Origin of the sequence: Pseudomonas sp. SBT1-2, assembly GCF_028640875.1 — a bacterium.
Classification (GTDB): domain Bacteria; phylum Pseudomonadota; class Gammaproteobacteria; order Pseudomonadales; family Pseudomonadaceae; genus Aquipseudomonas; species Aquipseudomonas chlororaphis_I.
Genome location: NZ_JAQZAA010000092.1, coordinates 1 through 89,802 on the forward strand (window position 1 = coordinate 1; position 89,802 = coordinate 89,802).

The 89,802-nt window shown below is 62.3% G+C and carries 87 protein-coding genes and 2 pseudogenes; 40 read left to right on the top strand and 49 right to left on the bottom strand.

The features are described from left to right. The 4 genes from PVZ78_RS19675 to PVZ78_RS19690 form a co-directional block, all read right to left on the bottom strand. Positions 1 to 695: ABC transporter permease subunit (locus PVZ78_RS19675; protein WP_273829102.1), on the bottom strand; the 695-nt coding region annotated here is incomplete at its 3' end. After that, positions 692 to 1,573 (bottom strand): ABC transporter permease subunit, encoded by an 882-nt coding sequence (locus PVZ78_RS19680; RefSeq protein ID WP_164485211.1) that lies wholly within the window; start codon positions 1,571 to 1,573, stop codon positions 692 to 694. The genes PVZ78_RS19675 and PVZ78_RS19680, both read right to left, overlap by 4 nt. A 44-nt stretch (positions 1,574 to 1,617) precedes the next feature. Then, positions 1,618 to 2,760: an ABC transporter ATP-binding protein gene (locus PVZ78_RS19685; protein ID WP_009048285.1), complete on the bottom strand. Its 1,143-nt coding sequence runs from the start codon at positions 2,758 to 2,760 to the stop codon at positions 1,618 to 1,620. A 237-nt stretch (positions 2,761 to 2,997) separates the two neighbouring features. Continuing rightward, positions 2,998 to 3,759, bottom strand: a complete 762-nt coding sequence (locus PVZ78_RS19690; RefSeq protein ID WP_096373737.1) for a gamma-glutamyl-gamma-aminobutyrate hydrolase family protein — start codon at positions 3,757 to 3,759, stop codon at positions 2,998 to 3,000. A 265-nt stretch (positions 3,760 to 4,024) separates the two neighbouring features. Between PVZ78_RS19690 and PVZ78_RS19695 the strand changes: the two genes are divergently transcribed. The 4 genes from PVZ78_RS19695 (at position 4,025) to PVZ78_RS19710 (ending at position 9,252) form a co-directional block, all read left to right on the top strand. Continuing rightward, positions 4,025 to 5,401, top strand: coding sequence for a glutamine synthetase family protein (locus tag PVZ78_RS19695; protein WP_009048287.1), 1,377 nt, complete (start codon positions 4,025 to 4,027; stop codon positions 5,399 to 5,401). 33 nt (positions 5,402 to 5,434) lie between these two features. After that, positions 5,435 to 6,925, top strand: coding sequence for an aldehyde dehydrogenase (locus tag PVZ78_RS19700; RefSeq protein ID WP_103331855.1), 1,491 nt, complete (start codon positions 5,435 to 5,437; stop codon positions 6,923 to 6,925). 55 nt (positions 6,926 to 6,980) lie between these two features. After that, positions 6,981 to 8,261 (top strand): NAD(P)/FAD-dependent oxidoreductase, encoded by a 1,281-nt coding sequence (locus PVZ78_RS19705; protein ID WP_210532822.1) that lies wholly within the window; start codon positions 6,981 to 6,983, stop codon positions 8,259 to 8,261. Between the two features lie 442 nt (positions 8,262 to 8,703). Then, entirely contained in the window at positions 8,704 to 9,252 is a 549-nt protein-coding gene (locus tag PVZ78_RS19710) for a cupin domain-containing protein (protein ID WP_007922919.1), read from the top strand. Positions 9,253 to 9,328: 76 nt separating this feature from the next. Here PVZ78_RS19710 and PVZ78_RS19715 read toward each other — a convergent pair whose 3' ends face one another. Next, positions 9,329 to 12,460 carry a P-loop NTPase gene (locus PVZ78_RS19715; protein ID WP_273829103.1) on the bottom strand — a complete coding sequence of 1,044 codons (3,132 nt, stop codon included), beginning with the start codon at positions 12,458 to 12,460 and terminating at the stop codon, positions 9,329 to 9,331. Between the two features lie 582 nt (positions 12,461 to 13,042). Here PVZ78_RS19715 and PVZ78_RS19720 point away from each other — a divergent pair. The 3 genes and pseudogenes from PVZ78_RS19720 to PVZ78_RS19730 all read left to right on the top strand — a co-directional run bounded on the left by PVZ78_RS19720 (position 13,043) and on the right by PVZ78_RS19730 (position 14,309). Next, positions 13,043 to 13,315, top strand: coding sequence for a hypothetical protein (locus tag PVZ78_RS19720; RefSeq protein WP_273829104.1), 273 nt, complete (start codon positions 13,043 to 13,045; stop codon positions 13,313 to 13,315). A 225-nt stretch (positions 13,316 to 13,540) separates the two neighbouring features. Continuing rightward, positions 13,541 to 13,894, top strand: a pseudogene (locus tag PVZ78_RS19725) (PAAR domain-containing protein); the annotation flags it as partial. Continuing rightward, the gene (locus PVZ78_RS19730) at positions 13,887 to 14,309 is read left to right on the top strand and encodes a hypothetical protein (protein WP_273829105.1); all 423 of its coding nucleotides are present in this window, start codon (positions 13,887 to 13,889) and stop codon (positions 14,307 to 14,309) included. The pseudogene PVZ78_RS19725 and the gene PVZ78_RS19730, both read left to right, overlap by 8 nt. 72 nt (positions 14,310 to 14,381) lie before the next feature. Here the strand turns inward: PVZ78_RS19730 and PVZ78_RS19735 are convergent, their stop codons facing one another. From PVZ78_RS19735 to PVZ78_RS19745, 3 genes are all read right to left on the bottom strand, one after another. Next, positions 14,382 to 14,669: a hypothetical protein gene (locus PVZ78_RS19735; protein ID WP_081362050.1), complete on the bottom strand. Its 288-nt coding sequence runs from the start codon at positions 14,667 to 14,669 to the stop codon at positions 14,382 to 14,384. A 336-nt stretch (positions 14,670 to 15,005) separates the two neighbouring features. Further along, complete coding sequence (locus PVZ78_RS19740; protein WP_081362049.1) at positions 15,006 to 15,758, bottom strand: carbonic anhydrase; 753 nt, start codon at positions 15,756 to 15,758, stop codon at positions 15,006 to 15,008. Between the two features lie 266 nt (positions 15,759 to 16,024). After that, positions 16,025 to 16,327: a hypothetical protein gene (locus PVZ78_RS19745; protein WP_009048294.1), complete on the bottom strand. Its 303-nt coding sequence runs from the start codon at positions 16,325 to 16,327 to the stop codon at positions 16,025 to 16,027. Between the two features lie 272 nt (positions 16,328 to 16,599). Between PVZ78_RS19745 and PVZ78_RS19750 the strand changes: the two genes are divergently transcribed. The 3 genes from PVZ78_RS19750 to PVZ78_RS19760 all read left to right on the top strand — a co-directional run bounded on the left by PVZ78_RS19750 (position 16,600) and on the right by PVZ78_RS19760 (position 21,002). Then, the gene (locus PVZ78_RS19750) at positions 16,600 to 17,106 is read left to right on the top strand and encodes a sigma-70 family RNA polymerase sigma factor (protein WP_009048295.1); all 507 of its coding nucleotides are present in this window, start codon (positions 16,600 to 16,602) and stop codon (positions 17,104 to 17,106) included. Next, positions 17,103 to 18,068 carry a FecR domain-containing protein gene (locus PVZ78_RS19755; protein ID WP_273829106.1) on the top strand — a complete coding sequence of 322 codons (966 nt, stop codon included), beginning with the start codon at positions 17,103 to 17,105 and terminating at the stop codon, positions 18,066 to 18,068. Before PVZ78_RS19750 ends, PVZ78_RS19755 begins: the two co-directional genes overlap by 4 nt. Before the next feature lie 96 nt (positions 18,069 to 18,164). Beyond that, positions 18,165 to 21,002, top strand: coding sequence for a TonB-dependent receptor (locus tag PVZ78_RS19760; protein ID WP_273829107.1), 2,838 nt, complete (start codon positions 18,165 to 18,167; stop codon positions 21,000 to 21,002). Positions 21,003 to 21,087: 85 nt separating this feature from the next. Here the strand turns inward: PVZ78_RS19760 and PVZ78_RS19765 are convergent, their stop codons facing one another. Further along, a complete protein-coding gene (locus PVZ78_RS19765; protein ID WP_273829108.1) occupies positions 21,088 to 23,304 on the bottom strand; it encodes an OsmC domain/YcaO domain-containing protein in 2,217 nt (738 codons plus the stop codon). A 365-nt stretch (positions 23,305 to 23,669) separates the two neighbouring features. Between PVZ78_RS19765 and PVZ78_RS19770 the strand changes: the two genes are divergently transcribed. Further along, a complete protein-coding gene (locus PVZ78_RS19770; protein ID WP_009048299.1) occupies positions 23,670 to 24,290 on the top strand; it encodes a TetR/AcrR family transcriptional regulator in 621 nt (206 codons plus the stop codon). Positions 24,291 to 24,487: 197 nt separating this feature from the next. Further along, entirely contained in the window at positions 24,488 to 25,759 is a 1,272-nt protein-coding gene (locus PVZ78_RS19775) for an OmpP1/FadL family transporter (RefSeq protein WP_124301342.1), read from the top strand. A 132-nt stretch (positions 25,760 to 25,891) separates the two neighbouring features. Here PVZ78_RS19775 and PVZ78_RS19780 read toward each other — a convergent pair whose 3' ends face one another. Continuing rightward, positions 25,892 to 27,352 carry an efflux transporter outer membrane subunit gene (locus PVZ78_RS19780; protein WP_273829109.1) on the bottom strand — a complete coding sequence of 487 codons (1,461 nt, stop codon included), beginning with the start codon at positions 27,350 to 27,352 and terminating at the stop codon, positions 25,892 to 25,894. 218 nt (positions 27,353 to 27,570) lie between these two features. Here PVZ78_RS19780 and PVZ78_RS19785 point away from each other — a divergent pair, with 218 nt between their 5' ends. After that, entirely contained in the window at positions 27,571 to 28,680 is a 1,110-nt protein-coding gene (locus PVZ78_RS19785) for an efflux RND transporter periplasmic adaptor subunit (protein ID WP_029526460.1), read from the top strand. Continuing rightward, positions 28,677 to 31,766, top strand: coding sequence for an efflux RND transporter permease subunit (locus PVZ78_RS19790; RefSeq protein ID WP_273829110.1), 3,090 nt, complete (start codon positions 28,677 to 28,679; stop codon positions 31,764 to 31,766). Before PVZ78_RS19785 ends, PVZ78_RS19790 begins: the two co-directional genes overlap by 4 nt. Before the next feature lie 97 nt (positions 31,767 to 31,863). Here PVZ78_RS19790 and PVZ78_RS19795 read toward each other — a convergent pair whose 3' ends face one another. From PVZ78_RS19795 to PVZ78_RS19820, 7 genes are read right to left on the bottom strand one after another with little or no spacing between them, the layout of a single operon-like run. Next, positions 31,864 to 32,484, bottom strand: coding sequence for a hypothetical protein (locus PVZ78_RS19795; protein ID WP_273829111.1), 621 nt, complete (start codon positions 32,482 to 32,484; stop codon positions 31,864 to 31,866). A gap of 56 nt (positions 32,485 to 32,540) precedes the next feature. Further along, positions 32,541 to 32,801 carry a bacteriocin immunity protein gene (locus PVZ78_RS19800; RefSeq protein WP_038337492.1) on the bottom strand — a complete coding sequence of 87 codons (261 nt, stop codon included), beginning with the start codon at positions 32,799 to 32,801 and terminating at the stop codon, positions 32,541 to 32,543. 4 nt (positions 32,802 to 32,805) lie between these two features. Next, positions 32,806 to 33,069 carry a bacteriocin immunity protein gene (locus PVZ78_RS19805; protein ID WP_038631508.1) on the bottom strand — a complete coding sequence of 88 codons (264 nt, stop codon included), beginning with the start codon at positions 33,067 to 33,069 and terminating at the stop codon, positions 32,806 to 32,808. Between the two features lie 5 nt (positions 33,070 to 33,074). Further along, positions 33,075 to 33,149, bottom strand: a complete 75-nt coding sequence (locus PVZ78_RS31830; RefSeq protein ID WP_115344063.1) for a bacteriocin immunity protein — start codon at positions 33,147 to 33,149, stop codon at positions 33,075 to 33,077. A 47-nt stretch (positions 33,150 to 33,196) separates the two neighbouring features. Continuing rightward, a complete protein-coding gene (locus tag PVZ78_RS19810; RefSeq protein ID WP_337960406.1) occupies positions 33,197 to 33,490 on the bottom strand; it encodes a pyocin S6 family toxin immunity protein in 294 nt (97 codons plus the stop codon). Next, entirely contained in the window at positions 33,451 to 33,702 is a 252-nt protein-coding gene (locus PVZ78_RS19815; RefSeq protein WP_038631509.1) for a bacteriocin immunity protein, read from the bottom strand. Before PVZ78_RS19815 ends, PVZ78_RS19810 begins: the two co-directional genes overlap by 40 nt. 7 nt (positions 33,703 to 33,709) lie before the next feature. Further along, complete coding sequence (locus tag PVZ78_RS19820) at positions 33,710 to 35,026, bottom strand: S-type pyocin domain-containing protein (protein WP_273829113.1); 1,317 nt, start codon at positions 35,024 to 35,026, stop codon at positions 33,710 to 33,712. Between the two features lie 261 nt (positions 35,027 to 35,287). On the opposite strand from PVZ78_RS19820, the gene PVZ78_RS19825 reads away from it, so the two are divergent. Then, positions 35,288 to 36,511 carry an MFS transporter gene (locus tag PVZ78_RS19825; RefSeq protein WP_124339925.1) on the top strand — a complete coding sequence of 408 codons (1,224 nt, stop codon included), beginning with the start codon at positions 35,288 to 35,290 and terminating at the stop codon, positions 36,509 to 36,511. 6 nt (positions 36,512 to 36,517) lie between these two features. Here the strand turns inward: PVZ78_RS19825 and PVZ78_RS19830 are convergent, their stop codons facing one another. Then, positions 36,518 to 37,012, bottom strand: a complete 495-nt coding sequence (locus tag PVZ78_RS19830; RefSeq protein WP_257374257.1) for a PaaI family thioesterase — start codon at positions 37,010 to 37,012, stop codon at positions 36,518 to 36,520. Between the two features lie 45 nt (positions 37,013 to 37,057). Beyond that, on the bottom strand, positions 37,058 to 37,495 hold the full coding sequence (locus PVZ78_RS19835; protein WP_443218359.1) for a hypothetical protein: 438 nt from the start codon (positions 37,493 to 37,495) through the stop codon (positions 37,058 to 37,060). Positions 37,496 to 37,671: 176 nt separating this feature from the next. Between PVZ78_RS19835 and PVZ78_RS19840 the strand changes: the two genes are divergently transcribed. Together PVZ78_RS19840 and PVZ78_RS19845 are read left to right on the top strand one after the other, a co-directional pair. Beyond that, positions 37,672 to 38,199, top strand: coding sequence for a DUF1993 domain-containing protein (locus tag PVZ78_RS19840; protein ID WP_023968808.1), 528 nt, complete (start codon positions 37,672 to 37,674; stop codon positions 38,197 to 38,199). 224 nt (positions 38,200 to 38,423) lie between these two features. Next, a complete protein-coding gene (locus tag PVZ78_RS19845; protein ID WP_009048313.1) occupies positions 38,424 to 38,753 on the top strand; it encodes a hypothetical protein in 330 nt (109 codons plus the stop codon). Between the two features lie 425 nt (positions 38,754 to 39,178). Here PVZ78_RS19845 and PVZ78_RS19850 read toward each other — a convergent pair whose 3' ends face one another. Then, positions 39,179 to 40,075, bottom strand: a complete 897-nt coding sequence (locus PVZ78_RS19850; RefSeq protein WP_273829115.1) for a DMT family transporter — start codon at positions 40,073 to 40,075, stop codon at positions 39,179 to 39,181. Positions 40,076 to 40,202: 127 nt separating this feature from the next. Between PVZ78_RS19850 and PVZ78_RS19855 the strand changes: the two genes are divergently transcribed. Further along, positions 40,203 to 41,537: an aminotransferase-like domain-containing protein gene (locus PVZ78_RS19855; protein WP_273829116.1), complete on the top strand. Its 1,335-nt coding sequence runs from the start codon at positions 40,203 to 40,205 to the stop codon at positions 41,535 to 41,537. Positions 41,538 to 41,574: 37 nt separating this feature from the next. On the opposite strand, the gene PVZ78_RS31835 is transcribed toward PVZ78_RS19855, so the two are convergent. From PVZ78_RS31835 to PVZ78_RS19870, 4 genes and pseudogenes are all read right to left on the bottom strand, one after another. Then, positions 41,575 to 42,438, bottom strand: a complete 864-nt coding sequence (locus PVZ78_RS31835) for a methyl-accepting chemotaxis protein (protein WP_371356844.1) — start codon at positions 42,436 to 42,438, stop codon at positions 41,575 to 41,577. After that, positions 42,433 to 43,203 (bottom strand): annotated as a pseudogene (locus PVZ78_RS31840) (MCP four helix bundle domain-containing protein); the annotation flags it as partial. The gene PVZ78_RS31835 and the pseudogene PVZ78_RS31840, both read right to left, overlap by 6 nt. Positions 43,204 to 43,521: 318 nt before the next feature. After that, on the bottom strand, positions 43,522 to 44,229 hold the full coding sequence (locus tag PVZ78_RS19865; RefSeq protein WP_009048317.1) for a DUF6602 domain-containing protein: 708 nt from the start codon (positions 44,227 to 44,229) through the stop codon (positions 43,522 to 43,524). 142 nt (positions 44,230 to 44,371) lie between these two features. Further along, positions 44,372 to 45,817, bottom strand: a complete 1,446-nt coding sequence (locus tag PVZ78_RS19870) for a SulP family inorganic anion transporter (RefSeq protein WP_273829117.1) — start codon at positions 45,815 to 45,817, stop codon at positions 44,372 to 44,374. Positions 45,818 to 45,996: 179 nt separating this feature from the next. Between PVZ78_RS19870 and PVZ78_RS19875 the strand changes: the two genes are divergently transcribed. From PVZ78_RS19875 to PVZ78_RS19890, 4 genes are all read left to right on the top strand, one after another. Next, positions 45,997 to 46,356, top strand: coding sequence for a hypothetical protein (locus PVZ78_RS19875; protein ID WP_273829118.1), 360 nt, complete (start codon positions 45,997 to 45,999; stop codon positions 46,354 to 46,356). A 168-nt stretch (positions 46,357 to 46,524) separates the two neighbouring features. Continuing rightward, positions 46,525 to 47,130: an SCO family protein gene (locus PVZ78_RS19880; RefSeq protein ID WP_016702854.1), complete on the top strand. Its 606-nt coding sequence runs from the start codon at positions 46,525 to 46,527 to the stop codon at positions 47,128 to 47,130. Further along, complete coding sequence (locus PVZ78_RS19885; protein WP_009048321.1) at positions 47,130 to 47,621, top strand: copper chaperone PCu(A)C; 492 nt, start codon at positions 47,130 to 47,132, stop codon at positions 47,619 to 47,621. Before PVZ78_RS19880 ends, PVZ78_RS19885 begins: the two co-directional genes overlap by 1 nt. Before the next feature lie 41 nt (positions 47,622 to 47,662). After that, a complete protein-coding gene (locus tag PVZ78_RS19890; protein WP_007924891.1) occupies positions 47,663 to 47,857 on the top strand; it encodes a DUF1289 domain-containing protein in 195 nt (64 codons plus the stop codon). A gap of 31 nt (positions 47,858 to 47,888) precedes the next feature. Here the strand turns inward: PVZ78_RS19890 and dsdC are convergent, their stop codons facing one another. The 4 genes from dsdC to PVZ78_RS19910 form a co-directional block, all read right to left on the bottom strand. Next, positions 47,889 to 48,836 carry a DNA-binding transcriptional regulator DsdC gene (dsdC, locus tag PVZ78_RS19895; protein ID WP_038631534.1) on the bottom strand — a complete coding sequence of 316 codons (948 nt, stop codon included), beginning with the start codon at positions 48,834 to 48,836 and terminating at the stop codon, positions 47,889 to 47,891. A gap of 24 nt (positions 48,837 to 48,860) precedes the next feature. Beyond that, the gene (locus PVZ78_RS19900) at positions 48,861 to 50,213 is read right to left on the bottom strand and encodes a D-serine ammonia-lyase (RefSeq protein WP_273829119.1); all 1,353 of its coding nucleotides are present in this window, start codon (positions 50,211 to 50,213) and stop codon (positions 48,861 to 48,863) included. 25 nt (positions 50,214 to 50,238) lie between these two features. Continuing rightward, the gene (locus PVZ78_RS19905) at positions 50,239 to 51,579 is read right to left on the bottom strand and encodes a GntT/GntP/DsdX family permease (RefSeq protein ID WP_009048325.1); all 1,341 of its coding nucleotides are present in this window, start codon (positions 51,577 to 51,579) and stop codon (positions 50,239 to 50,241) included. 219 nt (positions 51,580 to 51,798) lie between these two features. After that, positions 51,799 to 52,203, bottom strand: a complete 405-nt coding sequence (locus PVZ78_RS19910) for a RidA family protein (RefSeq protein ID WP_124301353.1) — start codon at positions 52,201 to 52,203, stop codon at positions 51,799 to 51,801. A 146-nt stretch (positions 52,204 to 52,349) separates the two neighbouring features. On the opposite strand from PVZ78_RS19910, the gene PVZ78_RS19915 reads away from it, so the two are divergent. Together PVZ78_RS19915 and PVZ78_RS19920 are read left to right on the top strand one after the other, a co-directional pair. After that, positions 52,350 to 53,276: a LysR family transcriptional regulator gene (locus PVZ78_RS19915; protein WP_273829120.1), complete on the top strand. Its 927-nt coding sequence runs from the start codon at positions 52,350 to 52,352 to the stop codon at positions 53,274 to 53,276. A 285-nt stretch (positions 53,277 to 53,561) separates the two neighbouring features. Continuing rightward, positions 53,562 to 54,980 (top strand): phosphatidylserine decarboxylase family protein, encoded by a 1,419-nt coding sequence (locus PVZ78_RS19920; RefSeq protein WP_016702847.1) that lies wholly within the window; start codon positions 53,562 to 53,564, stop codon positions 54,978 to 54,980. A gap of 62 nt (positions 54,981 to 55,042) precedes the next feature. On the opposite strand, the gene yghX is transcribed toward PVZ78_RS19920, so the two are convergent. After that, entirely contained in the window at positions 55,043 to 55,930 is an 888-nt protein-coding gene (gene yghX / locus PVZ78_RS19925) for a YghX family hydrolase (protein WP_110177376.1), read from the bottom strand. Between the two features lie 185 nt (positions 55,931 to 56,115). On the opposite strand from yghX, the gene PVZ78_RS19930 reads away from it, so the two are divergent. After that, the gene (locus PVZ78_RS19930; protein WP_124308201.1) at positions 56,116 to 56,904 is read left to right on the top strand and encodes a DeoR/GlpR family DNA-binding transcription regulator; all 789 of its coding nucleotides are present in this window, start codon (positions 56,116 to 56,118) and stop codon (positions 56,902 to 56,904) included. Positions 56,905 to 57,028: 124 nt separating this feature from the next. On the opposite strand, the gene PVZ78_RS19935 is transcribed toward PVZ78_RS19930, so the two are convergent. Then, on the bottom strand, positions 57,029 to 57,970 hold the full coding sequence (locus PVZ78_RS19935) for a class I SAM-dependent methyltransferase (protein WP_273829121.1): 942 nt from the start codon (positions 57,968 to 57,970) through the stop codon (positions 57,029 to 57,031). A gap of 222 nt (positions 57,971 to 58,192) precedes the next feature. Here PVZ78_RS19935 and PVZ78_RS19940 point away from each other — a divergent pair, with 222 nt between their 5' ends. The 3 genes from PVZ78_RS19940 to PVZ78_RS19950 all read left to right on the top strand — a co-directional run bounded on the left by PVZ78_RS19940 (position 58,193) and on the right by PVZ78_RS19950 (position 59,827). Then, entirely contained in the window at positions 58,193 to 59,278 is a 1,086-nt protein-coding gene (locus tag PVZ78_RS19940) for a colicin E3/pyocin S6 family cytotoxin (protein WP_273829122.1), read from the top strand. Then, positions 59,275 to 59,514 carry a pyocin S6 family toxin immunity protein gene (locus PVZ78_RS19945; RefSeq protein WP_051673129.1) on the top strand — a complete coding sequence of 80 codons (240 nt, stop codon included), beginning with the start codon at positions 59,275 to 59,277 and terminating at the stop codon, positions 59,512 to 59,514. Before PVZ78_RS19940 ends, PVZ78_RS19945 begins: the two co-directional genes overlap by 4 nt. 181 nt (positions 59,515 to 59,695) lie before the next feature. Next, positions 59,696 to 59,827 (top strand): hypothetical protein, encoded by a 132-nt coding sequence (locus tag PVZ78_RS19950; protein WP_016702842.1) that lies wholly within the window; start codon positions 59,696 to 59,698, stop codon positions 59,825 to 59,827. Positions 59,828 to 59,979: 152 nt separating this feature from the next. Here PVZ78_RS19950 and PVZ78_RS19955 read toward each other — a convergent pair whose 3' ends face one another. Next, on the bottom strand, positions 59,980 to 60,366 hold the full coding sequence (locus PVZ78_RS19955; protein WP_038580070.1) for a VOC family protein: 387 nt from the start codon (positions 60,364 to 60,366) through the stop codon (positions 59,980 to 59,982). Positions 60,367 to 60,629: 263 nt separating this feature from the next. On the opposite strand from PVZ78_RS19955, the gene PVZ78_RS19960 reads away from it, so the two are divergent. After that, a complete protein-coding gene (locus tag PVZ78_RS19960) occupies positions 60,630 to 61,010 on the top strand; it encodes a RidA family protein (RefSeq protein WP_101282178.1) in 381 nt (126 codons plus the stop codon). 124 nt (positions 61,011 to 61,134) lie between these two features. Next, on the top strand, positions 61,135 to 63,123 hold the full coding sequence (locus PVZ78_RS19965) for a peptidase U32 family protein (protein WP_273829123.1): 1,989 nt from the start codon (positions 61,135 to 61,137) through the stop codon (positions 63,121 to 63,123). A gap of 109 nt (positions 63,124 to 63,232) precedes the next feature. On the opposite strand, the gene PVZ78_RS19970 is transcribed toward PVZ78_RS19965, so the two are convergent. Next, positions 63,233 to 63,778: a thioesterase family protein gene (locus tag PVZ78_RS19970; protein WP_009048336.1), complete on the bottom strand. Its 546-nt coding sequence runs from the start codon at positions 63,776 to 63,778 to the stop codon at positions 63,233 to 63,235. Positions 63,779 to 63,884: 106 nt separating this feature from the next. On the opposite strand from PVZ78_RS19970, the gene PVZ78_RS19975 reads away from it, so the two are divergent. The 3 genes from PVZ78_RS19975 (at position 63,885) to PVZ78_RS19985 (ending at position 66,294) form a co-directional block, all read left to right on the top strand. Continuing rightward, entirely contained in the window at positions 63,885 to 64,847 is a 963-nt protein-coding gene (locus PVZ78_RS19975; protein ID WP_273829124.1) for a GlxA family transcriptional regulator, read from the top strand. Between the two features lie 103 nt (positions 64,848 to 64,950). Beyond that, positions 64,951 to 65,790 (top strand): AraC family transcriptional regulator, encoded by an 840-nt coding sequence (locus PVZ78_RS19980; RefSeq protein ID WP_443218360.1) that lies wholly within the window; start codon positions 64,951 to 64,953, stop codon positions 65,788 to 65,790. A 93-nt stretch (positions 65,791 to 65,883) separates the two neighbouring features. Further along, positions 65,884 to 66,294, top strand: coding sequence for a hypothetical protein (locus PVZ78_RS19985; RefSeq protein WP_273829126.1), 411 nt, complete (start codon positions 65,884 to 65,886; stop codon positions 66,292 to 66,294). 98 nt (positions 66,295 to 66,392) lie between these two features. Here the strand turns inward: PVZ78_RS19985 and PVZ78_RS19990 are convergent, their stop codons facing one another. The 6 genes from PVZ78_RS19990 to PVZ78_RS20015 all read right to left on the bottom strand — a co-directional run bounded on the left by PVZ78_RS19990 (position 66,393) and on the right by PVZ78_RS20015 (position 70,235). Next, entirely contained in the window at positions 66,393 to 66,833 is a 441-nt protein-coding gene (locus PVZ78_RS19990; protein WP_273829127.1) for a GNAT family N-acetyltransferase, read from the bottom strand. 15 nt (positions 66,834 to 66,848) lie between these two features. Beyond that, the gene (locus PVZ78_RS19995) at positions 66,849 to 67,247 is read right to left on the bottom strand and encodes a hypothetical protein (protein WP_025809645.1); all 399 of its coding nucleotides are present in this window, start codon (positions 67,245 to 67,247) and stop codon (positions 66,849 to 66,851) included. A 115-nt stretch (positions 67,248 to 67,362) separates the two neighbouring features. Then, complete coding sequence (locus tag PVZ78_RS20000; RefSeq protein ID WP_273829128.1) at positions 67,363 to 67,728, bottom strand: DUF2784 domain-containing protein; 366 nt, start codon at positions 67,726 to 67,728, stop codon at positions 67,363 to 67,365. Positions 67,729 to 67,764: 36 nt separating this feature from the next. Next, positions 67,765 to 68,484 (bottom strand): phosphatidylcholine synthase, encoded by a 720-nt coding sequence (gene pcsA / locus PVZ78_RS20005; RefSeq protein ID WP_110177362.1) that lies wholly within the window; start codon positions 68,482 to 68,484, stop codon positions 67,765 to 67,767. Positions 68,485 to 68,787: 303 nt separating this feature from the next. After that, positions 68,788 to 69,384 carry an NADPH-dependent FMN reductase gene (locus PVZ78_RS20010; RefSeq protein ID WP_273829129.1) on the bottom strand — a complete coding sequence of 199 codons (597 nt, stop codon included), beginning with the start codon at positions 69,382 to 69,384 and terminating at the stop codon, positions 68,788 to 68,790. Beyond that, positions 69,381 to 70,235: a sterol desaturase family protein gene (locus PVZ78_RS20015; protein ID WP_273829130.1), complete on the bottom strand. Its 855-nt coding sequence runs from the start codon at positions 70,233 to 70,235 to the stop codon at positions 69,381 to 69,383. The genes PVZ78_RS20010 and PVZ78_RS20015 overlap by 4 nt, the downstream gene beginning before the upstream one ends. A 69-nt stretch (positions 70,236 to 70,304) precedes the next feature. Between PVZ78_RS20015 and PVZ78_RS20020 the strand changes: the two genes are divergently transcribed. Next, on the top strand, positions 70,305 to 71,264 hold the full coding sequence (locus PVZ78_RS20020) for an AraC family transcriptional regulator ligand-binding domain-containing protein (protein ID WP_110177358.1): 960 nt from the start codon (positions 70,305 to 70,307) through the stop codon (positions 71,262 to 71,264). A gap of 135 nt (positions 71,265 to 71,399) precedes the next feature. Next, entirely contained in the window at positions 71,400 to 72,641 is a 1,242-nt protein-coding gene (locus tag PVZ78_RS20025) for an MFS transporter (protein WP_273829131.1), read from the top strand. Here PVZ78_RS20025 and PVZ78_RS20030 read toward each other — a convergent pair. Further along, positions 72,638 to 73,264: a TetR/AcrR family transcriptional regulator gene (locus PVZ78_RS20030; RefSeq protein ID WP_273829132.1), complete on the bottom strand. Its 627-nt coding sequence runs from the start codon at positions 73,262 to 73,264 to the stop codon at positions 72,638 to 72,640. The two genes, PVZ78_RS20025 and PVZ78_RS20030, sit on opposite strands and share 4 nt — an antisense overlap. Before the next feature lie 93 nt (positions 73,265 to 73,357). Between PVZ78_RS20030 and PVZ78_RS20035 the strand changes: the two genes are divergently transcribed. Further along, positions 73,358 to 73,972, top strand: a complete 615-nt coding sequence (locus PVZ78_RS20035; RefSeq protein ID WP_273829133.1) for an NAD(P)H-dependent oxidoreductase — start codon at positions 73,358 to 73,360, stop codon at positions 73,970 to 73,972. A gap of 63 nt (positions 73,973 to 74,035) precedes the next feature. Here PVZ78_RS20035 and PVZ78_RS20040 read toward each other — a convergent pair whose 3' ends face one another. Beyond that, positions 74,036 to 74,353 carry a DUF2388 domain-containing protein gene (locus PVZ78_RS20040; protein WP_007924983.1) on the bottom strand — a complete coding sequence of 106 codons (318 nt, stop codon included), beginning with the start codon at positions 74,351 to 74,353 and terminating at the stop codon, positions 74,036 to 74,038. A gap of 168 nt (positions 74,354 to 74,521) precedes the next feature. After that, positions 74,522 to 75,895: a nucleotide 5'-monophosphate nucleosidase PpnN gene (ppnN, locus tag PVZ78_RS20045; RefSeq protein ID WP_009048358.1), complete on the bottom strand. Its 1,374-nt coding sequence runs from the start codon at positions 75,893 to 75,895 to the stop codon at positions 74,522 to 74,524. Positions 75,896 to 76,374: 479 nt separating this feature from the next. On the opposite strand from ppnN, the gene PVZ78_RS20050 reads away from it, so the two are divergent. Next, the gene (locus tag PVZ78_RS20050) at positions 76,375 to 76,779 is read left to right on the top strand and encodes a response regulator (protein WP_009048359.1); all 405 of its coding nucleotides are present in this window, start codon (positions 76,375 to 76,377) and stop codon (positions 76,777 to 76,779) included. Positions 76,780 to 76,869: 90 nt separating this feature from the next. On the opposite strand, the gene PVZ78_RS20055 is transcribed toward PVZ78_RS20050, so the two are convergent. After that, the gene (locus PVZ78_RS20055; protein WP_009048360.1) at positions 76,870 to 77,739 is read right to left on the bottom strand and encodes an isocitrate lyase/PEP mutase family protein; all 870 of its coding nucleotides are present in this window, start codon (positions 77,737 to 77,739) and stop codon (positions 76,870 to 76,872) included. A 504-nt stretch (positions 77,740 to 78,243) separates the two neighbouring features. Here PVZ78_RS20055 and PVZ78_RS20060 point away from each other — a divergent pair. Continuing rightward, a complete protein-coding gene (locus tag PVZ78_RS20060; protein ID WP_041986822.1) occupies positions 78,244 to 78,783 on the top strand; it encodes a DUF4174 domain-containing protein in 540 nt (179 codons plus the stop codon). Between the two features lie 133 nt (positions 78,784 to 78,916). Here the strand turns inward: PVZ78_RS20060 and PVZ78_RS20065 are convergent, their stop codons facing one another. After that, positions 78,917 to 80,140, bottom strand: a complete 1,224-nt coding sequence (locus PVZ78_RS20065; protein WP_273829134.1) for an aspartate aminotransferase family protein — start codon at positions 80,138 to 80,140, stop codon at positions 78,917 to 78,919. Positions 80,141 to 80,240: 100 nt separating this feature from the next. Between PVZ78_RS20065 and PVZ78_RS20070 the strand changes: the two genes are divergently transcribed. Further along, complete coding sequence (locus PVZ78_RS20070) at positions 80,241 to 81,143, top strand: LysR family transcriptional regulator (RefSeq protein WP_273829135.1); 903 nt, start codon at positions 80,241 to 80,243, stop codon at positions 81,141 to 81,143. A gap of 79 nt (positions 81,144 to 81,222) precedes the next feature. Here the strand turns inward: PVZ78_RS20070 and PVZ78_RS20075 are convergent, their stop codons facing one another. The 6 genes from PVZ78_RS20075 to PVZ78_RS20100 form a co-directional block, all read right to left on the bottom strand. After that, a complete protein-coding gene (locus PVZ78_RS20075; protein WP_135006418.1) occupies positions 81,223 to 83,061 on the bottom strand; it encodes a flavin monoamine oxidase family protein in 1,839 nt (612 codons plus the stop codon). A 142-nt stretch (positions 83,062 to 83,203) separates the two neighbouring features. Further along, a complete protein-coding gene (locus PVZ78_RS20080; RefSeq protein WP_273829136.1) occupies positions 83,204 to 83,596 on the bottom strand; it encodes a VOC family protein in 393 nt (130 codons plus the stop codon). A gap of 286 nt (positions 83,597 to 83,882) precedes the next feature. Further along, positions 83,883 to 85,196: an NAD(P)/FAD-dependent oxidoreductase gene (locus tag PVZ78_RS20085; RefSeq protein ID WP_041986811.1), complete on the bottom strand. Its 1,314-nt coding sequence runs from the start codon at positions 85,194 to 85,196 to the stop codon at positions 83,883 to 83,885. A gap of 58 nt (positions 85,197 to 85,254) precedes the next feature. Then, entirely contained in the window at positions 85,255 to 86,619 is a 1,365-nt protein-coding gene (locus PVZ78_RS20090) for a glutamine synthetase family protein (protein WP_273829137.1), read from the bottom strand. 474 nt (positions 86,620 to 87,093) lie between these two features. Continuing rightward, on the bottom strand, positions 87,094 to 87,753 hold the full coding sequence (locus tag PVZ78_RS20095) for a methyltransferase family protein (RefSeq protein WP_124313266.1): 660 nt from the start codon (positions 87,751 to 87,753) through the stop codon (positions 87,094 to 87,096). A 372-nt stretch (positions 87,754 to 88,125) separates the two neighbouring features. Continuing rightward, positions 88,126 to 89,028, bottom strand: a complete 903-nt coding sequence (locus PVZ78_RS20100) for a LysR family transcriptional regulator (RefSeq protein ID WP_009048369.1) — start codon at positions 89,026 to 89,028, stop codon at positions 88,126 to 88,128. Positions 89,029 to 89,203: 175 nt separating this feature from the next. Here PVZ78_RS20100 and PVZ78_RS20105 point away from each other — a divergent pair. Then, positions 89,204 to 89,802, top strand: a 599-nt coding sequence (locus PVZ78_RS20105) for a hydrolase (RefSeq protein ID WP_273829066.1), incomplete at its 3' end; no start/stop codon positions are given.

The window sequence follows — 89,802 nt, forward strand, 5'->3', positions numbered from 1 at the left end:
CCGAGGCGCACCGCCGAGAACACTTCCATCGGCAGGGTGGTGGAACCCGGGCCGGAGACGAAGCTCGCCAGCACCAGGTCGTCCAGGGACAGGGCGAAGGACATCATGCCGCCCGCCGCCAACGAGGGCGCGATCATCGGGATGGTGATCAGGAAGAACACCTTCCACGGCCGTGCCCCCAGGTCCATGGCCGCCTCTTCGATGGACAGGTCCAGCTCACGCAGGCGCGCCGACACCACCACCGCCACATAGGCGGCGCAGAACGTGGTGTGGGCGATCCAGATGGTGACGATGCCACGCTCCTGCGGCCAGCCGATCATCTGCGCCATGGCCACGAACAGCAGCAACAGCGACAGGCCGGTGATCACCTCCGGCATCACCAGCGGCGCGGTGACCAGGCCACCGAACAAGGTGCGGCCCTTGAAGCGGGTGACCCGGGTCAGCACAAAGGCCGCCAGGGTGCCCAGGGCCACCGCGGCGATCGCGGTGTAGCAGGCGATCTCCAGGGAACGCACCACCGAGCCCATCAACTGCTGGTTATCCAGCAGGCCGACATACCACTTCACCGACCAGCCGCCCCAGACCGTCACCAGCTTGGAGGCGTTGAACGAGTAGATCACCAGGATCAGCATCGGCAGGTAAATGAACGCCAGGCCGAGCACCAGCATCAGGCTGGAAAATCCGAAACGTTTCATGCCCGTCCCTCCATCTCTTTGGCCTGGCTGCGGTTGAACAGCAGGATCGGAATAATCAGGATCGCCAGCATCACCACCGCCAGGGCGGAGGCCACCGGCCAGTCACGGTTGTTGAAGAACTCCTGCCACAGCACGCGGCCGATCATCAGGGTCTCGGGGCCGCCCAGCAGTTCGGGAATCACGAATTCGCCGACCACCGGAATGAACACCAGCATGCAACCGGCAATGATGCCGTTCTTGGCCAGGGGCACGGTGATTTTCCAGAAGTTGTTGAAGTTGCTCGAACCCAGGTCCGAGGCGGCTTCCAGCAGGCTCTGGTCGTGCTTGACCAGGTTGGCGTACAGCGGCAGCACCATAAATGGCAGGTACGCATACACCACGCCGATATAGACCGCGGTGTTGGTGTTGAGGATTTCGATCGGCGCCGAGGTCAGGCCGCTCCACATCAGGAAGCCGTTGAGCAAACCGTTGTTGCTGAGGATGCCCATCCAGGCATAGACGCGGATCAGGATCGCGGTCCAGGTCGGCATCATGATCAGCAGCAGCAAGACGTTCTGCGTCTCCTTGCTGGCCTTGGTGATCGCGTAGGCCATGGGGAAGCCGATCACCAGACACATCAGGGTGCTGAGCAGGGCGACTTTCAGCGAGCCGAGGTAGGCCGAGATATACAGCTCGTCACCCACCAGCAACGCGTAGTTGCCGACGTTGAGCAGCAGCTGGAATTTCTGTTCGGCGAAGCTGTAGATCTCCGAGTAAGGGGGAATGGCCAGGGCCGCTTCCGAGAAGCTGATCTTCATCACCAGGAAAAACGGCAGCATGAAGAACAGGAACAGCCAGAGGAATGGAATGCCGATCACCAGCTTGCGACCGCTGGGCAGCACACGGGTCAAACGCTGATTGAGAGTGCTCATGGTTGACGTACTCATGTGCGCAGTACCACGCCGCTGTCGTCTTCCCACCACACGTACACCTGGTCGTCCCAGGTCGGCCGCGCGCCACGGCGTTCGGCGTTGGCCATGAACGACTGGACGATCTTGCCGCCAGGCAGTTCGACGTAGAACACCGAATGCCCGCCGAGGTAGGCGATGTCATGCACCTTGCCCTGGGACCAGTTGTAGCGGTGCTCGGGCCGGGTGGTGCTGACCAGCATTTTTTCCGGGCGGATGGCGTAGGTCACCGACTTGTCCTGCACCGAGGTGCTGACGCCGTGGCCGACGTAGATCTTCTGTTCCAGCTCCGGGCAGTGGATCACCGCGTGGCCTTCCAGGTCTTCGATGACGGTGCCGTCGAAGGCGTTCACGTTGCCGATGAACTCGCAGACCATGCGGCTCACCGGGGCCTCGTAGATGTCCACCGGGCTGCCGATCTGGGCGATCCAGCCCAGGTGCATGATGGCGATGCGCTGGGCCATGGTCATGGCTTCTTCCTGGTCGTGGGTCACCATCACACAGGTCACGCCGACGCGCTCGATGATCTCCACCAGTTCCAACTGCATCTGCGAACGCAGCTTTTTATCCAGGGCGCCCATGGGTTCGTCGAGCAACAGCAGCTTCGGCCGCTTGGCCAGGGAGCGGGCCAGGGCCACGCGCTGGCGCTGGCCGCCGGACAGCTGGTGCGGTTTGCGCTTGGCGTACTGGGTCATGTGCACCAGCTTGAGCATCTCGGCCACGCGGGCATCGATCTCGGCCTTGGGAATCTTGTCCTGCTGCAGGCCGAAGGCAATGTTCTGGGCCACGGTCATGTGCGGGAACAGCGCATAGGACTGGAACATCATGTTGATCGGCCGCTCATAGGGCGGCATGTCGGTGATGTCCACGCCGTCCAGGTAGATACGCCCCTCCGTCGGTCGCTCGAAGCCCGCCAGCATGCGCAGCAGGGTGGACTTGCCGGAGCCCGAGCCACCGAGCAGGGCGAAGATCTCGCCCTGGTGAATGTCCAGGGACACATCGTCCACGGCCACGGTTTCATCGAACTTCTTGGTCACGCGGTCGACTCTCACCAGCACCTTCTGCGGTTGCGGGTGACCTTCCAGAGCCTTTCTGTACGTGCTGGAGGCGTTTGCCATGTGGAACTCCCAACAGATGTCAGTCGTCGGGCCAAAACGGCCCGGCTTAATAGATGGATGACAAACCCGTGGTGGCGGGTTTATTCGGCGCTGCCGTCCTGGCGGCCTGACGCTGGTTCTTGTTTTTCATGTTGCTGGGTGTGGCTTGAACCGCCCCAGAGGCCAAGGCGGGCGCACAAGGGCGCACCGCCGCCGGCCGGGGGGCGTGGCAGTCAATTTCGCGGGTGAAGCTTTTAGTCAGTGGCCGTTGCGCTGCGCCGCCCGTTGCCGGCAGGCATCGCCGAAGGCCTGGAAGATCCGCAGGTAGACCGGGTTCGACAGCACCTGCCATTCCGGATGCCACTGCACGCCCAGGGCAAAGGCCGCGCTGTGTTCGACCGACACTGCTTCGATCAGGCCGTCCGGCGCCAGGGCCTCGGCGCGCAGGCCCGGGGCCAGGCGGTCGATGCCCTGGCTGTGGATCGAGTTGACCTGGAATTCCTGGGGCAGGTCCAGGGCCTGGAACACGCCGCCCGGTTGCACCCTGACGGCATGGGCGGGGGCGTATTGCACGGCCAGGTCCGGGTGGTCGGCCTCGCGGTGGTCGAGATAGCCCGGCAGCTCATGGACCTTCTGGTGCAGGCTGCCGCCGAAGGCCACGTTCATCTCCTGGAAGCCGCGGCAGATGCCCAGCACCGGCACGCCGGCGGCAATCGCCGCGCGCAGCAGGGGCAGGGTGGTGGCATCGCGCTGGGGATCGTGGGCGGTGCCCGGTTCGCTGGCCGGGCCCTGATAGTGGAAGGGCTCCACATTCGATGGCGAGCCGGTGAACAGCAGGCCGTCCAGGTTCTGCAGCAGAGCCTCGGTATCGATGAGGTCCGCCAGGGAAGGAATGATCAGGGGCAGGCCCTCGGCCGCGCTGCTGACAGCACGCAAGTACTTGTCGCCGCTGACGTGGTAGGGGTGCAGCCCGATCTCTTTGACGCACGCAGTAACGCCGATCAATGGCTTGAATGCCATTTTTATCACCTCGAAATTCACGCTGGAACGAGTTTTTCGAGAGCTTATCCTCGTTGATTTTAATTAACAACTTCCGTGTAAAAAATTCTAAACGTTTTTCGCCTGAAACCCGCGAGCAGCACGGGTTATGGGGTAAATAAAGATCTTGAGGCGCAAAATAATTGACGATCGGCGGCCATTTCTGGCGCTTGACTTCACTTTTCCTTTCGGATTGACTGCTGCCACGAAACCGCTTTGAACATAATAATTAACACATAGGTGCATCATGTCGGTCCCACTGCGTGCCGTTCAGCTCAACGAAGCCAACGCTTTCCTGAAGAACCATCCCGAGATCCTCTACGTCGACCTGCTGATTGCCGACATGAACGGCGTGGTGCGCGGCAAGCGCATCGAACGCACCGCCCTGCACAAGGTGTACGAGAAGGGCATCAACCTGCCGGCCTCGCTGTTCGCCCTGGACATCAATGGCTCCACCGTGGAAAGCACCGGCCTGGGCCTGGACATCGGCGATGCCGACCGCATCTGCTACCCGATCCCCGGCACCCTGAGCGTCGAGCCCTGGCAGAAGCGCCCGACCGCGCAACTGCTGATGACCATGCACGAGATCGAAGGCGAGCCGTTCTTCGCCGACCCACGCGAAGTGCTGCGGCAGGTGGTGAGTAAATTCGACGCCCTGGGCCTGACCATCTGCGCGGCCTTCGAGCTGGAGTTCTACCTGATCGACCAGGACAACGTGAACGGTCGTCCGCAGTCGCCACGCTCGCCGATTTCCGGCAAGCGTCCGCAGTCGACCCAGGTCTACCTGATCGATGACCTGGACGAATACGTCGACTGCCTGCAAGACATCCTCGAAGGCGCGAAAGAGCAGGGCATCCCCGCCGACGCCATCGTCAAGGAAAGCGCCCCGGCGCAGTTCGAGGTCAACCTGCACCACGTCTCCGACCCGATCAAGGCCTGCGACTACGCGGTGCTGCTCAAGCGCCTGGTGAAGAACATCGCCTACGACCATGAGATGGACACCACCTTCATGGCCAAGCCGTACCCGGGACAGGCTGGTAACGGCCTGCATGTGCACATCTCGATTCTCGACAAGCAAGGCAACAACATCTTCGCCAGCGACGACCCGGAAACCAACGACGCCCTGCGCCACGCCATCGGCGGCGTGCTGGAAACCCTGCCGGCGCAGATGGCCTTCCTCTGCCCGAACGTCAACTCCTACCGCCGTTTCGGCGCGCAGTTCTACGTGCCGAACTCGCCGAGCTGGGGCATCGACAACCGCACCGTGGCCGTGCGCGTGCCGACAGGTTCCGCGGATGCGGTGCGCATCGAGCACCGCGTGGCCGGTGCCGACGCCAACCCTTACCTGCTGATGGCTTCGGTACTGGCCGGCATTCACCACGGCCTGACCAACAAGATCGAGCCCGGCGCGCCGGTGGAAGGCAACTCCTACGAGCAGAACGAACAGAGCCTGCCGAGCAACCTGCGCGACGCCCTGCGGGTGCTGGACGACAGCGAGGTGATGGCCAAGTACATCGACCCGATGTACATCGACGTGTTCGTCGCCTGTAAGGAGAGCGAGCTGGCCGAGTTCGAAAACTCGATCTCCGACCTCGAATACAACTGGTACCTGCACACGGTCTGACGGCCGTTCCTTTTCCTGCGTTGAGTATTTGCCATGACTAAATCCCGCAGCGACTGGGAGCAGCGCTTCCAGTCCTTGACCCTCGAAGGGCGCGCCTTTATCGACGGCCAGTATTGCCACGCCGCCAGCGCGGCCACCTTCGAATGCATCAGCCCGGTGGACGGGCGTTTCCTGGCCAACGTCGCCAGCACCGACGAAGCCGACGCCAACCGGGCGGTGCAGGTGGCGCGCCAGGCGTTCGAGTCCGGTGTCTGGTCGCGCAAGGCCCCGGCCGAGCGCAAGCGCGTGCTGATTCGTTTCGCCGATTTGATCCTCGAGCACCAGGAAGAACTGGCGCTCCTGGAAACCCTGGACATGGGCAAGCCCATCGGCGATTCCCTGAGCATCGACGTGCCGGCCACTGCCAACGCGATCCGCTGGAGCGCCGAGGCCGTCGACAAAATCTATGACGAAGTGGCGGCCACGCCCCACGATCAACTGGGCCTGGTGACGCGCGAGGCTTCGGGCGTGGTGGCGGCCATCGTGCCGTGGAACTTCCCGCTGATCATGGCCAGCTGGAAATTCGCCCCGGCCCTGGCCGCGGGTAACTCCTTCATCCTCAAACCTTCGGAAAAGTCGCCGCTGACCGCGATCCGCATTGCCCAGCTGGCGCTGGATGCCGGCATCCCCAAAGGCGTGTTCAACGTGCTGCCGGGCTACGGCCACACCGTGGGCAAGGCCCTGGCCCTGCATATGGACGTGGACGTGCTGGCCTTTACCGGCTCCACCGCGGTGGGCAAGCAACTGCTGGTGTACTCCGGGCAGAGCAACATGAAGCGCGTCTGGCTGGAGGCGGGCGGCAAGAGCCCCAACGTGGTGTTCGCCGACGCGCCGGACCTGCGCGCGGCAGCGGAGGCGGCGGCCAGCGCCATCGCCTTCAACCAGGGCGAAGTCTGCACCGCCGGCTCGCGCCTGCTGGTGGAGCGCTCGATCCGCGACCAGTTCATTCCGCTGCTGGTGGACGCCATCAAGGCCTGGAACCCCGGGCATGCCTTGGACCCGGAGACCCGCGTCGGCGCGCTGGTGGATCAGCGTCAGCTGGACAACGTGCTGCGCTACATCGGCATCGGCAAGGAGCAGGGCGGCCAACTGCTGGCCGGCGGCGCGCGGACCCTGGAAAGCACTGGCGGGCTGTATGTCGAGCCGACGATTTTCGATGGCGTGACCAACGCCATGACCATCGCCCGCGAAGAGATCTTCGGCCCGGTGCTGTCGGTGATCAGCTTCGACACCGAGGAAGAGGCGCTGACGATCGCCAACGACAGCATCTTCGGCCTCGCCGCCGGGGTCTGGACCAGCAACCTCAGCCGCGCCCACCGCTTCGCCCGTGGCCTGCGCGCCGGCAGCGTGTGGGTCAACCAGTACGACGGCGGCGACATGACCGCGCCGTTCGGCGGCTTCAAACAGTCGGGCAATGGTCGCGACAAGTCGCTGCATGCCTTCGACAAGTACACCGAGCTGAAAGCGACCTGGATCAAGCTCTGACTCTTATAACAACGGCGGGGCTGGCTGCAGCTGGCACCTGCTGGAGAATTCGATAATGCAAACCTACGTAAACAGCTACTACGCCGCGACCCGCAACCAGACCACTGACTTTCCGGTATTGGAAGAAATGGTCGAGTGCGACGTCTGCGTGATCGGCGCCGGCTACACCGGCCTGTCCTCGGCGCTGTTCCTCGCCGAGGCGGGCTACAGCGTCACCGTGCTCGAAGCGGCCAAGGTCGGCTTCGGTGCCAGCGGGCGCAACGGCGGGCAACTGGTCAACTCCTACAGCCGCGACGTCGACGTGATCGAGTCGCGCTACGGCGAAAAAAGCGCCGAAGTGCTGGGCAGCATGATCTTCGAAGGCGCCGACATCATTCGCCAGCGCATCCAGCACTACGACATCCAGTGCGACTACCGCCCGGGTGGCATCTTCGCCGCCATGAACAAGAAGCAGCTCAAGGGCCTGGCCGAACAGAAGGCCAGCTGGGAGCGCTACGGCAACCACAACCTGAAGCTGCTGGACAAGGCGCAGATCGCCCAGGAAGTCGGCTCCGACGCCTACGTCGGCGGCCTGCTGGACATGCAAGGCGGGCACATCCACCCGCTGAACCTGGCCCTGGGCGAAGCCAGCGCCATCATCGGCCTGGGCGGCAAGATCTTCGAGCAGTCGGCGGCGGTGGAAATCACCTACGGCGAACCGAATATCGTGCGCACCGCCAAGGGCGTGGTCCGCGCCAAGTACCTGCTGATCGCCGGCAACGCCTACCTGCAGCAAGACCTCGACCCCCGGGTGACGCGCAAGAGCATGCCGTGCGGCTCGCAGATCGTGGTCACCGAACCGCTGCCTGCACAAATGGCCCGCAGCCTGATCCGCAACAACTATTGCGTCGAGGACTGCAACTACCTGCTGGACTACTACCGCCTCACCGCCGACAACCGCCTGCTGTACGGCGGCGGCGTGGTCTACGGCGCCCGTGAGCCGAACGACATCGAGCAACTGATCCGGCCGAAGATCCTCAAGACCTTCCCCCAGCTCAAGGACGTGAAAATCGACTACCGCTGGACCGGCAACTTCCTGCTGACCATGTCGCGCATGCCGCAATTCGGCCGCATCGAAAAGAACGCCTACTACATGCAGGGCTACAGCGGCCACGGCGTCACCTGCTCGCACCTGGCCGGCAAACTGATCGCCGAGATGATCCGCGGCGACGCCGAACGCTTCGACGCCTTCGCCTCGCTACCGCACATGCCGATGATCGGCGGCCGCACCTTCCAGGCCCCGCTGACCGCCATGGGCGCCGCGTACTACGCGCTGCGCGACCGCTTCGGCATCTGAAGGAATGGCGCCCTCTACAGGAAAGAAGAGGGCGCCCGTCCTGACAAAACACGTTCGTATGGCTACGCACGCTTCTGTAGGAGCGCAGCTTGCGCGCGATGAACGATAACGCAGTATGCCAGCCACCCCGCGGAGCCAGGCCTGGCGCCCGCTTCGCGGTCGATCGCAGCCTCGCTAACGCTCGACAGCGGCTACACCAACCAACACCACCGCCCTGTAGCCGCTGCCGAGCCCCAGCGAGGCTGCGAAGAGGTCCGCAGGACCTCCAAGGCCCTCACCAACACCCCCAGAAATCCCTCGCCAACCCCTTATCGCCAGTCTTTACAGCACAACCGTCAAACATGTTTAAATAGCCGCCTTTCAGGCTCCAGAGGCACCCAAATCGCGACAATCGCGACCCAAGCGCCGAAATACCCTTAAGTACACCTCACACAAGGCTGCTATGGACACGGGCACTCGACTCAAACTCGTTCGCGAAAGCTACAAACTGTCCCAGCGCGAGCTGGCCCGGCGCAGCGGCGTGACCAACGCCACCATCTCCCTGATCGAACAGAACCGCGTCAGCCCCTCGGTCAGCTCCCTGAAAAAACTCCTCGAAGGCATCCCCATGTCCCTGGCGGACTTCTTCACCTTCGACCAACCCCCGCGCGAACACCAATACGTCTTCCGCGCCAACGAACAACCCGACCTCGGCCGCGACGGCGCCCGCCTGCTGCTGATCGGCGCCGCCCTGCCAACCCGCCAGATGCGTTTCCTGCGCGAACAATACGCCCCCGGCGCCAGCTCCGGCGACGAACCGATCGTGCATGCGGAAGGGGAGGAGTGCGGCCTCGTCACCCGCGGCACCGTGGAATTGACGGTGGACGGGCAGGTGAGCGTGTTGAACCCGGGGGACGGGTATTATTTTCCGACCACCTTGCCGCATAAGTTTCGCAATATTGGGCAGGATGAGGCGGAGATTATTAGTGCGAATACGCCGGCGAATTTTTGAATAGGATTTTCAATGTTCTTGACCATTTATCTGACTTGGTAGTGATAAGTCAGATAAATGGTCAGACTTCCTTGTCTCAAAATAATATGTTGATAGCGAATGCGGTTGGGCCCTTCATCGTAAAGGCCAGTTTGAAAGTGACATCTACGTTTGCCTTGATTCCTTCGCTTGGTAAGTTCTCAAATCTATCAGAATGAGCAAAGATACTATCATTCAAATCAGTGCATCTAATAAAGCAAAAGCTCACATGCTCATGAGAAATATGTCCGCGATAAATTATTTCTTGGCCGTCTGAGTTTATAGAGTTTCCGTTAAGTGCATTCTTTTGTCTAGGTGACATCCTGGCTTTTTTAAGGTACGAGAAAATCTCTTTTGATTTTGCGCGATCACCATGTAAATACTGATGGCGCGCATACCAAAATTGAGCATCATAGTTAGAGTCTGATGGGGAGAAGCTTCTTTTTAGATGGTGCTCAATTTCTGTGTTGCTCTGGTATTTGTTAAGTTTTGTTAGTAGTTTTGCGAGCTCTAAATGCAAAGGTTTGCTATTTGGATTCTGTGTTATGCAGTCACGCAGAATTTGTTCTGCACCTTCATAGTTTCCTGACTCTATACGTTGTCGTGTAAGTCGTATCGATACAAATTCGCTAGAGCTGTTTTTCTTGTAAGCCTCTTCTAATATAGTTTTTGCCTTGTCGTTGTCGTCAAGCTTCTTAGCTAAGTCTTGTTGTCTCGTCAGTAGATATTCATCGCTAGGGAATTTCTGTAGGCCTGTATAAATGGTGCTTTCGATTTTCTTGACTTGTTCAAGAAATACTCGTTTGGTTAAGTCGTCAAAGTCTGCTTCGCTAATTTCGTTTATTCTAGTTTCTAGTTCGTCTAGCTGAAGTTCTGCTAGTCCATTTATTGCTCGAGAGTCTTTTTGTCCTGGGACAAGTCTCTCGAAAATAATTCGAGCTTCTGCCCTGTATTTTTCTATTTCTAATGAATTAACTGTTTCTCTAGCAAGTCTCTTGTAGATCATTGCTTTGGTGTGTGAAATTGCTTTGTCTGTTCGCCCTTCTGGAAGAGCTTTCTCTGCTTGGAGGATTGTGCTTAGAGCTGCCCGGGTATCACATCCTGGGTGGTTTATTTCAAATACTGCTTTTTGATGAAGTATATAGTGAGGATCTGCGCCAGTCTTTTCTGCTGCTTCATATATTTTTCCTACCAGGGATTTGTCTCCGAAGATTTCGGCCAACTGTTTTCCCTTAATAAGATGGTTGAATGCTTCTCCGTCTGCATTGTATTCAAGATTAAGGTGCTCTAATACTCGAACAATTTGCGCGGCTTTTTCTTCTGGCGATTTCAACGCATGCTCAAAAACAAATTTTGCAATCAACGAATGCCGAGCAACAAATGCATAGTCCCGTGAGGCGTGATCCATATAGACCTTGACGACATGTTCGAGTGGACCGAAGAATCTATTCCTGAAGTCCTCGATTCCTATTCCAGATATTCTTGATATCAGGCCAACTCTAACCGGTACGTCCAGACGATTCAGTGTGCATACGTCCATGTATAAAATTTGTGCTTCTGGAGGGGTGATCCTTGTGTACTCATCTAAAACAATCTCTTCGAAAGGCTTTCCAGATGTGGCTTCATGCAATGCTACTAGTAACTGGTGGTCAGCACTTAATGAGAAGTAATCTTTTATGTCCTCGATCTTGTTGCTTTTGAAGTTTCCGAGGCAATTATGGAGTTTTAATTTCTCAATTAGCTCGCTGACTTCTTTATCTGAGAGCGTTGAGAGTTCATATTCGGAGCTTATATATTGATCAAGATCTTCGCCGAATTGATTCCATTCATTATTTCTTGCTGAAGTGAGGATTGAGATTTCGGCAGGTTCATATTCGAACGCTCTGTACAGTTTAAGAAGGTCGTCAGCATGTGAGATTACGTCATCTATAATAAATATCAATCTACCGTCGCACTTTAATGCGAGCTCTTTGACCAAGGCGGGTCTAAGAATGGCGCCGTCACGTAACCGAACGACTATTGAGTTTAAGTCGTTCGCGGCGTACCAAGATACTCTTTTTAGTACTGTGGACTTTCCGCTTCCCGCGTAGCCTTTCAGAAGGAAGGTATTTACCCCTGTAAGGTTGGATTCTATGACTGAGTCTATTATTATTTGGTCGCTGACTCTTCTTTTTATATCCAGGTTTTGCCGGATTCCGCCCCACTCGGCATCTAGGCCTCTATAAAAGTCTATGGGTTTTACACCGCTATATGTCATTCCTGGGTATATATGTTCTAGTTCTGTGTTTAGGTAGCTTTTTAAATGCTCGGAGAGCGCCGAGTCTGGTTTTAGATATTTGTCGAGAGGGCTCGCCTCAGATGAGGATAGCTTGGCTAGTATTCGGAGCCTTCTATCTATTTTTTGGTCGATGAAATTAAGAAAGTCTTCAAAGGTTGCTTTAATTGGCTCGACTCGCTGGCTAGACCACATTTTAATGTCATATTTTCCCAGTCCTGGGTCTATCAATAAATATGTGGGTCTATTGATTCCCATGTCGTTAAGATCAAAAAGTATCTGCTGAATATTGGGGTCGCTTAGCTGATAACCACAAAAAATTATTGGGTGCTCTAGTCCGAAATCGGATAGATGACGAAAAAGTCTGGTGCGCCCTTTTCTGTATTTGGCGTACTCTTCACTTGCAAGGATTAACGGGAGTTCAACATCATTTATAGTATTAATGCAGCCATGAAGCTTGAAGTATGGAACTAGGGAGCTATCACTCATCACTTCACTGAAGTTGTCTCCGTCTCTAATGATAGGCGCAATATTTTGTGTTCGATTTGGAGTGTCCGAATATGAGCGCTCTATTATTAGGTCGTAGTTGGTGGTAAATATTGAGTGCCAGCGAAATGTCGGAATGATTTTATGAAAGTTTGAGGGTTTTAGTGGGTAAAAGGTTTTTTTTATAAATTGCTGAACTTCAAGTAAGCCGCCTTCGTTTTTGGCATAGTCAGCAATTTGAACTAGATTTTTATGCTTTTCTTCTCCACCCAAAAAACGATCCGATATTAAGTCGCGGAGGCCAAGTCCTGAAAGTGGTAATTCTCCCTGATCGCCTTTGGCACCAAACGCGGCTCCTGCGCCCAAAAAAAGAATCGCTTTACCGTGAGCGATTTTTTCAAGAATCCATGGTTTTACTAAGTCATCCATACTTAACTCCAGGCGATATAGGAAAATTATCTATATGTTGATACCCACTTATGCTTAATCGTGTACTTCAGATGTTGATGGATTCATTCTTGTCTTTCTGAGTGCTCATGGTACCGGCCCTTTCTGGTTGGGTAAGCTTCGCTTAGAGGTATAGCTTTTGCGGCTCAGTTTTGTGATGGATGGCCCATTTTTGTTGCGACCTAACGAAGCTATCAAAGCGACATCATTGTGTCGATTGCCTTAAGCTGCGGTGGAGCGATTCAGTTAGCACATTTTTGAAACCATAAAGGTTAGCGTCATCTATCTGGCTGCTTGCCCCTACTATTCATTACCCCTATAGTTCGCCCCGTCGCCGCACATCGGCGACCGGACGTCGCGGTCTGGAAAAACTAAGCGCACAAAGCGCCCATCACCATGTAGGCGCTTTTTGCTGCCTGGCATCGTGCTATGGCGGCTGTGTGTGGGACACCTTCGGGTGTGCCGGTTCCTTAGTTTCCGGTCCGCGAACCCGCGCACAGCTGCCACCCTTATTCGTTTCGCGGCGAATGTGGCAGTCAACCAAACTAAGGAAGGTACGACTCAATGACTAGTTCGCACGTCTGCAATCCCATCCCACTCACCCGCAACGACACCGACCACCCCGTCCTCTATCTGGACGCCAACGCCTCACTCTCCGATCTCTACACCTGTGCCCAACAACGCATCGGCGCTGCCCGCAATCTGCTGGAAATTCTTGACTGCGCTTCCAGCGCTCAAGATGTCGCTCAGATCCGCTTTGCCATCGGCCTGCTGCTCAGCGATGGCTGTGATCTGTTGCGTACTCTGGGTGATAAGTCTCAGGAGCTGAACTCTTAATCCGACAACTAGCGACCGGGCAGTACTGGTCCGGTCGTAACCTGCATTGTTGGAAGAAAGCCAGGACGAGGCGCGTTAGTCATCGACAAGTAAACCGGCCTTCATAATTTTCAGATGTTCCCTACAGACCATCTCCAACTGCATGCAGTAACGTCCCGAAGCCAACTGCAAATGCTATTCGCCCCCATGACGGGGGCTTTTTTATGCACGGAATAAGGACGGAGCATGATTTCTTCTGCACGATTGGGTGACAAGCATGTCTGCCCAATGCCCGGTCACGGCATTACCTCGATTGCTTCTGCCAGTGCTGACATCCATATCAATTTCATGGGGGCCGCTCGTGTCGGTGACACTTGCGGTTGCGGGGCAGTCATCACCACGGGCTTTCCCTCGATCCTGATCAACGACCGCCCCTTGGCTCATGTGGGCAGCCCTAGCAGCCACGGTGGAACGATCATCACTGGATCAGGTGATACCTTCGGCGGGTTCGTGATGGGAGCTGCACCAGGGGCAGCCATTATCAACTTCGCAGCACTCGGGGCATTCCCGCCAGAAAACTGGGGAGAAGGGATTGACGACCACTAATGTGAGTAAGGGGCGATCTGGATGCGCTTGGCTGCTGTTCATTCCGTTACTACCGGTATTGTTTTTTGTAGGGCAGACCATTCTTGAGCCGACAGTAACCGTTCACTACGCCGAGAACGGCAAGGAAGAGCTGAAGTACATCTGGAACGTGCAGAACCGGATATATAAAGGACGGATGCAACCCGGCGGCGGAACATCAGATAACGGCTTTATATTCCCAGACGAAGACTTTTTCATGCAGTTGGATTGGTGGAGCGAAAAGGGCCGTCACCATTGCGTCAGCATCACCCCAAAATGGCCAAACACCCATATCTATCTCGACCTGAATGGGAACATCGACACAGAGAAAGGCGTTGGTACTGATGAGGACCGATTGGATCAGTGCAAAGGAGGCTGGGCAAAGCCATAAGACGATATTCCCAACCGGGCACAAGCCCGGTCGTGATTTGGATAGGGGCATTGGGAGCAGCGGAGGTTGAGCTTACTTTCTTTTGCATTCCTCAAGCTCGTCTTGGCTTTTTAATGTTGTAGTTATACCTAGCCGATACTTGCAGTATTGGATAACCAACTGCTGTTCCGTATCACTTAGTTCACTCAGATTTTTGTCATCTGATTCATACGCGAAAATATTTTCAAACTTTATCTGAAGTGTCGGGCTTTTCTTGATGAAAAATACTTTTTCCGGGGAGGCGTCTTCCATCTTTTCGTAGAAGCCGATGTAGAGGGCGGCGACAAGTGAGATCGAGAAAATGATAAGCAGTGATTTCATGATGAAGGTGGTCGCAATAGTTCTGTGATATGTGCGGCTGGCTTTACCATGCTTGACTCCCTGTCAACAAATTTGCCGGAGCCGACTGTATCAGACTTGCATAAAGACAGGTTTTAGAGGGGCTGGCACTTGCGCCCAACAACGCATCGGCGCCGCCCGCAATCTGCTGCGTACCCTGGGCGATAGGATCCTGGTGCTGAACGCTCGACACTGATCGTCAACCACGACTGGGCAGTGCAAGCCCGGTCGTTTATCCAGGCGGCGAAAACCAGCAGAGCCCAGCCGGCGCGCGGGGCTCTTTCTCGGCTTATCGGTAGGCGATGCGCATTGTCCGGTTCAGGCAATCAACTCGACTTTACCGGTGGCAAGGCGGTAGATGCCGCCTACGATTTTCAACCTGCCTTTGTCGAGCGCATCGGTGAGCAGTGGCGTGGCCTGTTTAAGGCTGGCGACCGAGTCCTTGACGTTTTGCGTCGTGGCATTTTCCATAAGAGCCCCGGGTTGCTTGAGCACTTTCTCGATAGAGGGCTTGAGTGCATCGGTCAGTTTCTGGATATGCCCAGGAAAAACGGCGTGGTCTTTTACTGCTTTGATGCCGGCCTCGATGGCGCCGCAGCTCTCATGCCCCAGTACCAGAATAAGCGGGGCGCCGAGTACCGCGACGGCGTATTCGAGGCTGGCCAGGCCTTCGCCGGTGACGAAGTTGCCCGCAACGCGTATGGCGAAAAGATCGCCTCGGGCTGTGTCGAAAGCGTATTCGGGAGCGATCCGCGAGTCGGAGCAACTGAGCACCGCCACGAACGGGTTCTGCCCGGAAACCAGGGCTTCGCGCTCGTCCTTGAAGTCGTGGGTCTTTGAGTTTCCGCTGAAATAACGCTCATTACCTTCGATCAGCCTTTGCAGCGCCTGGTCGGGGCTGATGGCGTTCTGTGGTTTGGGCGGCGCGGCGGTTTTTTCGGCGGCATGGGCCAGCCTGTCTGGCAGTACGCCGGCTATCAGCAGGGCGCCTGCCCCCAGTCCGGCGAAGCGCAGAAAACGACGACGATCGTGGGTGTTTGCGGCGGAGTTTGAATCACATGATTCACACATGATTTTGTGTACTCGGGTCGACTCGGTGGGAATGACTGCCGTTGGGGGCCAGGAACCTTCGGCCCTGGAGTGTTGGAGTCTAGACGGTGCTGTGTGGGGCGTTTTATCCGCCTTTGAATGCGGCCAGATGACAACATCACCTACCCATAGATCGCTGCGCAGTCGGACCTGAGATCAGGCTATGTGAAACCCTGGCAATCTACCGGCCGATCAAAACAAAAGCCCCGACAAGTCGGGGCCTTTTGCTTTAAGCCGCTGCCGCCAGCTCAGTTCGTGCAAGTAAGCCGTGAATATTTCGGCGGATCGAGCAGAATCCCCGGGGTCATGAAGGTCGAGCAGTTGAACACGCGGCCCTTGGCGGTGGTGGCCTTGAAGTTCAGTTCCGCGCCGCCGAGAAAGTCTTCTTTGCTTTTGGTGACGGGCCCCATGGTGAGTTCGTCGGTCGAGGCCAGGCCAATGGTTTCCGAGGTGACCTTGTGTATTTGCAAGACATTGGGAGTGGTCGAGCAACCCGCCAAGGTGCCCGCCAGAAGCAGTAACGCGGGGGCAAAGATGTAGTTTTTGTTCATGGCATATTTTCCTTAATAGTGTTTCGCCCTGGTTATCCTCGATCCTCGACAGGGGGCACGTCGGAAGACGTAAAGCAGGGGATTCTGACCAGCCACCCCCTCTTGAATCTGACTCGGTAGAGTGACTCATTTCAGCATGGCGCCTGGGGCGCGCCTATAGGTCATATGTGCTATTCAGCAGGCCTTCCCAAGCCCGCGCCACTCCCCAGCGCTGTACAATCCTCGTCCGCAAATAATAAAATGAGAAGCATTATCATTAATGCGGATCTGACATGCACGACGACAGCTTTGCCTCGCCCGTCGCCCGGTTGTATGCAAACCATCACGGCTGGCTTCGGGGCTGGTTGCATCGGCGGTTGGGGCACAGTGCCGATGCCGAGGACCTGGCTCACGACACCTTTGTCCGGGTGATGCGCTCGCAGGAAGATGTGCGCGAGTTGCGCCAGCCCATGGCGTTTCTCGCGACCATTGCCAATGGTCTGCTGATCAATCGCTGGCGGCGCCAGGCGATCGAGCGGGCTTACCTGGAAGCCCTGGCGGCACGACCGGTGGCCGAGGAGCCTTCGCCGGAAGAGCGGCACTTGATGATCGAAACCCTGTTGCAGCTGGATTCGCTGCTGGTGGGCTTGTCGTCGCGGGTGCGGCAGATCTTCTTTTTGTCCCAGCTCGACGGCCTGACCTACCCGCAGATCGCCGCGCGGTTGAGCCTGAGCGTGGCCCAGGTGCAGCGGGCCATGGGCAAGGCGTTCAGTGTCTGTTACGCGAGCCGTTTTGAATGAGTGGCACCGTGGTCAACCCGCGGGTGCGGGACAGTGCCATCGACTGGATGGTCCGGGCGCAGTCCGGGCTGATGAGTGCCGCCGAGCACCAGGCTTTGCAGCAATGGCGGCAGGCGAGCGCCGAGCATGAATATGCCTGGCAGCGGGTCAGCAGTTTGCCGCTGTTGCTGCAGCCCGGGGCCAATCTGTTGGCCGATGCCACGGCGCGTCGGGCACTGGAGTCGGCCGGGGCCGATCCGCAGCGCCGTCGGCAGGTGCTCAAGTGCCTGCTCGCCCTGGGCCTGTTCGGCGGGATTTCCTGGCAGGGTGCGAATTCGACCGTGGTGCGTTCGGCCCTGGCCACTTACCGCACGAGTATCGGCGAACGTCGGCGCTGGGCCCTGGCGGACGGCAGCTCGCTGTGGCTGAACACCGCCAGCGCGGTGAACCTGGAGCTGACCCCGCAGCAGGGCACCGTGCAGTTGATCGAGGGCGAGATGGCGCTGGATGCGCGGGCCGAATCGCCGGCTGTGCAACTGCTGACCCCGGACGCGGTGCTGTACGGCCGTGGCGCCCATCTGCTGGTGCGCCACGATCGGCAGGGCACCCAGGTGACGGTGTTGCGCGGTCTGGTGCAGCTCAGTGCGCGGCGCCATTGGCTACCGGTGCCGCTGGAGGCCGGTTGGCAAACCCGGGTCGACAGCCAGGGCGTCGGGGCGCCGAGCCGCGTTGATCTGTTGATGGCCCAGGCCTGGCTGCGCGGCATCTTGCCGGCCGAACGCATGCGCCTGGACACATTGCTGGCTGAACTCTCGCGCTACCGCCCGGGCATTTTGCGTTGCAGCGCAGAGGTCGCGGCCTTGCGCGTGACCGGCAGTTTCCAGCTGGACGACACCGATGCCGCGTTGGCGCTGGTGGCCAGTACGTTGCCGGTGCGCATCGAGCGACGAACCCGTTATTGGGTGACCGTGGTGCCGGCCTGAAACTTTTTTTCCCCGGGGCGATAGTTTTTTCGATCTGGCTTGGCCTTCAGGTATGACCCACTGGGACAGGTGGGTGCCAACCCCTAGGAGCCTTGCATGATTTTCCCCGCCCGAGCCTTGTGTACCCGTACCTTTGGCCTGCTTTTCCTCAGCCTGCAGCCGCTCTGTGGCGCGGCCGTGTTCGCGGCTGGCGAGCGCCAGCACTACAGCATCGACGCCGGCCTGCTGGACCAGGCGCTGTCGCGCTTCGGCGTGCAGGCGGGGATCAATATGGCGGGCAGCGCCACGCTGACGGAAGGCAAGCGCAGCCAGGGCCTGCAAGGCGATTTCAGCGCGGAGGCGGGCCTGGCGCGGTTGCTGGCGGGAACCGGCCTGGGCTATCAGCGCCAGGTGGACGGCAGCTTCGAGTTGTATCGGGCGGGCGGGGCGGTGGTGCTGCCGTCGCAGAAGGTCGTCGGCGAAGACCTTGAGCAGAAGGAGGTGTATTCGGCGCCGCGATCCTCGCTGTACATCTCCGGCGAGGACCTGCAGCGCTTTGGCGTGATCTCGGTCGGCGACGTGCTCAAGGGCCAGCCAGGGGTCCAGGTCGGCGACAGCCGCAACGGTGGCGGCCTGGATGTGAACATCCGCGGTATCCAGGGCCAGAGCCGGGTGGCGGTAACCGTCGACGGCTCGCAACAGGCGCTGGATGTCTATCGCGGTTATGCCGGCACCCAGCAACGCAGCTACATCGACCCGGACCTGATCAGCGACATCGCCATCGACAAGGGCCCGAGCCTGACCTCCAGCGCCATCGGCGGCACGGTGAAGATGCGCACCCTCGGCGTCGAGGACATCCTGCAGGACGGCAAGAACATCGGCCTGCGCTTGAAGGGTGACCTGTGGAACAACGGCGTCGCTCCCGCCTCGCGCGATAGCCACTCGATGACCGAGGAGCTGTTCTCGGAGCCGCACCGCAGCCGTGGCGGCCTGTTCGGTTCGAAGGCCGAGTCCGGCAGTGCCGCGTTCGCCTATAGCCATGAGTTTTTCGACCTGGTGGCGGCCTACGCCCACCGCAACCAGGGCAACTATTTCGCCGGCAAGAAGGGCCAGGACCGCTATCGCACCTATGACCGTTACGGCGACGAAGAGACGAGTGTGGCCACCACCTATAACGCCGGCGAGGAGGTGCTGAACTCTTCTTCGCAGACCGAGTCCTTCCTGCTCAAGACCACCCTGCGCCCGGCGGACGGCCACACTTTCGACCTGGGCTATCGCCGCTACGACGGGCACATCGGCGAAATCATGCCGTCGGACATTTTCCGTTTCGGCACCGGCGGCATCTATCAGTACCCACTGGGCCATACCAAGATCGACACCTACACCGCGCGCTACCACTACCTGCCCGACGGCAATCCGCTGGTGGACCTGACGGCCAGCCTGTGGATGACCGACGCGCAGACCAGCCAGCTGACCTCGGTGGCGGCGCCGGCTTCGCAAGCCTATCGCTCGGATCGCCGCTGGAGCCGCCAGGCCGACCGCCGCATTGGTGGCGACCTGGCCAACACCTCGCACATGCAGAGCGACTATGGCGATTTCAAGCTGGACCTGGGCGGCTCGTTCCAGGTCGAGGACCTGCGGCCGCAAAAAAGCGTGGTCACCACCCAGCACGACATCAATGCCAACCGCATGCTGCGCGAAGGGGAGCGGCAGGAGTTCAGCCTGAACGGCAAGCTGGAGTACAAACCGATCGACAGCCTGACGCTGTGGGGCGGCGGTCGTTACACCTACTACCGCACCCAGGATAAGGTCGCCCATGCGACGGCGCGTCGGGAGGAGCGCGACTTGCGTTACCTGAGCGTTTCCAACGAGCAAAGCTACGGCAACATGATGTGGTTCCCGGACTCGAACGGGCAGTACACCGACGCCACCGACCCGCGGTTGAACAACGGGATCGTGTTCAAGAACACCAACTATCCGTTCGAGGGTATTCGCTACAACGACTTCGGTGCGACCGACTCGAGGGTCTATCCGTCCGAGGTCGGCGAGGTGGTCAGCGGTTATGACTATTCTGGAAAGAACCGCAACAGCGGCGGCGCCTTCGCCCCGGCATTCGGCATCAATCTCGAAGTGGCGCCGGACACCTTCGTCTATGCCTCCTACACCCAGGGCCTGCGCATGCCCTCGCTGTTTGAAACCAGCCAGGGCGTGTTGCAGACCATGCCGGGCAAGGGCCTGAAGCCCGAGCGTTCCAGCAGTTGGGAAATCGGCGCCAGCACCCTGCACAAAGGCCTGCTGCTGGACAACGACTCGGCGGCGATCAAGCTGGCTTACTTCAACAACAGCATCAAGAACTACATCACTCGCTACTACGACCCGAGCCCGGGCCTGATGGGCCTGATGCGCTTCAGCAATACCGACAGCTACAAGACCAGCGGCCTGGAGCTGCAGTCGCACTATGACGCTGGACGGGTGTTCGCGGACTTTTCGTCCACCTACTACCTGAAGACCGAAACCTGCGACTCGGCCTTCGCCGCTCGGCTGCGGGCCAGCAGCAATCGCTATCGGGACCTGAGCAACACGCCGGACTGTACGCCGGGCAGCTTCATGGGCTCGTACTCCAACACCCAGAACCCGCCACGCTTCTCGGCGAACCTGACCTCGGGCCTGCGCTTCTTCGACCAAGCCCTGACCCTTGGCGGGCGCGCCACCTACAGCTCCGGCCCGACGGTCAAGGCCGACGAGAACTGGCAGACCGGCGCCACCACACCGCAGCTGGTCTACCGCGAGGTGGCGCTGTTCGACCTGTTCCTCAACTACAAGTTGAAGGAACACACTCAACTCAGCGTGTCGCTGCAGAACCTGACCGATCGCTACTACCTGGACCCGCTGGCACAGAGCTTCATGCCGGCGCCGGGGCGGACGTTACGGGTGGGGGTGTTGACGAAGTTCTAAGGGGAGAGGGAGGGGCGGCCAGCCATTTGTGGCTGGCCAGACCGATAGTTGCCCGCCGCGACGGGGCAACTATCGACAACAGCCATCAGTTGGAGAGAGCCGTCACCTTGGCCCGCGCCGCGTGCAGCTTCTTGTAGCTGTCGATCAGACGCAGGTGGCGGTCGATCCCTTCCAGCTTCATGCTGGTCGGCGTCAGGCCATAGAAGCGCACTTCGCCATTCACCGAGCCAATCACCGCATCCATCCGCTCGTTGCCGAACATGCGACGGAAATTGACTTCGTAATCCGCCAGGTCCAGATCTTCGTCGAGTTCCATCTCCAGCACCGCATTCATCGCCTGGTAAAACAGGCCACGCTCGGCGGTGTTGTCGTTGTACTGCAGGAACATCTCCACGCACTCCTTGGCTTCTTCATATTGCTGCAAGGCCAGGAAGATCAGCAGCTTCAACTCCAGGATGGTCAGTTGGCCCCAGGCGGTGTTGTCGTCGAACTCGATGCCGATCAGGGTGGTGATATCGGTGTAGTCGTCCAGCTCGCTTTCTATCAGGCGCTCGAGCAACGCCTGCAACTCATCCTCGTCGAGGCTGTGCAGGTTGAGGATGTCGGAGCGGAAGAACAGCGCCTTGTTGGTGTTGTCCCAGATCAGGTCTTCCACCGGGTAGATTTCCGAGTAGTCCGGCACCAGGATGCGGCAGGCGGTTGCGCCGAGGTGCTCGTACACGGCCATGTAGGACTCTTTGCCCATGCCTTCGAGAATGCCGAACAAGGTCGCGGCTTCCTGGGCGTTAGACCCTTCTTTTTCACTGGAGCCGCCCTGGCCGGAGAAGTCCCACTCGACGAATTCATAATCCGACTGGGCGCTGAAGAAGCGCCACGACACCACGCCGCTGGAGTCGATGAAGTGCTCGACGAAGTTGTTCGGCTCGGTGACCGCCTGACCTTCGAACGTCGGCGGCGGCAAATCGTTCAAGCCCTCGAAGCTGCGGCCTTGCAGCAGTTCGGTGAGGCTGCGCTCCAGCGCCACTTCCAGGCTGGGGTGAGCGCCGAACGAGGCAAATACGCCACCGGTACGCGGGTTCATCAGAGTCACGCACATCACCGGGAACTCACCGCCCAGCGACGCATCCTTGACCAGCACCGGAAAGCCCTGGGCTTCCAGGCCCTGGATGCCAGCGAGAATCCCCGGGTATTTGGCCAAGACTTCTGCGGGTACATCCGGCAGGGCGAACTCGCCTTCGATGATTTCGCGTTTGACGGCGCGCTCGAAGATCTCCGACAGGCACTGCACCTGGGCTTCGGCCAGGGTGTTACCGGCGCTCATGCCGTTGCTGAGGTAGAGGTTTTCGATCAGGTTGGATGGGAAGTACACCACTTCGCCGTCCGACTGGCGCACGAACGGCAGCGAAACAATGCCGCGCTCTTCATTGCCGGAGTTGGTGTCGAACAGGTGCGAGCCGCGCAGCTCGCCATCGCGGTTGTAGATTTTCAGGCAGTAGGGATCGAGGATTTCGCTGGGCAGCTCATCCTTGGGGCCCGGCTTGAACCAGCGCTCGTCCGGGTAATGCACGAAGGGCGCGTTGGCGATTTCCTCGCCCCAGAACTGATCGTTGTAGAAGAAGTTGCAGTTCAGGCGCTCGATGAACTCACCCAGCGCCGAGGCCAGCGCGCTTTCCTTGGTCGCGCCCTTGCCATTGGTGAAGCACATCGGCGACTGCGCGTCGCGGATATGCAGCGACCAGACGTTGGGCACGATATTGCGCCACGAAGCGATCTCGATCTTCATGCCCAGGCCGGCCAGGATGCCGGACATGTTGGCGATGGTCTGTTCCAGCGGCAGGTCCTTGCCGGCGATATAGGTGCTGTGCGAACCCGCGCTCGGCATCAGCAAGGCCTGGGCATCGGCGTCGAGGTTTTCCACCTCTTCAATCACAAACTCAGGCCCGGCCTGTACCACTTTCTTGACGGTGCAACGGTCGATGGAGCGCAGGATGCCCTGGCGGTCCTTGTCGGAGATATCCGCCGGCAACTCGACCTGGATCTTGAAGATCTGGTTGTAGCGGTTTTCCGGATCGACAATGTTGTTCTGCGACAGGCGAATGTTATCGGTGGGGATATTGCGGGTGTCGCAGTACAACTTCACGAAGTACGCCGCGCACAACGCCGATGACGCCAGGAAATAGTCGAACGGACCCGGTGCCGAGCCATCGCCCTTGTAGCGGATGGGCTGGTCGGCCACCACCGTGAAGTCATCGAACTTGGCTTCAAGTCGGAGGTTGTCGAGAAAGTTGACCTTGATTTCCATGGGGAACACCGAATAACGAGCAAAACGAAATGGCGGCCATTATCCGGTTTTTCAGCGTGAAGTCTTGCGCTTTTCGGCAAGCGGGGCAGGTCGTTGGGGCGCGTGGGGTGGCAGGGCGTTGGCTTGCGCGGGGGAGGAGGTCGCGGCCTTGGGTGTGGGGATCGATCATCGAATGCGCTTTCAGGTGCCGCGCCTTCCTCGGGCCAGCGGATTTGCTATGTGGATTGCCCCGACCTCAGCCTGTTCGCATGTTCGCTGGTGTTTTCTCAGTCGCCCTGGAGGGGCATTCGGAATGGTCGATTTGTGACTATATATCTTATCGGTCACAAGTTGTCAGTCCGCCATAGGGTGAGTAAGCTGTTCCCATGAATCAGCCATCGATATCTTCGCCCAGCGCCCGCGGCCCAGCCGATCACGACATTCGAAACCAGATTGTCGCGGCGGCCAACGAACACTTCAGCCAGTACGGCTATGGCAAAACCACGGTCTCCGACCTGGCTAAAGCCATCGGCTTTTCCAAGGCCTATATCTACAAGTTTTTTGATTCCAAGCAGGCGATCGGTGAAGCCATCTGTACAAATTGTCTGGCAGAAATCGTTGCGGCTGTCGAGCAGGCCATCAATGTCGAGACCCTTTCGCCAACGGAGCGCTTTCGACGCTTGGTCAAAACGGTGATCGCCACAGGGGTGAACCTGTTCTTCAATGACCGGAAACTCTATGACATCGCCGCGTTTTCTGTGTCGGAGCGTTGGCCCAGCTCGCAAATTTATGACGCCCAGATCAAGCAATTCATTTTGCAAATTGTGCGTGAAGGGCGAGAGGTTGGTGAGTTCGAACGCAAGACTCCCCTGGACGAGACAGTAGAGGCGATACATCTTGCTCTGCGGCCATTCGTCAATCCGCTACTGCTGCAGTACAACCTCGATTTCGTCGAAGAGGCGCCCACGCTCACTTCCAACCTCATCCTGCGTAGCCTCATGCCTTGACCTTCGGCTAACGATCGCACGCCTGCCAGGCTAAGCGACATATCACTCAATCAGCTTTTCACTTTGCCCTTCCTCCCACCGTCGAAGGGCATTTATTTATCCGTAATGTGACTGTTGACTGAAATGGTCACATGAATAAATATGGGCGTCCGTTGTTTCTACCCTTTCATCTCGGCGATAACCATAGAGTTCTAATAATGAAAAAAATATTGCTCAAGAGCCCACTTGGCCTCGCTGTTGTGCTCGCATCTTCCCATGTGTTTGCGAGCGGTTTCGCTCTCAATGAACAGAGCATCAGCGGGATGGGCTCTGGATTTGCCGGTCGCTCCTCCTCTGCTGAAGATGCGAGCACGGTCTTCGGCAATCCGGCGGGCATGTCTCGTCTGAAAAGAGAACAAGCCAGCGTAGGGGCGGCGACTCTTTTTGCGAAGTCCGACATAAGCCAGACCCGCAGTACATTCGGAGGCCAGGAAGACGGCGACATGGTGCCTGCGACTACGGTACCCATGGGGTACTACGTCAAACCCATTGATGAGCATTGGGCGTTCGGTGTTGGGTTTTATGTGCCTTTTGGCCTGATCACCGATTATGGCAGCGGCTTTGCGGGGCGTTACTACGCCAACAAAAGCGAGGTCACGACCCTTACGTTCCAGCCCACCATCAGCTATGCCTTTAACGACACAGTTTCGATCGGGTTCGGCCCCACCATCAACCGTATCAGCGGCGAGTTGTCCGGGATGGTGCTCAATCCGCTCAGCCCTGGTCGCAACGACGGAAAACTCAAAAGCACGGGCGACGACACGGCCCTTGGTTTCAACGCCGGCATTCTGGTGCAGGCTACAGATCGAACTCGCCTCGGCTTGACCTACCACTCCAAGGTTAGTTACCACCTGGATGCCAAGACCAAGGTCACCGACGGCATCTTTAGCGTGCTGGGGGTTAGCGGCCGAAGCTATGACGCTTCTCTGGATGTGAATACGCCGGAATCAGTGGATTTCTCGGTGACTCATCAGCTCAATAATGACTGGACCCTGTATCTGGGGAGCACCTGGACCCGCTGGAGTCGCTTCAAGGAACTGACCATCGAGAACACGGGTTTGCCCCCTTTGTTGAGCGGCTCGCTGGGCACTGTTACCGAAGAACAGAACTGGCGTGATACGTGGGCTCACGCTATAGGTACGTCGTACCAACTGAACAACCATTGGGTTCTTCGGGCAGGCTTGTCAGTCGACCAGTCGCCCGCCAACAACACCAATCGTGGACCACGCATTCCAACGGGCGACCGAACGGTTATCAGCTTCGGTGCAGGCTGGACCCCGGTGGACAATGTCACGATCGACGTTGCTTATTCCTATCTGTGGGAAGAGAGCGTGCGGGTCAACGATACTTCCGCGACCCGGGGCGCATACAGTTCCAAGTATAAGAACAGCGCGAGCGGGCTCGGCACTTCCGTCAGCTATCGTTTCTGATAGACAGAGCGCCGTTCTACGATAATTGTCCGGCCGGGAGCGTACGTTACGCCCCGGCCTTTTAAAGCACATCCCTGGCATTTCCCCTTGGAGGGAAGCGGTTTCGTCGGAGCGCCACGTCGCCTGGTCAAGTCATCGAGTCGCTACGGACCGGGTCTCAGGAGGTTGCCAGCCACCACCGAGCGCCTTGAATGCCGCGACCGCCGCCCGTGCCGATTCCGTCCGCGCCTGCGCTCGGGCATCGGAAGCCTGCAGCATCGTTTCGTCGGCGTGCAGGACATCAATCAGGCTGGCCGTGCCTTTTTCGTAGGCAATGAACGACGATTGGCGAGCCTGTGCCAGAGATGCCTCGCCTTCAGTCAGGGTGGCTGCCTGAGCGTCCCGATTCACCAGGGCGGAGAAGGCATTCTCGACATCCTCGGTGGCGCGTAATACCGACTGACGGTAAGCGGCCAGGGCTTCGGCTTCTTGTCCCTTGGCTTGATCGATTTGAGCGTTTATGCGGCCAAAGTCGAAAAGTCTCCAGCGCAGCCCCAGTACGCCCGCCGACTGATTGGCGCCGCCAGTGAAAAGGTTGCCCCCGGATACAGCCGTGGCGCTACCGAGCAAGGCGCTGAGGGAGAATTTCGGGTAGTACTCGGCAATCGCCACCCCGATGCGTGCATTGGAGGCTGCAAGGCGGCGCTCGGCCACGATGAGATCCGGCCTGCGGCGCAGCAGATCGGCCGGCGTTCCCGTGGCCTTTATCTGCGGCGCAAGAGGAATACTCCCTGCATTTGCCAGTTGCGTGCGATGGGTGCCCGGCGGTGTACCGAGCATTACATCCAGTGCATTCATGGCAGCATCCAGGCCGGTCTGCAGGACCGGCACTGTCGCTTGGACCTGCGATAGCGCTCCCTCAGTCTGGTGAACCTGATAGTGGGCAGCGAGGCCCTTGCCGTAGAGCAAGCGGACTTTCTCCAGCAGCCCCTGCTGGGTTTTGACTTGTCGGTTGGCAATGTCCAGCCGGGCCTGCAATCCGCGGATGCTGATGTAGATATCGGCGGTTTGCGCGGCGATGGCCAGTCGTGTGGCAGCGGCGCCCGCCTCGGAGGCCTGGTACTCGGCGAGTGCGGCTTCGCGTCCGCGTCGCAGGCCGCCAAAGACATCAATCTCCCAGCCAGCACCGAGGTTAACCTCGTAGGCGCTTCCGTACCGATCATAGCCAGGCGTCGAGTTCAGCACCTGGCCGAGCGGGGTCTCGATGGATTGGTAGGAGCGCGCGGCCTGGCCACTGATGTTTCCCGAGGGCAGCAAGGCGGCATTTGCGGCACCCAATCCTGCCCGTGCCTGCGTAACTCGCGCCGACGCCTGCGCCAGATCCAGGTTCTGTTCAAGAGCCTTGGAGACGAAGTCGGTTAGCACCGGATCACCAAAACCTTCCCACCAGGCCACGAGACTGGCCGGCGTCGCTACAGGCCTCAGCTCGACAGCGGACTGATCCAGGTAACGATCCGAGAGAGGAGCGTCCGGACGTTGATAGTCCGGACCGACCGCGCAGCCTGCCATCAAGCTGGCGCTCACCAAAAGAGCAAGGGGGCGAAGGGGAGGCATTGAGGTTCCTTCAATCGAGGATATTTGTGACCATATTACGTTATGGTCACAAGCTGTCAATCAATAGCATTGACCAGTATTTCAAAAAACACTCAATGAATACGGAGTTTTTCGCGTAATCGCTGGCAGTCTCAATGGATGTTAATTTGTGACTATTGACAGATATGGTCACTGTACTGAGAATGTGGGCCATGTCCTATTGTTCAGTAAGGGAACCTATGCGCCGGCCTCGACCTGTCCCCATTGCCGCTTGCTTGTTGCCTCTAGTCCTGGCGGCGTGTGGCGACTCATCCACCGTTGAAGATCCACGCACCCATGCCCCTCTGGTGAGGGCTTCTGCGGTTCAGGGGGCGTCCGACGTTTCACGCTCCTTCACTGGCGTCGTGGCTGCCCGCGTCCAGGGCGACCTGGGCTTTCGGGTATCAGGCAAGATACTTGAGCGCTTGGTTGATACGGGTCAGACCGTCAAGCGAGGTCAGCCGCTCATGCGTCTTGACCCCATCGATCTGGGGTTGCAGGCGCGAGCACAGCAAGAGTCGGTCATGGCCGCTCGGGCCCGAGCCAGGCAGACAGCCGATGATGAGGCCCGATATCGCGACCTGGTCGGCGCAGGTGCTATTTCTGCATCGGCGTACGATCAGGTCAAAGCCGCGGCTGATAGCGCAAAGGCGCAGCTCAGTGCTGCTCAAGCGCAGGCTGACGTGGCTCGCAATGCTTCCGGTTATGCGGTGCTGTTTGCCGATTCCGACGGCGTTGTGGTGGAGACGCTCGCCGAGCCCGGGCAAGTCGTCAGCCCAGGGCAGCCTGTGGTGCGACTGGCGCGGGCCGGGCAGCGCGAAGCCATCGTGCACCTGCCCGAGACGCTACGCCCGGCAGCAGGATCCACTGCGCAGGCGACGCTTTACGGCAACACCGCGGGTGCTGTTACAGCGAGGCTGAGGCTGCTGTCTGACTCGGCCGACCGTATGACGCGCACCTTTGAGGCGCGGTATGTGCTTGAGGGCGCGTTGGCCAATGCGCCGTTAGGTTCGACCGTCACGCTTCGGATCGCCGAAGACGCCGCCAATGGACAGGTGCTGCAAGTGCCGATCGCTGCTGTTTATGACCCGGGCAAAGGCACTGGCGTGTGGGTCATTGCTGGGGAACCAGCGAAGGTGACCTGGCGACCTGTCCGGGTCCTGGGCTTGAGCGACGACGCAGCGCGAGTTGCAGGCGATCTCAAGGCCGGCGAGCAGATTGTCGCCTTAGGTGCACATCTGCTGCGCGATGGTGAGGAGGTGAGACTGGCTCAACAGGGTGACGTCAAGGTTGCCGGGAGCCATCCATGAGCCAGGGGCGCTTCAATCTTTCGGCGATCGCTGTTCGCGAGCGCTCGATCACGGTATTCCTGATCTTCCTGATCGCTGTGGCAGGGATCCTGTCGTTTTTCCAGCTGGGGCGTGCGGAAGACCCTCCGTTTACGGTCAAGCAACTGACGGTCATTACCGCGTGGCCGGGCGCTACGGCGCAGGAGATGCAGGACCAGGTTGCAGAGCCACTTGAAAAACGCCTGCAAGAACTGAAATGGTACGACCGCACGGAAACCTACACCCGTCCGGGTCTCGCCTTCACCATGGTGACACTGCTCGATCGCACACCGCCTTCCCAGGTGCAGGAGGAGTTCTATCAGGCGCGTAAAAAACTCGACGATGAGGCCATCAAGTTACCGGCGGGGGTGATTGGCCCGATGGTCAACGACGAGTTTGCAGATGTGACATTTGCGCTGTTCGCCTTGAAAGCCAAAGGCGAGCCGCAGCGACTGTTGGTGCGTGATGCGGAATCGTTGCGCCAGCGCCTGTTGCACGTGCCGGGCGTGAAGAAGGTCAACATCATTGGTGAGCAGGCCGAACGCATCTTTGTTTCCTTCTCCCATGATCGGTTGGCCACGCTGGGCGTATCCCCCCAGGACATTTTTGCCGCGCTGAACAATCAGAACGTGCTCACGCCTGCCGGCTCAATTGAAACCGATGGGCCGCAAGTCTTCCTCCGCCTCGACGGTGCCTTCGATAAGGTGCAGAAGATTCGTGACACGCCTCTTGCGGTCCAAGGTCGAACACTGAAGCTCTCGGACGTGGCGACGGTCGAGCGGGGTTATGAGGATCCGGCAACCTTCCTCGTGCGTAACAACGGTGAGGAGGCCCTGTTACTGGGCGTGGTGATGCGTGAGGGCTGGAACGGTCTTGACCTGGGCAAGGCATTGGACGCGGAGACGACGAAGATCAATGACGGCATGCCGCTGGGCATGACGCTCACCAAGGTCACCGATCAGTCTGTGAATATCAGTTCGGCCGTCGACGAGTTCATGGTCAAGTTCTTCGTCGCCCTGCTGGTGGTCATGCTTGTCTGCTTTCTCAGCATGGGCTGGCATGTAGGTATTGTGGTGGCGGCGGCTGTGCCGCTGACGCTGGCCGTGGTGTTTGTGGTGATGGCGGCTACCGGAAAGAACTTTGACCGCATTACCCTCGGGTCGCTGATTCTGGCGCTCGGACTGCTGGTGGACGACGCCATCATTGCTATCGAGATGATGGTGGTGAAAATGGAGGAGGGCTACGACCGCATCAAGGCTTCCGCCTATGCCTGGAGTCATACGGCCGCACCGATGCTTTCCGGTACGCTGGTGACCGCTATCGGTTTTTTGCCCAATGGCTTCGCCCAGTCGACAGCCGGCGAGTACACCAGCAACATGTTCTGGATCGTGGGCATTGCCCTGATTGCATCATGGGTAGTGGCGGTGGCCTTCACCCCCTATCTGGGTGTGAAGCTGTTGCCGAAGATCAAGACGGTCGAAGGGGGGCACGCGGCCATCTACAACACCCCTGGCTACAACCGCTTCCGCCGGATCTTGACGCGCGTCATCGCCCGTAAATGGCTGGTGGCCGGTACTGTTATCGCTACCTTTGTCGTGGCGATTCTCGGCATGGGCCTGGTCAAGAAGCAGTTCTTCCCCACCTCGGACCGTCCAGAAGTGTTGGTCGAAGTGCAAATGCCCTATGGAACCTCCATCGAGCAGACCAGCGCCACCACCGCCAAGATCGAGGCCTGGCTGCAAAAGCAGGCTGAAGCCAAAATCGTCACGGCCTATATCGGGCAAGGCGCGCCGCGCTTCTACCTGGCGATGGCGCCGGAGCTCCCGGATCCATCATTCGCCAAGGTTGTGGTGCTGACGGATAGTCAGGAGGCACGTGAGACCCTCAAGTTCCGTATGCGTGAGGCCATTGCTCAAGGGCTTGCACCAGAAGCGCGTGTCAGGGTTACGCAGCTGGTGTTTGGTCCGTATTCACCCTTTCCTGTGGCATATCGGGTGATGGGGCCTGACCCATCAACATTGCGTGAGATCGCCGACCAGGTACAGAACGTGATGCAGGCGAGTCCCCTGATGAGAACCGTCAACACCGACTGGGGCCCGCTAACGCCGACGCTGCATTTCACCCTGGATCAGGACCGCTTGCAGGCGGTGGGGCTGACGTCCAGCGCTGTCGCGCAGCAGCTGCAGTTCCTGCTCGCGGGAGTACCGATCACGGCCGTTCGTGAGGACATTCGTTCGGTGCAGGTGATCGGGCGTGCTGCGGGTGATATCCGGCTCGACCCTGCAAAAATAGAAGGCTTTACGCTCGTGGGCACGGCGGGCCAGCGGATTCCGTTGTCCCAGGTAGGGGAAGTCGACGTGCGTATGGAGGATCCGATCCTTCGGCGTCGTGACCGCACCCCGACCATTACCGTGCGCGGCGACATTGCCGAAGGCTTGCAGCCACCGGATGTCTCGAGCGTGATCATGAAGGCGCTGCAGCCGGTCATCGACAAGCTGCCTGATGGGTATCGTATCGAGCAGTCGGGGGCCATTGAGGAGTCGGGCAAGGCCGGCCAGGCGATATTGCCGCTGCTCCCGATCATGATTGCCATCACGCTGCTGATCATCATCCTGCAGGTACGCTCGACCTCGGCGATGATCATGGTGTTTCTCACCGCGCCGCTGGGATTGATCGGCGTGGTCCCGACATTGCTCATCTTCCAGCAACCGTTTGGTATCAACGCCCTGGTCGGCCTGATCGCACTTTCGGGCATCCTGATGCGTAATACGCTGATTCTTATTGGGCAAATCCATCACAACGCACGAGAAGGACTGGATCCGTTCCTCGCGGTGATCGAAGCCACAGTACAGCGTGCTCGCCCGGTGCTGCTGACAGCGCTGGCGGCCATCCTGGCGTTCATCCCCCTGACACACTCCGTCTTCTGGGGGACCCTGGCTTACACCTTGATCGGAGGTACGTTCGTCGGAACCATCATGACGCTGGTGTTCCTGCCGGCGATGTACTCCATCTGGTTCAAGATCAGTCATGCCAATCAGAGGCAAACTGAAACAGCAGAACTGGCGTAAGCACGCGAACTTACCAAAAGAGAGGACGCCACCCCGTCCTCTCGTCGTGCACCTCACTACAAAGCTGGGTTCTCAATACCCAGTCTGCAAGCTTCTCTCACTCATCGCCTATTAACGCCAGGCTGGCAGCCCACTCTTGCGTGGCAGTGTAGCGGGCGTAATAAGCCCGCTTCTCTGCCTCGCTCAAGCCGGTAAAGAACGGCAGGAAGTACTGGTCGTTGTAGTAGCCCTGGGCACCTTGCAACTGCGCTCCCCACCATGCCGGGTTGTAGCCCTCGAAGGCTATCCAGGGCGGAGGGACGGCGAAACGCTGATGCTGAATGGCCTCGAGGAAGTCAGTGCTGTTGGTTACCAGGCGCACCGTGACGGCGTTGAATTCCCGGCTGGATATAAAGCAAATCAGGCGCTGGTTGTTCTGGGCGTTTTCATACTGCCTGACGGGAAGCTCGTTGAAGCTACGCTCGTGGGTCAGGATGAAGCTGGATTCGATAAGGGCTTGGAAAGAATCCCTATCGCTTCCATCGATCAGTAAGGTCCAGTAGTAAGCCGGTACGCCTGTGCCTTCCAAAGAAACCGCGCGCAGTGGAAGGGGCAGTGCGGGAGTGGTGTGTGGCAGAGGTTCGGTGAAAACCGCTTGGAGTTCTGACAGGGAATAGCCAGCAATTTGCTCTTTGGGGGCTCGGTCAAAAAGAGCTGCGATACGGCTGAAAAAATTCATATCGTCCTTGATTCAGCTTTGGTGGGCTTATGGAGTGGCGCTTCAAGGCCATTGATTTAGGGTTCCTTGAAACCTGGCAAACCGTTTGCTCTGCGCCACTCCTTGACTGTTTTCAAGATCCCTTCTGGCGAGTCATCAGCATCGTCAGCAGGATAGAAAATCAGATCTGAGCCTTCGGGGTGTTCTGAGATTTCCTGAAAGTGTCGGACTAAAACAGAGTGGTCGTCCTCACTCTGACAGCTAACCTCACAGATATCTGTCAGAAGTTGAAGGAACTCTTGCTCTGTGTAATCAGAAATACTGCCCCTTGAGGTCATCACCTTAAGCCTCCTTGAAACCCGGCAGGTGGTTGGCCGAGCGCCACTCTTTCACGGTCTTGATAATGCCCTCGGCGGAGCTGTCGGCGCCGTTTTCGGGGTAATAGATCAGGTCGGAGCCGGCGGGGTGCTCGGTGATTCGCTCGAACTCATCGAGTAACGGGTCGAGGACTTCATCAGGAGCCCCTTTGTTTGCAGCGAATAATTCCTGCATGAATTCTATGAATTCAGCTTCGGTGTATTCATCCAGGCGACTTTTGGCGGCCATTGCTTTTATGGCTCCTTGAACCCAGGCAAGCCGTTTGCCTTGCGCCACTCTTTGACGATTCGGGTATCCAGGATGGACATGGTTTTTCCTTCATGGAGGGTGTGTCAGGCCGTTCATATAGCGTTGGTCAGCAGTGGCAGCTGATGTACAGCTCCAGATCTTTGGGGAGTGGGATGGCTGTAAGTCGTTCTATGGCGCTGGCTTGCTCTTGGGTGAGGAGGTAGCTATGTACGGCGTCTGCTTCGCTCTGCCAATCCATGATCGGCATCAGTATTTCTGTAGTGAGAGTCGGTAGTTTTGTCTCGAATACAGCGTCGTCACTGTTTGTAGGTGCGCCGTGTATCTCGAATTTCAGTGGGGCTTTCCCAGCGCGAAATACCGTCACGACTTGAATCCTGGTAGCCCATTTGCCTTGCGCCACTCTTTAACGGTCTTGGTTATGCCTTCGGGGGAGTCATCAGCCCCATCTTCTGGATAGAAGATAAGGTCAGTACCGTTTGGGTGCTCGGTAAGCTGTCTGAATTGCATCAGTAGTTCGCCAAGGTCTTTATCGGAACCACCTTCGTTGATGACGAGTATCTTGTGGATGAAGTTAACGAATTCGGTCTCGGTGTAATCGGAGATTTTTTTCATGTGGCGCCTACCGATTTCTGTGAATGTTGATGTGATTTTTAGGTGTGGTTACCCGTAAATTGTCTACGTTATAAACCTCACCACCATCCGCAATTTGCTCAATATGGTGCAACTCGAAAGTACCTCTTTTTCCTACTGCGTCTCTATCGCGAACAGCTGGTGCATTACCTGTACTTAGGCGCTTTTGGGCACGCTGATTAAACTGGCCGAACAGTGTAGGGTTTTCACCAACGGTCCTCCAAAATGCTCTCCGAAAAGCATCAAAGCTTCTGAACTCCTTCCCGCGCAACTGATCAGCAATCTCCGTGGGTATCGGAGAGCCCAACCCGGAGCCGGCCCCAGCAAGCCAGACTCCATTTATATCCTGCCCCTGACCCGTAACCACACCGGGCGTCTTGCGCACGCTCAGTACGATATAGAGCGGCAGAACCCCTGACCCCGGCGGGAACACCAGGATGAAGTCCTTGTATTCCGGCGGGTAGATCGGGTCGACGATGATGGTGTCCGCCTGTTCGGTGGGCGGAAAGATCCAGATGTGCGGCGCCTGGGGCGCGGCCTCCAGTGGGGGGATGCCGGAGGTGCTGGATGGGTCCACCGCTGGGGTCCAGATCAGGGTGACGCCGTCGCCGAAGTCGGCCACCTGTTGCTGGCCTTTGGCAACGAAGCGCACCACCGGGACCATTTCCCAGCCACGCTGCTTTTGCGTGTTGTAGCCGTAGCCCTTCAGCGTGCCGTCGGGCCGTTGTTCGATATGCAGGCGCACGCGGGTGCGGCCTTCTTTCAGGGTGTCGAGTTGCTCGGGCGTGTACAAGGCGCTATCGCCCAGGCTCGACGGCCAGAGCATGGCCACCACGCCAGCCAGGGCACCCGCGACAACTCCGCCGGTTGCCGCGCCAACCCCGACGGACGCCAATCCCTCGCCACCCAGTGCAAGGCTGCCCAGCGCGGCGGGAAGGGCGCCGCCGCTGATTTTCTTGAGCGGGATATTCCCCGTCGCGTCGGCTCCACGACCACCCAGCACGACAAGCTCGCCATAGTCCTTGATGGCGTCGGTGGGGATCACCCCGGATGGGCTGAGGTAGTCCATGACCCCATCGGGCAGCTTGCAGGATTTGGTAAAGGTGCAGCCGGCCATCGCCTGTTGCTTGCGGGGTGGGCTGGCGAGGCTGTCCGCATAGGCTTGTTGGCGGGCCAGCATCCGCTCATAGGCATGTTGCCTGGCCTCTTGCTCCGCCCGTTCGCTGGGCGTCATGTCTCTATAGGTGACGTGGTGCCCGTCGCCGGAAGGGGGATTCTTGATCGGGGGGAGTCTGTTGCGGGCCATCGAGGGCTCTGCCTGTCCATCCGTTGCGGTTTTCCGGCCAGAGGCGGGATGGCATCAACCCTATTGAGTCGGGCGGGGCATTACTGTGAGAGGAATCTGAAAGGTTTGAAGGGCGAGTCTTTATTCTTGCGGGCTGGTGGTCAGGCGATTCTGGCCAGCCAGTGAATGCCCGGGCGCTGGGTGCCGCTCCAGCCCATCTATGCTGCCGCACCGGGTTCCTGCTTAAATGCCAGCGCCTATCCACTCAGCGCGCCTGACACCATGAATACCTTCAAGGACGAACTTGCTCTCACCGAGCCGCCAGCCGAAGCAGCCTCGATCCGTCGTCGGTCGTTGTTTGCCGGCTGTGGGGCCCATGCCATCCATGATGGCCTGACCGACCTGATCTATGTCTTGCTGCCCATCTGGCAAAGCCAGTTCGGCCTGAGCTTTGCCCAGGTCGGGCTGTTGCGTGGGGCCTATTCAGGGATGATGGCCGGCTTTCAGCTGTTGGCCAGCCGTGCGGCCAGGCGCTGGGGGCGTGAGCGTCTGCTGGTGGGCGGCACAGCACTGGCGGGGATGGCCTATCTGCTGGCGGGGCAGGCCGGGGGCCTGACGGTATTGCTGTTGGCCCTGCTGTTGGGTGGGCTGGGGGCGAGTACCCAGCATCCGCTGGCGTCGTCGATGATCACCGACACTCACGAGGCCGGTGGCGGCGTCAAGCAGGCGTTGGCGCAGTACAACTTTTCCGGCGATATCGGCAAGACCCTGATTCCGGGGCTGGTGGGCCTGTTGCTGACGCTGCTCAGCTGGCGTGCCAGCGTCACCCTGATGGGGCTGTTGGGGCTGGCGGCCGCCGGGTTGCTGTGGTGGTTGATTCCGGCGCAGGCGGCGGAGTCGTCCAAGCCCGAGAAGAGCGCCAAGGTAGTCAGCGGAAAAGGCTCGGCCAGCGGCCTGCGGGCACTGATTGTCACCGGCACGCTGGACAGCGCGGTGCGCATGGGTTTCCTGACCTTCCTGCCGTTTCTGCTGAAAGCCAAGGGCGCCGGCACGGCGGGCATCGGCCTGGCGTTGACGATGCTGTTTGTCGGCGGGGCCTTCGGCAAGTTGCTGTGCGGTTACCTGGGCGCGCGCATCGGCATGATGAAAACCGTGTGGCTCACGGAGTTCACCACGGCGCTGTTGATCGTGCTGGCGGTGTACTTGCCCTATCTGGGCCTGATGGTGGTCTTGCCGCTGCTGGGGCTGGCGTTGAACGGCACCTCGTCGGTGCTTTATGGCGCGGTGCCGGACCTGGCGGGGGCGGGCAAGCGCGAGCAGGCATTCGCAATCTTCTATACCGGCACCATCGGCGGCGGGGCGCTGGCGCCGGTGCTGTTCGGCAGCCTGGGGGACGTCACTGGCGTCCCCGTCGCGGTGATGGTGCTGGCGGCTACCTTACTGCTGACGTTGCCACTGTCCTGGTTCGTGCAGCGCGGCCTGGACGCGGATGCCCGGCTGGCCTGAGCCGGCTCAGGCTTCGCGTCCGTGGGCTGTTGCGGCCAGTTGCTCGGTATCGACCCGCACAAAGATCGAGTCGCCAACCGCCGTCAGCACATCGCCAGCGTAGACCTCGCAGATCACCCGGCTCTTGCGGCCGAGTTCGCCTTCGACCTTGGCGCGCAAGGTCAGGGGCACGCCCATCGGCGTCGGCTTGATGAATTTGATGCCGAGGTTGCCGGTCACGCAGTTGATCCGCGGCAGGCTGTCCAGGGCGCGTCTTTCGGCGCGGTAGTGGTAGGCCATGGCGGTCCAGTTCGAGTGGCAGTCCACCAGCATGGCGATCAGGCCGCCGTACACCAGCTCGGGCCAGCCGCAGTATTGGCTGTCCGGCAGGTGCTCGGCCATCACATGCACCCCATCCTCATGCCAGTGGCTCTTGATGTGCAGGCCATGGGGGTTGCTGCTGCCGCAACCAAAACAAACGCCGTCCGGCGCGGTGCTGTCTTGCAGGGAGAGTGGGTGCATGTGTCTTTACCTTTTTTATTGTTGGAGAGGGCCCTGGCGAAGCTCTCAGGCCGCCGCTTGTGCCTGTATCTGCAGGTCGCCATCGACCTCCTTGACCAGCCCGCTGGCCAGCAGCAGCGGTAGCAGGCGCTTGTGCAACTGCGGCTCGACGAACTCCTTGACGGTGTCCAGCGCCAGGTTGCCGCTGGCTTCCAGCTCGGCCTTGGTGTAGGACAACCAGGCCTTCTTCAGCACCAGCAGCACGTCGCTGCCGGCGGTGGTGGCGAAGCGGCGGTGGGTCACCCGGCCGTCGAAGTCGAAGCTGTGCTGGTAGGCATAACCGCGCTCGTCGCCCGCGCTGGCGACACAACGACCGCAGGTGCATGCGCCGTCGCCGAAGGCCGTGCGCAGGTAGGTGTTGAAGTCCACCACGGGCTTGAGCCCCAGGCGCTTGTCGACTTCGAACAGATCCCCGGTCATTTTTGCTTCACTGCTCAAGGTCATTTTCCTCATGTTCAGGCGGTGTATTACGTCAGGGGCGCACCTTAACAGCCAGATCGGCGGACGGGTACTTTTCTGCCGCCATCGGGGCCGGATTGCCATCTGCTAGGATTCTCAGCGCGCTGCCCCGGGCGCGCTGCCTGCACCTTGTCCACCGCTGATTCCTGCGAGGAGAAAGTATGTCGATTTATGCCATGACCGTCCCCTGTTTCGCCCAGATGCTGCGGGCGTTGAACAGCTTCTTGAACAAGGGCGAGGAACATGCCCGCGAACGGCACTTCGACCCGCAGGTCCTGCTGCAGGCGCGCCTGGCGCCGGACATGTATGACCTGGCGGCGCAGGTACGCTTTACCTGCACCCAGGCCCGGGAAGCGGTCCAGCGTCTCAGCGGCCTGCCGGTGACCGGGTTGCCGGCGCCGGCCAGCATGGCCGAGGCCAAGGCACTGATCGAGCAGACCCTGGCGTTCCTCGCCGAGGCGGATCGAGCACTGATCGAGAGCAGCGGCCAGCGCGCCGTGGCCATCGAGCTGCCCAACGCCATCGCCTTCGACATGACCGGCGAAGAATACGCCCGCAACTGGGCGACGCCGCAGTTCTATTTCCACCTGGTCACGGCCTACGACATCCTGCGGCATAACGGTGTGCCGCTGGGCAAGGCCGAGTACGCGCAGCATATGTTTGCCTATCTGCGCCAGCCGCAGGGCTAGCGTCGGCTACCGGCCTAGATATCCCTGCCGAGAAAACTGTCGACCGAATATCGCGGCGCTGCGCCAGTGGTTGCTGCCCGAGGCCGGCCGCGGCGTGAGCCGTGAACAAGTGGCCATTAAAAGAGCGGCACATTGCCTTCTCCGACACGGCGTCGTGCTGGCCCCGCAAGCGCCGAATCACCGCCAAAATCACTTTAATTTCAGGTGGTTAGGTAGATCGAAAAATGCGCAATGTGTGGATGACGCTGACCTCGTTCGCCTTGGTCAGCATGGCTGTCGCGGCCGAGGGCAAGGAGTTGCCGGCCAATGACCGGTATGTGTGCAGTTGGGGCGCGGGGACGGCGGCGCGGGCGCAGGAGCTGAAACTGTCGGGGGTTTCGCTGTATGCCGCGCGGCAGAAGCTGCAGACCTACAAGTTCAGCAAGGGCTGGATGCGCATGCTGGCCCTGGGCATTACCGAACAGACCTACGACAGCCCCTCGCGGGCCAAGCCGGCGACGGTGCGGCAGAGCTTTTACGACGACTGCGTGCGCTACAAGCTGGCGCGCAAATAACCCGAGGGGAAGGCGTGCGGGGTGGCCGGTTGCCCGGGCTGCCATGCTGGTACGGGCGCCGGCGATCCTGGGGCGAGGCACGTCGGCCTTGTCTCATGCCCCCGGAGCTTTGGCCCATGGGCCGACAGAACCCGCCGCCATCTGATCCGTATTTTTCTTCGTCACCTGCGTCTGTATCGGGATCAGATCCGGCCTGACAATGACGCACCCCTCAGGCGCACCGGCCTGCCGGCTGGAGCCTGAGGCGGCGTTCTGCTTTTCGCGTTGGCGAAAACCTATTGTTCAGGAGGCCTTTATGGCGAAGATGGCGATTTTCTTGTTTGGATTCTTGGCGCTGACCATTGCGATTGGTCTGCTGGCGACCATCTCTCCGGTCTGAGGGGACACCTCAGGCCAGCCCAGTCTCGCCGAGGCGGGCCGAACCGCTATTTCGAAAACTTCCTCGCCCCGGCCACACACAAAATCACTGCCACGGTCACTCCCAGCATGCCCAGGCTGACCTGTTCATGCAGCAGGGTGGCGGCCAGGGCCAGGCCAAAGAAGGGTTGCAGCAATTGCAACTGGCCGACGGCGGCGATCCCTCCCTGGGCCAGCCCGCGGTACCAGAAGACAAAGCCGATCAGCATGCTGAACAGCGCGACGTACGTCAGGCTCAGCCAGGCGGGCAGGGTGATGCCGCTAAACGAAGACGGGGCACGAAGCAGGCTCAGCACCGCCATCACCGGCAGCGCCAGCACCAAAGCCCAGGAGATCACCTGCCAGCCGCCCAGGGTGCGGGAGAGCTTGGCGCCTTCCGCGTAACCCAGGCCGCAGACCAGAATCGCCAATAGCATGAGAATGTCTCCGGCCGGCGCGGCGCTCAGCCCCTGGGACACGGCAAACCCCACCACCAGCAGGCTGCCCAGCACCGAGAACAGCCAGAACACCGGCCGCGGCCGCTCGCCGCCGCGCAGCACGCCGAACACCGCGGTGGCCAGGGGCAGCAGGCCGAGGAAGACGATGGAGTGGGCCGAGGTCACGTACTGCAAGGCCAGCGCGGTCAGCAGCGGAAAGCCGACCACCACGCCGAGGGCGACTATCGCCAGGGGCCACAGCTGGCTTCTACTCGGGCGCTTTTCCTTGAACAGCAGCAACAGGCACAAGGCCAGGACGCCGGCGATGCTGGCGCGGGCCACGGTCAGGAACAGCGGGTCGAACTCCAGCACGGCCACCCGGGTGGCCGGCAGCGAGCCGCTGAAAATCAGCACGCCGATAAAGCCGTTGAGCCAGCCGCTCGCGGCTTTTTGTGTGCTGGGGTGTGGCAGGGGCGATGTCCGTTCCATTCAGGGGCTCAGCTCTGTTCAAGGGTAAGCGCCGCGCTTCAGGGCGAGATTGCGCCTGGGCTGCTCAGGCCCCATCCTAGGAGTGCCAAGCAATACAATCAAAATATTGTCATGGATACATTGCCCTATGGCCCGTGCCCGCTACAAACAACTGGTCGATGGTTTTGCCGCCGATATTCGTGGCGGTGCATTGCCGCCGGGCACCCGCCTGCCGACCCACCGCGAACTGGCCGCCAGGGAAGGGCTGGCCCTGGTGACCGCCTCACGGGTGTATGCCGAGCTGGAGGCCATGGGCCTGATCAGTGGCGAAACCGGGCGCGGCACTTTTGTCCGCGAGACCGCGTTGCCGCCGGGGCAGGGCGTCGACCAGCAGGACACTGCGGCGGGCACCCTGGATCTCAATTTCAACTATCCGGCGTTGCCCGGGCAGGCCGAAGTGTTGCGCGGTGGCCTGCGCCAGTTGGCGGCTGCCGGTGACCTGGAGGCGCTGCTGCGCTACCAGCCCCACAGTGGCCGCAGCCACGAGCGGGCCACCGTGGCCCGGCATCTGGCGTGTCGCGGGTTGCAGGTGGAAGCGGACCAGGTGTCGATCGTCAGCGGCGCCCAGCATGGCCTGGCGACCACGGTGATGGCGCTGCTCAAGCCCGGCGATGTGGTGGCCACCGATGCCTTGACCTACCCGGGGTTCAAGGTGGTGGCCGAGGCCCACGGCGTGGAACTGGTGTCGATTGCCCTGACCGAGCACGGCCCCGACCTGCAGGCTTTCGAGCGGTTGTGCCGCAGCCGGCGGGTGCGGGCGGTGTATGCCATGCCGACCCTGCACAACCCCATGGGCTGGGTGCTGGACCTGGCGTGGCGGGAGCATTTGGTACGGATCGCCCGGCAGCATCGGCTGCTGATTATCGAGGACGCCGCTTATGCCTTCCTCGCCGAGAATCCACCCGCGCCTCTGGCGGCCCTGGCGCCGGAGCTGACGGTGTATGTGTCGGGGTTTTCCAAGAATGTCGCCACCGGGCTGCGGGTCGGCTTTGTGGTCGCGCCGCCGGCCTGGGTGCCGCTGATCGAGCGGGTGATCCGCGCGACTACCTGGAACACTCCCGGGGTGATGACAGCGCTGGTCTGCAACTGGATCGACGACGGCACGGTGCAGCGCCTGGAAGCCGAGAAACGCCAGGACGCGACCGCCCGCCAGGCCCTGGCCAGGGAGGTGCTGGCCGGCCTGGCGTACATCGGGCATCCGGCGTCCTATTTTCTCTGGCTGCCATTGCCCGAGGAGGTGCGCGCCGATCAGGTGGCGATGGCCTTGCTGCGGGAGAAGGTCTCGGTGTCCACCGCCGAGCCCTTTGTCAGCGTCGCGCCGGTGCCCCACGCCATCCGCCTGGCCCTGGGCTCAGTGGAGCTGGATCAGTTGCGGGTGGCATTGGAAAGGGTGCGGCAGGTGATTGGCCAATACGCCTATTGAAGGCTCCCGCGCGGCAAGGCGCGGGAGCCTGCGGCCGTCAGACCTTGAACTGAGTCACCAGGCCGTTGAGTTCCACCGCCAGGCGTGACAGGTCCTGGCTGGCGGCGTTGCTCTGGTTGGCCCCGGCCGAGGTCTGGGTCGCCAGGTCGCGGATGTTCACCAGGTTGCGGTCGACCTCGCGGGCGACCTGGGCCTGCTCTTCGCTGGCGCTGGCGATCACCAGGTTGCGTTCGTTGATCGAGGTGATGGCCTGGGTGATCTGGTCCAGGGCCAGGCCCGAGGCGCGGGCGGCTTCCAGGGTCAGGTGGGCGCGTTCGTTGCTGTGGCGCATGGCGCTCACCGCACCTTCGGTGCCTTCTTCGATGGTGTTGATCATGCTTTCGATTTCCTGGGTCGACTGCTGGGTGCGATGGGCCAGGGCCCGCACCTCGTCGGCGACCACGGCGAAACCGCGTCCGGCATCGCCGGCCCGGGCCGCCTCGATGGCCGCGTTGAGGGCCAGCAGGTTGGTCTGCTCGGCGATCGAGCGGATCACCTCCAGGACCTGGCCGATATTGCGCACATCCACCGCCAGGTGTTCGACCTGCTCGCAGGTGCGGGTCACCTCGTCGGCCAGGTCGCCGATGGAGTCGACGGTGTGCTGCACCTGCTGCCGACCGTGGTGGGCGGTGGCGTCGGTTTCCCGGGACGCCTCGGAGGTGCTGACGGCGTTGCGCGCCACTTCTTCCACGGCCGCGGTCATCTCGTTGACCGCGGTGGCGGCCTGTTCCAGTTCGTTGCTCTGCTGGTGCAGGGTCTTGCTGGAGTCTTCGGTCACCGCATGCAGCTCCTCGGCGGCCGAAGCCAGCTGGCTGGAGGAATCGGCGATCTTCTGCAGGGTGCCGCGCAGGCTGTTCTGCATGCGTTGCAGGGCGTGCAGCAGGCGCGCCGGCTCGTCGTTGCCGGTCACGCTGATGGCATGGCACAGGTCGCCGCTGGCGATGGTCTCGGCGACTTCCACGGCCTGGCCCAGCGGCCGCACGATGCTGCGGGTCAGTACGATGGCCAGGCCGACAGTCAGCACCAGCACGATGGCCAGGATCGCCAGCACCAGGCCGACGGCGCTGTGGAACACCTCGTTGCTGCGCGCGGCCGCCGCTTCACCGCCGTGGGTATTCACCTCGACCACGGTCAGCAATTCCTTGAGCATGGCGTCGGCATTGGCCAGGAAAGGGCCGCCGTCGACGATCGCGATCGCTTCGTCCTTGCGGCCCTGGCGCGCCAGGTCGAGGACGCGCTGCTGGTCCTTGAGGTACAGCGCCTTGACGCCCAGGTAGCGCGCGTACGCGGCCTTTTCCTCGGGGGCGATACTGAGTTTTTCGTAGACCAGCTGCTGGGCCGACAATTGCTCCTCGAGCTGATTGATCCGGTCCAGCAGGGCCTCGACGTCGCTTCTGTCGCGTACCACCAGCTGGCGCAGGGTCAGGGTACGGATCTGGGTGCTGGTCAGGGCCATGGCGTTGGCTGCGACGATCGAGGGCAGCCAGTTCCTGTCGACCTCGAGCGACTGCTCGTTCATGCGGCGCATTTCCAGCAGGGAGAAGGTTCCGAGCGCAACCGCCAGCAGCGCGATCAGGGCAAAACTGAGGCCTGCACGGCGGGAAATGTTCATCGATCGTAAAAGCATGACTGTGTTCCTTGTGGCGGCAAAAGGCACAACCTGCGCGGCATCCGGCAGGTTCGCAGCAAAGCGGCGCGCGCTCGGAAAGGCTCCGGGGCGTCGTCGGTTCTTGCAGGCAAGGCAGGCGGGAGGCGCATCGTGGCGCCTTCTTTATGGGGGCTTCCGGTATGGACGGGGTTGCACGGGCCCTGGCCGGAAAGGTGGCGATGATATCACAATGATGTCGCTGTTTTGACCGGAGCCCCCCGTGCTCGGCCGATGAAAAAAGGCGAGCTGCGGCTCGCCTTCTGTTTTTCAGGTATTTGCGGGGGCCGTCGGCTGTCGTCAGTCGTCCTCGGCTTCATCCAGGAGCGAGACGTAGCTCTTGATGTCGAAGCGGCTGTCTCTGTTGAAGGAAAGCCAATTGGAGAGGCTGCACAGAAACGCGAAAACCGCGCTGTCCCCGGATGCCTCGAAGTTTCCAGAGGGTTCAAAGCTGAAAAAGTAAGCGGGTTCCAGGCAGAGGATTCCTGTGGGGTAATGCTGATTTTTCTCTCTGCATTCTTCAAACAGCCACTTGGCAATGGTGTCTTTGTCCGGTCCTTTGAAAGCAATGATGTAGGACGGGACCAGGTATTCATTTCTGAAAATGAACTTCTCTTTCGACTTTTTCCGTTGTAGCTGTTGGACCGCATGGCTTTGTGCGAATGCCTCGACCTTCTGCTTCCGCAGGTCCGACTTCACTTCGATGGCGGCCGCCACGGTATCGGCAAAGTACAGCCGTTGCTTGCCGGAGGTGATGGGCAGGCTGAAGCTTTGCTCGCACTCGAGGACGATATCGATCTGGCCCGTGGTTTTTCCGTAGCCGTCCATGATGACGCCGGAGCCATAGCGGATGTTGTGCGGCAGAACCCGAGCCAGCAGGCTTTCGATGATGAGTTCCCTTTCGTTGCCGATGACCGTCGAAGGGTACTTTTGCGATTGCTTGTGCCCAAGCATCAAGTTTTCTTTCAGTGTCTCGATGCTGTTGAGCAACAGGTCTTTCCCTGACATGACTCACTCCGTCTATGCAATGTATGGGGCAAACAGCCCCGCTTGAGGCCGAGGCTGCCCGACAGTAAGGAAACGGGGCGGGGGTGTAAAGGCGTTTGTGGAGCGCCGCAAGGCCCCTGCAGGCGGCTCCGTAGGCCCGATCTCAGCCGTGCTGGATGCCCGCGCGTTTGAGCAACTGCTTGCAGCGCTCGGACAGGTGCGTCACCCGCAGGTGCTTGCCGGCCTTGCCGTAGCGTTCGCGCAGGGTTTTCAGGGCGGCGATGGCCGAGTAGTCGACGAAGCTCAGGTGGCGGCAGTCGAGGGTCACCTGGGCCGGGTCGCCCGCCGGGTCGAAGTGGCTGAGAAAGGAGGTGGTCGAGGCGAAGAACAGGGTGCCGTGGACCCGGTACAGCTTGCTGCCGTCGGCTTCCTCGTGGCTGTCGGCGTAGAGCTCGCGCGAGTGCTGCCAGGCGAAGTTGAGGGCGGCGATGACGATGCCGCACAGCACCGCGATGGCGAGGTCGGTGAACACGGTGATGATGGTCACCGCAACTATCACCAGCATGTCGTTCAGCGGCACTTTGTGCAGCACCCGCAGCGAGCCCCAGGCGAAGGTCTGCTGGGCCACCACGAACATCACCCCGACCAGCGCCGCCAGCGGAATGCGCTCGATCAAGGGCGAGAGGAACAGCACGAACAGCAGGATCATCGTCCCGGCGACCACCCCGGACAGCCGGCCACGGCCGCCGGAGCTGAGGTTGATCACGGTCTGGCCGATCATCGCGCAACCGCCCATGCCGCCGAACAGGCCGGAGGCGATGTTGGCCGCGCCCAGGGCCACGCATTCGCGGTCCGGGAAGCTGCGGCTCTCGGTGATTTCGTCGGTGAGATTGAGGGTCAGCAGGGTTTCCAGCAGGCCGACCATGGCCATCAGGAAGGCGTAGGGGGCAATGATGCCCAAGGTCTCCAGGTTCCACTGGATATCCGGCAGCACCAGGCGCGGCAGGCCGCCGGCGATATGGGCCATGTCGCCCAGGGTGCGGGTCGGCAGGCCCAGCAGGTAGACCAGCAGGCCGACCCCGAGGATCGCCACCAGCGCCGGCGGCACCGCGCGGCTCAGGCGCGGCAGCAGGTAGACGATGGCCATGGTCAGCGCCACCAGCCCGAGCATCAGCCACAGGGGCGTACCGCTGAGCCAGCGCTCGTCGGCCTTGAAGTGTTCCAGTTGGGCCAGGGCGATGATGATCGCCAGGCCGTTGACGAAGCCGAGCATCACCGGATACGGCACGATCCGCACCAGCTTGCCCAGGCGCAGCAGGCCGAAGGCGATCATGACCAGGCCGCCCAGCAGCACCGTGGCCAGCAGGTACTGCACGCCGTGTTGCACCACCAGCGCGACGATCACCACCGCCATCGACCCGGCGGCGCCGGAAATCATCCCTGGGCGGCCGCCGAACAGCGCGGTCAGGGTGCAGATGATAAAGGCGCCATACAGGCCCATCAGCGGATTGAGGTGGGCGACCAGGGCGAAGGCGATGCACTCGGGCACCAGCGCGAAAGAGGTGGTGAGTCCGGCCAGGACGTCGGCGCGAAGGCGAGCGGGTTTCATGGTTTACCTGAGAGGGCGGCCAGGAGAGCGGCCGGGGTTGCGAGGGAATGTCGAAAGGCGGCGAATGTTACGGAATAACCTCTGCGCCGGCCACCCGGGGCTTGTATTGCCGGGCGCTGGCGGCAAGACTGCGCAGCCGCACAGCCCGGCGATCGATGCCGGGCCGCCAAGGAGCCTCCATGCCATCAAGCAAACGCGAGCAGGCGCGTCTCGAACGCCGCCTGGTCGCCAGCCTCACCGACGCCTGCGAAACCGCCAAGGCGGAAATCGTCGGGTTCTCCTGGCTGACCCATGTGGCCGATCACGCGGCCTTTCCCGCCAGCCTGAGGGTGGTCTGGGTCTTCGACACCCAGGCCAGCAAGGCCCAGGCCCTGGCCTGCGGGCAGGGCGAACGCATGCTCGAACTGACAGCCATGGCCCTGCATGACGCCGGCCTGGAGTTGCAGGCGCTGGCGGCCCACGTGCGGTACGACAGCGAAGAACAATGCCAGCGCATCAACGGCGGCAACTGGAAAAAGCGCCTGGCACGGCTCGGCTGAGAGCCGCTGGAAAGCGCGGCTAAACGCCGCACCCGACCATGGTCGCACACAACCTGTCATCCATTTGGCAGGAAGCGGGGCGCCGCGTTTTGCTACCATGCGTGGCTTTTACGGATGAGCCGCCCGGCGGGTCGTCTGGATTTTCGGCTCCTCAAAGGGCGGTAACGAATGAGTGTTTTGTTGAGTCGCCGCGAGGTGATTGCAGGTATGGGGCTGCTCGGCCTCGGTATGTTGGCCGGCTGCGATACCCGGGGCCAGCTGTCGTACAAATATGGCAAGGATCTGAGCGACAAGATCATGGGCCGTACCTTCAAGCTGAAGGACACCGAGGGCAACGTCAGGACGCTCTCAAGCTATAGCGGCCTGATGCCGATGGTGTTCTTCGGTTTCACCCAGTGCCCGGCCATCTGCCCCACGACGCTGGCGCGCGCGGCCCAGGCCAAGAAACTGATGGGCCGCGATGGCGACCGTCTGCAGGTGATCTTCATCACCCTGGACCCCGAGCGGGATACCCCGCAGGTTCTCGACGCCTACGTCAAGGCCTTCGACCCGTCGTTCGTCGCGCTGTACGGCACGCTGGAGCAGACCGCGGCCACGGCCAAGGAATTCGACGTGTTCTACGAGAAGATCCCCAGCGGTTCGACCTACACCCTGTCCCATACCGCGACCAGTTTTGTCTACGACTCCCGGGGCACGTTGCGCCTTGGCTTGTCCCAATCGCTTACCGCGCAAGAGTGCGCGGAAGATCTACTGACCGTCATGGAGGTCTGCTGATGTACCCGGCCCTGAATAAAACCGCTATCGCCCAACGCGCCAAACGCATGCTGATCGGCCTGTCCCTGCTGGGCCTGGCTGGCCAGGCCGCGGCCCAGACCCAGGTCGACGACGCCTGGGTACGCGCCACCGTCGCCGGGCAACAGGCGACCGGGGCCTTCATGACCCTGACCGCCAGCGACGACAGCAAGCTGCTCAGCGTCGAGTCGCCGGTGGCCAAGATCGTGCAGATTCACCAGTCGAGCATGCACAACGATGTGATGAGCATGCGCCCGGCGGACTTCGTCGCCTTGCCGGCCGGCAAGGCCGTGGCCCTGGATCCCCATGGTTATCACGTGATGCTGATCGACCTGGTGGCCCAGGTGAAGGAAGGCGACAAGGTGCCGCTGACCCTGGTGGTGGAAAACGCCAAGGGCGAGAAACAGTCGATCAAGGTCGAGGCCCAGGCCCGCGCGCTGAACATGGCCGACCACAGCAAGATGCAGCATTGATGGTTCGCGGCACCTGCGACGACCGGCAGCCAGGCTGAAGCATGGCCAAGGAAATCGACAACCCCTGCATCGCCGTTTGCCAGTTGAGCGGCGACCTGTGCCTGAGTTGCGGGCGCAGCAAGGACGACATCCGCCAATGGAAGCGCATGAAGCGCCCGGAAAAGATGGCGGCGGTGCAGCGGGCGAGCCAGCGCTTGAAGGCGCTGCGCAAGAAAGGCGGCGGTGCCAGCCGCTGATTTTCCCCAGCCGGCCATTGCGTGCCGGCGTTCAGATTCCCGGCGTTTGCGCCGCACACTCCTGCAACCAGGCGATACAGGCCGAGACCCGGCGCGGCAGGGCCTCCAGGGTCGGATGGACGATGTAGTAGTCGTATTCGCCGCTGCGGGTAAACCCGGTGAACGGCAGCACCAGCCGGCCTTGCCCGATGGCCTCGCTGACCAGGTGCTCGCGCCCGATCGCCACGCCGGCATGGTGGATAGCGGCGGTGACGCACAGGTCCGAGCGATCGAAAGTCACCCCGCGTTTCGGCATCGGCACGCCAGCGCCGTGCTGGCGAATCCACAGCGCCCATTCGGAGTCGAAGGTGGCGTGGTCCCAGGCCAGCGAATCATGCAGCAGGGTGCACTGCTGCAATTGTTCGACTGCCCCGGTCAATCCATGGCGTTCGGCGTATTGCGGGCTGCACACCGGCGCGACCCGTTCCTGCATCAGCTTGTGCGCCACCAGCCCATGGAACTCGCCATTGCCGTAATACAGCGCCAGGTCGATCTGCCGGGTGCGGAAGTCGATGCGGTCGTTGCCTACGCGCAGGTCAAGCCGGACCCCGGGAAAGCGCAGGCCGAACTCGGCCAGGCGCGGCACCAGCCAGGAATGGGCGATGGACGGATGGGCGTAGAGGGTCAGCGGCCCGGCCAGGTCGGCGTCGACCGGCTGGGCCAGGACTTCGGACAGGTCGCCCAGGGTCTGCTGGAGAATCGCAAAAATACGCTCGCCGGCCTCGGTCAGTTCAACCCGCCGGGTCAGCCGGCGGAACAGCTGGATCGACAGCTCCGCCTCCAGCCGGGCGATGCGATGGCTGACCGCGCTGGCGGTCAGGCACAACTCATCGGCGGCCTTGCTGAAGCTCAGGTGACGGGCCGCGACCTGGAAGGTGAACAGGTTCGAGAACTGGCTGCTGTTGAGCTTGGCGTCCAGTCGGGGCGGTAGGTTGTACAAGCCGGCGCTTCTCCTGTCGGTCTGTTATGAGCCTTGCAGCACCCGGGCACCTTGCGCCAGATAAGCCTGCATCTCGGTGTCCGGGACCATGCTGCCGCCCGTGGCCCAGACCAGGTGAGTGGCCCGGGTGTACGCCTCGGCGCTCATGCCGCTGCGCCGCAGGTACTGCTCGCGCTGCGCCTGCACGCGGGCGATGCCCGGGACACCGGCCACCGCCGAGGGCTCCAGGTGCAGCTGTTGGTGCTTGGCCATCAGCCAGACCAGGGCATGCAGTTCGTCGTCGCTGACCGTGTAGTAACCCTCGATCAGCCGCTGCATCGCGCGGCCGACAAACCCCGAGGCGCGCCCAACGGCCAGGCCGTCGGCGGCGGTGAGGTTGTCGATGCCGAAGTCCTGCACCGACACCTCGTCATGCAGCCCGGTGTGCACCCCGAGCAGCATGCACGGCGAATGGGTGGGCTCGGCAAATATACAGTGAACGGCGTCGCCGAACGCCAGCTTCAAGCCGAACGCCACGCCGCCAGGGCCGCCACCGACACCGCAGGGCAGGTAGACGAACAGCGGATGCTGGGCATCGACCCGGACCCCGGCCTGTTGCAGTTGCCGGCTCAGGCGCTCGGCGGCCACGGCGTAGCCGAGGAACAGGTCGGTGGAGTTCTCGTCATCGACGAAATGGCAGGCCGGATCGGCGCTGGCCTGCTGGCGCCCCTGGGCCACGGCGATGCTGTAGTCGCTTTCGTACTCCATGACACTCACCCCGTGGGCGCGCAGCTTGTCCTTCTTCCATTGGCGGGCGTCGGCGGACATGTGCACCGTGACCTGGAACCCCAGCCGGGCGCCCATCAGGCCGATGGACAAGCCCAGGTTGCCGGTGGAGCCCACGGCGATCCGGTAGTGGCTGAAGAGCGCCCGGGCCTCGGGCGAGTCGAGCACGCTGTAGTCCTGGTCCATGCGCAGCAGGCCGGCCTCCAGGGCCAGGTGTTCGGCGTGCTTGAGTACTTCATAGATACCGCCGCGCGCCTTGATCGACCCGGAGATCGGCAGGTGGCTGTCCTGCTTGATCCATAGCGCGCCGGGCAGGGCCTGGCCATAGCGGCCGGCCAGCACCGCCTGCAAGGCTGGCAGTGGCTGGATCGGCGATTCGAGAATGCCGTTGTTGGCCAGGGTCTCGGGAAAGGCCACGCGAAAATAGGCGGCGAAACGCTCGAGGCGCGCGCTGGCATCGGCCACGTCGGCGGTGCTCAGCGCCAGGTCGCTCAGGCCATCGGCCAGGGGCGCGCGGGTGGGGGTGAACCAGGTGGTTTCGCGCAACGCCATCAGCTCTTCGAGCAGCGGGTAGCGGCGGGTCCAGGTAGCGAGTGGCTGGCCTGCGATCATGGGGATGACTCCTGTGACAAAGGTTTTAAATGAAATGAGCGAGGCTCAGGGTCAGCAGCAGGGCCACCACTGAGGCCAGGACCGTGGCGCTGGTGAAGGTCTTGAGCGCGTCGGCCAGCGACACCCCGAGGTATTCCTTGACCACCCAGAAGGCCGAGTCGGTGACGTGGGTCCAGCCGATGGCCCCGGCGCCGATGGCGACCACGATGATCTCCTTGCTGTAGCCGGAGTCGACGCCCAGGGTCGGCAGCACGATGGCGGCGGCGCTCATCATGGCCACGGTCGCCGAGCCCACCGCGAAGTGCATCAGGCCCGCCACCAGCCAGGCCAGCACCACCGGGTTGATGTCCAGCCGGGTCAGGGAGTCGGCCAGCACCTTGCCCACGCCACTGTCGATCAGGATGCCGTTGAAGGCGCCGCCGGCACCGATGATCAGCAGGATGCTGGCCAGTGGCGGCAGGCTTTTCTGGGTGTGCCCCAGCAGGTCCAACATCGACAGGCCACGGCGCAGGCCCAGGGACCAGTAGGCGAAGACCACGGCGATCACCAGCGCCACCAGCGGGTTGCCGAAGAACGACAGCAGCACGGACAGGGTCGAGCCGGCGGGCAGGGCGCTGGCGAAGGTCTTGCCGATCATCAGCAGCAGCGGCAGCAAAATGGTCAGCAGGGTCAGCCAGAAGCCCGGCAGCACTCGCGCGCCACGGGCCTGGCAACGCTCCTCGAGGAAGGCTGCTTGCCAGGGTTCGGCCTGGCGGCGCGCCACCAGGCGGATCCATAGCGGCCCGGCGATCATGGCGGTGGGCAGGCCGACGATCAGGCCGTAGAGGATCACCTTGCCGACGTCGGCCCCCAGCAAGTGGGTAATGGCCATGGCCGCGGGGTGGGGCGGCAGCATGCAGTGCACGCACATCAGCGACACCGCCAGCGGCACGCCGAGGTACAGCAGGTTGAGCCGGGTTTCCTTGGCCACCACGTACACCAGCGGAATCAGCAGGATATAGCCGACCTCGAAGAACACCGGGATACCGGCGATGAACCCCACCAGCATCATCACCCAGGACGCGCGCTGCTCGCCCAGGGTGTTGAGCAGGGTCTGGGCGATGCGTTCGGCGCCGCCCGATTCCTCGAGCATCTTGCCCAGGATGCTGCCCAGCCCGATGATCGCGGCGAGAAACCCCAGGGTATCGCCCAGGCCCTTCTGGAAGGATTCGAGCATGCCGTTCAAGGGCATCCCCGAGCCCACTCCGACCAGGCCGCAGGCGGCGATCAGCGCCAGAAAGGCATGCACCCTGAACCTGACAATCAACACCACGATCATCACGATCGCGGCCAACAACACCCACAGCAACGCGCCACTGCTTTGCATCGGCCAACCCTCTTATTGATTTTGTGACGGGGTCCGTCAAAGGACTTCGCGGGGCGAGAGTTAACTATCGGGCGCGCGGGGCTGACAAAAGATCATTGGTCAGCAGATGGGTGATGCTGGGTCAGGCGTGGGCACGGGTGTGGGAATGGGAGGGGCATGGCCGATCTGTCCGGCCGTGGAAGCCCGGGTCACGGACGCGACCCGGTCGAGGGTTGTGAATCAGCCGGCGGTGCTTTCCGGCAATTTGGCGATGACCTTGATCTCGAAGTCGAAGCCATACAGCCAGGTCACGCCCACGGCGGTCAGCGTCGGGTGCGGTGCTTTCCCCCAGAACTCCGGCACCACCTTCCAGATGGTTTCGAAGCGGGTTTCGGGATCGACGATAAACACGGTGACGTCGATCACGTCGTCGAAGGAGCTGCCGGCGGCGGCCAGGATCGCGTTGAGGTTAGTGAACGCGAGGCGCACCTGGGCCTCAAGGTCCGGCTCGGGCGAGCCATCGGCACTGCTGCCGACCTGGCCCGAAACGAACAGAAAGCCATTGGCGCGGATCGCCGGTGAGTAGCGGTTGCGCTGGTAAAGCGCCTGGCGTCCGGGCGGAAAAACCACGTCGCGCTGAGTCATGTGTTGCCTCCATCGATAAGGGTCGAAGCCGACCTGGAATGAACGATGAAGCCGACTCTAGGCACTTGCGCCTGGCCGATAAACGAGCAACCGTAGCCATCACTGTTTGTGGAATCCAAACAATCCAATGGTTAGCCGGGGTGGAAATGGACCGTTTTGATGCGATGCAGGCCTTTGCCCGGGTGGTGGAGGCGGGCAGCTTCACCAAGGCCGCCGACACGCTGCACATGAGCAAGACCAGCGTGACGCAACTGGTGCAGCAGCTGGAGGCACGCTTGCGGGTCAAGTTGCTCAACCGCACCACGCGCCGGGTCCACCTGACGGCCGACGGCGCGGTGTATTACGAACGCGTGGTGCGCCTGCTGGCCGACCTCGACGATGCCGAGACCAGCCTGTCCAGCGCCTCGGCGCTACCCAGGGGACGCTTGCGGGTGGATGTGCCCAGCCCGCTGGCGAGCATGATCCTGGTGCCGGCGCTGCCCGGGTTTCACGCCCGCTACCCGGACATCCAGATCGACCTGGGTGTCAGCGACCGCATCGTCGATGTGCTCGGCGAGAATGTGGATTGCGTGGTGCGCGGCGGCGAGCTGACGGACCAGTCGCTGATGGCGCGACGGATCGGCGATCTCCAGCTGGGGGTGTATGCGGCGCCCAGCTACCTGGAGCGTCTCGGCACCCCCGTGCATCCGCGCGAGCTGGAGGATTCCTTGCATCGTATCGTTGGTTTTCTGTGGGCGCGCACCGGCAAGGCCTTGCCGTATGCCATGCGCGGCCACGGCGAGAGTCTGCAGATCAAGGGCCGCTACGTGCTGGCGGTCGACGATGGCAATGCCTACCTCGCCGCCGGCCTGGCGGGCCTGGGCATACTTTGGCTGCCGGACTACATGGCCAGGGCGCACCAGGAACGGGGCGAGCTGGTGCGTCTGTTCGAGGACTGGCAGCTCGATCCGATGCCGATCTACGTGGCGTTCCCGCCCAACCGGCATATCAGCATCAAGCTGCGGGTGTTTATCGACTGGGTCGCCGAGCTGATGGCCCGGCACTCGCCGGTCGCCAGCCGAGTGGGGGTGTGAGGCGGTCGGCTCTATAAATTTCTGCCGGCCCCCCGAAACCCGCCGGAGCAGCTTTACTTGTCCAGGCAAGTCGCGCCTGTAGATGGCCGTTCGGCCGCCGCATTCTGCCCGGGACCGGCATTGCGAGAAGGACACGGAGTGTCGTTCAACCCCGTACACAACCCTTGTCGCCCCCCTGACATGAACGCCTGCTGGAGCCGTCGTTTGCTGGCCAGTACCTCACCGCAGTCTGGTCGCGCCCGCGCCATCGCCGCCCGGGCGCCGCCTCTTTAAAGGAGTAAAGAAATGACTCAGTACGACAAACAGCTCAACAACCCCAAACAGCCTTCGCGGCAGGCGCGCCTGGAAAGCACCGGCGCCGAGCGCCTCACGCTGGCCAACGCCGGACCGATCCAGATGGGCTTCTGGGTGCCCAACCGGGTATGGGCCACGGCCAGGTTCCTGGTGCCGCTGCGCAACCTGATCGCCGAGAAGAAAAAGGCCGGCACCCTGACGCCGATGCGCAAGGAAATCATCGAGTTCAAGACCTGGGTTACCCACAACAGCGTGTACCGCATGTGGATCAACTCGATGATCGAACAGTCGAACGACTACGTGGCGACCCTGGACGAGGCGACCAAGGAGCAGATCAAGGACTCGGACGGCGATGCGCTGTGGATCGCCGGCTATGACAGCTTCTTCGAGATCCTCAACGAGATCATCAGCACCTCATCGTCGTTCAACGCCACGGCCCAGGTCGGCACGCCGATGAACGCCTTCCTGGCGGTGTCGATGGGCACCGAGGCGGGCGTCGCGCTGTTCCATGACACGACCTTCAACCAGCAGTTCAAGAAGGTGCTCAACGCCTGGAACAGCTTCCTCAAGAGCAGCGCGTCCCTCGACAAGCTGGATATCAACGACCCGGAAAAAGAAGGCTCGTGGATCTCCAAGGCGGCCCACGAGGCCGGGGTCTGGACGCAGATGGAGCATGATCCGAACCTGCCCGGCTACGGCTTCGATTCCTGGAATGCGTTCTTCATCCGCAAGTTCGTGCCCGGTGCGCGGCCGTTCCAGGGCAACGCGCTCACCCAGGTCAATATCGGCTGCGAGACCACGCCCTGGCAGTACGAAAACAACGTGGCGTTCGAGACCGAATTCTGGATCAAGGACGTCAATTATTCGCTGCTCGACCTGTTCGGCGGCCAGGAGCAGTGGGCCGCTCCGTTCCAGGGTGGGCAGGCGTACCAGGGCTTCCTCTCGGCGACCCATTATCACCGCTGGAACGCGCCGCTCGACGGCAAGCTGGTGCGCTCCTGGGTACAGCCGGGCACCTATTTCGCCCAGCGTCCGGCCCAGGGCGAAGGCGAGGGCACCTGGGAGGGCACCGAGTCGCAGCCGTACCTGGGGCATGTCGCCGCCCGGGCGATCTTTGTCTTTGAGCACCCGACCTGCGGGTATGTCGCGCTGATCTGCATCGGCATGGTCGAGGTCTCGACCTGCGTGATCGAACCCCAGTTCATCGTTGACCAAGGCGCCGCCCCGGTGAACATCACCCGCGGCACCGAGATCGGGCATTTCGAGTTCGGCGGTTCGACCCACATGATGATCTTCCAGAAGGACCGGGTGCAGCTGGAAGCCTGGGCGTTGAATGCGGTGCAGCACCAGAACGATCCGCAACCGACGCCCATGGGCACGGTGATCGCCACGGCGTTGCTGAAGGAGTGAGCTGCTGAGTGCAGGCGACGGCGCGCTCGCGCCGTCGTCTTTAAATGCTGTCAGCCGTTGGCCTAAACCAGGTATTTGCGAAACCACGCCAGCGTCCGGTCCCAGGCCAGGGTGGCGGCTGCCTCGTCGTAGCGCGGGGTCGAGTCGTTGTGAAAACCGTGGTTCACCCCGGGATAGATATAAGCCTCGTAAGTCTTGCCCGCGGCTTTCAGCGCCTGCTCGTAGGTCGGCCAGCCTTCGTTGATGCGCGTGTCCAGTTCGGCGTAGTGCAGCAGCAGTGGCGCCTGGATTCGTTCGACCTCCGCGCTGTCCGGCTGGCGTCCGTAAAAGGGCACGGCTGCCGCCAGTTCGGGATAGGCCACGGCCGCGGCATTGGCCACCCCGCCGCCATAGCAGAAGCCGGTGATGCCGACCTTGCCGGTGCTGGCGTCGTGCTCGAGCAGCCACTGGATGGCGGCGAAAAAGTCGTTCATCAGCTTTTCCGGATTGACCTTCTGTTGCAGTTCGCGGCCCTTGTCGTCGTTGCCCGGGTAGCCGCCGACCGACGTCAGGCCGTCGGGGGCCAGGGCGATGAAACCGGCCTTGGCCAGGCGCCGCGCGACGTCCTCGATATAGGGGTTGAGCCCGCGGTTTTCATGGGCCACCACCACCGCCGGCAACTTGCCTTCGGCATTTGCCGGGCGCACCAGGTAACCCCGGACCTGTTCGTGGCCCTTGGGCGAGGGGTAGGTGATGTATTCGGCGACGATCTGCGGGTCGGTGAACGACACCTGTTCGGCCAGGGCGTAGTTCGGCGTCAGGGCGGCGAGGGTGGCGCTGGCGGTCAGCCCGACCAGGGTGAAGGCCGCCGCCCGGTCGAGGAACTCGCGGCGGCTGATCTTGCCGTGGGCGTAGTAGTCGTAGAGTTCGAGCAACTCGGGGGCGAAGTCTTTGGCACTGAGACGTTCCATCGCGCGCTACCTCTTCAATCATGGGGGACGTCCTGGTGCCGCACGGCTTGTAGGCGGGACAGGTTCGACCTGGGATTGAATCAGTAAAGCAAGCCTGGGCCCCGGCGGCCAATGCGCAGGGTGAGCATTGTGTTTGGGCGGGGCCTTGGCTAATCTCGCATAAACACGCAAAAGCAGGCATAAGCATGCAAAACCAGCATTCAGTCGCCGAGCTGCCCCATGTGCGCCGGCAGAAGATCCTGTTGCTGCTCGAGCGCGACGGCAAGGTCATGGCCTCCGAGCTTGGCCAGCATTTCGCGGTCTCGGAGGACACCATCCGCCGCGACCTGGCGGAGCTGGCCGATGCCGGGCTGCTGCAGCGGGTGCATGGCGGCGCGCTGCCACGACCCAAGGACACCGGCAAGGATGTGTTCACCCGCCTGGGCGAAAGCAGCGAGGTCAAGCGCCACCTGGCCAGGCTCGGCGCGCAGCGGGTGCAGGAAGGGCAGATCGTGATGTTCGACTCGGGCTCGACCACGCTGCTGATCGCCCAGTCGCTACCTGCCGATATCGGCATCACCGCGGTCACCGCTTCGCCGCTGATCGCCATCGCCCTGGCCGAGTACCCGCGCAGCCAGGTGATCCTCGCCGGTGGCCGGCTCAACCCGGCGACCCTGTCTTCCGGTGGCCATGAGGCGGTACGCCTGATCCAGGGCATCCGCGCCGATCTGCTGTTCACCGGAGTGTGCGCGATTCATCCGGAAGTCGGCATCACCTCGCTGCACTTCGACGAGGTGCCGGTGAAACAGGCCCTGCTCGACAGCGCATCCCAGGTGGTCGCGGTGACCACCGCCGACAAGCTCGGCGCGGTGGAACCCTTTGCCGTGGCGCCGTGCAATCGCCTGCATACGCTGATCACCGAGCAGCACCTGGCCTCGGGCAGCATCGACGACTACCGGCGCCTGGGCATCGAGGTGGTGCAGGCGCCGGTGTGACGGCGGCGTGAGGTGCCGGGCTTTACGGCCTGGCATCCGCGCATTCATCACGACGCGGCCCAGGCCTGGGGCGGTGGATTGCGAGTGCGGACTTACGGCAAGTCAGACCTGAGATGCTGCGCGCTTATTCGACCCGGCGGAACACCAGGGCCTTCAGGCCGCTTTCGATATCGGTATCGGGAAACTCCGGCGGGTTGTCCAGGCGTTGCTCGAAGCGCAGTCCCGGGGCTTCGCGGGTAACGCCGTCGATCAGGAAGTCCGAGGCGACGGCCGGGTCGTTCATGCAGGCCAGCACGCAGCCGTCGGCGGTGAGCAATTCCGGCAGGCGCCGCAGTACCCGGGCGTAGTCCTTGGTCAGCAGGAAACTGCCTTTCTGGAACGAAGGCGGGTCGATGATCACCAGGTCGTAGGGGCCGGCGTTTTTCACCTTGCTCCAGGACTTGAACAGGTCGTGGCCGAGAAAGGTCACCTGGCTCAGGTCGTGGCTATTGAGCCGGTGATTGTCGCGGCCGCGGCTCAGGGCCGGGCGCGACATGTCGAGGTTGACCACATGGGTCGCGCCGCCTTCGATGGCCGCCACCGAGAAGCCGCAGGTGTAGGCGAACAGGTTCAGCACGCGCTTGCCCCGGGCATTGGCGCGCACCCAGTTGCGACCGTAGCGCATGTCGAGAAACAGGCCGTTGTTCTGCTTCTTGCCCAGGTCCACCCGATACCGCAGGCCTTCCTCGACCAGGGTCCATTCCTCGATAGGTTCGCCCACCAGCCAGTCCACCGGGCTTTGCAGCTGATAGCGGTGTTGCAGCAGCAGGGTATGGGCGCCACAGGCCTGCCACTGCGGCGAGGTGCTGATCGCCAGCAGCGACTGCTTGAGCGCCTCCAGCTGTTCCGGCTCCGGCTCCTTGAACAGCGCCACCAGCACCACGCCCTGCAGCCAGTCGACGGTCAATTGCTCCAGCCCCGGCCAGCAACGACCGCGGCCATGGAACAGGCGCCGGGTTTCCGCGGGAGCGGACGCCAGGGCTGTCAGCAGGTGATGGTGCAGGATGGAGAGGGCTTCGGAGTTCATCGAAGGAGGGCCGACAATAAAAGGGCGGGCATTTTAAACACAACTGACCGTGATGACTTACAAAACCAATGTCTACCCGATTTTAAAGAGATGTTTAACGACGAATCTTCAGAATTGTCCTAACTACCAACTGCCGCCCTTCAGGGTAACGTCCAGCCGCCAACTGCAACTATTCGCCTCCTCCCGGAGGCTTTTTTATGGGTAATGCGGAAGCGGACACGGATGAGCGGCTATGTACCCAACGCCCCGAAGGGCTATCGCGATAGAGGCGTGGAGCCTGTCGATCTCGGTGAACAACGCTGGGCCGAATACAAGGACCTGCCAGCCAAGCCAGAGGCAAAGCCTGGTCCTGTTGGCTGTGTCTTCGCCAAGTCCTGCACCTTGCCCAATGGGGTGATAAACCATAGCAACCCCAGTGGTTTTGTGCCCGTCGAGTTGCTGAAGCAATACGGTACTTATGCGGTGCTGGGCACCGGCCCAGTGATATCCGCAGGCGGTACTCCACTGCAATGGGTGGGTGGTTCGGGGAGTGCTTGGGGGCTGGTAGCTCGTCTTGGTGGCACCTTGGCCTTGGCGGGTTCCGCCGCTGTGGGTTTCGCGGCATTACTGCTGCCTGACGATACGTCGGCTGACAGTGCGTTCTATACCTCCGAGCAATACGCGCAGTTGAACCAAGGGAACACCCGTGTACGGGTCAACGTAAAACACCTGCCGGATGGTTCTGTGAGTGTTTACGGGTTCTATACCGGGACCAAGTCAGAGTGGCAGAAGGTGCCTGTCATCGAAGCGAAGAGCCTTGGCGATCAACTGGTAGCGGATTTGGGGAACGGAACTGAGCTCATATGGACTCCGGCAGCCGATCCAAACGCCGTGCTAGGCATCCCCACGCTGGAAGGCGCCTCGTTGAAGCCCGGGGCCTGGGTTTTTCCACCCACTGAGCAGGCCGATAAGATATTGGTCAATCCAGTGCATCCGCCCGACTACCAAGATGCAATCATCTGGTTTCCGAACACCGGTATCCAGCCGATTTACATCTCGCTAATCCTGCCAGGAGATCACAGCTACTACCCCAAACCTAAAAGCTTCCCTGCATTCCCTGGCCTCAAGCTGGCGAGACCTAAGACTCGGAAAAAGGGTGGCGGCTTACGTGACCGCTGGAAAGATAAAGACGGCACACTCTATGAGTGGGACTCTCAGCATGGGGCATTGGAGAAATACAACAAGCGCGGGAAACATCTAGGTGAGTTCGACCCGATAACGGGGCGGCAAACCAAGCCGGCAGACAGATCCAGGGAAATTGAACCATGAAGTACGAACTGAAATTCGAGATATACGGCATACCTCCAGATGGCGATGAAGCGGTATTCGAGATGGAGTTACCAACGCTCACCACAGAATGCCTGATGCCTGTGATGGGCTGGCAGAGCGAGGCGGAGGCCGTGAGCAGCTATTTTCTAACCCCCGAACAAACTGATGCAATAGAGCATCTCGCGGCGATCACTCTGCCAAAAGACCTGGACTTGTTCCTTAGCTGTCATGGCTGAGCCACGAAGAAGCTTGGCGGCACCCTGCAGCATTTAACTTTGGGAGTTCCCGAGGGTGAGGACAGGTTCTTGATGTTCAACAAATGCCACGTGGGGAACGCGGCAAGTCAGTGGCCTGCACCCGTGCCGATGGCCGGGTGCCATGTCGAGCGGGGCTACCGATCAGGTGTGGAACAGGGCGATGGCAAAGGAAACCACGATCATGCAGGCGACTGCAAAATTGATATTCATGACGTACTTGTCCGACGGTATTGAAGGTGGCGCCATTCTGAAGGCATCGGCGGAAAATAAAAAATCCGCTTTCATGATTTGAATGATCGACGGCAGTGATGATTGGCGGCGTCGTGCCCGACAGGCCGTAAAACGGGGAGCGAGTGGATATCTGCGCGAAGCTGATTATTCAGGCTTCGCGCAATCCAATGAGATCGTCGAGGGCCTGCCTCCAGTTCGCCATGCCATGGCTGTTCAGTTCTGCTGGACGATCTGGATAAGGTTGCCGCAGGTGTCGTCGAAGACCGCCAGGGTCACCGGGCCGGCGACCGTCGGTGGCCGGGTGAACTGCACACCCAGGGCACTCAACCGGGCATATTCGGCATGCACATCCTCGACCCCGAAGAAGGTGAAGGGAATGCCATCGCGTTTCAGCGCCGAGGTGAACGGCTTGGCGGCCGGGTGGGCGTCGGGCTCCAGCAGCAACTCGACGCCGTCGGGGTCGCCGGGTGAGGTCAGCGTCAGCCAGCGATGCTCGCCCATGGCGATGTCGTGCTTGAGCTGAAAACCCAGCACATCCCGGTAGAAGGCCAGGGCCTTGGCCTGGTCGTCGACGACCACGCTGGTGATCACGATCTTCATGGGTTGGTTCTTCGTATTGATGCGCGAATGGCCAGCAGGATATCGAGGGCCTGTCGGCGATAAATGCCTGGCAGGGATAATAGTCGGGCGGCAGCGTCGCCCGCGCCCTGGAGTGTTACAGACTGCCACCGGGCGAGGAGGGAAGGCCGGGTTTTCCAGCCGATTCCCGCACGACCCGGCGCCGGGGCTGTAAACTGGCGCGCCAAAGCCGTTGCCCAGCAAGGCGCCGGCCATCCTTTATGACCCCCGAACAAGAGAGCCCCATGGCCAACCACGATATCGACTTCATTCCCGATCCCGACGCGGACTCCATCTCCTCCGACGTTGCCGGTTTCGCTGGCATCCTGGTTTCCACCCAGATTCCCACCCGCGCCGACGGCAGCCTGGAACTGGGCGGCATCACCGCGCAGAGCGAGTGCACCCTGCAGGCACTCAAGGTGGCGCTGGAAAAGGCCGGCAGTTCCATGGACCGGGTTATGCACCTGACCATCTACCTCACCGACATGGCCGACCGCGCCGCGTTCAACGAGGTCTACCAGCGCTTCTTCGCCAAGCCCTGGCCGGTGCGCGCCGCCGTTGGCGTGGCGTCCCTGGCGGTCGAAGGCATGCGCGTGGAAGTCACCGCGATGGCGGCCAAGGCCTGAGTTCCAGCCTTTGGCCGGTGGCGCCGCTCGGCGAGTGCGCGCCATCGGGCAGTACACGGGTGCCGGTCAGGCGTTTCACCGCTACAATGCGCGCCTCGACCGTGACAAGCCTGACTAAAAAAATATGTCCTTGCCCAAGCATCACCTGGAATTGCTCAGCCCTGCCCGCGATGTAGCCATCGCCCGCGAGGCCATCCTGCATGGCGCCGACGCCGTGTACATCGGCGGCCCGAGCTTCGGCGCGCGCCACAACGCCTGCAACGAGGTGAGTGAAATCGCCGAGCTGGTGGAGTTCGCCCGGCGCTACCATGCGCGGATTTTCACCACCCTCAACACCATCCTCCACGACAACGAGCTGGAGCCGGCGCGCAAGCTGATCCACCAGCTGTACGACGCCGGCGTCGATGCGTTGATCGTCCAGGACCTGGGCGTGATGGAGCTGGACATTCCGCCGATCGAGCTGCACGCCAGCACCCAGACCGACATCCGCACCCTGGCGCGGGCCAAGTTCCTCGACCAGGCCGGTTTCTCGCAACTGGTCCTGGCCCGCGAGCTGAACTTGCAGGAAATCCGCGCCATCGCCGACGAAACCGACGCGGCGATCGAGTTCTTCATCCACGGCGCGCTGTGCGTGGCCTTCTCTGGCCAGTGCAACATTTCCCACGCGCAGACCGGCCGCAGCGCCAACCGTGGCGACTGCTCCCAGGCCTGCCGCCTGCCGTACACCCTCAAGGATGAAAAGGGCGGCGTGATCGCCTACGAGAAGCACCTGCTGTCGATGAAGGACAACAACCAGAGCGCCAACATCCGCGCCCTGGTGGAAGCCGGCGTGCGCTCGTTCAAGATCGAAGGGCGCTACAAGGACATGGGCTATGTGAAGAACATCACCGCCTACTACCGCCAGCGCCTGGACGACGTGCTCGAAGACCGTATCGACCTGGCCCGCGCCTCCAGCGGCCGCACCGCGCATTTCTTCCTGCCCGATCCGGAAAAGACCTTCCACCGCGGCAGCACCGATTATTTCGTCACCGATCGCAAGATCGACATCGGCGCCTTCGACTCGCCGACCTTCACCGGCCTGCCGGTGGGCGTGGTGGAGAAAGTCGCCAAGCGCGACCTGCAAGTGGTGACCCATGAGCCGCTGTCCAACGGTGACGGCCTCAACGTGCTGGTCAAGCGCGAAGTGGTGGGGTTCCGCGCCAACATCGCCGAACCCAAGGGCGAATTCGAAGAGGACGGCGAGAAACGCTATCGCTATCGCGTCGAGCCCAACGAGATGCCGGAAGGCCTTTACAAGCTGCGGCCGAACCACCCGCTGAACCGCAACCTCGATCACAACTGGCAACAGGCCCTGCAGAAGACTTCCGCCGAACGTCGCGTGGCCCTGAGCTGGGTCGCGCGCCTGTGTGAAGAACAGCTGGAAGTGACCGCGACCAGTGAAGAGGGGATCAGCGCCAGCGTGACCCTGAACGGCCCGTTCGGCGTCGCCAACAAGCCGGAACAGGCGCTGGAGCAACTGCAGGACCTGCTCGGCCAGCTCGGTACCACGCAGTACCACGCCATCGACATCAAGCTCGATGCGCCGCAGGCTTACTTCATCCCCAACTCGCAGCTCAAGGCGCTGCGCCGGGAAGTGATCGAAGCCTTGACCGCCGCGCGGATCGCCGCCCACCCGCGTGGCAGCCGCAAGGCCGAGACCACGCCGCCACCGGTGTACCCGGAATCGCACCTGTCGTTCCTGGCCAACGTCTACAACCAGAAGGCCCGCGACTTCTATCACCGCCATGGCGTGAAGCTGATCGATGCGGCCTACGAGGCCCACGAAGAGGCCGGCGAAGTGCCGGTGATGATCACCAAGCACTGCCTGCGTTTCTCCTTCAACCTGTGCCCGAAACAGGCCAAGGGTGTGACCGGCGTGCGTACCAAGGTGGCGCCGATGCAGCTGATTCACGGTGACGAAGTGCTGACCCTGAAGTTCGACTGCAAGCCGTGCGAGATGCACATCATCGGCAAGATGAAAGGCCACATCCTCAACATGCCGCAACCGGGCAGCGTGGTCGGCCATATCAGCCCCGAAGACCTGCTCAAGACCATCCCCCGCGCTCCGCACTGAGTGAGTGGGCGGGCGCGTCGCTCGCTCACTCGGTCAAACGCTGGCTGTCGCGCATCAACGCCATTGTCGACCTGGGTCGGCAATGGCGTTGTTGTCTCAGCGACCTGCCTCAACGCGCCGGGTTTTCTTCTGCGCGCAGTTGCACGCTCATGTCATCGCAGCTTTGCGACCAGTCTTTCAGCCACTGTGGCAACTCGGGCGACAGCTCCAGGCCCAGTTCATGGACGAACTCACCGGGGGCGATCGTGCCTTTGGCCGAGCGGAACAGCCCGCGCATCACCACCACGCCGGTGACCCGGCCCTTGCTGACGAAGCGGTGTTCCATAAAGCTCCATTTTTCGTCCCAGCCGAGGATCCGGCTGTGGACCTCGAAGGCTTCGAACAGCTTCAGTTCACGGCGGAACTTGCCCCACACATCACCGACGATCGGCACCGCCCTGTGGCGCAGGGCCACGCGGTAGGCGCCGCTGCGCAGGACGAAGTCCATGCGCCCGAGGTCGGCCAGGGTGAAGTAGCGGCCGTTGGTGACGTGCAGGTTGAGGTCGAGGTCGAGCGGCCAGACGCGCATGTGCACGACGGTGGTGGCCAGGCCTTCGACCGGCTTGCGCCACGGACGACGAAACAGCATGAGCAGCATGCGGAACCAGAGATTCATGAATACACCGATGATTGAAAGGATGGCCGCACTTTAGGCAAGGGGGATCGGCTAAGCTAGGTGCGCAAATGACTTTTTTCATGCGAAAAGCGCAACGGAATCCACAATGCACGTCACCTTGCTCCTGGCCGATCACTGTTCCGCCGCCAGCGCCACCCTGGCCCTGGAAGTACTGAGCGCCGCCAACCTGTTCGCCGACACCGCCAACGCGCCGTTCGAGGTGGTGGTCGCCTCGCTGGATGGCGCCGATATCAGCGCCTGGGGCGGGCAAGCGCTGCGGGTGCAACAGTCCGTGGCCGAGATCGCCCGGACCGACCTGGTGCTGATCCCCGGTTTTCTCTTCACCTTGAAGGAGGCCTTGCCGGCATTTGCCGGCTATGGGCCCTGGCTGCGACAACAGCACGCCCGGGGCGCGGTGCTGGCCTCGATGTGCACGGCCACCTTCCTGCTGGCCGAAGCCGGCCTGCTGAAGGGCGCCCGCGTCACCACCCACTGGGCTTTCGCCGAGCTGTTCCGGCGGCGTTATGCCGGGGTCGAGCTGGACGAGGGGCAGCTTCTCTGCGAGGACCGGGGCCTGATCACCAGCGGCGGCGCGAGCGCCGCCATGGACTTGCTGCTGCACCTGGTGCGGCGCTTCGCGTCCCTGGAGCTGGCGCAGAAATGCGGCAAGTACCTGCTGATCGACAAGGTGCGCAGCGAGCAGTCGGTGTATGTCATGTGGTCATTGCCCAAGAGCCATGGCGATGGCGAGATCCTGCGGGTGCAGGACTGGCTGGAGGAACACTTCGACCAGCCGCTGCTGATCGACGACACGGCCCGGCGCTTCGGCTTCGGCGTGAGGAACTTCAAGCGGCGCTTCAAGGAGGCCACCGGCTACACGCCGCTGGCCTATCTGCAGACCCTGCGCCTGGAAAAGGCCAAGGAGCTGCTGGAGTCCACGCGCATGACCCTGGACAGCATCACCTACAAGGTGGGCTACGAAGACAGCAACTCGTTTCGCCGGCTGTTCCAGCAACGGGTCGGCCTGCTGCCGGCGGCTTACCGCAAGAAGTTCCAGGCCGCCGGCTGAATGCCGGCGCTGCTTGGCGAAATGCCCCGCGGCCAGCACAATCCCCTGCGTCAGGGAGTCGGGCCGGTCAGTGGCCCAAGTCTCATCCTCCACGGGTTTCGCCATGCCGGTACTGCACGACCAATATCAACCCCAGGACCCGGACCGGATCGACCGGCCGCTGTATGCGCTGCGGATCTCCATGCAGGCCACGCGCTGGGAGCGGCCCTGGCACAGCCATCGCAAGGCGCAGCTGCTGTTCCCGCTGGCCGGGGTGATCACCTGCGAGACCGACGAAGGCCTGTGGATGGCGCCGCCGCACTGCGCGGTGTGGATTCCCGGGGATATGCGGCACAACGTGCGGGGCCTGGAGCGCACCGAGAGTTACTGCCTGTTCGTCGAACCGGAACAGGTCCGCGGCCTGCCCGGGGCCTGTTGCACCCTGGCGGTTTCGCCGTTGTTGCAGGCGTTGCTCAAGCGGTGCGTGGAGGTGCCCGAGCTCTATGACCTCGACGGCCCGCAGGGGCGCTTGATGGCGGTGGCCCTGGATGAACTGGCCGCCGCGCCCCAGGAACAGATCCACCTGCCGATGCCCCGGCACCCGCAGCTGCGCGCCATGGCCGCGTCGATCATCGAGCAGCCGGCCGAGCGTCGCAGCCTGGGCGGCTGGGGCGAGCAGATCGGCATGAGCGAACGCAACCTGAGCCGGCTGATCCTGGCCGAGACCGGCCTGAGTTTCGGCCAGTGGCAACGCCAGTTGCACATCCTGCTGGGGATCAAGCGCCTGGCCCGGGGCGAGTCGGTGGAGAGCGTGGCGCTGGGCCTGGGGTATGAAAGCGCCAGTGCCTTTATCCGCATGTTCAAGAAGGCCGTGGGCCAGCCGCCGGCGCGTTTCCTCGCCGAGCGCAGGATGCTGCTGGGCGACCATGCGGCGGGCCGGGACGCTGAATCTTCATTTGGCTGAATCGGTCAATCACTTGTCCAGGTTGACTGATGCAGACAAGGTTTCCTTTGCAGATGATAGGCATTCTTGTTTGTCTCTTGTCGAGGAAGACTTATGAACATCGACCATCATCAGTTTCCCCTGGTCTGGATGCACTACCGCGGCGCGGCCGGCCAGGCCGATCCTTTCAGCCAGCTCGACCAGTTGCTGCAACGCCAGAAGCCCTTTGTGCTGGTGACCGCCGACGCGCCCGGCGAACAACCGCAGCCGGGCGAGGACGCCCAGGCCAGCCTCAAGCAGGCCTCCTTGTGGATGAAGCGCAACAAGGAGGCGATCCGCCGCTGGATCCGGGCCAGTATCGTCATCGCCCCCGACGGCGCGACCCAGGCCCGGGTGGAAGCCTTCGCCGACACCTACCGCAAGTTCTGGGGCTACCCCTTGCTGCACTGCGCTTCGAAGGAGGCCGCCGTGACCATGGTCGACCAGTTGCTGGGGCAAAAGCGGATCAACAGCCATAACTGGTGAGCCAACCCCTTCCTCTGTAGGAGCGAGCTTGCTCGCGATGAACGATAACGCAGTGGATCAGGTACTCCGCGGCACGGCCATCGCGAGCAAGTTCGCTCCTACAAGGCCTTGCTCATAAAGACCCGGCTGCTGCCTTCGGGGTCGCAGGGGATTTCGCCGAAGCGTTGCCAGCCGTGTTTTTCGTAGAAGGACGGCGCCTGGAAGCTCAGGGTGTAGAGCACGGCCGAGCGGCAGCCGCGGCGCCGGCCTTCGTCTTCGCACGCCTGCAGCAGCTGGGCGCCGAGGCCCGCGCCGCGCAGGCTGTCGGGCAGGTAGAACAGGTCGATGAACAGCAGGCCCAGGGAGGTGCGGCCGCTGATGCCGCCCAGGACCTGGCCGGTCTCCGGGTCCTGGAGTTCCACGGCCAGGGGCTGCCGGTCGTGGTAGCCGGTCATCTGCGCATTGAAGGTGGCGAGGCCGTTGCCGAGCAGGGTTTCGAAGCTGCTGTCGAGGGTATCGCTGATGACGATCGAGGGGCTGGCCGTGACGGCGGGTTTCATAGGGGGCATTCCAGTTCAGGCGTCGCGCAACAGGTCGTGGGCGTCGAGCAGGCGGTAGGCGATTTCCGGGTTCTTCTCCAGGCCACGGCGGATCGCGGCGGGGATCGATTGGCGGGTCTTGCGGCACAGGCCCGGCAGCTCGTCGAGCTGGATGGCGATGCCGCGCATGCTGCGCACTTCGTTGAAGCTGGGGGCAATCTGCACGCGGATGCCCAGCAATTCGTACATCCGCCGCTGCATGTGTTCGAGGTCGCTCAGGCTTTGCAGGTTCTCCAGCCGGTCGAGCAGGCGCTTTTCCTCCTGGCGGGTCAGGCCGAGGATGCGCAGGTCGGTGCCAGGGGTTTGCAGCAGGCGCTCGCGGTCGCAGTCACAGGCGCCGGGTGGGCAAGGCTGGCGGATTTGGAAATCGGGCATCTATGGACTCCACTCGAAGCGATCGCGGATCGCCGTTGCCCACGGGGTTGCCTGGAAATATACACAGACGGGGCAGGCTGTGGCGCGGGAATCGCCAGCCACGCCGTCGGTTTTTTCAAGGCTGTCGGCGCCGCCACCACAGCCGCCCGTAGACCAGGGCGTTGATCAGCAGCACCAGCGCGCCCAGGACCAGCTGGATCTGCGGCGTCAGCCCGGCCGGGTAGATCAGCGGGATCAGGTAGTGCTCGATGAAACCGTCGCCATAACCCTGCTGGCCGGCGCCGTGGCGCAGGCGGTTTTCCCAGTCGGTCAGCGGGCAGGGCAGGTGGAAGATTTCGACCGCCACGCCCCAGGTCGCGGCAGGCAGGTGCAGCCAGGCCAGGCGCGGCCACTTGAGCACCAGCAGGCCGCCGAAGAGTACGAACAGGATGAAGGTCAGGTGCAGCGATACCAGGGTGTCGGCGGCGAAGCGGTAGAGCATGTCGAGTCTCGTTGCGGTCAGGGGTACGGCAGGGGTTCAGGTTCGCGCGCGGTCGAACCAGCCCAGCGCGGTGCGCCAGATGCAGATGCCGAGAAAGTACGCCGACATCGCCAGCCACAAGCCCATCACCCAGGGGCCATTGTAGGGATGGTTGACCACCAATGACAGGCTGCACAGCAGCCAGATGGCGGTCACCGCGATGTTCACCGGCATGAAGCGGCGCACGCGGAAGGGGTGGAGGAATTTCATCCGGGTCAGGGTCAGCAGCGCCAGGACCACGATGCTCGAAAGGCTCAGCCAGGGTGTCGGGGCAAGGATGTACAGCGTCAGCGCCACCACGTTCCAGGCTGCGGGAAAACCGACGAAATAGTTGTCCTTGCTCTTCATGTTGACGTTGCAGAAGCAGAACAGCGACGACACCAGGATCACCGAGGTCGCCAGCAGCGCGCTGTAGTCCGGCAGCGGGATGTAGCGATAGATGAACAGCGCCGGGATGAACACATAGGTCAGGTAGTCGATCACCAGGTCCAGCACCGAGCCATCGAAATGCGGCAGCACCGACTGCACATTGACCTTGCGCGCCAGCGAGCCGTCGACCCCATCGACAATCAGCGCCACGCCCAGCCACAGCAGGCAGGCCTTGGGCTGGTTGTCGAACAGCGCCAGGGTGGCGAGAAAGGCCGTGACCACCCCGGTCGCGGTGAAACCATGGGCGCCCCAGGCTTTGAGACTGGCGATGTGTCGGGTCGTTATCACGGGTGTTCTCCAGGAAATGAAACCAGCCGTACGACGCCCCATTGGAAGAAACGGGGGCTTATCGCCAAACCTGGCCAGACTGCATCTATCGACCGGGCCGGCGGCGATAAGGTTCACCGCTGCCCGCGTCTTTGTCAGGCCACTCATGGACTTGTCGGCGTGCAGCATGGCGCCCAAGCCCGTGGCGGCTCCTAAGACTGTAGCCACAGTTTGGCGGGGACGGGCCCTGGCGAACGCGAATTTCTTCACGGCGCTGGGGGAGGCAGGGCGCCCACCGTGGCATTCACTTCCGGTGTCGCGGTGCTACATCCCGTTGGCGAAGGGCACGGCCCGGATATCGATGCGCGAGCGCAGGTGCTTCATCGCACCGGCGTACTCGGCCAGGACCTCCAGGGTCCAGTCGGCACGAGCGCGCAGGTGGCGTTCTTCGGGCGTGGGCTCGGCATGCGCATTGAATACGCCTTCCACCTGGCGAACGATCAGCTGCTCCGGCAAGTAGCAGATCCGGCAGTTCTTGTAGCTGGAGACGCGCAGCTCGGCGAGCGGATAGGCACCACCGAGGCCGGCCGAGACCCCGACCAGCAACGCCGGCTTGTGCCCCAACTCGGTGTGGCCGGCATACACGAAGAAGTTCTTGATGGCCGGGCAGGCCATGCCGTTCCACTCCGGCGTCACCACCACCAGCGCGTCGGCCTGGCGCAAGGTGGCCGAGTATTGGCTCCAGGCGTCGTTCGAGTCCGGGCTTGGCCAGAGCGGCAAGGGCGAGCGCCCGAGGTCGAGCAGCGTGACCTGCTCGCAGAGTTTCAGCTGTTGCAGGCGTTGGCCCAGGTAATGGGCGACCTTGGCCGACTGGCTGTCGAGCTGGCTGGAGCCGGCGAGCAGCGCGATATGCAGGCTCATTGCGTCACCTCCTGCTTGGCTTCGGGCCGCGCCACGGGTTTGGGCGAGCGCACCAGCGGCCAGAACAGTTCCTGCTGCCAACTGATGGGGCGCAGATCCTCGATGCCATAGGCGCTGGGCCGGCGGCGGGTGATTTTCGCGGTGCCGAACAGCACGTCCCAGAAGAACAGCAGATTGCCGAAATTGCCCTTGTAGTGGGTCACCCCGTCATGGGCGCTGAGGCCGTGGTGGGCGGAGTGGGTCGAAGGGGTCGAAATGGTCCGCTCCAGCAACCACATCAGTGGGCGCAGGGCCGGGATGCGATAGAGCCTGTCGTCCCAGGCGACGCTGCTGTGGGCGGCGAAGATCACCGTCATCTTGACGATCAGGTAGCCGTAGTAGACCGGCGCCAGGCCCATGTAGATCAGCAGGCCAGAGAGCCAGATGCCCGGCATCAGCAGGTAATAGAAACTGTTGTTGCGGTAGACGATGCGGATGCTCATGTACGGCGCCGAATGGTGCGCGCGGTGCAGCGCGTAGAGGAACGGCAGGCGGTGGGTCAGGCGATGCCACCAGTACTGGGTCATGTCATCGAGCAGCAGGAACAGCGCCGCGCCCGCCACCCAGTGCAGGTCGCCCAGGCTGTTCTTCAAGGACGGCGCGAAGGTGTCCAGCAGCAGGGTGCTGAGGAACATCACCAGGGGGAAGGTGAGGCCCAGCAACAGCGAGGAACCGATGATCTCGATCAGCACATCGCGGCGCTGACCCTTGGGCTGGCGAAAGCAGGTACAGGCGATTTCCAGGAGGATGAAACCGAGGAAAATCCCGGCCACGACCAGGATTGGATTGTTGGCGAGCATTGTTGTATTCATGGCAATCTCGAGTCAGGCCCGACATGGGCATTGCCCGAACAATAAGAAACCAAGAGCCGCCCGGACCCTATGCGCGAACTGGACAAAAACACTGGCGAAGAGGCCAATCAACCGGTCCGCCGTTTTCACCGGGGCCAGCTCGGCCGGGTGCTGGAACGGGTGCTGCAACGCCAGACCCGCGGCGACCGCCAGGATTACAACCTGCTCGAGCTCGAACAACTGTGGCGCCTGGCGGCAGAGCGCGACCCGGCCATCGGCCTGCACTTGTTCGGCGAATTCACCCCCCAGGACCTGCACGTACTGGCCTACATCTGCCTGTACTGCCCGGACGTGCGCGGCGCCATGCGATGCTGGGCCGACTACGCCGCGCTGGCCTCGGACATGGACAGCCTGAGGCTGGTCAGCGACGGCGATCTGCTCGGCGTCGAACTGTGCATCGACGCGCCCGCCAGGCTGACCCGCTACGTGGTGGAGCATTACTGCGTCATGGCCCTGACCCAGATCCGCCACGGCACCGGGCAAGCTGTGCGCCCGGTGCGCGCCTGCTTCAGCCATTCGCGACCGGCTTACCACGAGGAATATCGCCAGTGGTTCGGCGATAACCTCCAATTCGATTGCCCGCGCAACTGCCTGTACTACGACCAGGCCACCCTGCGCCTGCCGCTGTTGACGCGCCACGCCGGCATGCAGGCGTTGCTGCGCAGCGAACTGGACCGGCGCCTGGCCCAGCGCCTGCAACTGGCTGGCTGGACCGGCAAGGTCGCGGCCAGCATGCGCGACAGCCTGGCCCGTGGCGTGGTGCCGAGCCTGGAGAACCAGGCCGAGGCGCTGTACCAGAGCCCGCGGACCCTGCGCCGGCGCCTGGAAGAGCAGGGCATGACCTTTCGCCAGTTGCTCGATCAGGTCCGCGCCGAGCTGGAGCAGCAGTTGGAGTTTCTCGGCGAGAGCCGCGCCCAGATGGCGGCCCAGCTGGGTTACAGCGACCTCGCGGCGTACCTGCATGCCCGCAAACGCTGGAAGCGCGACTGAATCCAGCACGCGCGCGACATCACAGCAGGCGTTGTGCGGATTCCTGAAAGGAATCCACTCTATAAAAAACATGAATTTTATTTATCGAATTCGAGCCTGTAGCGTGGCCCCGTCCCTGACCGATGGAGCGCCCTCATGTCCACCCCGCAGCCGTTGTCTTCCGCCGAACGCTACTGGCAGCGCAACCTCGCGGTGTGCGCCCTGGGGGCGTTCACCACCATTGTCGCGATGACCCTGCTGTTGCCGTTCCTGCCGTTGTACGTCGAGCAACTGGGCGTCAGCGATCCGGCGGCCATCGTCCAGTGGTCCGGCGTGGCCTTTGGCGCGACCTTCCTGTCGGCGGCGATCACCGCGCCCTTGTGGGGCCGTCTGGGCGATCGCTACGGGCGCAAGCTGATGCTGATCCGCGCCAGCCTCGGCATGGCGCTGGCCATGTCGCTGATCGGCCTGGCGGAGAACGTCTGGCAACTGGTGTTGCTGCGCCTGCTGGCGGGCTTGCTCGGCGGTTATGCCTCGGGGGCGACCATCCTGGTCGCCACGCAGACCCCCAAGGCGCGCTCCGGCTGGGCGTTGGGCGTGCTGTCTTCGGGGATCATGGCCGGCAGCCTGGCCGGGCCTCTGATAGGTGGCCTGCTGCCGCCGCTGATCGGCATCCGCAACACCTTCTTCATCGCCGGCGCGGTGATCTTCGTGACCTTCCTGGCTACCACTTTTTTGTTGAAAGAGGCGCCGCGCGAGCCACGCCAGGCAACGCAAAAGGGCCAGGCGCCGGAGCATTCCTGGGCGTCGGTGACGGACAAGAAACCGCTGCTGAGCATGTTCGCGGTGGCTTGCCTGCTGATGTTCGCGACCATGTCCATCGAGCCGATCATCACCGTGTATCTGCAGGAGCTGCGGGCGGAAAACGTCACCCTGATGGCGGGGCTGGTGATGTCCGCGGCGGCCCTGGGCAGCATCATTTCCGCTTCTCAACTGGGCAAGCTGGCCGACCGTATCGGCCATTGGCGGGTGCTCACTGTGTGCCTGGCCGCGGCGGCGCTGTTGTTGATTCCCCAGGCGCTGGTCAGCGCGCCCTGGCAACTGGTGCTGCTGCGTTTTCTCATGGGCCTGGCGTTGGGCGGGCTGTTGCCTTGCATCTCCAGCATCATTCGCCATTCGGTGCCGGAAAACATCGCCGGGCGGATGCTTGGCTACTCGACCTCCAGCCAGTACGTCGGGCAGGTGCTCGGCCCCCTGGCCGGGGGCTTTCTCGGCGGGCACTTCGGCATGCGCACGGTGTTTGTCGGCACCTGCGGCGTCATGGCCCTGTGTGCCCTTGTCACCTGGTGGTTCGGCTCGATGAAACCTGCCGTGGCGGTGGCCGGCGAAGCCGGTTAGACCGGGCCGGCACCACGCCGCACGCTGCGTTCGACCATGGCGACAATGGTCTCGAACAGCTCGTCGCGGGCTTGCTCGCGGCTGATTTCTCCGGTGGCCGCGGCATGGGACAGGGCCTCGGCGGCCCCGAGCATCGCCCGCAGGCCAGCCGTGGCTATGGTTCCGGGCGCCGCGAAGGGGGCGAGGGCGGTGCGGCATTTTTCCAGGAAGATCAGCTCGTACTCCTCCTTGATCCGCGCCAGTTCCGGCGTACTGGCCAGCGCGGCGATCACCCCGGGGATCTCCCGTCCCTGGGTCAGCACGCAGTCGACATAAGCGCCGGCGATGACCGCCGCACGGCTGTCCAGGGTCGCTTCGCTGCGCTCCAGGGCGGCGTCCATCAGCAGCGTCTGGCGTGCATCGAAGTCCTGGTACAGCGCTGCCAGCAGCCCGGCGCGGGTGACGAAATGGTCATAGACCACCGGCTTGGTCACCCCGGCCTGCTCGGCGAGGCGGCCCAGGGTCAGGGCCTCGGTGCCTTCGGCGCCGATCAATTGCCAGGCCACTTCCAGCAGCTGTTGCAGGCGCTCTTCCCGGGACAGGCGGCGACGAGGGGGTGAAGCCTCGGAGGGGGTGCTTGACATGCTTATATACCAAAAGTAACTTACTGTTCGTAACTTACCAAAAGTATATAGGGCCTGGTTGCCGCCCTCAATTCATTTGCAGGAGCCTTTGCCATGCATGCGCTTATCGTTGTCGCCCACCATGATCCCCGCTCGCTCAGCCACAGCCTGGCGGCGCAGGTCGCCGAGGGCCTTGGGCCGTCCCACTCGTTCGAGATCGCGGACCTGTTCGCCGAGGCATTCGACCCACGCTTCAACGTCGCCGACCACGCGGTCCACCGCCGGCAGGAACAGCCTCCGGCCGACGTGCTGGCCGAGCAGGCGCGCATCGACCGTGCCGATGCGCTGGTGCTGGTCTATCCGGTGTACTGGTGGTCGATGCCGGCGCTGCTCAAGGGCTGGATCGACCGGGTGTTCGCCAACGGTTGGGCGTTCGATTTCAACCTCGAAGCCAATCGCTTTGAGAAGAAACTCGGACACCTGCGGGTGCACCTGCTCGGCATCGGTGGGGCCGATGCCGGCACATACGGGCGCCACGGCTACGAGGTGGCGATGAAGACCCAGATCGATCACGGGATCTTCGATTACTGCGGCGCGCGGGTGCTGACCTCGCAGCTGCTGCTGGAATCGGAAAGCCAGGACCCGGCGCTGCATTTGCGCACGGCCCGGGCCATCGGTCGTGGTCTGTTCACCCGCGCCGAAACCGCCGCGGCGGTCCAGGTGGGGTGAGGGGAGGATGCACCGTGCGGCTCCGCGACGTCCCGGTCGCGGAGCGCAGGACGGCACAGGCCGTTAGTGCCCGGCGGGCTGCGCCTGTTGAGTGAGGATGGCCCTGGCCAGTTCTTCATCGCTGGCGTTGAGGCCTGGGTTTTCCTGGCGGATTTTCTGCAGCACCGACTCCAGGTAGACACCACGGATGGCACCACCGCTGGCGACGAAACTGGAGGCGTCGTCACGGGCGGGAATCACCATTTTGTCGTCCTTGAAGGTCGAGTACAGCGAGGCGGAAACCCCTGCCGAGGTGGCGACATCACCCGCATCGACACGGGCCATGGCTGAACCTGCGGGCAGACAGAGCAACAACGAAGAAACGAGTAATAGGCGGCGCATGAGGGCGTCCTCCGACAGCGTGAAGCAAAAAGGAAGTACTACACCATCTAGGATGCGCGGTACTGCCCGGGAGTTCCCTGGGCGCCGGCTGTACCCGCTGGCCGGGCGTTTTGCGTGGGGCAGGAAACGGCCCCCGGCATTGCACCGGGGGCCGTCGTCAACGGGCTGTCAGCTGACGACCCGGTAGCACGGCACATAGGCCGCGCCGCCCGGCAGTTTCATCCGGTGCTGCTGGACGAAGGATTTGAGCAGGTGATCCAGCGGTTGCATGATCGCGGTGTCGCCGTGGATTTCGTACGGGCCGTGCTTCTCGATCAGGCGGATGCCCTTGTCCTTGACGTTGCCGGCGACGATGCCGGAGAACGCGCGGCGCAGGTTGGCCGCCAGTTCGTGGGACGGCAGTGCGTGGTCCAGTTGCAGGCCGGCCATGTTGGCGTGGGTCGGGTCGAACGGGCGCTGGAAGCCTTCGTCGATTTTCAGCAGCCAGTTGAAGTGGAAGGCGTCGTTGCGTTCGCGGCGGAACTGCTTGACCTCCTTGAGCCCCTCGGTCATCTGCCGGGCGACCTCGGCCGGGTCGTCGATGATGATCTGGTACAGGCTGTGGGCCGCATCGCCCAGGGTCGCGCCGACGAAGGCATGCAACTGCTCCAGGTACGGCGCGGCGCTTTTCGGCCCGGTGAGGATCACCGGGAACGGCAGGTCGCGGTTGTCCGGGTGCATGAGGATGCCCAGCAGGTACAGGAACTCCTCGGCGGTGCCGGCGCCGCCCGGGAAAATGATGATGCCGTGGCCGACGCGGACGAAGGCTTCCAGGCGCTTCTCGATGTCCGGCAGGATCACCAGCTCGTTGACGATCGGGTTCGGCGCCTCGGCGGCGATGATGCCCGGCTCGGTGAGGCCCAGGTAACGGCTGCCGCTCATGCGCTGCTTGGCATGGGCAATGGTCGCGCCCTTCATCGGGCCCTTCATCACGCCCGGGCCGCAACCGGTGCAGACGTCCAGTTTACGCAGGCCCAGCTCATGGCCGACCTTCTTGGTGTACTGGTATTCCTCGGTGCTGATCGAGTGGCCGCCCCAGCACACCACCATCTTCGGCTCCACGCCCGGGCGCAGGGTGCGGGCGTTGCGCAGCAGGTGGAAGACGTAGTCGGTGATGCCCTGGGAGCTTTCCAGGTCGATGCGCTGGCTGGCCAGCTCGCTTTCGGTGTAGACGATGTCGCGCAGGGCGCTGAACAGCATTTCCCGGGTGCTGGCGATCATCTCGCCATCGACGAAGGCATCGGCCGGGGCGTTCAGCAGTTCCAGGCGCACGCCACGGTCCTGCTGGTGGATGCGGACTTCGAAATCCTTGTAGGCGTCGAGGATGGTCTTGGCGTTATCGACATGGGCGCCGGTGTTGAGGATGGCCAGGGCGCACTGGCGGAACAGGGCATAGATGCTGCCGGAACCGGCTTCGCTGAGTTGTTGCACTTCACGTTGGGACAAAGTCTCCAGGCTGCCTTTGGGGCTGACCGAAGCGTTGATGACGTGTCTTGGTTGCATTCTGGATTCCTTGAAAACGAGACCACCGGCCCATGCGGGCCCATGGCTTAAGAATAGTGAGCGGCGGTCGGGACGCCGGGAAAAACATTCTCCCGGGCTTCACGACGCAAAGGCAAACGGGGCCACCGGAACGTGCGGCCCGTGCGCCTCGCTACTTTCTCACAGCTGGTGGTCCGAAGCGAAAGCGGCGTGCATCGCCCTTGGCTATGCTCAGCCCATTCACCCATAGGGCTGGGGAGCGCAACCGGGCGCCGGCAGTGCCAGCCTCGTCACGACATTGGGAGTGCGTGAACATGGCACCTGCATCCGAGCGGTCCGGGGTCAACAAGAGCTGCTGAAGTGATTGCCTGTCATGTCACCCATGGCGCTCCGTCGATCTTGTCCGAAGCCTGAATGAATTTATCGGCCCGGCACTGCTCATAACTCTAAGTGGCGTAATCGCGCCAGGATCGTGTACGCAGTCAGGGAGCGGCATCCTCATGAGTCCAGTGTCATCCGTCGATCCAGGCCAGCCTTGTCGCCTGCTGTTGGTGGTCGAGGACGAGCCGATGATCCTGGAGTTTCTCTGCGAGATCCTGCAGGACGAGGGTTTCGCCACCCAGGCCATGCCCAGCGCGGATGCGGCGCTGCGGTTCCTGGAAAGCCATCCGGAGCAGGTGCGCCTGCTGCTGACCGATATCAATATGCCGGGCACCCTGAACGGCGCGGGCTTGGCCAACCGGGTGCGCGAGCGCTGGCCGGGCATGCCGGTGCTGGTGATGTCCGGTTACGAGACGCCGCAAAGTTCCGGAATTCGCTATCCGGTGTCGTTCATCCGCAAACCCTGGACCATCGGGCAGATCCTCGACTGTGTCGATGAAGCGTTGAACGGGACGGGGGAATAAAGAGTGGGGCGGAAGGTGAGGCGCGAAGCGGCTTTCGACCACCCAGGACCTCGGGTCCTCGGTGATCGCAAGGGAGGGTGAGCTAGCGGCTCACTCTTTGACGCTCATGAACTCTTTGGCCCAGACGATGTAGTCCTCGGGCTGGGTGTAGGTGTGGGCCAGCTCGGTGGCGCTGAGGTCCGAGGCCTGGGTGAAGATCTGCCGCTGTTCGCGCAGGCAGTCGTAGGTGGCCTTGATCGCCGCGAAATACGCCGCGTGGCCGTCGACGATGATCTTCGCGCCCAGTTGCGCCAGGCGCGCATCGTCGCGCAGCGCCGGGTTGCCGTAGGTCACCAGCATCAGGGGCACCGACAGGTGCTCGGAGATCTGTTCCAGTTGCTCGAAATCCTTGACCCCGACCATGCAGATGCCGTCGGCGCCGGCGCGCTCGTATTGCTGGGTGCGGCTGATGATTTCCTGGATCGGCAGGATCGCCGCGTTGGTCCGGGCGATGATCGCCAGTTCCGGGTCGACCCGGGCTTCCAGCGCCGCGCGGATCTTGCCCACGCCTTCGGCGACCGAGATCAGGTCGGTGGACTTGCGTCCGAACTGGGCCGGCAGCAGGGTGTCTTCGATGGTCAGGGCGGCGACGCCGGCGCGCTCCAGCTCGACCACGGTGCGCATCACATTGAGGGCGTTGCCGTAGCCGTGGTCGGCGTCGGCGATCACCGGCAGTTGGGCGACGCGGCCGATGCGGGTGGCCTGCTCGGCGAATTCGCTCAGGGTGATCAGGGCGAAGTCAGGCGCGGCCAGCACCTGCAGCGAGGCGACGGAGCCGCCGAGAATGCCCACTTCGAACCCCAGGTCGGCGGCGATCCGCGCTGACATCGGGTCGAAGACGGAGGCAGTGTGGAAGCAGGAGTCTGAAGCGATCAACTCGCGAAAACTACGGCGTAAATCTTGATGAGACAGCCTGGACATACGAACTCCCGGAAGGAGGTAAAAGAGATGCCGACGATAGCGTCGAGTCAAAAATGCAATCGGTCGTCCAGCGAGCCTGTGTAGAAGGGTCGCTGCGAAAACCTGGGCAGATGAAGACGAAGCAAGCAGGTATGAAACGGCGGGTGACGCCGCACCGGATGGAAAAAGCCAGGCGGGCGCTCTTGTTATGGCCGGGGTGAAGGCTATCACGCCGCCGCGGCGAAAATGATGACGAATTCGTATGGGCCCATGCCAGAACGGCATAGGCCATGCCGGTTGTCATGGGCGCCAGGGCGGGTCGATCATGCCGATTGAGAGGGTTCGCTCATCACTGGTATTTATGGGAGCGTCGATCGCTCGCGACGAAAACGAGCACGCGCAGCGACGGTTCCCGCACCGCGGATCACGGGCATGGCTCAATAAAATGTCAGAATTTGAGTCCAGGTCTGGACCTTTTCCCCTGATGCGCAATCATTAGGACGTGGATACCCAAAGGAGAGACGCATGTTCATTCGGTCATTGACCCTCGCAACGCTGCTCGCTGTCGTCGGCCCCGCAATGGCGGCCGACAACGAAGGCCCTCTGGCCCAGGATCAGGGCAAGGCGCGCCCATTGATCGTGATTGCACCCAGCTCCGTGGACCCGACCCTGGTGGCGCTGAAGAAATCCCTCGACGAGCCGGCCAACCGCCAGGCCTTCAGCGAACGCAACATGGTGCTCTACACGGTGATCAACACCATCGGCCAACGCGACGGCAAGGACCTGGACCCGCAATCGACCATGGCGCTGATCCGCAGCCTGAAGCTTGGCGCCGGGGCGCAGACCAAGGTGATCCTGGTGGGCAAGGACGGCGAGAAGAAGCTCGAACATTCCGGGGCCATCGAACTCAAGGAAGTCTTCAGCACCGTCGACCAGCTGCCGGCCGCGGAGAAGGAAGCCATTGCGCCGACGTTAGCGCCGGTCTCGGAAGTCAAGGCAGCCCACGCCGGCAAAGCCGCCAAATCGGGCAAGCCTGCGGCGCCACCGAAACCGCTGGACGACTGAGCCCGGCCCACACCGTTTGCTGATCCATCCCATCGCGAGCAAGCTCGCTCCTACAGAAACGCGCATGCCCCCTGTAGGAGCGAGCTTGCTCGCGAAGCGTTCTGATTAACCTCACCCGGCCATCAGGCATCGGTCACGACACCGCCAGCATTCCTGCCTCTTTTGTTGCATCGCCATCGACCTCGGCGCTTTGCAATGTCCGGCTGACCCCGCGCACGATCATCTCGACTTCCCGCTCGTCGATGATCAGCGCTGGCAGCAGGCGGATGGTGCTGCCCCGGGTCACGTTGATCAGCAGTCCGTGATCCTGGGCCGCCCGGAGCGCCAGCTCGCGTTGTGGGGCTTTCAGCTCGATGCCGATCATCAACCCCAGGCCGCGCACCTGCAGGACCTGCGGGTGATCGGCCAGTTCCGTCCGCAGGCGTTGCAGCAGGTGCTCGCCCTGGCGCCTGGCGTTGGCCAGCAGGCCTTGTTGCTCGATGATCTCCAGCACGGTGCAGGCCACCCGGCAGGCCAGCGGGTTGCCTCCGAAGGTGCTGCCGTGGCTGCCGGGGGTGAACAGGTGCGCGGCCTTGCCCCGGGCCAGGCAGGCACCGATGGGGATGCCGTTGCCCAGGCCCTTGGCCAGGGTCATCACGTCCGGGACTACGCCTTCATGCTGGCAGGCGAACCACTGGCCGGTGCGGCCGATGCCGGTCTGGATCTCGTCGAGCATCAGCAGCCAGTTGCGCCGGCTGCACAGCTCGCGCACGCCCTTGAGGTAGCCGGGCGGGGCCAGGCGGATACCGCTTTCGCCCTGGATCGGCTCCATCAGCACCGCGGCGATACGCGGGCCGTGGGCCTGCGCGGCTTGCTCCAGGGCGGCCAGGTCACCGAAGGGCACCTTGAGAAAATCCCCCGGCAGCGAATTCAGGCCCAGGCGTACCGCTGGCCCGTCGCTGGCCGCCAGGGTGCCCAGGGTGCGGCCGTGGAAGGCGTTCTCCATGACAATCACCAACGGCCGCTCGATGCCTTTGTGCCAGCCGTGCAGCCGCGCCAGCTTCAACGCGGTCTCGTTGGCTTCGGCGCCGGAGTTGTTGAAGAACGCCCGGTCCATCCCGGCCAGGCGGGTCAGCCGCTGCGCCAGTTGCTGTTGCCAGTCGATGCCGTAGAGGTTGGAGGTGTGCAGCAGCAGGCCGGCCTGTTCGCTGATGACGCTGACCAGTCTGGGATGGGAATGGCCGACGCCCGTCACCGCCACGCCGGCCACCGCGTCCAGGTATTCGCGGCCGGCCTGGTCCCAGAGGCGCGTGCCCAGGCCGCGGGTGAAGCTCAGCGGCAGCGGCTGATAGGTGTTCATCAGGCAGGTGGCGGTCATGACGGGTAGCTCCATCCAAGGGGTGTGCTGGCAGTATCGTTAGCCACCTGAGCTAGATAAACTCGTCAATTCTTTAATCATCTTCAAGTCAGGGTTGATAATGGATCTGTTCCAGGCGATGACGGTGTACGTGAAGGTGGTGGAGGCGGGGAACATGACTGCCGCCGCCCGCGAGTGCGGCCTGTCCACCACCATGGTCGGCAATCACCTGCGGGCCCTGGAGCAGCGCCTCGGGGTCAGCCTGCTCAGCCGCACCACCAGGCGCCAGCGCCTGACTGAGTTCGGCGCCGAGTATTACCAGCGTTGCCTGGCGGTGCTGGGGTTGGTGGCGGACTCCGAGCGCATGGCGGAACAGGTCCAGGGCGAGCCGTCGGGCACCCTGCGCATCACCGCGCCGCTGACCTTCGGCACCGAGCGCCTGGCGCCGGCCCTGAGCGAATTCCAGCTGCGCTGCCCGCAGGTCAAGGTGGAGCTGACGCTGGCCAACCAGCGCTTCGACTTGATCGACGGTGCCTTCGACGTGGCTTTTCGCCTGGGCAACCTGGACGCCTCGTCGCTGATCGCCCGGCCCCTGGAGGACTACACCCTGACCATCTGCGCGGCGCCGGACTATCTACAGCGCTGCGGCACGCCACGAGTCCCGGAGGACCTGCAGCACCACAACTGCCTGGCGTTCGCCTATCCGGCCGGTGACGAGTGGAGCTCCACCGCCACCCAATGGCCGTTGCGCGGGCCCGAGGGCGACGTGCTGATCCCGGTGTCCGGCTCGCTGCTGACCAACACCTCGTCCGGCCTGCACCGCGCGGCGCGGGGTGGCTTGGGGGTGGTGATGATGCCCGATGCCCTGGTGGAAGAAGACCTGCAACAGGGGCGGCTGGTGCCCGTGCTGCAGGACTATCAATTGCCCCGGCGGGCGATGCACCTGCTCTATGCCCAGGACCGTTACCGCCTGCCCAAGCTGCGCAGTTTCGTCGAGTTCGCCTTGGAGAAATGGGGGCGCTAAGCAAGCGCCAGGTCATGAAACAAAGACCCCGCCGTGCCGACCTGGCAGCGACGGGGTCTGGAGTGACGCTATTTGCCGGTCAGTTCAACTCGACCGGTTTCAACTGCTCCCAGGATTCCACCGGGCCCGGGTTGGCCGGCTGGCTGCCGCCGCCAAAACACACCGCCAGCTTGTTCAGCGCATTGATCGCGGTGGTGACCGCGCCTTCGGCCCAGCCGGCCGTCCAGGACACGTCATCGCCCGCCAGGATGAAGCGGTCGGGATTGCCCGTGTCGATGCCGCTCATGAACTGGGAAAAGATCCGCCGCTGATATTCGTACTGCCCTGGCAGGTTCATCTTGAAGGCGCCCAGGTACAGCGGCTGATCCTCCCAGTTGTGCTCCACGAACGCATTGACGGTGCTGTATTGCTCGTTGAGGTTGATCCCCGGATAGATGTTGTCCAGCAGGTTGGTGCACAGCTCGACATGCTGCGGCAACGGCGCGGGGCGGTCGCCGAGGAATTTCAGCGCATCGTCGTTCCAGGTGTAGGACAGGAAGATCCCGCTGCCTTTGTAGTCGCCCTTGCTGGCCGAGTAGTCGACCAGGTAAGTGCCGCGAGTCAGGCGGTCGGAGAGGGTGATGCTCATCTTGCGTTGCTCGTCGCCCACCACAAGGTCGTTCCAGAACGGGCGCTGGGTGGCGGCGAAAATCTTCGCCGACTGCATGTAGTGGGTGTACATGATGGCTTCCCAGGTATCGATGGGCAGCAGGCTGTTCATGGCGGGAAGGCTTTGCGGGTTCCCCGAGTAGCGCAGTTTGTCGAGGATCCGCACATGCGGGGTGTAGATGACGCTGGGGAAGTGGCACTGCTGGGTCTTTCGGGTGCGGGTGTCGGTGATGGCGACGCGGAAGGAACCGTCCGGTTGGCGCTCGATGTGTCGCACCTCCTTGTGGAACGGGTCGTCGAACACCTCGCGCGACAGCGCTTCGACCGTGGTGTCCTCGCCCCAGTGCAGCATCACGTCCCCCAGTTCCTTCGGCGCCTTGGACCAGAGCCGTTGCGGCAGGCTCGAGGAGCCGTCGAACATCAGTTGGTGGTCGGCGTCCAGGCCGGTGTACAGCACGCGCAGCAACTCGAGGATGCTGTTGGGGTAGTCGGTGTTCCAGCCGCCGGTGCCGAAGCCGATCTGGCCGAACAGGTCGATATCGGCCTTGCTCCAGCCGGAATTTTCCAGGAGCGCGGCGTAGAAGCTGACGTCGTCGCCGCTGGTTCCCGACTGAGGTTTGACGATGGCATTCCAGAGCTGCTTGATCTTCTGTTGATCGATGGAGCCCTCGGTCATGGCCTTTTCCAGATCTTTGAAGTGGTAGTTTTCCAGGAAGTCATCGAAGAACTGGTTTTCCAGCTCGACGTATTCCTGTGGCTTTGGAAAGGCCGGGTTGCCGTCCACTTCGTAATAGACCTTCTCCCCGCGGTAATCGACCACCGTACTGATCGCCGCGGCAGTCCCCGGGTTGGGAAAGTCCGCCGAGTTTTCGGTCATGCCGACTTTGCGGAAGTAGTGGAACAGCGCCTTGCCCGACACCGGGAAACGCATCGCGCCCAGTTCACAGAGCACCTGGCTGCCCGGGTTTTCGGGGTCGCCCTGGACCTTGGAGTAGAGCCGCCCGCCGATGCGCTCGGAGGCCTCGACCACCACCGGGTGCAGGCCCATGCGCATGGCTTCATAGGCGGCGACCAGGCCGGCGACGCCAGCGCCGACGATCAACACTTTCTGCCCATAGTTCGCCGGGTCTACCTGGCAGGGGGGAAGCTTTCGATTAGCCGCGCTCTGCAAATAGTTGGCGTAGTGAAAGGGGAAGTCCGGAATCAGCGCAGTGACATCCTTGTTCATGCGCAGGGGAGAGCGGTTGGTTCTTGAAGGAATCGCAGACATGGGGTTTCTCCTTGAAAGTCATTTCCATGTGTTTCCACTTGCTCGATGGCTCTATATCCATAGTCGCCGAGGCTTCAGCCTAGAGCAGATTCCCGGGTTGTATAGGTTCGCGCGGGTTTTGTGCCCGCACGAGCCGAAGGAACTAGGACTGCACCGCCGTGCACAACTCCACCAGCAGGCCGTCGGGGCAACGCACGTAGGACACCGTCTGTCCCCAGGGCTTTTCGCCGGGCGCGCTGAGTTCGCTGGCGCCGGCATCCAGCGCCTTTTGATGGGCGGCGTGCACGTCTGCGCAGACCAGGCTGATTTCCATGCCCAGCGGCCTGGCCGAGCTGTGGGCCTCGACGTGGCCGCCGTTGAAGTTCATTGCGCCCAGTTCATGGGCGGCGAAGGCGAGGGCGGTGGCGCCGGTTTCCAGTTCGCCGTAGGTGCCGGACTCATGGAGAAAACGGGTGGGCAGGCCGAAGGCGCGATTGAAGAAAGCCAGCGAGGCGCTGACATCCGGGACATAGAAAATGGTGTAGGCGAATTTCATGCTTGAGCGATCCTTGTTCATTGAAACTGGAGGGCCACGAAGGCCGGTTTATGTGTCGCCCTGGCACCCGCTTGGGCGTGCGCATGAGTAGGAGTGCCCGGTCGGTTTGGGCACTGAGCATTCAGGGTGCCGCGCAAGCGTACTACCCGATTCCAGGGACGATGATTTTCAATGGTTACAGATCGCTACCAGGCAGGCTTCGCGGCGAAAGGCTTGCTGGCGATGGCGGTCTTGAGGGCGCTATCGCGAGCAAGCTTCGCTCCTACAGAAGCGAGGAGTACGGGGCTCAACGCAACCGTTCAAGCATCTGGTAGTACCACATGCCCGCCGCCAGCATCGGGTTGCCCAGATGGTCGCCGAAGGGCACGCGGATGTGCTGGCAGGCGGCGAAGGTGTCGTAGTCGCCCAAGTGCCCGGTGATGGCCTGGGCCATGATCTCGCCCATGATGTGGCTGGTGGCGATGCCGTGGCCGGAGTAGCCCTGGCAATACCAGACGTTGTCCGAGAGCTTGCCCAGTTGCGGGATGCGGTTGATCACGATGCCCATGGCGCAGCTCCACTGGAAGTCGATGGCCGCGCCCTTGAGCGCCGGGAAGGTGCGTTCGATGCACGGGCGCAGTTCGCCGGCGATGTCCCGCGAGTCCTTGCCGCTGTAGTTGGCGCCGCCACCGAACAGCAGGCGGCCGTCGGCGGTCATGCGGTAATAGTCGAGCACGAAGCGGCAGTCGTAGACCGCCAGGTCCTGGGGGTTGAGGCGCTTGGCCAGGTCGCCCAGGGGCGCGGTGGTGACGATGCCGCCCATGGCCGGGAAGATCTTGCCCTTGAGTTGTTTCGGCTCCAGCTTGTGGTACACGTCGCCGGCCAGCAGCACCTGTCTGGCGTCGATGCGGCCCTGGGCGGTGATCACCGCCGGGCGCTCGCCGTGGACGATCTGCAGCACTTCGCTGTGCTCGAAGATCAGCGCGCCGAGGCTCTCGGCGGCGCGGGCTTCGCCGATGCACAGGTTCAGCGGATGCAGGTGCAGGTTGCGGGTGTTCTTGATCGCGCCGTGGTACAGCGGGCTGTCCAGCACCTCGCGCAGCTGTTGCTTGTCCAGCAGGCTGACCTCGTCGCCCATGCCGCGGCGCACCGCTTCTTCGTAGTCGGCGCGCAGGCCGGCGAGGTGGCTGGGCTTGTAGGCGGCATGCAGGTGGCCGTGCTTGAGGTCGCAGGCGATGGCGTATTTGTCCACGCGCTGGCGGATGATCCGGTGCCCGCGCCAGCGCAGTTGCCAGATGAAATCGTCGACCTCGTCGCCCAGGGTGCGGCGCATCTGCTTGCGCATGGCCTCGTCGCCGGACAGGCTGCCGGTGACCTGGCCGCCGTTGCGCCCGGTGGCGCCCCAGCCGATCTTGTGGCTTTCGACCAGGGCCACTTTCAGGCCTTTTTCCGCCAGTTCCACGGCGCTGGCGACGCCAGTAAAACCGCCGCCGATGATCACCACGTCGACGCTCACCTGGCCTTGCAGGGGCGGGTAGGCGGTTTCGTCATTCAGGGTGGCGCTGTAGTAGGAAGGGCAGCGTTCGGCTGCTGGTGTTACCGGGTTGAATGCGGCTGTCATGGGTCGTTCTCGAATGCTGGGAGGGGGCCGGGCCGGCGCCGTGACGCCGGCCAGCGCGTCACGCCTGGGTCAGGTACCAGCGCCAGTCCTGTTCGCCGACTTCGGCCATGAACTGGCGGTATTCGGCGCGCTTGACCGCCAGGTAGACCCCGAGGAATTCGCTGCCCAGGGCATTGCGGGCCCAGCTGGAGTTCTCCAGGGCGGTCAGCGAGGTCAGCCAGTCGGTGGGCAGCAGTTCGCTGGCCTGGGCATAGCCGTTGCCTTGCACCGGGTCGCCCGGATCGAGTTGTCCGCGCAGGCCGCGATGGATCCCGGCGAGAATCGCCGCGGCCGCCAGGTAGGGGTTGGCGTCGGCGCCGCAGATGCGGTGCTCGATATGCCGGCTGTTGGCCGGACCGCCCGGCACTCGCAGGCTCACCGTGCGGTTGTCGACGCCCCAGGTCGGTGCCAGCGGCGCGTAGCTGTTGGCCTGGAAGCGGCGATAGGAATTGGCGTTGGGGCAGAACAGCAGCAGCGAGTCGAGCAGCGACGCGAGCATGCCACCCACCGCCTGGCGCAGCAGCGGGGTGCCGGCCGGGTCTGCGGCGGCGAACAGGTTGTGGCCCGCGGCGTCGGCGAGGCTCACATGCATGTGCATGCCGGTGCCCGCCAGGTCATCGAAGGGCTTGGCCATGAAGGTCGCCTGCATCCCGTGCTGGTGGGCCACGGCCTTGACCAGGCGCTTGTAGCGCACCGCCTGGTCCATGGCCTCCAGGGCATCACCGTGCTCCAGGGTGATTTCCACCTGGCCCGGGGCGTATTCGGAAATCGCCGTACGCGCCGGAATGCCTTGCAGCTTGCAGGCGGCGTAGAGGTCGGCGAGGAAGGGTTCGATCTGCTCCAGCTCGCGCAGGCCATAGACCTGGGTGTGCCGTGGCCGGCCGCCGTCGGCGTCCAGCGCCGGTTGCGGGCGGCCGTTGCTGTCGCGCTTGGTATCCAGCAGGTAGAACTCCAGCTCGCAGGCCATCACCGGGTGATATCCCTCGGCCTTGAGCTGGTCGATGACCTTGATCAGCAGGTGACGCGGATCGGCGATGCTGGCCGGCAGGCCTTCCTGCGGGTGCATGCTGACCTGCACCGCGGCGGTGGGGATCTGTCGCCACGGCAGGCGCACCAGGCTGCCGGCCAGCGGGTAGGCGCGGCAGTCGATATCGCCGACGTCCCAGACCAGCCCGGAGTTTTCCACGTCGTCGCCCTGCAGGGTCAGGCCGAGGATGGTGCTGGGCAGCGGGCGGCCGCTTTCATAGACCGCCAGCAGTTCTTCGCGGTGCAGCAGCTTGCCGCGCGGCACGCCGTTGGCGTCGAGGATGAACAGCTCGATCATGTCGATATCGGGGTTGGCGGCCAGGAAGCTACGGGCCTCGTCAAGGGCTGCAAATTTCATGGTTCTCTCGCTTGCGCCATGACGGCGCGCAGGTTCGGTTCATGCAGCGGCGCCGGCATGGCCCGGTTGCAATGGCAGATAGCAAGGCGGCAGGGCTCGACGCGCAAAGGCGCGCGTTCAGAGCGAAAGCGAGAGATCCGGAGGGCGCGAGGAATGACGCAGGCGGGAGCGGCACAGGGCCATGGGCAGGTTGACCAGCAGTTTCATCGCAGGTCCCCGGGGTTGCCGTGGAGATCGCCGTGGGTGCGTTGTGTTGTCGCCATGCCAATGCCGATACGGCTGCACGGGGCAGCAGCGCATGTCTGGCAGGGCGGGCGGCAACACAAGGGGTTCATCGGCCGGCGGATCTCGTCAAGAATTCACGGACATTTCGTGCAAGTGAGGCTCACCGTTTTACCGGGACTGGTCCTCGCTGCCAAGGGGCGCGTCACAAAATATTTAACACCGCCCCCGGCAACGTAACGGAAAAAGTCCTCAGTAGATCCAGGGCACCAGGCGCCAGGTGTAGGCGCAGTAAGTGTCGTATTGCTTGCCGAACTCTTTGCGCAGCAAGGCTTCTTCGGCGTGGATGCGGGCGATCAGCGGGATCAGCATCAAGGCGGTCAGCAGCAGGCCGACCCCGGAGCGGAAGGCCAGGGCCCAGCCCGCGCAATTGATCAGCAACCCCAGGTAACTCGGGTTGCGCAGGGTGCCGTAGATGCCGGTGGTCACCAGCTGATGGCCGGGCTGGATCGCCACCAGGCCGCTGAAGCGATTGCCCAGCACGAACACCGGCCACAGCCGCAAGATGCCGCCGGCGATAAAGAACACCACGCCGAACCAGCGCGTGTCGGTGCCGCCAAAGGTCCAGAAATTCAGGCGGTCGGTGTAGGCGGGAAGAAAGGCCAGCAACAGCCCGAGGATGCCGAAGGCGGCGAGGACCCAGCGGTTTTCCCGGTCTTCCTGTTTGCCGGGGCTCAGGTTGCCTTCGCTGAACTGGGCCACGCCGGCCATCGCCAGCAAGGACAGGGCGATGACCCACAACGCGGGGTGGGAGAAGAACGCCACCAGCCCGCCCATGCCGAGGATGGCCAGGCCAAGGTAGACGAGGCAGGCGACCAGGCTGAGCGCCGCGAGTCTGGGAGAGTTACGCATGATGGCCCCTCACGAATGCCGAGGTGTATGCATTCAGTGTAGGTCCATCGTCGAGACAGCCCAGGTCGCCCGCGGCACCGCGTCGCCTGCATCGCCGGCAAGCCTGGCTCCTACAGAAGAGGAGGTGTTCACGCATGTCTGTAGCCGCTGCCGAGTAGCACGAGGCTGCGCTCGAGGACGAAGTCCTCGCAAAACCTGCGCATGCGGTTTGTCTGTAGGAACGCGGTGCCCGGTTTTGCGGCCCCTGCGGTGCCGATCGCAGCCTCGCGGGCTCGGCAGCGGCTACAGGGACGCCATGGTGTTCCCGGCTTCTGTAGGAGCGAGGCTTGCCCGCGAGGTGGTGTATCTGACACCCCATCTCGCCTGGATCACCTACGGATGCACAGGCGGTTTCTCCGCCAACTGGGCGACCAGGAATTCGATAAAGGCCCGGGTCTTTTGCGGCACGCGCCGGGCCGACGGGTACACCGCATGGATGCTGATCGGTGGCGCCTGCCATTCGCACAGCACCGGCACCAGGCGGCCGGCGGCCAGGGCGTCGGCGACGATGAAATCGGGCAGCAGGGCGATGCCCATGCCGGCCTCGGCGGCCTGGGCCAGCAGGTCGCCGTTGTTGGCGTGCAGCGGGCCGGTGACGTGGACGCGCTGGGTGTCTTTGCCGTTGCTCAATTGCAGGCTGACTCCGCTTTGCAGGTAGCCATAGTTCAGGCACTGGTGGGCGGTCAGGTCGCGGGGCGTCTGCGGGATGCCGGCGCGCTTCAGGTAGTCCGGCGAGGCCACCATGATCCGCGGCGCCGGGGCCAGCAGCTTGGCGACCATCGAGGAGTCGGCCAGGCTGGCGATGCGGATGGTCACATCGAAACCGCCGCGCACCGGGTCCACCTGCTGGTCGCTGAGCACCAGTTGCAATTCGATGTTCGGGTGCTGCTCATGGAACAGCGGCACCAGCGGCCCGAGGCGGCGCAGGCCGAAGGACATCGGCGCGTTGACCCGCAGCACCCCGCGCAATTCGCCGATGCCGTCCCGCGCCCGCTGTTCGGCCTCGTCCACGGCGGCCAGGACTTCCCGCGCCGACTCGTAGTACTCGGCGCCGGCTTCGGTCAGGTGCAGGCTGCGAGTAGTGCGGTGCAGCAGTTGCACGCCGATGGCTTCTTCCAGTGCCTGAATCTGTTTGCTGACTTTCGAGCGCGGCACGTCCATGGCCCGGGCCGCAGCGGCGAAGCCGTTGGCATCGACCGTGATGACAAACGCGCGCATGCATTCGATGCGATCCATGACTGTCCCTATTTTGGAATCAATGATTCTCGATTTTAGGGAATTGTCCCTTTTTAATCTAGCCCCTAAATTAGCCACCAAGCCGGCAGCAAAGCCTCCCCAGCGGAACCCGCGCCGAGCTCCCGAATTTTGCAACTCAACGTTTGAACCTACTCGACATCAAAAGGAACGCGCCATGTCTATCCGTGAACTGCTCAACCCAAGCAACTCCGCCCTGATCCTGATCGACCACCAGCCACAGATGTCCTTCGGTGTGCAGTCGATCGACCGCCAGACCCTGAAGAACAACACCGTGGGCCTGGCCAAGGCGGCGAAGATCTTCAACGTACCGACCATCTTCACCTCGGTGGAAACCGAGAGCTTCAGCGGCTACATCTGGCCGGAACTGCTCAGCGTGTTCCCGGATCACCAGCCGATCGAGCGCACCTCGATGAACTCCTGGGAAGACAAGAAGCTGGTGGAAGCGGTCAAGGCCACCGGGCGCAAGAAACTGATCATGGCCGCGCTGTGGACCGAGGTCTGCCTGAACTTCCCGGCCCTGGAAGCCCTGGCCGAAGGCTACGAGGTGTACATCGTCACCGACGCTTCCGGCGGCACCAGCCAGGAAGCCCATGACATGTCGGTACAGCGCATGATCCAGGCCGGCGCGGTGCCGGTGACCTGGCAGCAAGTGCTGCTCGAATTCCAGCGCGACTGGGCGCACAAGGAAACCTACGACGCGGTGATGGACCTGGTGCGCGAGCACAGCGGCGCCTACGGCATGGGCGTGGACTA

What these genes read in the sequence shown, in the direction of transcription:
- PVZ78_RS19685 (WP_009048285.1), bottom strand. Translation starts at nt 2,760, where the DNA reads ATGGCAAACGCCTCCAGCACGTACAGAAAGGCTCTGGAAGGTCACCCG.
- PVZ78_RS19690 (WP_096373737.1), bottom strand. Translation starts at nt 3,759, where the DNA reads ATGGCATTCAAGCCATTGATCGGCGTTACTGCGTGCGTCAAAGAGATC.
- PVZ78_RS19695 (WP_009048287.1), top strand. Translation starts at nt 4,025, where the DNA reads ATGTCGGTCCCACTGCGTGCCGTTCAGCTCAACGAAGCCAACGCTTTC.
- PVZ78_RS19700 (WP_103331855.1), top strand. Translation starts at nt 5,435, where the DNA reads ATGACTAAATCCCGCAGCGACTGGGAGCAGCGCTTCCAGTCCTTGACC.
- PVZ78_RS19705 (WP_210532822.1), top strand. Translation starts at nt 6,981, where the DNA reads ATGCAAACCTACGTAAACAGCTACTACGCCGCGACCCGCAACCAGACC.
- PVZ78_RS19710 (WP_007922919.1), top strand. Translation starts at nt 8,704, where the DNA reads ATGGACACGGGCACTCGACTCAAACTCGTTCGCGAAAGCTACAAACTG.
- PVZ78_RS19715 (WP_273829103.1), bottom strand. Translation starts at nt 12,460, where the DNA reads ATGGATGACTTAGTAAAACCATGGATTCTTGAAAAAATCGCTCACGGT.
- PVZ78_RS19720 (WP_273829104.1), top strand. Translation starts at nt 13,043, where the DNA reads ATGACTAGTTCGCACGTCTGCAATCCCATCCCACTCACCCGCAACGAC.
- PVZ78_RS19735 (WP_081362050.1), bottom strand. Translation starts at nt 14,669, where the DNA reads ATGAAATCACTGCTTATCATTTTCTCGATCTCACTTGTCGCCGCCCTC.
- PVZ78_RS19740 (WP_081362049.1), bottom strand. Translation starts at nt 15,758, where the DNA reads ATGTGTGAATCATGTGATTCAAACTCCGCCGCAAACACCCACGATCGT.
- PVZ78_RS19745 (WP_009048294.1), bottom strand. Translation starts at nt 16,327, where the DNA reads ATGAACAAAAACTACATCTTTGCCCCCGCGTTACTGCTTCTGGCGGGC.
- PVZ78_RS19750 (WP_009048295.1), top strand. Translation starts at nt 16,600, where the DNA reads ATGCACGACGACAGCTTTGCCTCGCCCGTCGCCCGGTTGTATGCAAAC.
- PVZ78_RS19755 (WP_273829106.1), top strand. Translation starts at nt 17,103, where the DNA reads ATGAGTGGCACCGTGGTCAACCCGCGGGTGCGGGACAGTGCCATCGAC.
- PVZ78_RS19760 (WP_273829107.1), top strand. Translation starts at nt 18,165, where the DNA reads ATGATTTTCCCCGCCCGAGCCTTGTGTACCCGTACCTTTGGCCTGCTT.
- PVZ78_RS19765 (WP_273829108.1), bottom strand. Translation starts at nt 23,304, where the DNA reads ATGGAAATCAAGGTCAACTTTCTCGACAACCTCCGACTTGAAGCCAAG.
- PVZ78_RS19770 (WP_009048299.1), top strand. Translation starts at nt 23,670, where the DNA reads ATGAATCAGCCATCGATATCTTCGCCCAGCGCCCGCGGCCCAGCCGAT.
- PVZ78_RS19775 (WP_124301342.1), top strand. Translation starts at nt 24,488, where the DNA reads ATGAAAAAAATATTGCTCAAGAGCCCACTTGGCCTCGCTGTTGTGCTC.
- PVZ78_RS19780 (WP_273829109.1), bottom strand. Translation starts at nt 27,352, where the DNA reads ATGCCTCCCCTTCGCCCCCTTGCTCTTTTGGTGAGCGCCAGCTTGATG.
- PVZ78_RS19785 (WP_029526460.1), top strand. Translation starts at nt 27,571, where the DNA reads ATGCGCCGGCCTCGACCTGTCCCCATTGCCGCTTGCTTGTTGCCTCTA.
- PVZ78_RS19790 (WP_273829110.1), top strand. Translation starts at nt 28,677, where the DNA reads ATGAGCCAGGGGCGCTTCAATCTTTCGGCGATCGCTGTTCGCGAGCGC.
- PVZ78_RS19795 (WP_273829111.1), bottom strand. Translation starts at nt 32,484, where the DNA reads ATGAATTTTTTCAGCCGTATCGCAGCTCTTTTTGACCGAGCCCCCAAA.
- PVZ78_RS19800 (WP_038337492.1), bottom strand. Translation starts at nt 32,801, where the DNA reads ATGACCTCAAGGGGCAGTATTTCTGATTACACAGAGCAAGAGTTCCTT.
- PVZ78_RS19805 (WP_038631508.1), bottom strand. Translation starts at nt 33,069, where the DNA reads ATGGCCGCCAAAAGTCGCCTGGATGAATACACCGAAGCTGAATTCATA.
- PVZ78_RS19815 (WP_038631509.1), bottom strand. Translation starts at nt 33,702, where the DNA reads ATGAAAAAAATCTCCGATTACACCGAGACCGAATTCGTTAACTTCATC.
- PVZ78_RS19820 (WP_273829113.1), bottom strand. Translation starts at nt 35,026, where the DNA reads ATGGCCCGCAACAGACTCCCCCCGATCAAGAATCCCCCTTCCGGCGAC.
- PVZ78_RS19825 (WP_124339925.1), top strand. Translation starts at nt 35,288, where the DNA reads ATGAATACCTTCAAGGACGAACTTGCTCTCACCGAGCCGCCAGCCGAA.
- PVZ78_RS19830 (WP_257374257.1), bottom strand. Translation starts at nt 37,012, where the DNA reads ATGCACCCACTCTCCCTGCAAGACAGCACCGCGCCGGACGGCGTTTGT.
- PVZ78_RS19835 (WP_443218359.1), bottom strand. Translation starts at nt 37,495, where the DNA reads ATGACCTTGAGCAGTGAAGCAAAAATGACCGGGGATCTGTTCGAAGTC.
- PVZ78_RS19840 (WP_023968808.1), top strand. Translation starts at nt 37,672, where the DNA reads ATGTCGATTTATGCCATGACCGTCCCCTGTTTCGCCCAGATGCTGCGG.
- PVZ78_RS19845 (WP_009048313.1), top strand. Translation starts at nt 38,424, where the DNA reads ATGCGCAATGTGTGGATGACGCTGACCTCGTTCGCCTTGGTCAGCATG.
- PVZ78_RS19850 (WP_273829115.1), bottom strand. Translation starts at nt 40,075, where the DNA reads ATGGAACGGACATCGCCCCTGCCACACCCCAGCACACAAAAAGCCGCG.
- PVZ78_RS19855 (WP_273829116.1), top strand. Translation starts at nt 40,203, where the DNA reads ATGGCCCGTGCCCGCTACAAACAACTGGTCGATGGTTTTGCCGCCGAT.
- PVZ78_RS31835 (WP_371356844.1), bottom strand. Translation starts at nt 42,438, where the DNA reads ATGCAGAACAGCCTGCGCGGCACCCTGCAGAAGATCGCCGATTCCTCC.
- PVZ78_RS19865 (WP_009048317.1), bottom strand. Translation starts at nt 44,229, where the DNA reads ATGTCAGGGAAAGACCTGTTGCTCAACAGCATCGAGACACTGAAAGAA.
- PVZ78_RS19870 (WP_273829117.1), bottom strand. Translation starts at nt 45,817, where the DNA reads ATGAAACCCGCTCGCCTTCGCGCCGACGTCCTGGCCGGACTCACCACC.
- PVZ78_RS19875 (WP_273829118.1), top strand. Translation starts at nt 45,997, where the DNA reads ATGCCATCAAGCAAACGCGAGCAGGCGCGTCTCGAACGCCGCCTGGTC.
- PVZ78_RS19880 (WP_016702854.1), top strand. Translation starts at nt 46,525, where the DNA reads ATGAGTGTTTTGTTGAGTCGCCGCGAGGTGATTGCAGGTATGGGGCTG.
- PVZ78_RS19885 (WP_009048321.1), top strand. Translation starts at nt 47,130, where the DNA reads ATGTACCCGGCCCTGAATAAAACCGCTATCGCCCAACGCGCCAAACGC.
- PVZ78_RS19890 (WP_007924891.1), top strand. Translation starts at nt 47,663, where the DNA reads ATGGCCAAGGAAATCGACAACCCCTGCATCGCCGTTTGCCAGTTGAGC.
- PVZ78_RS19900 (WP_273829119.1), bottom strand. Translation starts at nt 50,213, where the DNA reads ATGATCGCAGGCCAGCCACTCGCTACCTGGACCCGCCGCTACCCGCTG.
- PVZ78_RS19905 (WP_009048325.1), bottom strand. Translation starts at nt 51,579, where the DNA reads ATGCAAAGCAGTGGCGCGTTGCTGTGGGTGTTGTTGGCCGCGATCGTG.
- PVZ78_RS19910 (WP_124301353.1), bottom strand. Translation starts at nt 52,203, where the DNA reads ATGACTCAGCGCGACGTGGTTTTTCCGCCCGGACGCCAGGCGCTTTAC.
- PVZ78_RS19915 (WP_273829120.1), top strand. Translation starts at nt 52,350, where the DNA reads ATGGACCGTTTTGATGCGATGCAGGCCTTTGCCCGGGTGGTGGAGGCG.
- PVZ78_RS19920 (WP_016702847.1), top strand. Translation starts at nt 53,562, where the DNA reads ATGACTCAGTACGACAAACAGCTCAACAACCCCAAACAGCCTTCGCGG.
- yghX (WP_110177376.1), bottom strand. Translation starts at nt 55,930, where the DNA reads ATGGAACGTCTCAGTGCCAAAGACTTCGCCCCCGAGTTGCTCGAACTC.
- PVZ78_RS19930 (WP_124308201.1), top strand. Translation starts at nt 56,116, where the DNA reads ATGCAAAACCAGCATTCAGTCGCCGAGCTGCCCCATGTGCGCCGGCAG.
- PVZ78_RS19935 (WP_273829121.1), bottom strand. Translation starts at nt 57,970, where the DNA reads ATGAACTCCGAAGCCCTCTCCATCCTGCACCATCACCTGCTGACAGCC.
- PVZ78_RS19940 (WP_273829122.1), top strand. Translation starts at nt 58,193, where the DNA reads ATGAGCGGCTATGTACCCAACGCCCCGAAGGGCTATCGCGATAGAGGC.
- PVZ78_RS19945 (WP_051673129.1), top strand. Translation starts at nt 59,275, where the DNA reads ATGAAGTACGAACTGAAATTCGAGATATACGGCATACCTCCAGATGGC.
- PVZ78_RS19950 (WP_016702842.1), top strand. Translation starts at nt 59,696, where the DNA reads ATGGCAAAGGAAACCACGATCATGCAGGCGACTGCAAAATTGATATTC.
- PVZ78_RS19955 (WP_038580070.1), bottom strand. Translation starts at nt 60,366, where the DNA reads ATGAAGATCGTGATCACCAGCGTGGTCGTCGACGACCAGGCCAAGGCC.
- PVZ78_RS19960 (WP_101282178.1), top strand. Translation starts at nt 60,630, where the DNA reads ATGGCCAACCACGATATCGACTTCATTCCCGATCCCGACGCGGACTCC.
- PVZ78_RS19965 (WP_273829123.1), top strand. Translation starts at nt 61,135, where the DNA reads ATGTCCTTGCCCAAGCATCACCTGGAATTGCTCAGCCCTGCCCGCGAT.
- PVZ78_RS19970 (WP_009048336.1), bottom strand. Translation starts at nt 63,778, where the DNA reads ATGAATCTCTGGTTCCGCATGCTGCTCATGCTGTTTCGTCGTCCGTGG.
- PVZ78_RS19975 (WP_273829124.1), top strand. Translation starts at nt 63,885, where the DNA reads ATGCACGTCACCTTGCTCCTGGCCGATCACTGTTCCGCCGCCAGCGCC.
- PVZ78_RS19980 (WP_443218360.1), top strand. Translation starts at nt 64,951, where the DNA reads ATGCCGGTACTGCACGACCAATATCAACCCCAGGACCCGGACCGGATC.
- PVZ78_RS19985 (WP_273829126.1), top strand. Translation starts at nt 65,884, where the DNA reads ATGAACATCGACCATCATCAGTTTCCCCTGGTCTGGATGCACTACCGC.
- PVZ78_RS19990 (WP_273829127.1), bottom strand. Translation starts at nt 66,833, where the DNA reads ATGAAACCCGCCGTCACGGCCAGCCCCTCGATCGTCATCAGCGATACC.
- PVZ78_RS19995 (WP_025809645.1), bottom strand. Translation starts at nt 67,247, where the DNA reads ATGCCCGATTTCCAAATCCGCCAGCCTTGCCCACCCGGCGCCTGTGAC.
- PVZ78_RS20000 (WP_273829128.1), bottom strand. Translation starts at nt 67,728, where the DNA reads ATGCTCTACCGCTTCGCCGCCGACACCCTGGTATCGCTGCACCTGACC.
- PVZ78_RS20010 (WP_273829129.1), bottom strand. Translation starts at nt 69,384, where the DNA reads ATGAGCCTGCATATCGCGCTGCTCGCCGGCTCCAGCCAGCTCGACAGC.
- PVZ78_RS20015 (WP_273829130.1), bottom strand. Translation starts at nt 70,235, where the DNA reads ATGAATACAACAATGCTCGCCAACAATCCAATCCTGGTCGTGGCCGGG.
- PVZ78_RS20020 (WP_110177358.1), top strand. Translation starts at nt 70,305, where the DNA reads ATGCGCGAACTGGACAAAAACACTGGCGAAGAGGCCAATCAACCGGTC.
- PVZ78_RS20025 (WP_273829131.1), top strand. Translation starts at nt 71,400, where the DNA reads ATGTCCACCCCGCAGCCGTTGTCTTCCGCCGAACGCTACTGGCAGCGC.
- PVZ78_RS20030 (WP_273829132.1), bottom strand. Translation starts at nt 73,264, where the DNA reads ATGTCAAGCACCCCCTCCGAGGCTTCACCCCCTCGTCGCCGCCTGTCC.
- PVZ78_RS20035 (WP_273829133.1), top strand. Translation starts at nt 73,358, where the DNA reads ATGCATGCGCTTATCGTTGTCGCCCACCATGATCCCCGCTCGCTCAGC.
- PVZ78_RS20040 (WP_007924983.1), bottom strand. Translation starts at nt 74,353, where the DNA reads ATGCGCCGCCTATTACTCGTTTCTTCGTTGTTGCTCTGTCTGCCCGCA.
- ppnN (WP_009048358.1), bottom strand. Translation starts at nt 75,895, where the DNA reads ATGCAACCAAGACACGTCATCAACGCTTCGGTCAGCCCCAAAGGCAGC.
- PVZ78_RS20050 (WP_009048359.1), top strand. Translation starts at nt 76,375, where the DNA reads ATGAGTCCAGTGTCATCCGTCGATCCAGGCCAGCCTTGTCGCCTGCTG.
- PVZ78_RS20055 (WP_009048360.1), bottom strand. Translation starts at nt 77,739, where the DNA reads ATGTCCAGGCTGTCTCATCAAGATTTACGCCGTAGTTTTCGCGAGTTG.
- PVZ78_RS20060 (WP_041986822.1), top strand. Translation starts at nt 78,244, where the DNA reads ATGTTCATTCGGTCATTGACCCTCGCAACGCTGCTCGCTGTCGTCGGC.
- PVZ78_RS20065 (WP_273829134.1), bottom strand. Translation starts at nt 80,140, where the DNA reads ATGACCGCCACCTGCCTGATGAACACCTATCAGCCGCTGCCGCTGAGC.
- PVZ78_RS20070 (WP_273829135.1), top strand. Translation starts at nt 80,241, where the DNA reads ATGGATCTGTTCCAGGCGATGACGGTGTACGTGAAGGTGGTGGAGGCG.
- PVZ78_RS20075 (WP_135006418.1), bottom strand. Translation starts at nt 83,061, where the DNA reads ATGTCTGCGATTCCTTCAAGAACCAACCGCTCTCCCCTGCGCATGAAC.
- PVZ78_RS20080 (WP_273829136.1), bottom strand. Translation starts at nt 83,596, where the DNA reads ATGAAATTCGCCTACACCATTTTCTATGTCCCGGATGTCAGCGCCTCG.
- PVZ78_RS20085 (WP_041986811.1), bottom strand. Translation starts at nt 85,196, where the DNA reads ATGACAGCCGCATTCAACCCGGTAACACCAGCAGCCGAACGCTGCCCT.
- PVZ78_RS20090 (WP_273829137.1), bottom strand. Translation starts at nt 86,619, where the DNA reads ATGAAATTTGCAGCCCTTGACGAGGCCCGTAGCTTCCTGGCCGCCAAC.
- PVZ78_RS20095 (WP_124313266.1), bottom strand. Translation starts at nt 87,753, where the DNA reads ATGCGTAACTCTCCCAGACTCGCGGCGCTCAGCCTGGTCGCCTGCCTC.
- PVZ78_RS20100 (WP_009048369.1), bottom strand. Translation starts at nt 89,028, where the DNA reads ATGGATCGCATCGAATGCATGCGCGCGTTTGTCATCACGGTCGATGCC.